The sequence below is a fragment of the Aeromonas ichthyocola genome, from assembly GCF_046087985.1.
Taxonomy (GTDB): domain Bacteria; phylum Pseudomonadota; class Gammaproteobacteria; order Enterobacterales; family Aeromonadaceae; genus Aeromonas; species Aeromonas rivipollensis.
In genome coordinates this window covers 1-112,753 of sequence record NZ_JBJSWH010000008.1, presented here as the reverse complement: position 1 = coordinate 112,753, position 112,753 = coordinate 1, and the positions used below count along the sequence as shown (strand labels likewise).

The window sequence follows — 112,753 nt, the reverse complement described above, 5'->3', positions numbered from 1 at the left end:
CTGGAATAACGTGATCATAGTGGTGGTGCTGATAGTGATCACCCTGCTGCACCGGTTGGAGCAGGCCCAGCAGGAGAACAGCGCCCAGCGGTCGCGTCCCCTGCTGCCCGAAGCTGCCGTGGTGTTGACCTGGCAGGGGCCGAGCTGGCAGATAGAGCGGATCGGCCAGGGCTGGCGCAGCGGGCCGGATCTGGGGCTCAGCAGCGCCCAGCTGGCCGCCCGCATCGAGACATGGCAAGGCTGGCTGCTGCCCCCGGGCGGGGCCGTGCGCGGCACCCCTGTTACCCTCAAGATATGGGTCGCCGGCCAGAGCGATCCGGTTGAAGTGGGGCTCTATCAGGACGACGGCAAGTTTGCCGCCCTGCTGCCCCCCTCGACCTGGCTCACCCTGAGCCAGGAGCAGTACCGCGACCTGCTGCGTCCCACCCCCTGAACCCTGCCGTGAGCGAGAGGCCTGTCTATGCCTGAATTACCGGAAGTCGAAGTCAGCCGCCAGGGGATCTCTCCCTGGCTCACCGGCATCAAGGTGACCCGTGTGGTGGTAAGGGATGGCCGGCTGCGCTGGCCCGTGCCTGGCGAGATCCAGGAGCTGGTGGATCTCGTCATCCACAGGGTCAGCCGCCGCGCCAAGTACCTGCTGCTGGAGACCGATTTTGGCACCGCCATCCTGCACCTTGGCATGTCCGGCAGCCTGCGGGTGCTGGACATAGGCACTCCGGCCGAGAAGCACGATCACGTGGACATCGAGCTCGCCAACGGCAAGCTGCTGCGGCTCAACGATCCGCGCCGTTTCGGCGCCCTGCTGTGGACTCGTGAACCCGCCGAGGCGCACGCCCTGCTCGCCAAGCTGGGGCCCGAGCCGCTCACCGACGCCTTCAGCGCCGACTATCTGCGGGCGCGGGCCAAGGGGCGCAGCACCGCCATCAAGCAGTTCCTGATGGACAACCAGGTGGTGGTCGGGGTGGGCAACATTTACGCCAACGAGGCGCTCTATGCCGCCGGCATTCACCCCAAGCGGGCGGCGGGCAACATCAGTGGCGAGCGGTTGGGGACCCTGGTGGCCGAGATCAAGCGGGTGCTGGCCGAGGCCATTCGCCAGGGAGGCACCACCCTCAAGGACTTCACCAGTGCCGATGGCAAGCCGGGCTATTTCGTGCAGCAGTTGCAGGTCTATGGCCGGGGCGGCCAGCCCTGTTTCCACTGCCATACCCTGCTGACCGAGGTGAGGATGGGCCAGAGAACCACTGTTTTTTGCAGTCATTGCCAGCGCTGAGCGCACTTTTTGCCCAATCCGGGGGAAGTTGTAACAGCGTATTTCCACTCTGTTGAAGATTTGCACAGCTGTCACTAGTATCTCGACCGTTCAGGCGGTTTGAGAATAATAAAAATGACAGTTAAATCAATAGACTGGGAATTTTATCCCGGCAGGAGCGCTATTGCGCAAAATCCATGGCCCGCTTCCTCTACCCCGAGGGGGATGACCGCAAAACCTTCAATCGCGGCAAGTTCGTGCTGCGCAGTCTGCTCTATCGCAAGTCGCTGAGCCGGGTTTTCAGTCTGTTTCAGTGCGACCCGCTCAAGGCGCTGCCAGCGGTATCCCGAGCTGCTCGACAAGCCGATGCGCCCTATCGCTTCGCCTGTGCCAGTGCCCGCCCAGCGGGCCGAGATGCTGGAAAACCACTACCGGTTGCTGCTGGAGTGCTATCCGAGCTGATTGACCCGCTCTATCTGGGCGAGGGGATCGCGCTGGGACACTATCCCCAGAGCGGCTGCCGCATTCTGTTGCGTTACGATGGCACCTTCCGCCGCGAGGCCGAGCTGGCGCTCTCCATCGTCAACGGCGAGGGGCAGCGCCTCTACAGCTGCGCCTTTTCGCTGGCGGGCAGCGTAAGGATCGTTTGATTCTGATGATCGGCTCCATGCAGGGGCCGGAGCCTGCGGTCGACAATGCCCAGGATCGGGTGCGCGAGCTGACCAAAGAGGGGCACGGCCTGCGGCCCAAATCCTTGCTGGTGCAGCTGGTGCTGCAACTGGCGCAGGCCATGGGGGCGCAGAGGTGCTGGCGGTGCGCAAGCGGGCCCACGTGTTTCAGGCCAAGCGCTACAGCAGCAAGCAGAAAGCCAACCTGCAGGCCGATTATGACGAGCTGTGGCAGGAGTTCGACGCCCGGGATGTGGATGCCAACTTCGTCGCCCTGCAAGCCCAGCCGCGCAAGCCGCTGGAGGAGATCGCCTCCAAGAAGCGGGCCATGTACCGGCGCCGCTACGAGTGGCTCGATCTGCTGGTGCAGGAGATGAATGAGCAGTTTGCCCGTCAGTAACCGGCAAGCAGGCTGACCTCTCCATAACGAGAGAGATACAACAAGGGCTACCCGCGGGTAGCCCTTGTTCGTTGTTGCCGTCGGGAATGGCGAGTGTGGAAGGGGATCACCCTTTCTGTTTGGCGGCGATGGCCTGCGCCACCAGGGGATCGACGAACTGGTGGATGTCGCCGCCGTGCAGGGCGACTTCCTTCACCAGGGTGGAGGAGATGAAGGAGTTCTCTTCCGCCGGGGTGAGAAAGACGCTCTCCAGCTCCGGCATCAGGCGGCGGTTCATGTTGGCCAGCTGGAATTCGTACTCGAAGTCGGAGACGGCGCGCAGGCCCCGGATCAGCACGTTGGCCTGCTGCTCCCTGGCAAAATCCACCAGCAGGCCGGAGAAGCCCACCACCTTGACGTTGGGCAGATGGGCGGTCACCTGCTGGGCCAGCAGGACGCGCTCCGCCAGATCGAACAGCGGCCGCTTGCTCGGGCTGTTGGCGACCCCGACCACCACCTCGTCAAACAGCCTGGCGGCCCGGCCAATGAGGTCGGTGTGGCCGTTGGTGATGGGGTCGAAGGTGCCGGGATAAATTACCCTGGTAGTCATCTTGTGCGGTCCTGCAACCTGGAAATTTGGTCGCATTATAAGGTCGTCGCTTGAGAATAGCCCGGCATCAGGCAAGAATACCCGCACCGCGCATCAAGCCTCCCTGCATTGGTGACAGGGAGCAAAGGGATTTTTTATGAAACGTATTCTGGTAGTACGCAATGACAAGATTGGTGACTTCATGCTGGCCTGGCCGAGTTTTGCCATGCTCAAGCGCTCCATGGAGTGTCATGTGACTGCCCTGGTTCCCGCCTACACGGCGCCGCTGGCCCGCCTCTGTCCCTGGATCGACGAGATCATCCTGGATCCGGGTGCCCGGGCCGACAAGGAACAGCAACGCGCCTTGCTGGCCCGCATCAAGGCGGCCGCCTTCGATGCCTCCATCTGCCTCTTCTCCAACACCCGTAACGCCAAGCTGGTGTGGAAGGCACACATTCCCTACCGGCTGGCTCCGGCCACCAAGCTGGCCCAGGTACTCTACAACCAGCGGCTGGTGCAGCGCCGTTCCCGCTCCCAGAAACCGGAGTACGAGTACAACCTGGATCTGGTGCGCCGCTTCCTGGCCGACCAGCAACTGAGCGTGGTGGAGCCCCAGGGGCCCTACCTCAGCTTCGATCCCGAGAGCCTGCAACAGGTGCGCGAGCAGATCGCCAGCCGCTTGAAGCTGGATGCGAGCCGCCCCTGGCTGATGGTGCACGCCGGCAGCGGCGGCTCGGCCAACAACCTCTCCATAGAGCAGTACTCGCGCCTCATCATCAAGCTCAACCAGGCCTGCCCTGAACTGCAGTGCGTGCTGACGGCGGGGCCAGGGGAGGAGAGCAAGGCGGAACAGCTGGCGGCCGAGCTGCTGGCCCACGGCGGCAACGGCTGGATCTACCGCTCCGACGAGGGGCTGCCGAAGTTCTGTCAGGTGATGGCCAATGCCGCCCTGTTCGTGGCGGGCAGCACGGGACCGCTGCACATAGCCGCGGCGCTGGACGTGCCGACCATAGGCTTCTTCCCGGCGCACCGCTCCGCCACGCCGCTGCGCTGGCGTCCGCTCAACAGCGAGGGGCGTCATCTGGCCTTCAGCCCGCCGGAAGACAGCGATCACCCGGAAGACATGAGCCAGCTCGATCCCAAGACGATGGCGGCGGCGATCGCCCGCTGGGCACCGCCGTTCTGGCGGGGGCAGAGAGCTGAGAATGCAGACAGGGCCCCTCGGGGCCCTGTTTCGTCATGTCGCCATGTCGGCTTACTTTTGTGCCTGGTCCGGCGCCTGTGGTTGCTGGCGGATCCAGAGATCCGCGTACTTCACGAAGGTTGAGTGGGCGGAGAGGATGGCCAGCAGCAGACCCTGCTTGCCATCGAGGAAGCCGGCCTTGAGCAGGTACATCTTGAGGAAGCAGCCGAGGGCGTGCACCAGTCCCTGGCCGAGGGAACCCTTCTTGCCGCGGGCGGTGCGCTGATCGGCCCAGGCCCTGGCGTAGCCGGCGGATTTCACCAGATAGTGCTCCAGATCCCGGTAGGTGAAGTGGAGCAGGTCGCCGTGCAGGTTGACGATCTTCATGTTGGCGCGCACCTCCACCTTCTCGTGCACCAGCGCCTCGTTGTAGCCGGTGAGCGCCCTGGGGTAGAGGCGCAGCACCCGATCCGGGTACCAGCCGCTGTGGCGGATGAAGCGGCCGAACACCCAGGAGAGGCGGGGGATGGAGTAGATGGTGTCGCCCGCCGGGTTGGCCATGACGGTGGCGATGGCCGCTTTCAGTTCCGGGGTGAGCCGCTCGTCCGCATCCAGCCACAGCACCCATTCCGACTGGACATGGGACTGGGCGAGGCGGCGCTGGCGGCCGAAGCCAGGCCAGGCCGTGTTGACGAAGAAGCGGGCGCCGAATTCGGCGGCGATGGCGGGGGTCTCATCCTGACTGCCGGAGTCCAGGATGACGATTTCGTCCACCAGGCCATCGAGGGAGGCGAGGCAGGCGCGCAGGTTGTCGGCTTCGTTCTTGACGATCAGGACGGCCGCCAGGGTCGGTTTTTTCACGGGTTCTGGACTCTTGTTGGCGCCCGGCGGGCGGGTCATGCTCGGATTGGCGCCCATTCTAGCCTAAAACCCCGGCCGGGGCATGGGCCCGCTCCCCCTTGTGCTGTCCCTGAAGGCCTCTTGCGCATCAGGCAGGGATCTTCTGTTATTTCTTCGGCCTTTCTTGGGGCATAATCTCGCCCAGTAACGATTAACAGCCGGGCCAGTCCCGAGAGAAGACGCGCGATGAAGATATTGGTGATCGGCCCCTCCTGGGTCGGCGACATGGTGATGTCCCAGAGCCTCTACAAGGCACTCAAGGCCAATCACCCGGACAGCGAGCTGCATGTGATGGCGCCGGCCTGGTGCGTGGCCCTGCTGGAGCGGATGCCCGAGGTGGACAAGGCTATCCCCATGCCGCTCGGCCACGGTGACTTCAAGCTGGGGGCCCGCCGCCGGCTCGGCAAGCAGCTGGCCGCCGAAAAGTACGATCAGGCCATCATCCAGCCCAACTCCATGAAGTCGGCCCTCATCCCCTGGTTTGCCAGGATCCCGGTGCGTACCGGCTGGAAGGGGGAGCACCGCTTCGGCCTGCTCAACGACATGCGCAGCAACAAGCAGGCCTTCCCGCTGATGGTGGAAGCCTATCTGGCGCTGGCCTACCCCAAGGCACAGATGAAGAGCCGGAGCGACATTCCGTCCATTCCCCATCCGTCCCTGCACGTGGATCTCGTCAATCAGGACAAGGCCCTGGAGCGGCTCGGCCTGAATCGCGCCCGCCCGGTGCTGGTGCTCTGCCCGGGGGCCGAGTTCGGCCCGGCCAAGCGCTGGCCCGAGGGGCACTACGCCGTGGTGGCCCAGAAGCATCTGGATGAAGGCTGGCAGGTGTGGATCTTCGGCTCCGGCAAGGATGTGGAGGTGGCCAACACCATACGGGACCGGATCAATCCCCTGTCCCGTCCCAATTGTCACGTGCTGGCGGGCAAGACCAGCCTGCACGAGGCGATCGATCTCATGGCGCTGGCCGGTCGGGTCATCGCCAACGATTCGGGCCTGATGCACGTCGCCGCCGCCCTCAACCGGCCGTTGATCGGCGTCTATGGCTCCACCTCGCCGCTCTACACACCGCCCCTGGCGGACAGGGTGGAGATAGTGCACACCGACATCGAATGCCGCCCCTGCTTCAAGCGCTCCTGCAAGTTCGGCCACCTCAAGTGCCTGATCGAGCTGATGCCGGAGCAGGTCATAGAGGCGGGCAAACGGCTGGAGCGCAGTGACGGGGCGGACCTGATCATAGCGCTGCAGCCGGTGGCTGAGCCCGCGACCGGCGGCGAAGGCCAGTAGCATGATCTATCGGCTGCTCTACAACCTGCTGATCCACCTGGGCCTGCCACTGGCGCTGCTGGCGCTCTACAAGCCCAAAAAAGGCAAGCCCGGCTTCGGCAAGCGCTGGGCCGAGCACCTGGGGCGGACGCCTGCCACAGGGCAGGAGGCGCCGCTCTGGATCCATGCGGTGAGCGTGGGGGAGACGCTGGCCATCAGCCCCTTCATCCGCGCCCTCAAGGCGGAGCAGCCCTCCTTGCCCATACTGCTCACCACCACCACCCGCACCGGCGCCGAGCAGGCGGCCAAGCTCGGGGATCTGGTGGTGCATCGCTATGCGCCGCTGGACTACCCCTGGGCCGTCTCGGCATTTCTGGCCACCTTCAAGCCCCGCGCCCTCTGGGTGATGGAGACAGAGCTGTGGCCGAACTGGCTGGCGGCCTGCGAGGCACGCAACTTGCCGGTGACCATCCTCAATGCCCGCCTATCCGAGCGATCCTGCCAGCGCTATGCTCGCTTCCAGGGCGCCTTCGATGCCCTCAGCCGCCCGCTGACTCACCTGCTGTGCCAGCACCAGGACGACGCGGATCGCTTCCATCGTCTCGGAATTGGCCGCGAGCGGCTGGCGGTGACCGGCTCCATCAAGTTCGACATCCAGTTTGGCGACGAGGTGCAGGCCCGGGGCCGCGCCCTGCGCCAGCAGCTTGGACAGGAGCGGCCGGTCTGGATCGCCGCCAGCACCCATCAGGGGGAGGACGAGCAGGTGCTGGCCGCCTTCGATCGGGTGCTCAAGGCACATCCATCTGCCCTACTGATCCTGGTGCCGCGCCATCCCGAGCGTTTTGCTAAGGTGGCCGAGCTGTGCGCCCCTTACGGCTGCGTGCTGCGCTCTTACTGCCAGGGTCAGGGCAAGCCGGTGGGCGAGACGGACAAGGTCTATCTCGGCGATACCATGGGCGAGCTGCCGCTGATGCTGGCGGCGGCTGACGTGGCCTTCGTCGGCGGCAGCCTGGTGAAGATTGGTGGCCACAACCTGCTGGAGCCGGCGGCGCTCGGCAAACCCTGCCTGACCGGCCCCGTCTACTTCAACTTCAGCGACATCACCCGCCAGCTGGTGGCTCAGGGGGGCGCCGCCGTGGTGGCGGATGCCGATGCCCTGGGCGACAAGGTGATTACGCTGCTCGGCGATGCGGGCGCCCGCCGCCAGATGGGGGAGCAGGCCCGTGCCGTGGTGCTGCGCAACCAGGGGGCGCTGGCGCGCACCCTGTCCCACTGCCTCGCCGCACTGGAAAACGACTAGCGCGGGTGGCCCAGGTGGCCACCCCGTGTCCGCTCATAGGCCCGCCTGATCCCGGGGCAGGAGCAAACGCCGCAGGCAATCCGGCCTGCTTTCCTTTATGCTCTGCCCTTTGCCTTGACCCTGTGATGCCCCGATGAACCGCGCTCCCCTGCTGTTGATGATACTGGTCACCCTGCTGGCCGCCGCTGGCTGGCTCTTCTCGAAAGAGGCTATTCGTGAGCTGCCCACCGCCGCTTTTATCGGCAGCCGCTTTCTGCTGGCCGCCCTGCTGCTGTTGCCGCTCGCCTGGCTGCGCGAATCGCCCCCCAGCCGTTCACAACTGCTGCGTGCCGCCGGGTGCGGCACCCTGCTCGGGGCCAGCCTGCTGTTCTGGGTCACCGCCATCAGCCAGAGCGATGCGCTGGGCAGCGGCGCCTTCATCATGAGCGTGGCCACCCTGATGGCGCCGCTCGCCGCCTGGGCCGCCTTCAAGGCCAGACCCGGCCGCCACTATTGGCTGACCCTGCCCATCGCCGTGGCCGGCCTGCTGCTGCTCTCCAGCAGCACCCACTGGGGCGTGTCCCTGTCCCTGTTCTGGTTTCTGGCGGCGGCCGCCACCCTGGGGGTTCAGCTCGCGGTGCACCGCCACTTCGCCCAGTCCATTCCCCCTACCTGGCTCACCTGCATCCAGCTGGCGGTGACCGGCCTGATCGGCACCCTGCTCTCCCTGCTGACAGAGCAGTGGCCCGCCGACATCAGCTCTGGTGTCTGGGGCTGGTTTGCTGCCAGCGTCCTGATCGCCACCACACTGCGCTACTGGCTGCTCACCCACGCCCTGAGCCAGATGACCACGGCCCATGCCGCCCTGCTGATGCTGCTGGAACCCGTCTGGACCCTGATCCTGAGCACCTTCTTCTATGACGAGCCGCTGGGCCCGGCCAAGCTGGCCGGCGCCGGTCTGGTGCTGGGCGCCCTGGTGCTCTACCAGCTCCCCCTGCTGCTGCGCAGCCGCAAGTTCAAGGCATCCAACGGATAAGAGTCTGCCCCACCAACAAGCACGAAGCGGTGTCAGTAAAAAGAGCGGGCCTGCCATTGCAGGCCCGCTCTTTTTTCAAAGGGGGAGGGGATGCTGTTTGAACGGGGAGCTGGGCAGGGGGCTGCCGCTCGTTCGTTTACCAGGGAGAGTTCGGCGAGACCGTTACCCTTCCCAGGGGCCGTACCAGGCATCGCTCAAGGGCGCGATCTGGTGGGAGGCAACCCAGGGCTGGCTGGCCAACCACTGGGTGGTCTGCTCCCTATCCGATTCGGTGAGCGTGCCCCCGGCAAATTGGCAGAGATAGCCGCCGATCTCGCGCCCCGAGAGGGCACCACCGCCACCGAAAGCCCAGCCTTGCGACTCGATAAATGCGAGCCAGTGATCGAGCGCCTCTTCAAAGGTTGCCAACTCGGGTTTCAGGGTGAAGGTGAGTTGAAAACCGAACTCCTGAAACTCCCCCAGATGCAGCTTTTTGCGCAGGTGGCGGGAGCGGGTCTTATGGGGCTGAACCTCGGTCATAGGGTGACTCCGGACAAAGTGGGGTTGATTGCTGGTTTGCTCGCCCGTTTTGGCGTCTTGCGGTGTAATTCACGTTGTTCATTACACCCTACGGTTCTTGCGCGGTTTGGCGGCGGCCCGCTCGGCCTGAATGCGGGCCAGCAGGGCGGCGGCGCTATTGTCGCCGCTAATCAGCTCCGGGTTGGCGGCGCGCCAGTCGGCGGTCAGCTCGCCGCGAAACGCCTTGGCCAAGATGGCCTGGGTCAGCTTATCGACCCGCTCTTTGGCCGCCTTGGCCTGCTGTTCGATGGTATCGGCATAGGCAAAAAGCTGTTCTACCCGACGGACGATTTCGGTTTGTTCCATAATCGAAGGCAATGTTAAGGGGCACTTAGCAAATGCCTTATGAGTAAGATCAGGTTGAGATGAGCGACCAGAGTTTTCTTTCACATATTCCTGACAAATTGGCGATTTCAGGAAGTAAATTAAATACTCTCTTAACAAAACGGTTTTGTCATAATTAATTCTAAATGTGTTGTTGTGCATTATGCCGCGATAGCCTGTCAGTACGCGCCCAACTGTACCTGTTCTAGATATGATGATATCTTCTTGTTCTGCAATTATTGATTTATCATCTACCAAAACATAATGAACGTCATCGCTAAAACCGTTCTCATAGTTCACTGTTCGGAGAATGGGAAGCACATCATGATCAGGCTCAGTCCGACGAGTCGCTTTTGCTATTTGAAGGCCTTGTTGGAAAGCAGCGCAGTTACCAATTGCAGTAAGTTTCCACTGACTTGGAATTTCAAAAATATATTTACTGTCAATGGCATAATTAGCATTAACGTTAGGTAGTTGCTCAAAAGTCTTCTCGACTCGCCACTCTTCCGTCAATTTCCCACTCACTGCAGCGGCCAGCACGGATTGGCGGAATCGCTTGATAATATCCGGTATGTGGGCCAGACGGGCTTGGGTTGCTTCCACCTGAGCCAGCAATTTATCGAGCCGGTCGGCAATCTCTTTTTGCTCTGCTGCTGGCGGCAAAGCAATTGGAAATTTTTCGACGAATGACTTGGGGACTCGGCGCAAACCGACAGCCCCCGTCATATTGGTAGCGCCCTCTTGCATAAAAGCATGAGTTTTTATGAGCGCAAATAGCAATTTTTGTGAAATATCGTTGCAATGAGGGCGAAGTACATAAAATTCGGAGCTGCCAGCCCCTATGCCATTTGGTAAATCATCAACAATAGCCGCTTTGCCATTTTCAAAGCATGGTGTCACCTTGGCGAAGATAACATCGCCATCCTGAAAGTTGGTATAGGATTTTTTTATTTCCCCCCAAGGTTTTTCATCAAATAGCAGCTCGTCATGGTAACTGGTAGGGGCATACGACATGGGCACGAAACCGGCGATAAGCGATTCATCGGCCACTGTTTTGGGGTTCACTGCAGCAATATCCGAGAGGGTACAGGTGCTCCAGCCATGTGGTAATTGCATCACGCCATCCCCCCCAGCGCCTTAACCAGATCCTGCAATTCAGCCAGCGCCGCTTCCAGTTCGGATTTGGCCTCATTGGCCAGCTCCAGCGGCTCGGGCAAGTCGGCGGCATCGACACTGTTTTGATCTTTAAGCCAGCTGATATCCAGCGAATCCCCCTTGTGGTCGCGGATCCACTCCCGGCTAAAGCAGCGCCAGCGGCTGTGGGCCAGCTCGGGGTCTGTGTCCTGGTTCGCGGCATCCTCGGCCAGCTCGACTTTTTCTGCGCCGAAGCTGTATTCCCCTTCCGTGCGTAAACCGGTGCCATTGGGGTTGGCACCAAATACCTGCTCAAAGGGGCCCAGATGGGGATCTGTGCCGAACTCGGCCTCGGTAAAGCCAATGGCGGCATTGCCAAAGGGGGTGCGCTTGCCAAAGCTCGGCATATTGGTGCGAAGGTCATAGACCCAGACTGCCTGGGTGCAGGCCTCCTGCTGATAGGGGTCGCTGGCGCTGCCTTTTTGGAAGAAGAGCACATTGGTCTTGACCCCCTGGGCGTAGAAGATGCCGGTGGGCAGGCGCAAGAGGGTGTGCAGGTTGCACTTGTCCATCAGATCGCGGCGCACCTCGGTGCCGACCCCGGCCTCAAACAGCACGTTGTCGGGCAGCACCACGGCGGCGCGGCCACCGGGCTTGAGGCCGCGATAGATATGCTGCAAGAAGGCGAGCTGCTTGTTGCTGGTCTTGTAGGTGAGGTCGTCGCGGGTATTGCTGGCCTCGCCGCCTTTGCTGGTGCCAAAGGGGGGGTTGGCGAGGATGATATCGACCCTGGGCAGCGCGGCACCCACCTGTCCCAGGGCATTGCCGAGGTGGACCACCCCCTCTTCATCCCCTTCCATGCCGTGCAGCAGGCAGTTCATCAGGGCGAGGCGGCGGGTATTGGGCACCAGCTCGACCCCGATAAAGGCTCTCTGCTTCTGGAAGCGCACCTGTTGCAGCGTCAAGTCGTCATAGTCCGACTGGCTCTTGATGTACTGATCGGCGGCGATGAGAAAACCGGCGGTACCGGCAGCCGGATCCTGAATCACTTCCCCCGCCTTGGGCTGGAGGCAGCGCACCATGCTGTTGATCAGGGCGCGCGGAGTGAAGTATTGGCCGGCGCCGGATTTGGTTTCGCCGGCGTTTTTCTCCAGCAGCCCTTCATAGAGATCCCCCAGGCCATCCTGCTTGGCGCTGAACCAGTCGATCTGGTCGAGGGTCTTGATCATCTGCTCCAGATGGCGCGGCTCGCGCAGCCGGGTCTGGGCATCCGCATAGATGGCGGCGATCAGGGGATCCTGGTCTTTGGAGAGATCCACCAGCATCTGGCGATAGTGGTTGAGCAGGTTGAGGCCGGAGCGACTGGCGAGCTCTGGCCAGCGGCAATGCTCGGGCAGGGTGTGGGCGGCCAGAATGCCCGCCTCTTCGTTCTCGTGCACCATCTTGATAAAGAGCAGCAGCACCAGCTCGGTGACATAGTCGGAGTAGTTGATGCCGTCGTCACGCAGGACGTCGCACAGGTTCCACAGTTTTTGAACGATATCGTTGTTGCGCATGGGAATTCCGGTTATCAGCTGTGGGCCGCCAGGAGGGCGCACAGGGGCTGGTTGATGTAGTAGTTGCCGCGACCAATCTTCTGTTTTTGCAAGAATCCCTGCTCCACCAGCAGATCCAGATAGCGGGTGGCGGTGATGCGGGTCACCCCGAGATCGCCCATGACAAAGTCGATCTTGGTGTAGGGGTGGTTGAAGAGGTTGTTGAGCAGATCCTGACTGTAGATCTTGGGCAGTTGTTCGCGGATGCCCTGCTTGTAGCTGGCCATCAACTCCTTGATGCCGGTGATGAGCGCTATGGTGCTCTGGGCCGTGTCGATCACCGCATCGAGCATGTAGAGCAGCCAGGGCTCCCAGTCACCTGTGTCACGCACCGCTTGCAGTTCGCGGTAGTAGCGCCCCTTGTCCTGGATAAAGTAGCGGCTGAGATAGAGCACCGGCAGGTTGAGCAGCCCCTGGGCCACCAGGTAGAGCAGGTTGAGGATGCGGCCGGTGCGGCCATTGCCGTCATAGAAGGGGTGAATGCTCTCGAACTGGTGGTGGATGATGGCCATCTTGACCAGGGGATCGGCATCACAGAGCTCGTCGTCATTGATATAGCGCACCAGGTTGTCCATCAGGGCGGCTATCTCGTCGCCGTGCTGGGGCGGGGTATAGATCACCTCGCCGGTGCGGGCATTCTTGAGATCGGTGCCGGGCAGACGGCGCAAGCCGGCGCGGTTTTTCTCCAAGAATTGCTGCACCGCCAGAATGTCGGCCAGCCGGATCAGCTGCTGATGGCGCACGGTGGCAAAGCCCTGCTTGAGGGCGGCGGCATAGTCCTGCACCTCTTTGGTGGCCGGATTGACCGCCTCTTCAAACAGGTTGGCGCGGTAGAGATCATCCTGGGTGGTGATGATGTTCTCGATCTCCGAGCTGTTTTTTGCCTCTTGCAGGGACAGGGTGTTGATGAGGATCCCCTCGTTGGGGATGCTGGCGGCCACCCCCTTGAGTTCGGCCAGATAGCGGTGAGCCTCGGCGCTCTTCTTGAGCACGGCGCGGCTCTCCAGCTTGGCGATATTGACCAGCGGCAACGGGGTGATGGGCATAGAAAGTCCCCTTTTCTGTGTATGGCGGCGATTGTATGTATAGAAATTTTAATTTTCTATACATATCACGGCCCACATAGATAAAAGGCGCCCTTTTCTATATCTGTCGGGGCCGCTGCCGCTTGTCAGGCCACTTGCCAGAGCGCGTCGCCAAGCTGCGTCAGCAGTTTATCCAGCTGTTTTCCGAGCAGGCCGTCGAGCCGCTTGGCGCCGCCATCATCGGCGAAGCGCTCGTTGATAAAGTCGCGATCGACAATCACCTCGTGCACCAGCTGCCTGGCCAGACGATCCAGCCATCTGCGCTGGACGGGCGTCCAGCTCTGGCTGCGGTAGATCTGCTCCATCGCCAGCCGTACCCGTTCGCTATAGGGGATGAGCGGCTCGCCAAGGGCGGCGCGACGAATATGGCCTATGATGCTGGCGGCGATGTCCTGATTGGTCTGGCTGCGCCAGGCACTCTGCAGATTGACCTCCTTGAAACCGGCACTGTCGAGCAGCAGCTTGACCTCCTTGAGCTGGGCTCGAGTGAGGTCGCGCGGGGCATTGACCACCGCCATCAGCGCCGCATTGCTGTTGATCTGCTGACGGATAAAGTCGGCGAAGCCATCCAGATAATCCTGTGGCCTGCCATAGGCACCGTAGCTCTGCTCGCGCAGGGTGAGCCTGTCTTGATGATCTGAAATCACCGGCCGATACTCGCTGCCGATGAGATCCTCCACCTGTGCCAGTTCCCTCAGCAGGGTGGCGTGCTGGCGCAAAAAGTGGCTGGCCTGCCTTGGCCCGAGTTGATGGAGGTGCTGATGCAGCTTGCCCGGCTCAATACCCCACTCTTCCCCCAGTTCGGCCAGCTTCTGTTTCAAGACCGGGTAGCGATCCGCCTTGCTCTCGGCCTTGCGCAGCACCCGCATCAGCTTCTGGCTGAGCTGGCTCAAGATGGTATCGGCTTGGCTCTGGCCCGGCTCGTCTCCCGCCACGCTGAGGGCTTGCTCCAGACAGCACTCATCGCTCAACTCACCGACCAGCTGCGCCAGGGTGATATCGGGGTTCTTGACCAGGGGTTGCATGGTGTTGACCTCGGCCAGCGCGGCATAGATATCCACCGGGTCATAGATGCGAAACACCGTCTTGCCTATGTCGTCGCAGCGACGGGTGGCCCGCCCCATCATCTGCTCATAGAGGATCCGTGACTTGACCCGACGCATAAAGACCAGATTGCAGATGCGCGGCACGTCGATGCCGGTGGTGAGCAAGTCCACAGTGATGGCGATATTGGGGTAGCGTTCGTTCTTGTAGCGGCTGATCAGGGTGCTCACCCTGTCGCTTTTGCCGGTGATCTTGGCGACCGCCTCCTGGTTATAGCTTTCGCCGTAGAGGGTTTTGAACTCGGCATCCAGCAGCCGCTTGACCATGTCGGCATGGTTGTCGGTGGCGCAGAAGATCATGGTTTTCTCTTCGCCGAAGGGATCCAGCTCCTGTGCCAGCGCCTGGCAGATGATCTGATTGAAGGATTCGTTGATCACTCGTTTGTTGAAGGCATCCACCTCGAAGTTGAGATCGTCTTCCAGCTCCGCAGTCTCGATCTCGCCGGTTCGGGTATCGATGGCGGTCACCCTCTCGCCCTTGTTGAAGTTGATGCCATGCTCGGTCAGCTCGGTCTGGAAACGGATCGGCGATTCGTGGTCGATCAGCCAGTCATCGGCCACCGCCTCGCGGTAGGAGTAGAGGTAGACCGGCGTGCCGAAAATCTCGCTGGTGTGTTTAGCAGGGGTGGCGGTGAGGCCAATCTTGACCGCATCGAAGTAGTCGAGCACCCGTCGGTAGCTCGACAGATATTGCGCCGCATCGCGGGTGGAGAGCTCCCCTTCGGTCATCTCCTGATCCAGGGCGTAACCCCGGTGGGCTTCGTCCACTATGATGCAGTCGAACTCATCGATCGGCGGTCGGTTATCACTGGCGAAGATACGTTTGACCATGGCTTGTACGGTGGCGACCTGAATGCGAGTCTCGGCTTGCGCCGCCATGTCTCCGAGCTCTGCGATGGTGTAGGCAGACCACAGAGTCTGGTTTTGTTCGAGGCGAGCATCTTTGAACGCATCCAGGGCTTGGCCGCCCAGTGCGGTTCTGTCCACCAGAAAGAGAATGCGGCGAAAACGCTCTGCCTTGAGGAAGCGATACATCAGGCCAATGATGGTGCGGGTCTTGCCCGTCCCCGTCGCCATGGCCAGCAGACAGTTGCGTTGATCGCGCGCGAGCGCAGATTCCACCGCCTCGATGGCTTTCTGCTGATAGGGTCTCACCTTGAGGTAACCAAATCCCTCTTGCTTGAGTGTCTGCTCAGCTTGTTCGCGGCTGCGTTTGAGCAGATCCAGCAGCCCATCCGGCGAGTGGAACTCTTGCAGTGCACGGGCGAGATTGCTCGGGTGGCGGGCATCGCGAAACCAGATGCCGGATTGCTCGGCCAGCTGTTTGACAAAGGGGCGACCGTTGCAGGAATAGAGGTAGGGGAGTTGATACTGTTCACCTTGACCATCGTGCCAGGGGGACGAGCGTCCCTCCAGCACCCAGGGGCTGACCATCAAACCTGACAGGGCAAACCCCTTGCTGTAGCGCCCCGCCTGAGGGATCTTGCCGGCCACATTGGTATTCATCTTTTTCGCCTCTACGGCGGCGACCGGCATCAGGCCGATAAAGAGCACGTAATCGGCCCGACCCTTCTCCCCGTGATGCTCGGTTGGCCATTCGGCGATGGCCATGTTGCGCCCCTTCTGCGGACGAGCCCCCTTGCGGTAATCGAGTTGCTCGGAGTCCGCCTCCCAGCCAGCATCCTGCAACTGTTGATCGATGAGAATGCGGGTACTGGCCTCGTCAAGAACTAAGGTGTCGGTGATGCGCTTTGCCTTGCTGGCAAACCCTTGCAGGGCCAGCGCTGCCTGCTTTCTGGCCTCTTCGCTTTGCTGCTGTAATTGCTGCTGCAATTGGGCAAGGCGGCGTTCGAACTCCTGCTGCTGGGTAGCGAGCGCCTGTTGGTGAGTCTTGGCCTGGGAGGCAAACTCTCTGGCCTCGCTGTCCATCAGCTCAGCCAGCTCCTGATATTCCTTCTTCTCCCGCGCCAGCAACTCGGCCAACTCCTGATTCTGATCGAGCTGGCTACTGGCACTGGTGAGCTCATCTTTGAGCCTGGCTATCTGCTCCTGCAATTGGTGCAGCTCGGCGCTGGGATCTTTGGGGACGATAAAGGGCTCTGGTTTGAAATGTTCGCTCCCCTTGCCAAAGAAACGGTGGTACCAGACAGCCAGGTCTCGAGCGACTTTGAGCCCGGCCAGGGCCTCCTTGTGACGGGTCTTGAACTGATGCACCGCATGATTACCCGCCTTGCGCAGCCCATGGAACAGGTTCATCACTATCGGATCCAGCGACAACTCACGGCCAACCAGATAGAGCAGTTCGGCCTGTGTGGTCTGCGGCTGGGCGGCAATGCCACAGCGCATTGCAATATCTTGGGCCAAGGCTTCACTCAGTTGACGCAACTTGACCAGGGTCGTGTTGGGATCACCGGCGAATGCCCGTTCAGCACCCTGCGCCAACTCAAGCAGAATGGGGGCATGGGCTTGAAGGAAATAGAAGTTGCTGCGCTCGGTCATGGTCAGTCTTCCAGAAAGTAATCCGAATCCAGGGTCTTGATGGTGAGGGTCTGGCGGGTGGTGACGCCGACGCCGTATTCAATCATCAAGGCGGCGAGATGTGGGCCGTCAATCAGGACAATACGCTTCTCAATCAGCCCCACGAACTCCTGTGCCTCGCGGCTAAAGCCTGAGGTAGTGATAAAGACCCCCTTGCGGGCTTTGTGCAGATCCAGCGCTCCTGCGAAAGCTTGAATGTCTGGGCGGCCCACCGTCTTGTCGGTGTAACGCTTGGCCTGCAGATAAATGGAGTCGAGCCCGAGCCGGTCTTCCTTGATGATGCCGTCGATACCTCCATCACTGCTGTAACGGGTGGTGCGGGCCGCATCCTGCTGACTGCCGCCATACCCCATGGCCACCATGAGATCGACCACCAACTGCTCAAAGAAGCGAGGTGAAAGGCCAAGGATCTCGGCTAGCAAGTCATCGGCAAGGGATTGATTGATGGCCGCCAGAGCCTGTTCAATCTGCTCTTGCGGTGTACTGGCCTGCTCGGGGGTTGACTGTGTTGCTGCGTCAGTCACGATCCGGGACGGATTGCCCATGCTTTCGCTGGAGGCCAGGGTGAAAGCGACGAACTCGTTGAACTGGGCCAGATAGTGATTGTCGATGGGGTGACCCGAGGCCAGCGCCACCTTACCCCGTTCGGTGATAAGACAAATGCCGCGTTTGGGTTGCTCGATTAACCCCGCCTTGACCAGATAGGTCTTGGCCCAGCCGACCCGGGAGCGGATGGTGGTTTGGCGGCCACTTGGCAAGGTGTCTGCCAGCTGTTCCGGGGTGAAGGCATAGTGTTGGCAAACTCGCTCGAATACTTCCCTAAGGGGACGGGCATGACCATCGGCCAGCACCTTGAGCACCGCAGGCATCATGGCTTCATAACTGGGTAGATTCATGGCGGACAGGGACTCGGTGAAAGGCAGTCACCTATCTTGCCACAAGCGGCCCGACTGGGGCCATGCCGTTGATCACACTGGGGATATGACATAAAAAAGCCCCCGCGTGGCGGGGGCTGGTGCATCGATGAGGGGGTCACTCGATGTTTTGAATTTGCTCGCGCATCTGCTCGATGAGGACCTTCAGCTCGACGGCGGACTGGGTCACCTCGGCGTTGATGGATTTCGAACCGAGCGTGTTCGACTCGCGGTTGAACTCCTGCATCATGAAGTCGAGACGACGGCCGCAGGCGCCACCCTTCTTCATGATCTTGATGGTTTCGCTGATGTGCATCTCCAGGCGATCCAGCTCTTCGGCCACGTCGATCTTCTGGGCCAGCAGCACGATTTCCTGTTCGATGCGTGCAGGATCCAGTTCCACCTTGGCCTCGGCCAGGCGGTCGGTGAGCTTCTGGCGCTGCCACTCGATGATTTGCGGCAGGTGGACGCGCACCTTCTTCACTTCCACCTGGATGCCGTCCAGACGTTGCTGGATCAGCGCCTTGAGGTTAGCCCCTTCGCTGGCGCGGGAGGCGAGGAAGTCTTCCATGGTCAGATCGAAACCGCCGAGCAGCTCGGTGGCGACCGCGTCCATGTCCTGCTCGGCGGCGGCCATGACACCCGGCCAGCGCAGCACGTCCACCGGGTTGAGCTGGCCCTGGCCCGCTTCTTTCATTACCCAGTTGGCGCTGTCGATGATGAGCTTGGCCAGCTCCTCATTGATGTGCAGTTGGCTGGCGGCGGCTTGGGCTGCCTCGAACCTCAGGTTGCACTCCACCTTGCCGCGCTGCAGCTTGGCACGGAAACGCTCACGCAGGACCGGCTCCAGGCTGCGCAGCTGCTCCGGCAGGCGGATGTAGGTTTCCAGATAGCGCTGGTTGACCGAACGAATTTCCCAAACGGCTGTGCCCCAGTCGCCCTTGAATTCCTTGCGGGCGTAGGCGGTCATGCTGTGAATCATTGATTGTTCCGGGCTTGATGAAGTGTGCGGCCAGTATACTCAGCCAGGCTTGCCCCGTCAGCCGATGCCGTGGTTTTAGCGGCTGATATTTGAGTAGCAATGGCTTATACTCCTGCGCCAATTCAGCCAGCCCAGAGGTCAGTCCCATGTCCCGTCCCAGCGATCGCAGTGCCGCGCAAGTGCGCCCGGTTACCATCACCCGCAACTTCACCAAGCATGCGGAAGGATCTGTGCTGGTGGAGTTCGGCCACACCCGCGTGCTGTGCACCGCCAGCGTCGACACCAGCGTGCCGCGCTTCCTGAAAGGCAAGGGTCAGGGCTGGGTCACCGCCGAGTACGGCATGCTGCCGCGCTCCACCCATTCGCGCATGAACCGCGAGGCGGCCGCCGGCAAGCAGAGCGGTCGCACCCTGGAGATCTCCCGACTGATCGCCCGCTCCCTGCGTGCCGCCGTGGATTTGACCGCGCTCGGCGAGCACTCCATCACTGTGGACTGTGACGTGCTGCAGGCCGACGGCGGCACCCGCACCGCCGCCATCACAGGTGCCTGCGTAGCCCTGGTGGATGCGCTGAACTGGATGGTCGAGAAGGGCATGCTCAAGCAGAGCCCGCTCAAGCAGATGATCGCGGCCGTCTCCGTCGGCATGTATCAGGGCGAAGCCATCTGCGATCTGGAGTACGTGGAAGATTCTGCCGCCGAGACCGACATGAACGTGGTGATGACCGAAGACGGTCGCATCATAGAGGTGCAGGGCACCGCCGAGGCCGAGCCCTTCACCCACGAGGAGCTGCTGGCGATGCTGGCGCTCGCCAAGGGCGGCATCGACGACATCATAGCGCTGCAGAAGCAGGCGCTCTCCTGAATTTCTGATTTGAAAAACGCGGCATTGACCGCGTTTTTTTATACCCCCACACCAGTAAACGACAAGCCAAGCAAGGAGCCAGAATGAAAGCCTACCAGCGTCAATTTATCGAGTTCGCCCTGGAGAAACAGGTTCTCAAATTCGGTGAGTTCACCCTGAAATCCGGCCGCAAGAGCCCCTACTTCTTCAACGCCGGCCTGTTCAACAGCGGCCGCGATCTGGCCCGCCTCGGCCGCTTCTATGCTGCCGCCCTGATGGATGCCGGCATCGAATTCGATGTGCTGTTTGGCCCGGCCTACAAGGGGATCCCCATCGCCTCTGCCACCGCGGTGCAGCTGGTGGAGCAGCACGACGTGGACGTGCCCTGGTGCTTCAACCGCAAGGAGGCCAAGGATCACGGCGAGGGCGGCAATCTGGTGGGCAGCCCGCTCAAGGGGCGCATCATGCTGGTGGACGACGTCATCACCGCCGGGACCGCCATCCGCGAATCCATGGATCTGATCCAGGCCAACGGCGCCTCCCTGGCCGGGGTGCTGATCGCCCTGGATCGTCAGGAGAAGGGCAAGGGCGAGCTCTCCGCCATCCAGGAAGTGGAGCGTGACTACGGCGCCCACATCATCGCCATCATCCAGATGAGCGACCTGATCAAGTATCTGGAAGAGAAGCAGGCAGAGCAGCCCGCGCTGGCCGAGCAACTGGCGGCCATGAAGGCCTACCGCGCCCAGTACGGCATCTGACGACTAGGTTCCCTCATCCCCGGCTCTTCTCCCGAGAGGGGAGAATAGGGCAGATCGGCATGCTGCCGAACGCATCAACGGCGCCAACAGGCGCCGTTTTTTATTTGCACAAAAAGTCGGTGCGCTCCCTTGAGCTTGCCCTTACAGTAAAGGTTAAGGTTTGCTGGTCTATCCGAGGAGGATTGTCATGACCATGCATATTCAACTTCCCGTCAGCGGCATGAGCTGCGCCAACTGCGCCAGCCGCATCACGGCCGCCCTCAACCAGCTCGACGGCGTGACGGCCAGCGTCAACTTCGCGCTGGAGCAGGCAGCCATCGAACTCGGTGACCCGGCTCGTCTGCCCGAGGTCCTCGACAGCATCACGGGGCAGGGCTATGGCTACGGCCATGAGACGATCTCCTTCCAAATCAGCGGCATGACCTGTGCCGGTTGTTCGGCGCGGCTGAACAAGATGCTGGCGGCACTGCCTGGCGTCATCTCGGCCGAGGTCAATTTCTCCCTCGAGCAGGCCCGCATCCTGCTGGTGCCCGGCACCCAGACCCCGGCTTCCCTGCGCACCCATATAGAAGCGCTTGGCTTCGGTGCCCAGCTGGCGCAAGGCTCAGTCAGCCAGCGCCGTCAGCAACTGCTGGCCCGTGAGGAACAGGAGGCCGCCGCCGCCCGCCAGGCACTGACTCAGGTTGTTATTTCGGCTCTGCTCACCCTGCCGCTGCTGGTGGGCATGGTCGCGATGGCCGGACTGTTCCCCTGGCATCTGCCCGCCTGGCTGGAGCTGGTGCTCGCCACCCCGGTGCAGTTCTGGATCGGTGCCCGCTTCTATCGCGGCGCCTGGCTTGCCCTCAAGAACCGCGCCGCCAACATGGATGTGCTGGTGGTGACAGGCACCAGTGCCGCCTACTTCTACAGCCTCTATCTGCTGCTGACCTTAGGCGTGGCTGCCAGCGGCAAGCTCTATTTCGAGGCGAGCGCCATCATCATTACCCTGATTTCACTGGGGAAACTGCTGGAGGCGAGGGCCCGCCGCAGTACCCAGTCCGCCATTCGCGAGCTGATGGCGCTGCGGCCGGACACCGCCACCGTCTGGCGCGGCGAGGCCTGGCAGAGCGTCGCCATCGACGAGGTGCTGCGCGGCGACAGGTTGCGGGTGCTGGTGGGGGAGCGGGTGCCGGTGGACGGCAAGATCCTGAGTGGTGAGAGCGAGCTGGATGAATCCATTCTCACCGGCGAGAGCCTGCCGGTGCCGCGCGCACTGGGGGATGCCGTGCTGGGTGGCGCCATCAACCGCTCCGGCGTGCTGGAGATAGAGGCCACTACTGTGGGGGAAGACTCCAGCCTCAGCAAGATCATCGCCCTGGTGGAGCGTGCCCAGATGGGTAAGGCGCCGCTGCAACAGCTGGTGGACAGGGTCTCCGCCATCTTCGTGCCCGTGGTCATGGCCATCGCCCTGTTCACCCTGCTGGCCTGGTATGCCGCAAGCAACGACTTCGGCCAGGCGCTGCTGGCCGCTGTTGCCGTGCTGGTGATCGCCTGCCCCTGCGCCCTGGGGCTGGCGACCCCGGCCGCCATCGTCACCGGCACCGGGGTGGCGGCTCGCCACGGCATCCTGATCAAGGACGTGGATACCCTGCAGAAGGCCCATGCCATCAAGGCGCTGATCTTCGACAAGACTGGCACCCTGACTCAGGGGCGGCCGGTGCTGGCGAGCTGGAGCGGCACCGACGAACAACTTAGGCTCGCCGCCGCCCTGCAACAGGCGAGCGAGCACCCGCTGGCGCTGGCGATGCGCGAGGCGGTCGGCAAAGAGGTCGTGCTGCCCCAGCCTGAAGCCGTGGAGGTGCGGGTCGGTGCCGGTATTCTCGGTCAGGTGGCTGGGCACAGGGTGGCCATCGGCAATCCCTCCCTGCTGGCTCAGCTCGGCATTGAGCCGCCACAGCAGGATGAAGCGCCCGCCGACGGCGCGACCCGGGTCTGGGTCGCCATCGACGGCGTGGCTGTGGCTATCGCCGCCCTGGCCGATACCCTGCGCCCCGAGAGCCCCGAGGCCATCGCCATACTGCGCCAGCGCGGCATCGCCAGCTGGCTGGTGAGCGGCGATGCGCCGGCACCCGTGGCCCACATCGCCGCCAAGCTGGGGCTGGACGGCGCCTTTGACTCTGTGCTGCCCGCCGGCAAGGTGGAGAAAGTGGAGGCGCTACGCGCCCGTACCCAGGGCCTGGTGGCCATGGTGGGGGACGGGGTGAACGACGCCCCGGCGCTGGCGGCGGCGGATGTGGGGATCGCCATGGGCTCAGGCTCGGATGTCGCCATGGAGACCGCCTCCATCACCCTCATGCGATCTGACCCGCGGTTGGTGGCCGATGCCATCGACATCTCGGCGGCCACCTGGCGCACCATACAGCAGAACCTGTTCTGGGCCTTCGTGTTCAACATCATCGGCATTCCGCTGGCGGCGCTGGGCTATCTCAGCCCCGAGCTGGCGGGGGCGGCCATGGCCCTGAGTAGCATCACGGTATTGAGCAATTCCCTGTTACTGAAACGCTGGCAGCCCAGGGCGGGCGGCCAGCGCCAATCTGAATCGAAAAGGAGCCATACATGAACATCAGCAAGGTTGCCAAGGCCACTGGGCTGTCCGCCAAGACCATTCGCTACTACGAGAGCATCGGCCTCATCTCGGCACCGGTGCGCAGTGACAACGGCTATCGCAGCTACACAGACGGCGCCCTGCGGGAGCTGCGCTTCGTCAAGCGGGCGCGGGAAACCGGCTTCAACCTGGAGGAGTGTCAGGAGCTGCTGGCGCTCTATCGGGACGAGCACAGGACCAGTGCCCAGGTGAAGAAGCTGGCGCAGGAGAAGATCGTCGATCTGCGGGCCCGGATCGCCGGTCTGCAAGCCATGCTCAGCTCCCTGGAGGAGGTGGTGGGGTGCTGCCACGGGGACGCGAATCCACAATGTCCCATCCTCGACGAACTCGAGAAGGGCTGAGGTAGCCCGGGCAGGCCGGGGCGGCCCGGGATCCCGCCTGTGGGGCGCGGCGCACGGCGGATTGGGGGCTGAGTGGCTGCTTAATAGCGGGCGATTGATTGTTGAGCAGGAAAAGGGAGTGTTAAACTGTGCGGCTCTTGTACAGGGAGTACCCAGTTGACCCAGAGTGTGAATCACCAGGTGCGGCGGGCCATCATGGTCCAGCTCTATACCCACGCCTCCTTCAGCCTGCCTTGTCTGGCGCTGCTGGCGATCAGCTGGAGCCTGCTGTTCCACGACTACCTGCCCGCCAGGGAGGCGCTCGGCTGGCTTGGCCTGGTCTTCCTGCTGTTGCTGGGACGCTGGTGGCACCTGCGCTGGCGTCAGCCCAGGTTGACGGAGCTTCCGTTGCCGGTGCTGGAGCGGGAGCTCTTCATCGGGGTGACCATCACCTCCATCATCTGGGCCCTCGGCGTGCTGCTCTACATGGACAGACTGCCGGACACCTACCGCGCCGCCATGATGATGCTCACCAGCCTGATCCTCACCGGCAGCGCCATCATGCTGTTCGGCAGTCGCCGCACCCTCTACGGGGCCGTGCTGCCGCTCGGATTCGCCATGCTGTTCGAGCTCAGCGACGGCAACGAGCAGGAGCGGATCGTCTCCTGCATGCTGGCGGGTTACCTGTTCGTGTTTCTGCCGACCCTGCTGCGCCGGTTGCGCCGGGATCAGGTGGCCTCCCTCTACCACAGTTTCTCCAACGCCGACCTGGTGGCCGAGCTCAAGGCGGTCTCAGAGCATCTCAAGCTCACCTCCCGCCTGGACGGCCTGACCGGCATCGCCAACCGGGCTCACCTCGACGACACCCTGGCGCGAGCCTGGCGCCGCTGTCACAGGGCCAGGGCGCCCCTCTCCCTGGTGCTGGTGGATGTGGACTACTTCAAGCAATTCAACGATCACTATGGCCACCAGCTGGGGGACCAGTGCCTGCAGCAGGTGGCGAGCCTGCTGGCCGAGGTGCTGCGGCGGGAGGACGATCTGGCCGCCCGTTACGGCGGGGAGGAGTTCGCCCTGCTGCTGCCCTGTACCACCTTGCAGGGGGCCATGCAGATCGCCGAACAGGTGCAAACTGCCCTGCGTACCCTGGGCATTCCCCACCACAAGTCCCGGGTATCCGGCCGGGTCAGCTGCAGCTTCGGGGTGGCGACCCTGGTGCCGGATCAGCACAACTCCATCGCCGAGCTTATCCAAAAAGCGGATGCGGCCCTCTATCAGGCCAAGCATAATGGCCGGGATCGTATCGAAGTAGCCTTGATGGGTAAGGTTGCCTGAGTTTCACATGACAGATTAAAGAGGTCGTCTATGCAATGTCATCGTATCGAAGAGCTGCTGGAGCTGCTGCAGCCCGCCTGGATCAAGGAGCAGGATCTCAGCCTGGTGCAATTCATCGCCAAACTGGCGGCAGAGGCCGGCTATGAGGGCGCCCTGTCCGAGCTGACCGACGACATGCTGATCTACCACCTCAAGATGCGCGAATCCGACAAGCAGGCGATGATTCCGGGCCTGGCCAAGGATCATGTTCCGGACTTCAAGGAAGCCCTGCTCAAGGCCCGCGGCATCAAGTAACCCGACCGCCGGGTTGCTGGAAGAGGAAGGTTTCAAGAGAATCTCTAAAAAGGCCCATAGTCAACTGGCTATGGGCCTTTTTTGTTGCCTAAAATTGCGACGGCACTCGAACTATAGATACATTTAACCCACACAATTAGCAGGCTGTTTAAGATATAATCGCCTTCATAACAATATGAGTGGAGCTATGTGCTGCAATGGCCGACCAGGACAAGATCGATATCAAGGATGTGACCGACAAAAACGTCACCGGGACCTTCAATCCCCACACGTTCAAGGCGGGTGATGACAGGTTCAATCCCGGCAACCGCATCTACGTCAGGTCCCAGACCGGCTACTGGCAGCTGGTGCGCAAGGCCATGGGCTGGTTCTTCGTCGCCCTCTTCGTCACCTTGCCCCTGCTGCGCTACGACGGCCGCCAGGCGGTGCTGTTCGATCTGGAGCACCAGCAGTTCCACATCTTCGGCGCCACCATCTGGCCGCAGGATCTGACCCTGCTGGCCTGGGTCTTCATGATCGCCGCCTTCGCCCTCTTCTTCGTCACCACCTTCCTCGGCCGGGTCTGGTGCGGCTATCTCTGCCCCCAGACGGTGTGGACCTTCATGTTCATCTGGTTCGAAGAGAAGCTGGAAGGCGCCGCCAACAAGCGCCGCAAGCTGGATGCCGCCCCCTGGAGTGGCGAGAAGCTGGCCCGCAAGGGCGCCAAGCACCTGGCCTGGATCCTGCTGTCCCTGGGCACCGGCCTCACCTTCGTCGCCTACTTCCAGGATGTGTTCCAGCTGCTGCGTGACTTCTTCACCCTGCAGGCGAGCGGCTGGGTCATCTTCTGGGTGCTCTTCTTCGCCGCCTGCACCTACGGCAACGCCGGCTGGATGCGCGCCATCATGTGCATCCACATGTGCCCCTATGCCCGCTTCCAGTCCGCCATGTTCGACAAGGACACCTACATAGTCGGCTACGACAGCAAACGCGGCGAGACCCGTGGCGCCCGTGGCCGCAAGGCAGATCCCAAGGCGCTGGGGCTGGGGGACTGCATCGATTGCGATCTCTGCGTGCAGGTCTGCCCGACCGGTATCGACATCCGCGACGGCCTGCAGTACGAGTGCATCAACTGCGGCGCCTGTGTCGATGCCTGCGATCAGACCATGGATCGGATGGGCTATCCGAAGGGGCTGATCAGCTACACCACAGAGCACAAGCTGGCCCACAACCAGACCCATGTGGCCAGGCCCAAGCTGCTCGGCTATGGCCTGGTGATGGTCATCATGCTGGGGGTCTTCGTCTACAACGCCATGTCCATCATGCCCATGGGGCTCGACATACTGCGGGATCGCAACCAGCTGTTCCGGGAGAACAGCGAGGGGCTCATCGAGAACACCTATACCCTGAAGATCCTCAACAAGACCCTGCAATCCCAGACCTATCAGCTGGATGTGGAAGGGTTGCCGGAGCACCAGTGGTTCGGCCCGAGGGAAGTGACTCTCAAACCAGGGGAAATCTTCACCCTGCCGGTGAGCCTGGCGGTGGATCCCTTCAACCTGAAGCGGCCGACCCTGGATGTCCAGTTCGTGCTCAAACGGGAAGGAGCCGCACCGGACGACAGCAAGGGCACCCTGCGCCAGCCCAGCAAGTTTATCAGCCGACTCTGAGGGGCCGTCCCGGACGGCTGATCCGGCGTGCCACGGGCGTCCGTGGAATGTTCCGGATCGGGATCATGGGCGGCATTGATTGGCTATCTCGGATAGAATGGGGCGCAACAGCGCCCCTTTCTCATGGTGGATGACATGCGTTTCAACTATTCCGACCTCAATCCCGACCTCATCATGGATGCGATCGATCTCAGCGGCCTGCGCATCGACTCCGGCCTCATCGAGCTCAACAGCTATGAAAACCGGGTCTACCAGTTTCAGGATGAGGAGCGTCGCCGTTACGTGGTGAAGTTCTACCGCCCCGGTCGCTGGAGCCGGGCCCAGATCCTCGAGGAGCACGAGTTTGCCGCTCGCCTGCGTGAGACGGAGATCCCGGTCGCCGCCCCCATCGCCTTTGCCGGCGAGACCCTGCTGGAGTATCAGGGCTACCCCTTCGCCATCTGGCAGAGCGTCGGTGGTCGCCAGTTCGAGGTGGACAATCTGGATCAGCTGGAGTGGGTGGGGCGCTATCTCGGCCGCATCCACAGTGTCGGGGCCAGTCACTCCTTCCACCATCGGGTCCAGCTGGACGTGGAGAGCATGCTGCACGAGCCGCGTCAGTTGCTGGCGGCCGGGGAGTGGGTGCCGAGCGGCCTGGCCAAGCAGTTCTTCGGGGTGCTCGACGAGCTGATCCGGCATGTCTGCGACGCCATGACCCTGGACGTGGCCCGCATCTCCCTGCACGGGGATTGCCACCCCGGCAACATACTGTGGCGTGACGGCCCCCTGTTCGTCGATCTCGACGACTGCCGCACCGGCCCCGCCATCCAGGATCTCTGGATGATGCTGAGCGGCGAGCGCCACGAGCAGCAGATCCAGCTCGACACCCTGCTGGCCGGCTACGAGGAGTTCATGGAGTTCGACCCGCGGGAGCTGGCGCTGATCGAACCGCTGCGAGCCATGCGCATAGTCCACTACATGGCCTGGCTGGCCCGGCGCTGGGAGGATCCCGCCTTCCCCCGTCACTTCCCCTGGTTCAATACGGATCACTACTGGCGCCAGCAGATAGCGACCCTGCACGACCAGCTGGAAGCGCTCAAGGCGCCGCCCCTGACGCTGATGCCGAACTGGTAAGGCAGGCGAATCGCGATACCCGCAGTACGACCAGAAGGATGCGCTCCAGGTACTGCCCCTGACGCTGATGCCGAACTGGTAAAATGGAAGGGATCTTGCGTGGCACCAGCAGGACTCCGGGTCGCTGATCTCCGGCCCTTGCCATTGACGGCGGGAAGGTGACGCAATAGGCTTGGACTGCTTCGGTTCGCCGGGCGTGCCTCACAGTGATCCCTTAACAGGAAACGTCATGAAAAAAGTACTATTTTTCCTCGCTGCCATGCTGATGATCCCCATGGTTCACGCCGCCCCGGAATTCAAGGAAGGCGTCAACTATGACGTGGTCACCCAGACCGGCAGCGCCCAACCTGAAGTGCTGGAGTTCTTCTCCTATTTCTGCCCGCACTGCGCTACCTTCGAACCGATCGTTGACCGAGCTGAAGGCCGGCCTGCCGGAAGGGTGTGCCCCTGAAGAAGAACCCGGTGGCCTTCCTGGGCCGTGAGATGGGCCCGGAGATGCAACGCGCCTATGCCGTCGCCAACCTGCTGAACGTCGAAGGCAAGCTGACTCCGGTCATCTTCGACAAGATCCAGACCCAGCGTCAGGTGCCGCAGAGCCGTGCCGACGTGAAGCAGATCTTCGTGGACAACGGCGTGCCGGCCGAAGAGTTTGACGGTGCCGTCGACAGCTTCGCCGTCTCCGGCATGGTTTCCCAGTTTGATCGCAACACCGAGAGCTACAACATTCGCGGTGTGCCGGCCTTCCTGGTCAATGGCAAGTACCTGGTGAAGATTGAATCCATCACCTCCCAGGAGCAGTTCAACCAGCTGGTGAAATTCCTGCTGGCCAAGAAAGACTGACCTCTCCCGAGTCGATAAAAAAGCCCGCCGGTGCAAACCGGCGGGCTTTTTGTTTTTACCCTCGGTCAGAGCGAAGATGAGCTCGGGCACGGAACGCAGCAGGTTGAACAGCAGCCGCAGCGGCCAGAACTGGCGCGCCGGCCAGGCTGGCCAGCCCCGTGGCCAGCAGGGCGCTGAGCAGTGTGCTCAGCAGCGCCATCTGTACCGTATCAAGAGGCCACCTGCCACCAGCTCAGAGGAAGGGGGCCGACCAGTCAGGTGCTGAAATTCCCGCAGAAGCGCCCCATGCCGCCGAGTGAGAAGCTGAGGGTGCGCCAGTCGAGCAGGGTGAAGGCCCCCAGGCTGGCGAGCAGCAGCAGGGCACCGAGCAGCATGCCGGGGGCGCCGCTGTGGCGTAGCCAGGCACTCAGGCCATCGGCCAGCACCACCAGCGCCACGAAGGCCAGCAGCAGGGTCGCCACCTCGCCACCGGCAAACATGCGCAGGGAGAGATCGAGCTGCTGGCCGAGCCCGCCGGCGCCGACGAAGCCCATGATGACGGAGGCGCGCAGGGCGCACTCCCAGCGATAGATGGTGTAGGAGAGCAACTCCTGGCGCACCGCAGGCAGCACGCCATACCAGAGCGCCTGCAGGCGGCCGCTGCCACTGAGCAGCAGGGCGCGGGCCGGTTGCAGGGCGCCGCTCTCCATGATCTCGTTGTAGACCTTGGCCAACATGCCGCCGTAGCTGACGGCGATGGCCAGGATGGCGGCCAGGGGCCCGAGCCCGGACAGGCGCACGAACAGCAGCGCCCAGATGAGCTCGGGCAGGCTGCGCAGCAGGATGGCGATGAGTCGGCTGAGGGCCCGCAAGGCGCCGCGCAGCGGGCTGGGAACCGGCCCCAGCTCGGCCAGCGACAGGGCACGGGAGCCGAGCAGGGCGAACGGAACGCCGAGCACCAGGGCACCGGCCAGCCCAAGTGTGGCGACAGCCAGGCTCTCCAGGGCAGCGCTCAGGGTCAGGGCGAGGAAGTCAGCATCCAGCCGGGGTGGCCAGCTGGTGGCGAGGAAGTTGCCCATCTGCCGCCAGCTCTGGCCGTCGAACAGGGCGCGCCAGCTGGTGGCATCCTGCCAGAGACCATAGAGCGCCAGCAGCAGGAGCCAGCCCCAGGGACGGCGCAAGGCGCGCCGACGCTAGCACGGCTGCGCCTGCTCTGCGTCCAGGCTGCCCGGCTGCTCGTTGCCATAGAGCTCGGCGAGCATGGCGGGGCTGACCGCCTCGGCGGCGCAGTCGAACAGGATGCGGCCCTGACGCAGGCCTATGATGCGCGGGAAGTGGCGCAGGCAGATCCACCGCATGAAGATTGGTGATCAGCGTACTGCCGCGTGCGGCGGCTTGTGTTGTTGCAGGGTGAGTATGCTGGCTTCGGCCAGCACCGGGATCCAGGGCCGAGACTGGGCTCATCGGGAAGATCAGATTCCGGGTTCTGATCGAGCACCCGGGCGATGCCGACCCGCTGCAACTGGCCGCCGGAGAGCTCGCCGCAGTGCTGCTGCCACTTGTCGGCGAGGCCGAGGCGGGCCAGTTCGGCCCTGGCCCCTTCGGGATCGCAGGGGCGCAGCAGCGAGAGCAGGGCGCGGCCGAGGGACCACTGGCCGAGTCTGCCAGCCAGCACGGCGGTCATCACAGGCTGGGAGGTGGGCAGGGGCGGCTGCTGCCAGACCATGCCGATCCGGCTGCGCAGCCGCTGGCGGGTCCGGGTGGAGAGGGCCCAGGGATCCTGTCCCCAGAGGGCAAGCTTCCCCTCGCCGCGCAGCTCGGTGCCGAGCAGGCGCAGCAGGCTGGTCTTGCCCGCGCCGCTCGGCCCTATGATGGCGACACACTCCCCCGCCTCGATCTGCAGGCGAAGCGGATGCAGTATGCGGCTCTGGCCGATCTGCAGCCCAGCCCCGCTCAGTGCAACGGCGATCACTTCAGCAGACCGGCCTGGGTTGCGGCGGCTTCGATACCCTGATAGTTCTCGGGCTTGGTCTCGATGAAGCGGCTGAGCCGTTGCCGGTCAGGATCTCGGCCTGCGGTGCTCTGCGCAAGATGGCCCCTCAAAAAGGCGCGTTACACCCCGACGTGGAAGGCCTGCTTGAGGTTGCGGATGAAGTCCGCGTCCCGGCACAGGGTCTTGCCCGGGCTGTCGGAGATCTTGGCGACCGGGCCGCCGTTGCACTCCATCAGCTTGAAGACGATGTTCATCGGGCTGACGCCGGGCAGATCGCAGGTGAGCTTGGTGCCGATGCCGAAGCTGGTGTTGATGCGGCCACGGAAGTGGCGAAATAGCTCGACTGCCTTGTCGAGGTTGAGGCCGTCGGAGAAGACCAGCGTCTTGTCTTTGGGATCTATGCCGAGCCGCTGGTAGTGGCTGATGGCCTTCTCGCCCCACACCACGGGGTCACCGGAATCGTGGCGCAGTCCCTGATAGCGGCTGGCCAGCTCGAAATCGAAGTCGCGCAGGAAGGCATCCATGGTGATGCAGTCGGTCAGGGCTATGCCCAGGTGGTTGGTGAACTCGTCAAGCCAGCTGATGAGGGCCGCGCGCTGGCTGTGTTCCAGCGGGAAGCCGAGCTGCTGGTGGGCCTGGAACCATTCGTGGGCCTGGGTGCCCACCGCCGGCAGCCGGTACTTCTGGGCCAGCTGGTAGTTGCTGGTGCCCCGAAATGCCGGCAGGCGCTCCTTGAGGCGGCCCACCACGGCATCCTGCACGGCATGGGAGAAGCGGCGGCGGGTGCCGAAGTCGATGAGGTTGAAATCCTGCATCTCCTCGGGGCTGAGTTCCCGCTCCAGCTTGTCGATCTTCTGGTCCAGCCGCGCCAGGGCATGGCTCACCCCGAACTGGGGATAGCGGAAGCGGTTGCGCATCTCGCTGATGATGGCGAGCACAGGGATCTCCCACAGGATCACGTCCTGCCAGGGTCCCTCGACCCGCACATTGATGCGGCCATCCTGCTCGAACACCTTGAGCAGGGAGGCATCCAGCGGCTTGCGGCGCAGGTGATCGAGGTAATCGGCGGTGAAGAAGGGGCGCTCGGCCAGGAAATCGAGTTCGGAGCCGGTCAGGCGCAGGGAGCCGGCGAGGCGCAGTTGCTCCTCGATCTCGCCCATCATGGGCAGCAGATCTTCCTCGTTGCGGCTGTGGAACTCGGCCACCACCTCGGCATCCGGGTAGCGATGGAACACCGCCTGCTGCATGTGCAGCTTGTAGGCGTCGGTGTCGAGCAGGCTGGTGAGGATAGGGGGCATATCAGGCTCCTCGCAGACGGGTGAGCACGATGACGCGCCCTTGCTGCATAGGTAAGGTGCAGGCGCCGGTATCGAGTTGGCGGGTGAGGATCGGCGACATATCAGGCGTCCAGCAGGCGTTGTACATCGATCAGGGTCTGGGCCAGTACGGCACCCGCCTCGATCATCTGGGTGTGGGCGCTGGCAACCGTCTCTGGGGCTATGCCACGGCAGGCATCGAGGTGCACTATGACCCGCAGACCGGCACGGCGCAGTTGCAGCACACTGGTCTTGACGCAGTAGTCGGTGGCGAGGCCGCCCACCAGTACTGTGCTGACGCCCCGGGCTTGCAGGAATTCGATAAGCCCTGTGCTGCGCCGCTCGGCCAGGTCATGGTAGCAGGCGCCATAGGGATGCAGGTCCGGCTCGACCCCCTTCCAGACGAAGAAGTCATAGTCGATGGGGGCGGGCAGGCCATCGAGCAGCTCGAAGCCAGGAGTGCCTGGTACGCAATGGGTCGGCCAGGTGAGATCGGCGTTGGGCAGGTCCAGCGGTTGCAGCATGGCGGCGGGGGTTGTCACGACCCAGGCGGCGTTCGCGGGGTGGGCGTCCTTGCTGCCGATCCGCAGGCTGGCGAGGGCGGCTTGCGCGTTGAGAGCGGCCACTATGTCAGCCCCGCCCGCGACGGGCAGCTCGTTCGGGCAGAGGGGGGTAAAGCCCTTCTGCGCATCTATATCCAGGCTGGCGATGGTTCCCATGGGTGGCTCCTGCACATAATATTCTTGTGATATTATCTACCAAACATTATTAGAAGGCGAGCAGGTCGACCAGGATGCCGAGAATGAGTCTGGATATGGTGGTGCTGCGGTTGAACGAGGAGCGGCTCGAACTGCTCCTCGAGACCCGGGATCGCCCCCCCTTTAACCACTGCTGGCAGTTGCCGGCCCTGCGCATCGACGAGACCCGGGATAGGGATCTGGATGCCGCCCGTCACCGTCTGCTGGGGGAGTGGGGGCTGGGTCATTGCTACAGCGAGCAGGTCTGTACCCTCGGCAATCTGGAACGGGATCCCCGTGGCTGGTCCACCACCCTGGTCTATCTGTGTCTGGTGGAGCCGGAGGCGGAGGCCGTGCGAGGGCATTGGCACCCGCTCTCGGCCCTGCCTAGCCTCGACCTTGCCTTCGATCACGGCCAGCTGGTCGTCATGGGGCTGGAGCGGCTGCGCATCAAGAGCCGCTACAGCACACTGCCGCTGCAACTGCTGGGGGCCGAGTTCACCCTCTCCGAGGTGCAGCGGGCCTTCGAGATAGTCCTGCAGACCCCCATGAACACGGCGGCGTTTCGCAAGCGGATCCATCGTGCCGACATCCTGGTGGATACCGGCCGCAAGCGTACCGGCAAGCAGCGTCCCGCCATCCTCTACCGGCTGGAGAGCCCCTGCTGCGTGATGTTCGATCAGGTGATGCATGGAGCGGAAGCATGAATAAAGCGCCGCCCCGGGTACTGGTGAGTGCCTGCCTGCTGGGGCAGCCGGTACGCTACGACGGCCAGAGCAAGGGGATCCTCAGCGACTGGCTGAATGCGCTGGGGGCCGAGGGGAGGGCGCTGGCGTTTTGCCCCGAGGTGGCGGGCGGCTTGCCGACCCCGCGTCCGCCCGCCGAGCGGCAGGGAGAGCTTGTAGTGACCGAGAGCGGGCTGGATGTGACCGCCGAGTTCGATCGCGGCGCCGAGCTGGCGCTCGGGCTCTGCCTGGCGCAGGGCATTCGCTTTGCCCTGCTCAAGGAGGGGAGCCCCTCCTGCGGCAGTGGCCGCATCTACAACGGCCGCTTCGAAGGCGTTTCCATGGCGGGTGAGGGCAAGACCACGGCCCTGCTGCGCCGTCACGGCATTCAGGTGTTCAGCGAGGATCAGTTGCCAGAGCTGGCTCTGGCACTCTCCCTGGCGGCCACCGCAGCGGGGCTCCTGAGCTCGCTGCCACCCTTCCAGTACCTCGTCCTTCTCCTGCCAGCGCTGGTTCAGCCACGCCTGAAAACCGCGCTTGAACTGCTTGTCGTTGAAGTAGTCACCCACCAGCGCCTCATCCACTGGCAGCTCCTCGATGCGCACCTGAATGCGCTTCATCCGCCCCATCAGGAAGTCCTTGAACGGCGTTTCGCTGTTGTCCGGGTAGCGGATGGTGACGTTGATCAGGCTGTCGAACTGCTCCCCCATGGCCGCCAGCGTGAAGGCGAGCCCCGCCGCCTTGGGTGGCATCAGGTGGCGGTGGCGGGATCGGATCGCCTCTCGCTTCGCCTCGGTGAAGCGGGTCCCCTCCACAAAGTTGATGACTGTGGTGGGGATGTGGCGAAACTTCTCGCAGGCGTTGCGGGTGGTCTCTATGTCCTTGCCCCTCAGGTGCGGGTTGCGCAGCAAAAACTCCCGTGAGTAGCGACGCATAAAGGGCATGTCGAGCCCCCAGCAGGCGAGCCCCAGCAGCGGTATGTAGATGAGCTCGTGCTTCATGAAGAACTTGGGCACCGGCAGCCTGTCGCGGAACAGGTGGCCCAGCACCACTATGTCGGTCCAGCTCATGTGGTTGCTGATGATGAGGTACCAGCCATCCTTGCGCAGCCGGGTGTCATCCTCGAGCTGCCAGTCGATGCGGGTGGTGAGGCGGATCACCAGGGCGTTGCAACCCAGCCACAGCCTCATGAAGCCATTGTTGAGCCGGCTGCAGGCGCGGCCAAAGGCCGGGATGGGCAGCAGCAATTTCGCCAGGGAGACCAGCAGGATCAGGCTGGCGCACAGGGCGGTGAACAATATGGTCAGGCCGGCGCTGATGAACAGCACCAGGGGGCCGGGGAGCAGGCTTAGCATGGGCGTCGTTTACTGCGTCTTGTCCGCCAGCAGCTGGTTCAGGGTCTGGTCTTTCTCGCGCCAGATCCCGTTCAGCCACTGTTGAAACTCTTGTTGGAACTCGGGGTCATTGAAGTAATCCCCCACCAGATTGCGTTCGATCGGCAGAAAGCGGACCCGAACCTTGATCTCCTTGACCCGACCGCACATGAAGTCCCAGTAGCTTGGGACGCCGCCCGGATAGGCGATGGTCACATCCACCAGCTTGTGCAGTTGATCCCCCATGGCCGCCAGAGTGAAGGCGATGCCGCCTGCCCTCGGGTGCAGAAGGTGGCGATAGGGGGCGCCCTGTTTATCGTGCTTGTGGGCGGTGAAGCGGGTGCCCTCCACGAAGTTCATCACACTCACCGGAATGTGGCGGAACTTGGCACAGGCCTTGCGCGTCGTTTCTATGTCTTTTCCCTTCAGATGCGGCTTCTTTTCCAGCAAGCTGCGTGAATATCGCCGCATGAAGGGGAAGTCCAGCGCCCACCAGGCCAGACCGAGAAAAGGTACCCAAATCAGTTCTTTCTTGAGGAAAAACTTCAGGAAGGGGATTTTTTGATTAAAAATCCGCTGCAGTACCAGTATGTCGACCCAGGATTGATGGTTGGCAACCACCATATACCACTCATTCCGGCGCCCTTTGTCCACTCCGACCACCTCGAAAGGGGTTCTGATGATGGTTTTCTGGATCAGATTGTTGAAACCTATCCAGCAGCTGGCACAGCCGTCCAGCAGGGCGTTGCAGAGGGTACGCCAGCCCTTGAGCGGCAGCAGCAGCTTGACGAGGCCGAGCAGCAGTATGGGGACAAACCAGAAGAGGGTGTTGAGGAAATAGAGCAGGGTCGAGAGGCAGCCGCGCAGCCGCTCTATCAGCTTGTTGTGCATGAATCGGATCCGTTTTCGTGTCTGTGGGTGGCAACCAAGTGGTCAGATCTGTGGCCATAATATCAGCCGATCCGGCGCTAGACCATGGATGCACCGCACGGACGCCGGGATCTCCTGGCCCTCACTGGCCGCTGCGCAGCCGCGACAGCAGCCTGTCCATGGCGCGATAACCGAGCGCCTCGATAAGATGTTCCTTCTCGATGACGGGGCGCCCCGCCAGATCCGCTATGGTGCGCGACACCCGCAAAATGCGGTGCCAGGCCCGGATGCTGAGCCCCAGCTTCTGGATGGCGTTCTCCAGAAATTCGGCATCTTGTGGCGATAATCGGCAAATATCCTCTATCTCGCGGCTATCCAGCAGGTTGTTGAGCTTGCCGTTGCGACTGAGCATTCGCTCCCGCGCCCCTAGCACCCGGTCGCGGATCTGCTGGCTCGACTCTCCCCGCTCCGCCTTGCCGGTGAGGCTCCCCTTGGGCAGCAGCGGCACCTCCACCGTCAGATCGAAACGGTCGAGGAAGGGGCCTGAGAGTTTGCCGAGGTAGCGCAGTATCTGATCCGGGCTGGAGCGGGTCTGGCCGTCCCCATAGTGGCCACAGGGGCTGGGGTTCATGGCACCCACCAGCTGGAAGCGGGCGGGGAAATCCACCTGGCGGGCGGCCCGGCTGATGGTGATGTGACCCGTCTCCAGCGGCTCTCGCAGTGAGTCGAGCACCTTGCGCTCGAACTCGGGCAACTCGTCGAGAAACAGCACACCGTTGTGGGCCAGCGAGATCTCGCCGGGCCTCGGGTGGCTGCCGCCCCCCACCAGGGCCACCGCCGAGGCGCTATGGTGGGGCGTGCGATAGGGCCTGTGATGCCAGTGGCCGGCGCGGGGAGTGAGGCCGCCGATGGAGTGGATGGCGGCGGTCTGCTGCGCCTCCTGTTCGCTCAGCGGCGGCAGTATGCCGGGTAGGCGGCTTGCCAGCATGCTCTTGCCAGTGCCGGGCGGGCCTATGAACAGCAGGTTGTGGCTGCCGGCGGCGGCGATCTCCAGCGCCCGCTTGGCCTGGGACTGGCCTATCACATCCTGCAGATCCGGCACGTCGGGCAGGGCGTCCGTGGTCTGAGGCTCCGGCAGCGGCAGTTCGTACTGACCCGCCAGCCAGGCGGTGACGGCCAGCAGCTGGTGGGCGGTGCGCACCTCGGCATCCTGGATGAGGGAGGCCTCGGGGCCGTTCTCTCGCGGTACCAGCAGGGTGCGGCCCGCATCGCGGCAGGCGAGCACGGCGGGCAGCACCCCGAGCACGGGACGGATCTCGCCGGTCAAGGCAAGCTCCCCTAAAAATTCATGATCGAGCAGATATGTTGCCGGTATCTGCTTGGAAGCGGCGAGAATGCCGATGGCGATGGCCAGATCGAAACGGCCTCCCTCCTTGGGCAGATCGGCGGGGGCCAGATTGACTGTGATGTGCTTGGAGGGGAACTCGAAATTGCCGTTGAGCAGGGCACTGCGCACCCGATCCCGCGACTCCTTCACCGAGGTTTCCGGCAGGCCCACCATGTTGAAGGCGGGCAGCCCGTTGGATAAATGGACTTCCACCGTGACTTGCGGCGCCGCTATTCCCAGGCTGGCACGGCTATAAACCACAGCTAATGACATAAATCCCGTCCTTGGTTTGATGTATGTGCTGGTTAACCGTTTTTTATTAGTTTTTTGTTCCAGAGAGCAGCTTGCTGATCAGTCAAAATCAGAGTCTTGTCAGGTAAAAAAGGCTTGCCCAATAAAAATCACCGTGCTAGTTGTAATAGCCATTCGCGGTGCAAACCGCCCCCATTTCACAGGATTTCCGGTTGTAACTATGAACATGGCCTCCCGTTTCGTCAGCATTATTGTGGTCCTAGTGGTGATTATTATCTCACCGCTCGGGGCTCGTTTAGCTGCACGGAACAAGGGATAGACCCACCACCGGACAGAACGAAACAAGCGACCCCCGAGCCTCACGGCCCGGGGGTTTTTTTTCGACCAAAGGACAGGATTTCCACATGAACGGCGCGCAGTTTTTGGTACAGGCTCTCAAGAAACAGGGTGTGACCCAGGTGTTTGGTTACCCGGGCGGGGCCATCATGCCGGTCTATGACGCCCTGTATGACGGTGGCCTGGCCCATCAGCTCTGCCGTCACGAGCAGGGGGCCGCCTTGGCCGCAGTGGGTTATGCCCGCGCCTCCGGTCAGGTGGGGGTCTGCATCGCCACCTCGGGCCCGGGGGCCACCAACCTGGTGACCGGCCTGGCGGAGGCGCTGCTCGATTCCGTGCCCCTGGTGGCCATCAGCGGTCAGGTTGCTTGCGCTGCCGTCGGTACCGATGCGTTTCAGGAGGTCGACGTGCTCGGCATGTCCCTCTCCTGCACCAAGCACTCCTTCATGGTCACAGACCCTGCAGACCTGGGGCGGGTGCTGGCGGAAGCCTTCGCTATCGCCACCGAGGGGCGTCCGGGTCCTGTGCTCATCGATTTTCCCAAGGATGTGCAGTTGGCCGCCGTGCCGACCCAGAGCCCGCTGTTTGCGGTGGAGGAGCCAGAGCCCCTCAATCCGGCCGAGCTGACCCTGGCCCGCACCCTGCTGGCCGCTGCCGAGCGCCCCGTGCTCTACGTCGGGGGCGGGGTGGGCATGGCCAACGCTGAGCAGCAGCTGCGTGACTTTGCCGCCGCCACCGGCATGCCGGCGGTCACCACCCTCAAGGGGATAGGGGCGCTCGACCCCGACAGCCCCGTCTACCTCGGCATGCTCGGCATGCACGGCACCAAGGCCGCCAACTATGCGGTGCAGCAGTGCGATCTGCTGCTGGTAGTGGGTGCCCGCTTCGATGATCGGGTGACCGGCAAACTGGAAGAGTTCGCCCCCGAGGCCAGGGTGATCCACCTGGACGTGGATGCCGCCGAGTTCGGCAAGCGTCGCGCCGCCGATGTGGGCATCACCACGGATCTCAAGCGAGTGTTGCCCGCCCTGGCCATGGCGCTGGCGATCGACCCCTGGCGTGAGCACTGCGCCGCCATGGCTCGCGAGTATGCCTTCCGCTACGACCATCCCGGCCAGCCCATCTATGCCCCGGCCCTGCTCAAGCAGCTCTCGGCACTGCTGCCCGAGACCAGCGTGGTGGCCTGCGACGTGGGTCAGCACCAGATGTGGGTGGCTCAGCACATGCGCTTCACCAGCCCGCGCAATCACCTCTCCAGCGCCGGTCTCGGCACCATGGGCTTCGGTCTGCCCGCCGCCATCGGCGCCAAGATGTCGCGCCCGGATGACGAGGTGGTGCTGGTGAGCGGTGACGGCTCCTTCATGATGAATGTGCAGGAGCTCGGCACCATACGCCGGGCCCAGCTCAAGGTGAAGATGGTGCTGATCGACAATCAACGTCTCGGCATGGTGCGCCAGTGGCAGGAGCTGTTCTTCGACGGCCGTTACAGCGAGACCATACTCTCCGACAACCCGGATTTCATCGCTCTGGCCGCCGCCTTCGGCATCCCGGGCGAGACCATCACATGTAAGGAGCAGATAGCACCGGCGCTCGATCGCCTGCTGGCAAGCGAGAGTGCCTACCTGCTGCATGTGGCCATTTCAGAGGAAGAAAACGTCTGGCCCCTGGTTCCGCCGGGAGTCGCCAACCACAAGATGATGGAGCAACGCCCATGAAGCAGCACAGCTTTCACCAACCCGGATTTGCGCAGCACACGCTGCATATTCACGCCCAGCCCAGACCCGAAGTGATGGAGCGGGTGCTGCGGGTGGTGCGTCACCGTGGCTTCGCTCTCTGCTCTCTGAACATGGAGCAGGATTGCCAACAGCTGCGGATCACGGTTACTGTCGAGTCGGAGCGTCCCATCCAGCAGTTGTGGAGCCAGCTGGTCAAGCTGGTGGATGTCTCCCGGGTCGATGCACTGGAACAGCAACCCCGGATCAGCGCTTAAGGAGCCAAGCCAATGTCACAGCCTTCCCAATCTGCCACTCAGCCTCAATACATCTGGTTCAATGGCAAGCTGGTGCCCTGGCAGGATGCCCAGGTCCACGTCATGAGCCATGCCCTGCACTACGGCTCCTCGGTGTTCGAGGGGGTGCGTGCCTACGACACCCCCAGGGGGACCTGCATCTTCCGCCTGCAGGAGCACACCCGCCGCCTGTTCGACTCCGCCAAAATCTACTGGATGGACGTGCCCTACAGCGAATTCGAAGTGAATGAAGCCTGCCGCACAGTGGTGCGCGAGAACGGCCTCAAGAGCGGCTATCTGCGCCCGCTGGCCTTTGTCGGCAACGTGGGGCTGGGGCTGCATCCGCCGCTGGATGCCAAGGCGGATCTCATGGTCGCGGCCTTGCCCTGGGGCGCCTATCTGGGGGAAGAGGGGCTGAAAAACGGGGTGGATGTCTGTGTCACCTCCTGGAACCGGCTCGCCCCCAACACCATACCCACCGGCGCCAAGGCGGGCGGCAACTACCTCTCGTCCCAGCTCATCAGCCGCGAGGCCAAGCGCAACGGCTTCGCCGAGGGGCTGGCGCTGGACGTGAACGGCTACCTGAGCGAAGGGGCGGGGGAGAACCTCTTCCTGGTGAAGAACGGCGTGATCTTCACCCCGCCCGCCACTGCTGCCATCCTGCCCGGCATCACCCGCGACACCATAATGACGCTGGCCCGGGATCTCGGTTACGAGGTGCGCGAGCAGGCGCTGCCCCGGGAAGCGCTCTATGTGGCGGACGAGATATTTATGACAGGTACCGCCGCCGAGGTGACCCCGGTGCGCTCTGTAGATCGGATGACGGTGGGCGCCGGCAGCCGTGGCCCGGTGACCGAGCAGTTGCAGAATGCCTTCTTCGGCCTGTTCAACGGCCAGACCGAGGACAAATGGAACTGGCTCACCCCGGTCAACGACTGAGGAGTTGAGCGGGCGACCCGGTCGCCCGCTCATGTTTGAATTGGAGTCGGCTATGGCAAGGGCCCTATCCCTTGCCACAACCGATTTGAAGCGACAGCTTCGCACCATAAGTTTGCCCAGCCGGGCTCATGTATTCAGGGAGTAGAGACAATGCCGAAGTTGAGATCCGCCACCACCACCCACGGACGTAACATGGCCGGGGCCCGCGCCCTCTGGCGTGCCACCGGCATGACAGATCAGGATTTCGGCAAGCCCATCATCGCCGTGGTCAACTCCTTCACCCAGTTCGTGCCCGGTCACGTGCACCTCAAGGATCTCGGCCAGCTGGTGGCCCGGGAGATCGAGGCCGCCGGCGGCGTTGCCAAGGAATTCAACACCATAGCGGTCGATGACGGCATCGCCATGGGCCATGGCGGCATGCTCTATTCGCTGCCATCCCGCGAGCTTATCGCCGATTCTGTGGAGTACATGGTCAACGCCCACTGTGCCGACGCCATGGTTTGCATCTCCAACTGCGACAAGATCACCCCGGGGATGCTGATGGCCGCCCTGCGCATCAACATACCGGTGATCTTCGTCTCCGGTGGCCCCATGGAGGCGGGCAAGACCAAGCTCTCCGATCAGATCATCAAGCTGGATCTGGTGGACGCCATGATCCAGGGGGCCGACCCCAAGGTCTCAGATGCCCAGAGCGATCAGATAGAGCGCAGCGCCTGCCCTACCTGCGGCTCCTGCTCCGGCATGTTCACCGCCAACTCCATGAACTGCCTGACCGAGGCCCTGGGCCTCTCCCAGCCGGGCAACGGCTCCATGCTGGCGACCCACGCCGATCGGGAGCAGCTGTTCAAGCTGGCCGGTCAGCGCATAGTCGCTTTGGCCAATCGCTACTACCAGCAGGATGACGAGAGCGCCCTGCCGCGCAACATCGCCACCAAGGCGGCGTTCGAGAACGCCATGGCGCTGGACATCGCCATGGGCGGCTCCACCAATACGGTGCTGCACCTGCTGGCGGCGGCCCAGGAGGCCGGGGTGGACTTCACCATGGCCGACATCGACCGCATGTCCCGCAAGGTGCCCCAGCTGTGCAAGGTGGCGCCCTCCACCCAGAAGTACCACATGGAAGACGTGCACCGCGCCGGTGGCGTGGTCGCCATCCTGGGCCAGCTGGAGAAGGCCGGGCTGGTGCACGGCGACACCCGCAACGTGCTCGGCACCTCCCTGAGCGAGTTGCTTGAGGCCTATGACGTCAGCCGCTGTGACGACAAGGCGGTGCACGACTTCTACCGCGCCGGCCCGGCCGGTATTCGCACCACCAAGGCATTCAGCCAGGATTGCCGCTGGCCCGAGCTGGATCTGGACCGGGCAGAAGGTTGCATCCGCTCCCTGGAGAATGCCTACAGCCTGGAAGGGGGCCTGGCCGTGCTCTCCGGCAACCTGGCCCTCAACGGTGCCATCGTCAAGACCGCCGGGGTGGACGACGAGAACCTCTGCTTCCGCGGCCCGGCCCGGGTGTTTGAGAGCCAGGACACGGCGGTCGCCGGCATCCTGGATGGCACAGTCCAGGCCGGTGAGGTGGTAGTGATCCGCTACGAAGGGCCCAAGGGCGGCCCCGGCATGCAGGAGATGCTCTATCCCACCACCTATCTCAAGTCCATGGGGCTCGGCAAGGCCTGCGCCCTGATCACAGACGGTCGCTTCTCCGGTGGCACCTCTGGCCTCTCCATCGGTCACGTCTCCCCCGAGGCGGCTTCCGGCGGCACCATAGGGCTGGTGGAGGATGGTGACATCATCAACATCGACATCCCGGCTCGCAGCATGGTGCTGGAAGTGGCCGACAGCGTGCTGGCCGCTCGCCGCGTAGCCGCCTCGGCCCGTGGCTGGAAGCCGCTCAATTCGCCAGCGTCAGGTCTCCTACGCCCTGCGCGCCTACGCCATGCTCGCTACCAGCGCAGATAAAGGTGCGGTGCGCGATTTAAGCAAGCTGGAGGAGTGATGATGAGCGCGACGACAGGTCATTTATGCAAAGTGCTGCTCGCCTCCTCCTGTGCCGACAAAAGTGCGGTACGTGATCTAAGCAAGCTGGAGGAATAGGACATGGTTTCAGCGGCAGATTATCTACGCAAGGTGTTGCTCTCCCCCGTCTATGAGGCGGCGCGGGTGACCCCCTTGCAGAGCCTGAAAAAACTCTCCGAGCGACTCGGCAACCACGTAGCGCTCAAGCGGGAAGACCTGCAGCCGGTGCACTCCTTCAAGCTGCGCGGTGCCTATCACAAGATCGCCACCCTGAGCGCCGAGCAGAAATCCCACGGTGTGGTGGCGGCCTCGGCGGGCAACCATGCCCAGGGGGTGGCGCTGTCGGCCGCCAAGCTCGGCATCAAGGCCATCATAGTGATGCCCAAGACCACGCCGGACATCAAGATAGATGCGGTGCGTCGCCTGGGTGGCAACGTGCTGCTGTTTGGCAACAGCTTCGACGAGGCCTATGCCGAGAGCCGCCGCCTGTCAGAAACCGAGGGCTACACCTTGATACCGCCGTTCGACGACGTCGAGGTGATCGCGGGCCAGGGCACTATAGGCAAGGAGCTGCTGGAGCAGGACACCCACCTCACTCACGTCTTCGTGCCCGTGGGGGGCGGCGGCCTGGCCGCCGGGGTGGCTGTCTACATCAAGCAGCTGCTGCCGGACGTCAAGGTGATAGGGGTGGAAGCCGAGGGCTCCGCCTGCCTCAAGGCCGCCATGGAGGCCGGCGAGCCGGTCAACCTGGAGCGGGTCTCCCTGTTTGCGGACGGGGTGGCGGTCAAGCGCATCGGCACCGAGACCTTCCGCCTGTGCAACCAGTATCTGGACGAGGTGGTGACCGTCTCCAACGACCAGATCTGCGCGGCGCTGAAAGACATCTTCGACGACTGCCGTGCCATCGCCGAGCCGTCAGGGGCCCTGTCCCTGGCGGGGCTCAAGGCCTACAGCGAGCGGGAGCAGGTCAAGGGCGGGCGGATGGCGGCCATACTGTCGGGCGCCAACGTCAACTTCCACAGCCTGCGCTATGTGTCGGAGCGCTGCGAGATCGGCGAGAAGCGCGAGGGCATGCTGGCGGTGACCATACCCGAGCGCAAGGGGGCCTTCCTCGACTTCTGCCGTCAGCTTGGACCCCGCATGGTGACCGAGTTCAACTACCGCTATGCGGATGCGGCCCAGGCCTCCCTGTTCGTCTCGGTGCGCCTCAGCGGGGGCGACGAGGAGCTCGGCCAGATCATCGATCAGCTCGGTGGCAACGGATACCCCGTGGTCAACATGACAGAGAGCGAGCTGGCCAAGAACCACGTGCGCTACATGATTGGCGGCCGCCCGGCCCGGCCCCTCGGTGAGCGTCTCTACAGCTTCAAGTTCCCGGAGCAGCCGGGTGCCCTGATGCGCTTCCTCGAGACCCTGGGCTGTCGCTGGAACATCAGCCTGTTCCACTACCGCAACCACGGCGCCGACTAGCTGCCGGACGAGGATATCGCCGGGTGCTCTGCGCCTTCGAGCTGCCGGACGAGGACGTGGCCATTGCCTTCCATCGCACTACCTGCGCGTCCTGTCAGGATGGGCTACGGCTGGGCGATGGCCAGCCCGGTTGCCAGAGGTGAGCGATGACGACCCCGCCTACCGGCTGTTCCTGGCGCACATGCCAGCTCAGATTGAGCCATCCCAATATGCCGATGGTGAGTGCTGCATAACGGGCCATACCATTTTGTCATCATGTTTTCCTCTTGGTTTGCCAGCACTGATTAGGCACATTAGGTAGACGTTGTACTTCAAGAGGTAAATCATCCGTCAACAGCTTGGCGACGGCCTACCGTCTGTTCAACCGTCATGGCTTTCATGCCACCGGATAGCATCTGGGCCGAGGCGGGGAGTACCAAACGCACCCTCTATCGCCACTTCCCGACGACCTTGCTGCTCGCGCGTGACCGGGAGTTCTTCGCCCTGCTTGACCAGCGGCTGGCCGGCGTTAACTCGGGCGCTGTTCGATGGTTTCGCGGCGTGGTTTGGCCGCTCGATTTCTATGGCTGCAACTTTATCAACGCCAGCGCCGAGTTTGCCGACCCACGCCATCCGGTGCGCAAGCTGGTGATGGCCCACAAGCAGGCGTTATTGGGCTGGGTGATAAACCAGCTCGAGTGCTGATTGCTGCTGGAGGGGGCGTGATGGCTCACAGGCAGCCGCTGGCTCTGGAGCAGGCCAAGAATTGGCTGGCACGATGGCGCGATCACACTCCTGAGATGCTGGTCATTTGAGGCTGCGTTGCGGATGGGATACCCTGAATAACGGAGAGGCCGCCTGACGGCTTCACACAGGGAAGAGTGCGCACTCAGGCGCCCATAACGACTTATTGCAGAGGCGAAAATATGAATAAATCCATGCTTGCCGTATTGGTCAGTGGTTTGCTGGCGGCCGGGGCCGTGCAGGCTGCCGCTCAGGACAACACCTGGTATGTCGGTGGCAAGGCCGGTTGGTCCAATTACTATGGCGTTGACCACAACCAGTATGCCGAGTCGATTGCCCAGACGTTGGGTAATACCAGCGAGAACACGACCTCTGGGTCTGGGCCTGTTCGCCGGTTATCAGCTCAACCCCAACCTGGGTTTCGAGCTGGGTTATGACTGGCTTGGCAAATACGACACCACTTCGGGCACTGGCGCCAATACCCTCAAGACCGAAGCCAAGAGCCAGATGATTCAGGCCACCATGAAGATCAGCTTCCCGGCAACGAACGTGCTCGATCTTTATGGCCGACTGGGCGGTGCTTATGCCTGGACGGATAGCGAGATCAGCTTCGCCAATACCAGCGAGACCGGCAAAAAGCATGGCGCCGCCTTCGTTGGTGCGCTGGGTGCCGAATACGCCATCGATCGTGACTGGGCTGCCCGTCTGGAGTACCAGTACACCACGCCGCTGGGGGATGCCTCACCTCGATCGCTCCGGCATCGAGATGGATAACGGCCTGATCTCGTTCGGCATGCTCTATCGCTTCGGTCAGCAAGGTGGCGAGGTTGGCACCGGCGCCCGCTCCGGCCGCCGAACCGGCCCCTGTGCTGGTAGAGCCCAAGACCTTCAGTCTGAGTTCCGATGTGCTGTTCGAGTTCAACAAGGCGACCCTGAAACCGGCTGCCAATCAGGCGCTCGATGCCCTGTTCAGCCAGATTGTGGCGGCCAACCCGAAAGATGGCGTCGCCACTGTCATCGGTTATACCGACCGCATCGGTTCCGACAACTACAACCAGGCCCTCTCGGAGCAGCGTGCCCGCACTGTGGCCGACTACCTGATTGCCAAGGGGCTGTTTGCCGACAAGGTGCGGGCCGAGGGGCAGGGCGAGTCGTCACCGGTGACGGGGGGCAGCTGCCCGGACGGCGCCAAGGCGCAGATGATCGCCTGTCTGGCCCCGGATCGCCGGGTCGAGGTGCGGCTGACCGGGGTCTCCCAGGTCGCCGAATAAGCCGGAGCAGTCATGGGGTAAAAACAACGAGGGGGCCCAGGCCCCCTCGTCGATCATTGTGCCCCGAGCGGTCGGCTATTCAGCCAGCGGGCGCCGCGCCCCATGATCACCAGGAGCAAGGCACCGGGCAGGACTGTCTCCCACAGAAAAGGCCAGGATTGCGCCGTGAGCAACACCAGCAGCGGATTGGCCCCGGCGGGGGGATGAATCAGCCCCAGGCCCTGCATCATGGCCACGGAGAGGCCCACGCCGAGGGCCAGCTTGAGCTCCATGGGCAGGGGCAGCAACTGCACCAGCAAGCCCAGGGTCGCCGACAGCAGGTGGCCCCCCAGCACGTTCTGTGGGCGGGCCAGCGGGCTCTGTGGCAGGGAGAAGAGCAGCACGCAGCTCGCCCCGAAGGGCGCCATCAGCAGGGTCAATTGCCAGCTCAGATCCAGCCAGCCAAGCAGAGCTATGGCCATGCTGGCGCCTGCGCCTGCCAGCAAGGCGGGTCTCCATTGTTTCATCTCCATCTTCTGTCTCCTCAATGTGTAACGGGTTGCTTGACCTCAGTTGCGACATTAGGTAGACAGATCGGTGTACTTCAAGGGGGAAATCAGCGTGAGTGAGAAACGTCAGCAACTGATGGCGACGGCCTACCGGCTGTTCAATCGTCATGGCTTTCACGCCACCGGCATCGATCGCATCTGGGCCGAGGCGGGCAGCACCAAACGCACCTTGTATCGCCACTTCCCCACCAAGGACGCCTTGATCGAGGCCGTGTTGATGGCGCGGGATGCGGAGTTTTTTGCCCTGCTCGATGCCAGGATGGACGGGGTGTCGGGGAGGGAGGCCAGGTTGCGGGCGCTGCTCGACGGCTTCGCCGACTGGTTTGGCCGCAGCGATTTCTACGGCTGCAATTTCATCAATGCCAGTGCCGAGTTCTCTGATGCGCGCCATCCGGTGCGCAAGCTGGTGGTGGCCCACAAGCTGGCGCTGCTGAACTGGGTCAGGGAGGCCCTCGAGTGCACAGTGGAGCAGGCCACCGGGCTATGCCTGCTGCTGGAAGGGGCCGTGGTGATGGCGCATAGCTATCAGCAACCACTGGCCCTGGAGCAGGCCAGGGTGCTGGCACCCACCGTGCTGGGTGAGGGGCGCTAGCTCAGCTCTGTAGGGTCTATGTCCAGGCTCCAGCGCACCTTCTTGGTCTCCGGCCAGCCGTCCAGCTCCTTCACCGCCCAATCCAGCAGTTGCGCCAGGGGGGCCCGGTTCGGTCCCTGCACCAGCAGCTGCATGCGGAACTTGCCCGCCTTGCGCTCCATGAAGCCGCTGATGGGCCCGAGTACCTGCACCTGGGGATAACGGGCGCTGCGCAGGGTATCGGCGAGCCGGCCGAGGAACAGCTGCACCTCGTCGCGACCGTTGGCCTCGGCCCTGAACAACCCCTGATAGCTGAAGGGCGGCAGCCCCAGCAGGCGGCGCTCTTTGAGCGCGGTATCGGCGAAGTGGCCGTAACCGTTCTGGGTAAGGTCCTGCAGCAGGGCGTGCTCCGGGTGGTGGCTCTGCAGCACCACCAGCCCCGGTTTGCTGGCGCGACCGGCGCGGCCCGCCACCTGGGTGTAGAGCTGGGCCAGCTTCTCGGCTGCGCGAAAATCGGCGGAAAACAGGGCGCCATCCACATCCAGCAGACCCACCAGGGTTACGTCCGGGAAGTGATGCCCCTTGGCCAGCATCTGGGTGCCGATCAGGATCTTGTACTTGCCCGCCTTGATGTCGCCGAGATGGGTCTCCAGCTCCCCCTTGCGGCGGGTGTTGTCCCGATCGATACGCACCACAGGGTATTGGGGGAATACCGTCGTGAGCAGCTGCTCCAGTTGCTCGGTGCCGACTCCTGATCCAATCAGCTCGCTGCTGCCGCACTCCGGGCAGCTATGAGGCAGTGGGCGCACGCTGTCGCAGTGGTGGCAGTGCAGCCGGCGCCCGGCCTGATGCCAGGTGTACCAGGCGTCGCAGCGCTCGCAGGCGGCGCTCCAGCCACATTGGTGGCAGATAAGCGAGGGGGCATAGCCGCGCCGGTTGAGGAACAGCATCACCTGGTTGCCCGCCACCAGGTGCTCTGCCATCAGCTGCTCCAGCTGGGGAGAGAGCCCGGCCTGCAGCCGCACGCTCTTGATGTCCAGGATCACCTGGCGGGCGGTCTGGGCGTTGCCGGCGCGCCGCGTCAGGCTGAGGTGGTGGTACTTGCCGGTGCGGGCGTTGTGCAGCGTCTCAAGCGAGGGGGTGGCCGAGCCGAGCAGGATTGGGATACCGGCGCGATGGGCCCGCATCACCGCCAGATCCCGCGCGTGGTAGCGAAAACCATCCTGCTGCTTGAAGGAACCGTCGTGTTCCTCGTCGATGATGATGATGCCGAGGTTCTTGAACGGGGTGAAGACCGCGGAGCGGGTGCCGATCAGGATGGCGGCGCCGCCGTCGCGGCAGGCGAGCCAGGCATCGAGCCGCTCCCTGTCGTTCATGGCGGAGTTCATCGCCACCACGGGCACCTTGAAGCGGCGGCGGAAGCGGTTGATGGTCTGGGGGGTGAGGCCGATCTCCGGCACCATCACCAGCGCCTGCTTGCCCGCCTTGAGCAGGGGCTCGAGAATGCTCAGGTACACCTCTGTCTTGCCGGATCCCGTGATGCCGTCCAGCAGGAAGGCGCCGAACTTGTCGCTCTGGCTGGTGACGGCGGCCACCGCCAGAGCCTGCTCGCCGTTGAGGCGCAGCCCCTCACCGGCGTCAAAATGGGTTGCCCAGTCGCCGTCGTGGCTCGGCTCCAGGCTGCGCTTCTCCAGCAGCCCCTTCTTCTCCAGGGCGGTGAGGGCGGCGCTCTGAATCTCCTCCTGCTTGAGCGCAGACGGCGTCTGGGGGCCCTTGCGTAGCAGGGCGAGGGCCTGCTGCTGCTTGGCGGCGCGCTTGAGTTCGTTGAGATCGATTGCCATCCCGGCTTCGGTGGCAAACCAGAACTCCAGCTCCCGGTAGGCGGCGGGCTCCCCCTTGCGCACCAGCACCGGCAGGGCGTGGGGCAGCACCTCACCCAGGGGATGCTGGTAGTAGCCGGCGCTCCAGGCCATCAGCGCCAGTATGTCGGGCCCCAGCACAGGGGCCGTGTCGAGCACCCGCTTCAAGGGCTTTAACTTGGCGCGGGGCACCTGACTCTCGGTCGGGTGATCCACCACCAGACCGACCAGGGTCTGGGGGCCGAAAGGGATCTCGACCCGGCAACCGGGCTCAGGCAGGGGCAAAGGGGAGAGATAGTCGAAGTGACGGCGTAACGGTACCGGGACAGCGACACGAACCAGATCAAGCGTTTGCGATGAATCCACCAGGGGTTGCCTATTTTTTCTGCGAAGCCACTTGCCTGAACTCAGGCATTTCCTATATTATTCGCAGCCTTTGAAACTGTGTTCAACAATCGTGTGGTGTCCGACAAGAGATCGGATGGCGACACGGCCTGATAATCGAGGTTGTCCATGAAAGCTGGTATCCATCCCGAGTACGTAGCCATCACCTGCAAGTGCTCTTGCGGTAACGTCATCAATACCTTCTCTACCCTGGGTAAAGATCTGAACCTGGACGTGTGCTCCGCATGCCACCCGTTCTATACCGGCAAGCAGAAAGAAGTTTCTAGCGGCGGCCGCGTAGACAAGTTCAACAAGCGTTTCGGTGGTCTGACTGCCAAGAAGTAATCTTACTTCTGAAGAATTCTGAAAAAGGCGCCCATCGGGCGCCTTTTTTACTGGCTGGCATTCTGTATTGCCCCGCTTTGCCCTATGGTGGTGCGAGTCCATGGGGGATGGCAAGGGGGGTCGAAATGCGAAACTGTCTGGTGATGGGTGCGGCGGGTTACATAGGTTCCTATCTGGTACCCCACCTGCAAGGGTTGGGTTACAGGGTGATCGCCGGTGCGCGCCGCCCCTGCCGTCTGCCGGAGGGGGTGGAGTTTCGTCTCGCCGACAGCCTAAAGCCCATCACCCTGTTGCCGGCCCTTGCCGGGGTGGATACCGTCTTCTATCTGGTGCACGCCATGGGGGCTGGCGCCGGTTTTCACCGGCTGGAGCAGCAGGGGGTGAAGAACTTCGCCGCCGCTGCCCGCGCCGCCGGGGTGCGCCGCATCGTCTATCTGGGGGCCATACAACCGATCCCCTGCAACAGTCGCCACCTCAACTCCCGTCGCCACTGCGGCGAGCTGTTTCGGGAGGCGGGGGTGCCCACGGTGGAGCTGCGGGCCGGCATCATCATAGGGCCCGGCTCCGCCGCCTTCGAGGTGATGCGGGATCTGGTGTTCAACTTGCCCATGATGGTGACGCCCAAGTGGGTGCGCTCCCGCACGCCCCCCATAGCCCTCTCCAACCTGCTGCACTATCTGGGTGGCCTGGTGGAGGCGCAAGGGGTGGATGGCCGCATCTTCAACGCGGCCGGCCCCGAGCTGCTCAGCTATCAGCAGCAGTTGCAGAGGTTTGCCGCCCACATCGGCAAGCGTTGCCCCATCATTCCCATCCCCTTCCTGAGCCCGCGCCTCTCCGCCTGGTGGCTGCAGTTTGCCACCTCGGTCCCCCAACCCATCGCCAAGGCGCTGGTGGGCGGTCTCAAGCACGACATTCCGGCCGACGATGGCCCACTGCGGGCCCTGCTGCCCCAGCACCTGCTCAGCTTCGACGAGGCGCTGACGGAGAGCCTGGCGCTGGAGCAGAAGCTTGGCGCCGAGCAACAGGGGCAGGAGACGCCGCTCGGCCTGCGTTGGCGCCATCCCGAGTACGGCTTCTACGATCGCACCGCCAGCGGGGAGGCAGAGTGCCTCGCTTCCCCCGAGGTGGTGTGGCAGGTGCTGCAGCAGCTGGGGGGCGAGCAGCGCTACTTCTACATGAACGAGCTGTGGGTGGTACGCGAATGGATGGATCACCTGATAGGGGGCCCGGCGCTCACCCGGGGGCGCACCAATCCGGATCGCTTCGTGAAGGGGGACATGCTGGACTCCTGGCAGATCCTCGGGGTGGACGAGGGACGCAGGCTGGATCTCTTGTTCAACATGAAGGCCCCCGGCGTCGGGCGACTGGAGTTCAACATCCAGCCCCAGGAGTCCGGCCTGACCCGGCTCAGAGTGACCGCCCACTGGCACCCCCAGGGGGCCTGGGGCCTGGCCTACTGGCTCGCCATGCTGCCCTTCCACCTCTTCATCTTCCAGGGGATGACGGAGGCCATCGCCCGCCAGGCGGAGGCGAGGGCCGGTATTCCCGTGATGGACTGAAATCGAATCTATAACTAAATAGGTATTTATGCGTGGCAGGAGATGCTGCTGAGTCGACTGTCAGTGCGACTTGACGATATTTTCTGCTGTGAAAGGGGGCGGGTTTTCTTTATGATCCCCAGCCCTCGCCACAGGCGAGCCAATGCACCACTCATTCACTTCCGTATCGGGGTCCCCCATGTCCGATCTGCGTCACGATCTTCGTCAACAAGCGCTCGATTACCACGCCCAGCCCATTCCCGGCAAGATAGCCATAGCCCTCACCAAGCCCGCCGAGACCGCCCGCGATCTGGCCCTGGCCTACAGCCCGGGCGTCGCCGAGCCGGTGCGCGAGATCGCCGCCAACCCGGCCGATGCCTACCGCTACACCGGCAAGGGCAACCTGGTGGCCGTCATCTCCAACGGCACCGCCATCCTGGGGCTGGGCAATCTGGGGCCGCTGGCCTCCAAGCCGGTGATGGAGGGCAAGGCCCTGCTGTTCAAGCGCTTCGCCGGCATCGACGCCATCGACATCGAGGTGAAGCACGAGACCAGCCAGCAGTTCATCGACACTGTCGCCGCCATCGCCGACACCTTCGGCGGCATCAACCTGGAAGACATCAAGGCTCCAGAGTGCTTCGAGATAGAGCAGGCGCTGATCGAGTGCTGCGATATACCGGTGTTCCACGATGATCAGCACGGCACCGCCATCGTCACCGCCGCCGGCCTGCTCAATGCGCTGGAAGTGCAGGGCAAGCGCATCGAGCAGAGCCGTATCGTCTGCATGGGGGCCGGTGCCGCCGCCACCGCCTGCATGGATCTGCTGATCAAGTGCGGCGCTGCGCCACAGAACATCTTCATGCTGGACCGTCAGGGGGTGATCCACAGCGGTCGCACCGATCTGAACCAGTACAAGCAGCGCTTCGCCAACGACACGCCCCTGCGCACCCTGATGGATGTCATCGACGGGGCGGACGTGTTTGTCGGTGTCTCCGGTCCGGACGTGCTGCCCGCCGAGGCGGTGGCCCTGATGGCCCCCAATCCGGTGATCTTCGCCTGCTCCAACCCGGATCCCGAGATCAAGCCCGCCCTGGCGCACTCGGTGCGCAGCGATCTCATCATGGGCACGGGTCGTTCCGACTATCCGAACCAGATCAACAACGTCATCTGCTTCCCCTTCATCTTCCGCGGCGCCCTGGACGCGCGCGCCAGTCGCATCAACGATGCCATGAAGGTGGCGGCGGTGGAGGCGATCCGTGGCCTGGTGAAAGAACCCGTACCGGCCGAGGTGCTGACCGCCGCCGGGGTGAGTGCGCTCACCTTCGGCAAGGAGTACGTCATTCCCAAGCCGATGGATGCCCGTCTGCTGCCCCGTGTGGCCCGCGCCGTGGCGCTGGCAGCGGTAGCCTCCGGCGTGGCGCGCATCGCGCTGCCGGCAGATTACATGCAGGATTGAGCCGACTGAGCACGACAAAAGGGGCCCCATGATGGGGCCCCTTTTCATTGGGAGCTTGTGCGCCTGTTACTTGGTCTTGGGGGCCACTTTCACGGCCGGTGCGGCATGGGTCGCCTTGTGATGCTTTTTCACCACCTTGGTCTGGGTGGCCTGGGGTGCGGCAGCCTTGGTCGGGGTGGCAGCCATGGTGAAGCCGGAGGTCAGGGCGAAGACAGCGGCCAGGCTCAGGGGGATCAGCTTTTTCATATTCCAGTTCCTCGTTCGGTTTGATGACATGGAGCGGCTCTCCATGACGTCATCCTAGGGCTGCCGGGTCTGAGGTTCAGTGAGTGGCTGGTGACGGTTTGTATCCAAATGTACGGGCAGCCTGAGGCAGAAGCGGGCCCCCGTCTCGGCGGGCAGCAACTGCACCTCGCCCCCGTGGTGGCGCGCTATGCTGCGCACTATGGCGAGGCCTAAGCCAGTGCCGCCAGTGCGTCTGTCCCGGCTCTGATCCAGCCGCACGAAGGGCTCGAAGATCTGGGGTGCCAGCGCCGGATCTATGCCGGGGCCGTCGTCGGCCACCTCCAGCAGATAGTGATCCTGCTGCCGGCTCATGGTGAGGCTCACCCGGCTGTTGGCGTGGCGCAGGGCGTTGCCGATGAGGTTCTCCAGCGCCCTGTCCAGCAGGCGGATGTCGCCGCGCCAGGGCAGGGGATGGGCGGGAAGCTGGAGGGCGAGTCGTCTGTCCGGGCGCAGCGCCTGCCAGTCCGGGAGCCGCTCCCCGGCCCAGCGGCCCAGCTCGAGATCGCTGCACTGCAGCGGCAGCTCGGGGCGATCCAGCCTGGCATAGGTGAGCATCTCCTCGATGAGGGCGTCCAGCGCGCCGAGATCCCGTTCCAGCCCCTGCTGCTCCTCGGTGGTGGGAGGCTCGGCCAGCATGGCGAGTCGGTAGCGCAGCCGCACCAGGGGGGTGCGCAGCTCGTGGGCGATGGCGTCGGTCAGCTGCTTGCGGCTGGCCAGCATGGCCTGCAACTGTTCGGCCATCTGATCGAAGGTGCGTCCAACCCGGCCCAGGCTGCTGCCGGCGGGCAGGCCGGTGCGGCAGGAGAGATCCCCGTCACCGACCCGGCGCGCCGTCTGCTCGAGCCGTTGCAGGCCGTGCCAGTGGGGGCGCAGCCAGAGCAGTATGGGCAGGCCGAGGGAGAGGCCGATGAGCAGCAGCAGGCCCACATCCACCCAGTGCAGCTCGTGCAGGTAGGAGAGATAGGGGACGGGGCCGACGATCAGCACCTGGTCGGTGCCCGGGATGCGCTGCTGGAAGGTGTCATCCTCTTCGACGATGACGATGTTGCCCGCCTCGAGGAAGGCCTGATCCTCCCTGGCCAGCGGCTGGTTGGCGAGGGCGCCGAGTTGCAGCGGCAGGTTGAGCTGCTGGCTCTGCTCCCCCATGCGGACGGGCCAGCGTGCGGGTGGCAGCCGGGCGAGCTCGCCGGTGAGCAGCCCCAGGGAGCCCTCCATCATGTGCTCGAGATAGCGGTCCCCCGCCCGCTCGGCACTGACCTGATAGACCAGGCCGATGAGCAGGATGGCGAGGGTGAAGCAGCCGATCAGCAGCAGGTAGAACTGGATAAACAGGCGGCGCATGGGGGCTCTCCTCTTGCCTGGATTGCGTCTGGGCGCCCCCCTCATCCCCAACCCTTCTCCCGCAAGGGGAGAAGGGAGCAGAGAGCATCAAGGTCATTCGGTAACTGCTTATTCCCAGGCCTGGGGCACCAGCAGATAGCCTTTCTGGCGTACCGTCTTGATCCGGGTCGGGTTGTTGCTGTCATCCCCCAGCCGGCGCCGCAGGCGGGAGATGGCCACGTCCATGCTGCGGTCCTGGCCGTCGTAGTCGCGGCCCCGCAGGCTGCGAAACAGGGCCTCCCGTCCCAGGATCTGGCCCGCGTGGCAGGCCAGCTCCCACAAGAGATCGAAATCGGCGGTGGAGAGGGGCACGCTGTTGCCGTCGAGGCGCACGTCCCGACTCGGGCCGTCGATCCGCAGGCGACCGAACTGCAGGCGCTGGGGCGGCGCGCTGAGGGCGGCCGGTTGCGGCGCCTGCCCCTGCTGGCGGAACTGGACCCGCAGCCGGGCCAGCAGCACGGGGGGCGGCGTGGTCTTGAGGATGTAGTCGTTGGCCCCGAGCTCCAGGCTGAGGATCTGGTTCATGTCGCTGTCGAGGGAAGTAAGCATGACGATGGGGCCGGCAAAGCGTGGGCGCAGATCCCGGCACAGGGAGAGGCCGTCCTGCCCCGGCAGCATGATGTCGAGCAGCACCAGATCGGGCTGTTCGGCCTCGACCCTGGCCAGCGCGAGATCGCCCCGGGTCTCCAGCAGCACCTCTATGTCGTGGCGGCCGAGCCAGCTGCTGATGAGCTGGCCTATGTCGGGATCATCTTCAACAAACAGAACGCGTGGCATGGCGGCGTGGCCCCCGGCTATGGCGCGAATGCGCGTGTCGCCAGCATAACGGCTGCGCCAGCGCTCTGCACCGGGATAACTAATCAAAACAGGGCCCGCGGGCCCTTTGCACCCTTCTCCCCTGGCGGGAGAAGGGTGGGGGTGAGGAGGAGAGTTTGGTCCGCCTTGTGGCGTAGATACCCCCGGTTTCCATGTGGCGGGCCGGGGGGAGGCGGTTCGAATCAGCCCGCCTTGCGGCGCAGATAGACCCCGGCTTCCATATGGTGGGTCCAGGGGAACTGGTCGAACAGGGCGAAGCGGGCGATCTCGTGGGTCTCGCCCAGCACCGCCATGTTGGCCTGCAGGGTCTCGGGGTTGCAGGAGATGTAGAGGATGTTGTCGTACTCCTGCACCAGCCGGACCGTGGCGTCGTCGAGACCGGCACGGGGCGGGTCGACGAAGATGGTGTTGCACTGGTAAGCGCCGAGATCGACCCCCTTGAGGCGGTTGAACTCCCGCTCGCCGCGCATCGCCATGGTGAACTCCTCCGCCGACATGCGAAGGATGATCAGGTTGTCCACCCCGTTGGCGGCGATGTTGAACTGGGCAGAATCCACGCTCGGCTTGGCGATCTCGGTGGCCAGCACCTTGCGGAAGTTCTGGGCCAGGGCGATGGAGAAGTTGCCGTTGCCGCAGTAGAGCTCCAGCAGGTCACCCTCGCTGCCGCGGGTCACATCCAGCGCCCAGCCCAGCATCTGCTCGTTGATGGCGGCATTGGGCTGGGTGAAGCTGTTCTCCACCTGCTTGTAGACCAGCTCGCGGCCTTGCACATTGAGCTGCTCGATGACAAAGTCATCGCCCAGAGCGATTTTCTGTTTGTGCGCCCGACCAATCAGCCGCAGATCAAACCCTTGGGCGCGCAGGTCGGCTTGCAGCGTCTCGGCGACCTGCTGCCAATCGTTCTCCAGCTTGCGGTGATAGAGCAGGCTGACGATGAGCTGGCCGGATTGGGTCGACAGGTAGTCGATCTGGAACAGCTTGCGGCGCAGCACCGGATGGGGGCGCAACCCCTCCAGCAGTACCGGCATCAGCTGATTGATCAGGCGGCTGGCGGTCGGGAAGTGCTCAACCCGAATTATTTCTTTGGTTGCCGGGGCGTACGTGCAGTGGAAGAGATCATCCCCCTCATGCCAGATGCGAAATTCGGCCCGCATCCGGTAGTACTCTGCCGGTGAGGCATGAACCTCCAGCGCCGGGAGGGTGAATCCGGCAAACAGCTCGGTGAGGCGAGCGCTCTTTTCGTCGAGCTGGGCCTGATAGTCGGCAGGGGTTCTTGGCGCCACCAGAATCTGCGTCAGCCCGTTGGGATTGGGTCATGATATACCTCACATGCACACCGGCCAGGCCGGGCAGAAACCGGGAGAAGGCAACAGGCCACCCAAAGGGTGTGGATTTTAAAAGGCCGCAGTAGATTGTCCAGTATTTTGTGGTCAAGAAGTGTTCAGTCAGGCCGATAACCGATCCACAAGCATGGTGGGAGGACACATTATGCAGATCGAAGGCATGGGCGCAGCCCAACCCAAGGGAGTGGGTGTCTCTCCCAAAACGCCGCAACAGGCAGAGTCAAAACCACTGAGTCGCGAGGAAGAGGTCTCTTTACACAAGCCGCCCAAATGGGCGCAGGTGCTGATCCAGCAGGCGCTGCAGTTTGCGCTGGAGATCAATGGCCAGGGTTATAAGGCGCCCAAGGTGCAGGAGCCGGAGGTGATCACGCCGGAGACCTGTTCGACTTCCAGTCGGTGGCGGACAACGTGCTGCAGTTTGTCACTGGCCGACTTGGCGCTGCGCGGGCCGATGGCAAATCCGATGAGGATCTGACCGGCATGATGGAGCAGGCGCGCAAAGGGGTGGACAAGGGGTTCGGTGATGCCCGCAAGCAGCTCGGCGACTGGGCAACCGACAATGAGGATATCAAGACGGGTATCGATCAGAGCTACAAGCTGATCCAGAAGGGGCTCGACGAGTTCGAGAAGGAGTTCTTCGGCAAGGTCTCCCCGACCGATATAGGGGGCGGCCAAGATGGCCAGCCGCCAGCAGGGCTATCTGGAGATCCAGACCAAGGATGGCGACAAGGTGGTGCTGCGCTTCAACGACAGTTGGCAGAGCAAGTCCCAGAAGGACGACAGCGGCAGCCAGTTCAGCCTCAAGTCGAGCCAGAGCTTCAGCTTCTCGCTGGAGGGGGATTCAGCAGCGACGAGATGGAGTCCATCGGCAAGCTGGTCAAGGGGATCGACGAGCTGGCGGGGAATTTCTTCTCCGGCAACTTCGAGGATCTGCTGGATAAGGCGAGCGAGCTGAAACTGGATGACAGCCAGCTGGCTTCTTATTCCCTCAAGCTCAAGCAGTCGGCCCGCTTGAGCCAGACCTATCAGGGGGCCCATTCGCTGCAGGAGGGGCTCAAGCCGCTGGCGGACTACCTGCCGAAGCTGAGTCAGCTGCAGCAGCAGGCCGATGCCCTGTTGCCGCCCGCCCAGCAGCAGGCGTTGACCCCTGCGGTGCTGGCGGCGCGAGGCCAGAGCGAGGCGGCCGAGGGCGCCGGTTTCATGGGCTTCAACCAGCGGATGCTGGAGGCCATGAGGCTGCTCGGCCAGCAGATGGCGACGACCTGATCCCGGTTCGTCGCCCCTCTGATGCGGTGTTTGCCAGCCCGGGCCGGGGCTGGCAAACTGCCCTTTTCTCCAGCCAGACGATGCCATGAACCCCAAGAAGCCAAGAGACAAGCGCGAGCTCTGCTACCCCTTCATCTTCGAGACCCAGTTCCAGTGTGACTACGAGATCGCCACCGACGAGCTCTGCTGCCAGGTGGGGGCCGTGCTCTCCCACCTGGTGCCGGATGCCGACACCCAGCCCATGCTGGCGGATCTGGCGATCTTGCAGCGGCTCATCTACAACCTCAACGGCTCGGTGCGCGGCAAGCTCGGCATCTTCGAGGAGGATCTGGACTGGCTGAAGGGGCGTTACGATCACTACAACGAGGCGAGCCGCGGTCGGGTCACGGGTTTCGTGCTGCCCCAGGGACCCCAGCCCATTCCCACCCTGCACCTGTGCCGCTGCGGCAGCAAGAAGGTGGTGCGCCTGCTGGTGCGCCTCGAAGAGAGCGGCGTAAGCTTCGACCCCATCCTCTATCGCTTCGCCAACCTGCTGGCCAACTTCTTCTTCGTGCTCACCGTCTACCTCAAGCAGGCGTGGGATGTGACTGAAGTGCCCTATGTCAGCATCAACTACTGAAGATGGCTGAAAAAGCTTTTGTTTTTCATGAAGATCAAACACGATCATCCCATTTGTCGGTCGCCGGGATGGTTCCGGTAGTGCAGTGGGGAAGGTCATGACCATGCTTCATCTCAGTGGCAGTTCGTTCTTGATGCCGGGCAACCTTGCCTGGCGACCTCTTGCAGAATATGGCGAGGTGCAGGTGGCTCCCCATGGTCAGTGGCTGCAGACGCTGATGAACCAGGCTGCCGATGCCGCGGCCCAGACTCACATCATCATCTGGCTGTGGGAAGATCTGGTGCCAGTCCAGACCCTGCAGGCATGGGGTCGTCTGACGCAGGATGAGCAGCAGTTGGCCGTAGCCGCTTTCGTCGATGCGCTCTGCAAGCCCCTGTTGCAGTATCTGCAGCGCCGCCCGCAGGATCATCTGCTGGTCGGTGCCTGCAGCCACGCGCCACTCTCCGTCTATGGCCCGGCCCCTGCCGCGCTCGCCGCGCTGGCAAGTGCGTTTGAGCAGCAGATGGCTCGCCTGCGGCAGCAACAACCCGGCATGGACGATCTGCACCTGCCGCTCTGGCTGCAACAGCATGGCCGACATCACTGCTTTGACCGGCGCAACCTCTATCTGATGTCCTGCCCCTTCTCCATGGTCGGTCTGGCCAGCCTGGCGCAGTGGATTGTCCCCTTGTTGCAGCGGCTGCAGCAACCCGCCCACAAGGTGCTGGTGCTCGACTGTGACAATACCCTGTGGGGAGGCGTGGTTGGCGAAGACGGTGTGGGTGGCATCCTGCTGGGGCAGGATGGGGTGGGGCGTCTCTATCAGGCCTTCCAGCAGGCCGCCTGTTACTGGCACGGGCAGGGCGTCATATTGGCGCTCTGTTCCAAGAATCTGGCAGACGATGTGTGGCGACTGTTTGATGAGCATCCGGGCATGGTGCTGGCACGTCAGCACATCGCTGCTGCCGAAATCGGCTGGGAGCCCAAATCCCCAGGGGCTGCGGCGGCTAGCCGCGCGACTCAATGTCGGGCTGGACAGCCTGGTATTTTGGGATGACAGCGAGCTGGAGCGTGCTGAAGTCCGGGCCAATTGTCCCGAAGTGATGGTGGTCACCCCCCCTGCCGACATCTGGGGGTGGCCGGATGCCCTGATGACGCTGCCGGCCCTGTGCAGTCGCCACCAGAGTCAGGATGACGGCCTGCGCCAGCATTCCTATCAGGCGCAAGCCCAGGCAAATGAGGTGCGTCAGCAACTGGGCGATGAGCACGCCTTCTTGCGGCAATTGGCGCTGCATGCCGACTGGCAGCCGCTCTCCCCGGGCAACCAGTTGCGAGCCGAACAACTCAGCCAGAAGACCAATCAGTTCAATCTCTCTGCCCGCCGCTATCAGGCGGCGGAACTGGCCCGGCTGGCCGCTGAGGGTGGTGAGGTCTGGCTGGCTAGCTTACGGGACAGATTTGCCGACCACGGTATGACGGCTCTGCTGGTGGTGCGCCCGCTCGACGAGGGCAGGGCGCTGCTGGATACCCTGGCCATCAGTTGCCGGGTGCTGGGACGTGGTTTCGAATACTGGCTGCTGGCGCAACTGGCGAACCGGTTGCAGGCGCAAGGCAGGACCGAACTGGTCATCAGCCTGGTCGCTACAGAGCGTAATCTGCCGGCACGGGATTTTCTGGCGAGCCTGCCAACCCGGCCGATAACCACTCCAGCGGGGTTGATGCCGCTGGCGGACGAGGTGTTTCTCAGCCTGGCTCTCCCCTCCCTCTCTCTCCCCTTTTTTGGAGTTTTATGCCAATGAATGACCTTATCGCGCTGGCACGCCAGCAGTTCCCCCAGGCCAGCGTCAATGAACAGTCAGCCCTCGGCAGTTTTCCCGAGTGGGACTCTCTGGGCCACTTCAACCTGCTGTTGCTGGTCGAGCAGCACTATGGCGTGCGTTTCGAGCCGAACGAGCTGGCTGAGCTGAAGAGTCTGGCCGACATCAAGCAAGCTTTGCTGCGCAAAGGGGTCGCCGTGTGAAGCAGGCGTTCGAGCAGGCGCTGACCGAGTTGGGGATCCCCAGAGGCGGCGCCCTGATGGTGCACTCGGATGCCATGGTGGTGGCCCAGTTTGCCGGCATGGGCAACGCCGCGGGCATCGCAGCCTTCTGGACATACCTAGAGCAGTGGCTGGGCGGGCACTTGTTGGTGCCGACCTTCAGTTATAGCCCGATGGCGGGCGAGTGCTTCGATTCTGCGCAGACCCCGAGCAAGGTGGGGCTGATGACGGAAGTATTCCGGCAGCGTGAAGGCGTGGTGCGTACGCTGGATCCCATCTTCAGTATGGCGATAAGTGGCCCATATGGACCCTCTCTGGTGGCCCGGGAGTGTCACGATTGTTTCGGCCAAGAGAGCCCCTTTGGCTGGCTGGCGGAGCAAGATGGCTGGCTGCTGGGGCTGGGTTGTCACCCTGACCGTATCACCTTCACCCACTACGTAGAGCAGAGGCTGGCCGTCGCCTACCGCTATCACAAAGCATTTGCGGGTCAGGTGCGAGTAGACGGCCGCTTGCGGGAGTGGCAGGCAAACTACTATGTGCGCGACCTGTCTCTGGCCAGCGAGATCGACCTCTCCCGGCTGGTGGCCTTGCTGCAGGCTCGGGGTGTCTGGCGCCAGGCTCTGTGCCAGCGGGTGCCTGTCTGGGCCGTCTCGTGCCGCGATTTTATGCTGGCTGCCGGCGAGTTAATGGCGGTGGCACCATACGCCCTGATCCGGGCGGGAGCAGTGCCTCATGCAATTTGATCATATTGGACTGGTCGTGCCGGACCTGGCTAGCGGTGTGGCCTATTGTCGCGACGTGCTGGGGCTGAACCGCTTCTCGGTGGCAGTTGAAGATCCACTGCAGCGGGTCTGGGTGCAGTTTGTACACGATGAAAATGGGCTGTGTTACGAACTGGTTGCCCCGGCCAGTGAGGACAGCCCCGTGACTCAGGTACTCAAGACCCGGCGCAATGTCATCAACCATCTTGCCTATCGGGTGCCTTGCCTGCAGGAGAGCGCCGTCAGACTGCGTGAGCAACGTCATCTTCCTCTAGGACCCAGCCAGCCGGCAATCGCCTTTGGTGGATCTCATGTCCAGTTTTTTCTAAGCCCCTTGGGGCATATTGTTGAGCTGATTGAGGACGTTGCATGACAATGACAACACCGATGCATACTGGTGGTTATCTTCCCATAGACTGGAGCGATCAGGCTCAACTCGGTGAACAGCTGCATCGATTCTTAACCTTGCTGTTCCCACTCAATCGTAGCCTGACTGGTGAGGGGGTTCGGCAAACACTCTCCTTGATCCGGCAGCACTGCTTGCCTGATTTGACCATCCATGAGGTGGAAAGCGGGACCACATGCTTCGACTGGACAGTGCCCGATGAGTGGAATGTAAGGCAGGCTTATATCGTAGGGCCTGACGGGCACAAGGTCGTTGACTTCAAGGACAGCAACTTGCACCTGGTCGGTTATTCTGAGCCAGTGCGTTGTACCCTGTCGCTGGCAGAATTGCAGCCATATCTGCATTCATTGCCCGAACTGCCGGACGCTATCCCCTATATCACATCTTATTACCAGCGCCGTTGGGGCTTTTGTTTACCCAATAATGTGCGGGAAGCGTTGCCGGAAGGAAATTATGAGGTTGTGATCGATACCAGTTTGCAACCAGGCTCACTGACTTATGCCGAGTGGGTGTTGCCAGGGGAGAGCGAGCAGGAGGTTTTGTTATCCAGCTATGTTTGCCATCCTTCCATGGCCAACAACGAGTTGTCCGGCCCTGGCGTCGGGGTATTTCTGATGGCCTGGCTTGCCTCCTTGCCCAAGCGTCGCTACAGCTATCGATTGATGCTTGTCCCTGAGACAATTGGGGCCATCGTTTATCTTTCTCGTCATCTGGAGCACCTCAAGTCTCATACGTTGGCCGGTTTTAATCTCACCTGCATGGGGGACGAGAGGTGTTACTCTTTCTTACCGTCCAGGCAGGGGAATTCTTTAGCTGATCGTATTGGACGCCATGTGCTGGGTCATATTGCACCTGATTATATGGTGTATAGCTATCTTGACCGAGGGTCCAACGAACGTCAGTTATGTGCCCCCGGAATAGACCTGCCAGTCACAACTATGATGCGCAGTAAATACGGTTGCTATGCTGAATATCACACCTCATTGGATGACCTTACCCTGGTCACGCCACGGGGCCTGGCGGATAGCTTCCTGGCGTTACGGCGAGCGATCGAGTGTCTGGAGTTGGATGAATGTTGTGAGGCCACCGTATTGGGCGAACCCCAGCTGGGACGACGTGGCCTCTATCCGAATCTGTCTACACGTGATTCCGGCGATCAGGTGAGGGATATGATGAACTTGCTGGCGTACAGCGATGGCCATATGAGCCTGTTTGAGATTGCCGAGGTCATCGACGTACCGTTTTGGCGGGTCGAGCCCTTGGCTAGAAAGCTAATCGATGCAGGGGTTCTGCGCAGGTGTAGTCGTCGTTGAGAATAGGTACTTCGTTGCATGATGTGATGGATGAGAATCCAGAGACAACGCGTTCGAACAACCTTGTTTCATCAATCCTGATCATATCTTTAGGAGAGGATCATGAGATGTCCATATTGTCACAGTGATAACACATTGGTTTTCCTTGAACGCAAGATGCCAGCCGTTTTATCTGCCTACTCTGGTGATTTTCCGGTAAAGGTATCGGAATTGCAGGTCAGTGCCTGCAAGGATTGCCTGGTGGGGTTTGCATCCAAGAAGTTATCATCGGAAGAGCTGACGGAAATATATGACAACTATCTATATATATCTCCGCTGAATAATATCGGCGCTTCTAAGTATGACGGCATGATTAATACCATCGCCAGTCATTTTGGCAAAGATGAAAAAATATTTGAGATTGGCTGTTCAGAAGGCTATTTGTTGAAAAAACTGAACGACATCGGATTCTCCAATGTAACAGGAATTGAGCCAGGCCCCCAAGCCGATATTGCGAAGGGCTTGGGGCTTAACGTCATAAAAGGTTATTTTAATGCACGCCATGTTCAGGACAAGATAGATGGTTACTATCTTATGCATGTGTTTGAGCATTTTGAAGATCCCTTCTCCATCTTTAAATTAATGTCTGAAACCTTGAATGATACCGGAAGGATAATCATTGAGGTCCCTGACTTCGGTGGTTTCCATGTACAGCACCTCTTCTACTATAACATCTACTTCATGCAAGGCCTGGCCCGTGATAACAAACTCAAAATAATATATCACTGCGTTGAGAATGACAGTTTGAGGGTTGTCTTTGTAAAAGCTGAAAATACACGTTACAACGACATTGAAGTGGCCTTTGATAAAGCAGGTTATATCGAGAATCTCTCAATATTTAAGCAGCGGTGCGATGCATCTCGCAATAGAGTCAATGCCTTTCTCAGAAAGGCAGGCAGCGTCGTTTGGTGGGGGGCTGGTTCTGCATCCGTTATTTTGTTGAACGGGGTTGAGAAAGAGGTTTTGGATGGCACAAATATCATGGTCGTTGATGGCGATCAGAATAAAGCCGGTCGCACTGTGCCTGGAGTGAATCTCAAGGTGAGTTATTTTGAGAAAATCCGTAATAAGCATGTCAGTAACCTGGTGATTGCATCAAGTTTCTATAAAGAAATATTTGAGACAGTGAAGGCTAACGGAATCACATATGATCATGTCGAAGTGTTTAGTGATGCCTGATTAAAGGCTTAAGAGTGGTGAGGATCGTCAGGGTGACATGCAGTAAATCATTTTAATTTTACTGGTAGGGAATTTAAGTCTGCCGGTAATAATGGCGGGACAGAGCCCGCCATTTATTTGATAGTATCTCTTCATCAGCTGGAGAGCAGCACCCTGGCCGAGTTGGCCGGTATGGTGAGCTGCACCTCCCCTTGCACTACCTCGAACTTGTCGCCGTTGAAGGCGTCGGTGAAGCGGCTGGCGGGGCTGGCTGTCTGCCACAGGGGCAGGCTGATGGTGCGCGGCTCGGTCGGGTGGCGGTTGCAGGCCACCACCACCTGATCGCTTTGCAGGGTGCGGGCGAACACATAGCTGTGAGGGCCGGCGTAGAGGGTCTGGATGTCGCCCCGGCGCAGGGCCGGACGCTGGCGGCGCAGCTGGATCAGGCGGCGATAGTGATCGTGCAGCACATGATCCCAGTCTGTGGTGTCCCAGGGGAAGCAGCGACGGCAGTCCGGATCGTTGCCGCCGGAGAGCCCCACCTCGTCGCCGTAGTAGATGGAGGGCACGCCTATGTAGGTGATGAGCAGGGTGGCGGCGAGCCGCATGCGCTGCTTGTCCTCCCCCAGCAGGTGGAGGAAGCGGGCGGTGTCATGACTGTCCAGCAGGTTGAACTGGGCCAGCTGGTTCTTGAACGGGATATGGGCCCGGGCCAGCTTGAGCCATCTGTCCAGCTCCTCGGCGCTGATCTTGATGGGGTGATAGGCGATGTCCTGCCCCGCCAGGAAGGCGCGGATGGGGTGGGCGAAGCCGTAGTAGTTCATGGCGCCGTCCTCCTGATCCCCCTGCAGCCACTGGCTCGCCTCGAAGAAGTGTTCGCCGAGCACGTAAGCGTCTGGGTTCTCCTGCTTGACGGCGCCGCGAATGGCGCGCACATGGCCGCTGTTGCCCATGGCCGAGCCCCGCTCCCCCAGCATATGGATGACGTCGAAGCGCCAGCCGTCGATCTGGTAGGGGGCGCGCATCCAGTAGCGCAGAATGGCGTTGTCTGCCCGATACACGGCGTCCTGCACCTGCTCGCTGGCGAAGTCCAGCTTGGGCAGGCTGCGAATGCCTTTCCAGCTGACATAATCCCCCTCCTGGTCGAAGGTGTAGAAGCTGCGCCAGGGGGAGTCCGGGTTGCTCTGGGCTCCCAGCGGCGGGCAGAACCAGGGGTGGTCGGTGGAGGTGTGGTTGACCACGGCGTCCAGGATGATCTTCATGCCGCGCTGATGCAGGTTGCGGGTCAGCTCGGCAAACTGGGCATTGGTGCCGAGGTGCGGGTCGACGCTGTAGTAATCCTGGGTGTCGTACTTGTGGTTGCTCGGCGAATCGAAGATGGGGTTGAGGTAGAGCGCCGTCACCCCGAGGGATTGCAGATAGTGCAGCTTGGCGTCTATGCCCGCCAGATCCCCGCCGTAAAACTCGCAGGCGCCGTGGCCCTCCTCGTGGCGGCTGACCGGTTCCCCCCAGGCCTTGCTGATGACCGCCTTGCCGCGGTACTCGTACTCGTGATGCTTGACGCTCAGCGACGGATCGCCGTTGCAGAAGCGGTCCGGGAAGATCTGGTAGAAGACCTGATCCTGTACCCAGGTCGGCGGCTGGTGATGGCTGTTGAAGCGGAAATGTTGCTCGCGCGGCGGCATGGCGGCGCTGACGCCCGCCCCGTGCAGCAACCACTGCTCCTGGTCGGTGAGGCACTTGAAGCAGTAGAGGTGGATCTCCTGCCCCTTGGCCAGCGGCAGCTCGACCTGCCAGACCTGCAGTCTGTCCCGGGTCGAGACAGGGCGCATGGCTACCAGATACTCCTCGTTGTCCGGCTCGTGACGCAGCCACACCTCGCGGATGGGGGCGTCCAGCTCGCTGAACAGGGTGAGCAACAGGGTATCGGCACTCTCTTTGAACCAGGGTGCCACCTGGGGATGATACAGGAAGGGATGGGTCATGGTATCTACTGCATCAGAGGGTGGCCAGAGGCTACTGGGTCAGGAGGTCGGCGAGGGCATTGCCCTGCTCGTGGAGTTGCTCCAGCTGATCCGCCAGGGTGGCGGGATCCAGCCCGAGCTGGTCGGCCAGCGGCTTGGGGAAGCGCGCTATGATGGTCTGGGCCGATACCCCGGCGTGCCAGGCGAAGGAGACGAAGACGGAGAGCCGGATCAGCACCGCCTCCTTGCTGACCGGATCGTGGGAGAGGGGATCCAGCTGCTGGGCGATGGCATCGACGAAGGAGGCCGACAGGTTCCAGCGCTTCGCCAGCTCGGCGCCGAGCTGGGCATAGTCGTACCCCAGCATCTCCCGCTGGGCCTCGACCCGGCTGCTCCCCTTCTCGATAGCCAGGTTGATGAGCCCGGCCTCCTCCGGCAGGGTGCTCTGGATCAGCAGCTCGCCGATGTTGTGAATGAGGGCGCAGGTGAAGGCGCTCTCCGGATCAACCGCCTTGGTCTGCTGGGCCAGGGTGCGGGCTATGGTGGCGACCTGGAAGGTCTGGGTCCAGAAGCGGTGCTTGTCAAAGCCCGGGGGGGCCTTGAAGCTGCTGATGATGCCGGAGGCGACCACCACGGAGCGCAAGCGGTTGAAGCCGAGGCGGATCACCGCCTGCTCGATGGAGGTCACCTCGTTGCCCCGGCGCAGGGCGGCGGAGTTGGCCATCCGCAGCACCTTGACACTGATCACCTGGTCCATGGCGATCTTGGCCGCGATCTCGTCGATGCGGGCATTCTCATCGTTGAAACTCTGCATCAGCTCGTGCAGCAGCTTCGGGATTGTGGGCAGTTGTTTGATCTTGCCAAACAGGCGATCCATCGACATGGCTGAGGCAGCCTCCATTGCGAACAGTGCCTCATATTGTGCCACAGCTGGGCCAGTTGTTCCTGTCGGCGAGTGGTTTTGTGAGCCCTAGTACACCCAGTCTCGCAGTCTGTATTCCAAACGGTGCCGTTTTCCGGTCAGGATCAGGGTCTGTGGCGTGCCGCTCAGGGTCGCCCCCTCCATCAGGGTGGCGAGTACCGCCTGTTCGATCTGGTCGAGCCGGGGCGGGCAGGCCATGGCCGTGCTGCCGAGGCTGGTAACCCAGAGTCTGTCATCCTCGAGATGGCCCTGGCCGAAGTAGCGGTTGCACCCGGCGATGCCATTGACGGTGAAGTGCTCCCCTATCTCGATGTCGGGGGGATTGATGCGGCTGCTTGGGATGGCCTGGCCATCCAGCTTGTCGAGCACCCAGTGGTGGTGCTGCAGATCTTGCGAGGCGAAGCGGGGAGTACTGCTGCAGGCGCTGAGCAGGATCAGGGCGAGCAGCAGTAGTAGAAATCTGGGCATGGAAGGGGCTCCGGTGATGGGAGCGACAAGCATACCCGTGCCATGGCCCGGGAGGCAGGGCGAGGGGGGGACGGCCCGACCGCTTCTGTCGCCCTCAGGGGAAGGGGGGTGTCGGTAAATGGCAACACCCGCCCCGGGCGAGCCTCGTTTCAGGCAGCAGGGGTCGCCCATGGACCCCTGCCGGTACCTCAGCCGGCGAACAGCCGCTCGGCGTAGCAGGCCAGGCCCGAGGTTATCAAACCGAAGTCATCCCCTCCTTCCAGAGGGGATGTGGTGGGTAGCCTTTGGCGTGTCGGGGATCAGCCGGCGAACAGCCGTTCGGCGTAGCGGGCAAGGCCCGAGGCGACCGAACCGAAGTCATCCCCTCCCTCCAGAGGCACTGCGGGCAGCTTCTGGCGAATGAAGGCCTTGATGAGGGGGGAGCGGGCGCTGCCACCGGTGACGAAGACCCGGTCCGGCGACACGCCGGCGGCGGCGATCGCCTCGTCCATCAGCTCGCCAATCTTCTCCAGCAGGGGGGCCGAGGCACTGGCCAGCTGAGGGCGAGTGAGTTCAGCCTCCAACCCCTTCTCCAGCTCGTTCAGGGTCTGGTGATTGAGCTCATGGTCGGACAGGGCGATCTTGCCCTGCTCGGCGCGCCACACCAGCTGGTGGCTCAGCTTGTGGGCCCGCAGGCTGGCGAGCCGTGAGAGCTTGCTGCCGGGCTGGCTGTCGAGCTGCAGATCCTGCAGCTGGCGGGCGGTATCCAGGCTGTAGAAGCGGCTCTGGGCGCTGACGTCGTTGATGGCGGCCGCGTCCCAGAACAGCGGGTGGGGCAGGGGCTTGCCGGTCTTGAGGGTCTCGTGCATGCCGAGCAGCGGCATCATGCCCTCCACCGTCAGGCGGATGTCGAAGTCGTTGCCGCCGATGCGCTGGCCGCTGTGACCGAGCAGATCGCCGCTGCGATCGAGCCGATCGCGGTGGCTGGGGCCCATGCGCAGCATGGAGCAGTCGGTGGTGCCGCCGCCTATGTCCACCACCAGCACCACGGCATCCTCGGTGAGGCGCGCCTCGAACTCGAAGCCGGCGGCGACCGGCTCGTAGAGAAACTCCACCCGCTCGAAGCCGGCGAGGCGGGCAGCCTCACCCAGGATGGCGATGGCCTGGCGGTTGCTCTCCTCCCCGGCCAGCCCCTGGAAGTTGACCGGGCGACCAATCACCGCCTGGCGCACGGGGGCACCTGTCTGCTGCTCCGCCTCGTGGCGGACGTGCAGCATCATGGCGCAGACGATGTCCTCGAACAGGGCAATCTGGGGCGCCTTGAGGCCGTAGGCCCCGAGGAAGGATTTCGGCGACTTGATGTAGTAACCGTCATCCGGCTCCTCCAGGTAGCGCTCCAGCGCCGCCCCGCCGAAGCTGAGTTCGTCGATGAGCCCCTCTTCGCGCATCTGGCGACGCACCGCCTGGGCCCGGGTCACCACGGGGCCGCGCAGCTTGAGGTATTCCGCTTGCTGGGTGCTGGCCAGCCGTTCGGCCAGCAGGCCGGCGATGGCGTCCCGGTGCGGGGCGTGCAGGGTGGAGGGGAGGTAGTGGGAACCGGAGAGGGTCAGCAGCCTGGGGCTGCCCTGTTCCATCACGGCGACGGCACAGTTGGAGGTACCGTAATCAAATCCGATAAACATGGCGGCCAGGCTCCTGAGTAAAAAAGGGCTGGTAGCCTACCTGATGACGTCGGGTCTCACAACCCGGCGCCATGGTTATTGAGATCGCAGGGTGCAATAGGAGGAGCGGGGCGCCTGTCGGCGCAAAGTACAGAGGGAGTGGCTCCCTCTGTCTTTCATCGCCAGGGGAGGGGTCACTCCACCTCGTTGTCGCTGCGGCCCTGGCTCTCGATGGCCTGGATGTTGCCGAGGGTGGTGTCGGCGATGGCGTGCAGCGCCTCCCGGGTCAGGAAGGCCTGGTGACCGGTGAACAGCACGTTGTGGCAGGCGGAGAGACGGCGGAAGACGTCATCGGTGATCACCTCGTTGGACTTGTCCTCGAAGAAGAGATCTTCCTCCTCCTCGTAGACATCCAGCCCCAGGGCGCCGATGCGGGAGGTCTTGAGGGCCTCGATGGCGGCGTTAGAGTCGAGCAGGCCGCCCCGGCTGGTGTTGATGATCATCACACCGTCCTTCATCTTGGCGAAGGCCTCCTTGTTCAGTAGGTGGTAGTTCTCCTTGAACAGGGGGCAGTGCAGGCTGATGACGTCGGACTGGCGCAGCAGGGTGTCGATGTCCACGTACTCGGCCCCCAGATCGATGGCCGCCTGGCTCGGGTAGGGGTCGCTCACCAGCAGGCGCATGCCGAAGCCCTTGAGGATGCGCAGGGTGGCGATGCCGATCTTGCCGGTGCCTATGATGCCGGCGGTGCGGCCGTGCATGTTGAAGCCGACCAGGCCTTCCAGGGAGAAGTTGGCGTCGCGGGTGCGCTGGTAGGCCTTATGGATGCGGCGGTTGAGGGTCATCATCAGGCCCACAGCGTGTTCGGCGACCGCCTCTGGGGAGTAGGCGGGCACCCGCACCACTTTCAGCCCCAGCTCCTTGGCGGCGACCAGATCCACGTTGTTGTAACCGGCGCAGCGCAGGGCGATCACCTTGGTGCCGTTGGCGGCCAGCTCGGTCAGCACCTCCCGGTCGGCATCGTCATTGACGAACAGGCAGACCTGTCTTGGCCTCCAGCCGCACGTCGAAGAACTCCAGCTCGAAGCCGTACTGGCTGTTGGCCTGATTGAAGTGTTCCTTGTCGTAGCTCTTGGTACTGAAAACGGCGACTCTCATGGTGCGCTCTCCGCAGATAATGATGTGGTTAAATTACAACAAATAGTGACCGTCATCACGGGATAAATGGTGGGGATTCAGCCCCAGGGCATGATGGGGACGGCGCTCACTGCGCTCTTGTACGAACCATCCACCAACTTGGTGCTGTAAGTCAGATAGACAAGGGCATTGCGCTTCTCGTCGTAAAAACGCACCACCTTCTGCTCCTTGAACACCAGCGAGGTGCTGACGTCGAACACCTCTTCCCCGGCTTTGAGCTTGGCGGGCAGGGTGATGGGACCTGTCTGGTGGCACGACAGTGAGGCGTGGGAGGGATCTTCCGCCAGCCCGAGACCGCCCTTGACGCCCCCGGTCTTGGGGCGCGCCAGATAGCAGGCGACGCCGGCTATCTTGGGGTCGTCGAACGCCTCCACCAGGATCTTGTGATTGGGGCCGACCAGCTTGAAGGCGGTGCTCACCTCGCCGACGGGATCGGCCTTGTCGGCCAGCGCCGGACCGGCAAACAGCATGCCCAGCAGCAGAGGCAGGGCGCGAGTGAGGGGGAAATAGTGTGTCATGGTTTCTCCTTTGGACTCCCTCAGTAGGGGATGCCCAAGCGACGATAGAGGCTGGCCAGCACCCAGGCGGGGCCTACCAGCAGAAATTGCAGGTCGGCGAGGAAAGAGGGGCGCTTCCCCTCTATCCGGTGGCCGACGAACTGGGCTACCCAGAGCAGCACGAAGCCGGACAGGGCGGGCCACAGCAAGGGGCCTTGCCAGCTGTGGCAGAGGGCCAGTCCCAGCGCGGTCAGCGCCGCCATTCCCACGAACAGGGCAAACGACAGCTGCAGGTAGAAGGCCAGCACCGGAATGGCAACCAGCGCCGCCCAGTTGAGGGTGGGTGGCAAGGGCCCGGCCGGCAGGCACCAGAGCAGGGCCAGGGTACAGAGGTAGATACCGGGCACCGCCACCTTGTGGATGGCTACATTGACCGGGTGCTGGTGGCTCTGGCCGTAGTCGCTGAACCAGTCGTCGAGTCGTTTCATGGCACCTCCCTGGTGCGGCAGTTGAAACCGGCCCGCTTATTCCCTGCGAGCCGATGGTCAGAGACTAACGCCCTTGTGGCGGCGAATGCTTGGCTGCGTTACTGCCCCTGTCTGGGGGATAGTCCCAACAAATAGGGGTCTGGAATCCCGGCGTTACTGCCCTTGCTTGGGCGGATAGTCCCAGCCCCGGCATTACTGTCCCTGCCTGGGGGGATAGTCCCAGCCCCGGCATTACTGTCCCTGCTTGGGCGGATAGTCCCAATATTGGGCTGGAATGCTCCTGAGCAAGGGGGTCATGTCCGGGTTGGGCAGGGATATGGTGACCCGCTGCTCCAGGTTCGCGCTGGCCAGGGCCTCGCGGATCCTGGGATTCTCGTGGAAGAAGGTCATGAAGCTGCCGTCGGCATAGGCCCGCTCCAGTCCGGTCTGGATCGCCTTGGCCAGCTTGGGGGACTCTGGGCTGACGAAGAAGAACTCGGCGAAGGGGTAGCGGATCAGCAGGTGCTGCTCTATGGCGAGATTGGGGTACTGGGCCGCCAGCTCACGGCGTTCCGCGAAGATCTCCACCAGACCGCGGGGGAAGAAGTCGAGCTTGTCACCGTCGTTGATGAGGCGGAACAGGTTGCTGTAGCGCCCCGCATAGGTCGCTATGCCCGCCTGCTCCAGGATCTTGTTGTCGGCCCAGCCGACCCCCTGTGCCGCTTTCAGCTGCTTGAGATCCGTCAGGGTGTTGACCTGGTTGAACTTCTCCTGGGCATCGCTGTGAATGAACGACAGCCGCAGCCCTTCCAGACCGCGGAACAGCGGAATGGGGACGGGGATCAGGGCGGATTCGAGGGCGCTGGAGGTACCCATCCAGAACACATTGATGGTTTTGCCCTTGCGCAGCTCCTGCTGCAGGGTGAACTGATTGAGATTGAGGTCGACCCGCTCCAGCTTGTAGGGCTGTCCGGCACGGTCGAGTGCCAGCTCCAGCAGCTTGAGCTGGTATTCGCTGTCGAGGTCATTGATCGGTCGGCTGGGGACCTTGACGGTGAGAGTCTGCGCCTGTGCCAGCAGCGGCAGGCACAAACACAGCTTGATGAGCCATTTCACGCTCTGATCTCCTGTAGAGTCCGGGACTTGCCCGGAGTCTAACAGAAGTTGTCACGCTCTTGCTGTGAAGCCGCAAACAAGGTTCATGTGCAGCCCGGCATGCTCGTCTGTCTACACGGACGCCGGTGCCTGCACACTGCCTTGCCAGCGGCCCGGTGCGACAAGGTGGTGACGGTTCACTGGCGCATCAGGCGACGCGGCGGAACACGTGGGTATCGTTGAATTCCTTGGTGCTCTGGCACTCGACGCAGAAGCGGGACTCAGGACGAGCCTGCAGCCGCTTGAGGGAGATCTCGTCACCGCAGGACTCGCAGTAACCAAAGTCCCCTTCATTGATGCGTCTCAGCGCCCCTTTCAGCTTGCGCAGATGCAGCTTGTCGTGCTCGATGCGGTTCAGCTCCAGACGGCGGGCCTCCTCGATGCTGGCACGATCAATTTCATCGGCCATCTCGTTGGTATCGGTGGCGATGGCCTGGCTGGCTTGGGAGTTGAGACGCTCTTCGAGCTCGAGGATTTGTCGCTCGATCTGACCCTTGTAAAAGGCCAGTTGGTCTTCAGTCATGAAATCACACATAGGGTTTGCTACCAGTCAGTTTCCCAATTTTTCCCATTTATGGGGGCTTTAGGCCCGCAGACCAAGCCCCTGTAGTCCGATTTGCACCAAATCCATGCAGGAGAGTGCAAATCAGGGCGGGCCTTGTACCAAAAAAATGCAGGTATGCAAAGAGAATTGGATAAGGATTGTGCGCCCTTGCAAAGAAATGGGCCCGCTCCGACAGGGGCTGACTGAGTATCGAGCAGGTTATGTCCAGCCTTGGCATCGTGCTTGCAGTGAGCTGATCGTGACACAGAGTGTTTAGTATTTGGTGCCGCATTGGTCATTATATCGGCCATTGTTTATAGTTTTTTAAACACCACTGCTTGACAAAGGCCTTTATCACGGGCTTTTATGGTGAGGTCGATTACATTTTCTTAACAAGGGTGTTCCTTATATTAGACACCCTTGCCAATGACAACCGTAGAGTCGGGGTTTAACATGGACAGTATCAAGGGCTGGATGGAGAGCAATCGCATCACGGAAGTGGAGTGCCTGTTCCCGGATTTCACCGGCAATGCCCGAGGCAAGATCATTCCAGCCAACAAGTTTCTGCGCGAAGGGGGCATGCGGCTGCCCGAGGTCATCTTCACCCAGACGGTTACCGGCGAGTACCCGGATGACGACAGCATGATTGACCCGCTGGAGCGGGACATGCAGCTCTATCCCGATCCCAACACCATTCGTTTCGTGCCCTGGGCACTGGAGCCCACGGCTCAGGTGATCCACGACTGTTTCGACATCAATGGCAAGCTGATCGACATAGCGCCGCGCTCCGTGCTGCGCCGGGTCCTGTCATTTTACGAGAAGCAGGGCTGGAAGCCGGTGGTGGCCCCCGAGCTCGAATTCTATCTGGTCAAGCGCAATGAAGACCCCGACTATCCGCTGGTGCCGCCGGTGGGCCGCAACGGCCGCCCCGAGACGGCTCGCCAGTCGTTCAGCATAGATGCGGTCAACGAATTCGATCCCATCTTCGAGGACATGTACGACTACTGCGAGGCCCAGGAGCTGGAGGTAGACACCCTGATCCACGAGTCCGGCGCCGCCCAGATGGAGATCAACTTCCTGCACGGTGACGCCATTGATCTCGCCGACCAGGTGTTCCTGTTCAAGCGCACCATGCGGGAAGCGGCACACCGTCACGGCATCTATGCCACCTTCATGGCCAAGCCCATGAGCGATGAGCCGGGCTCCGCCATGCACATCCACCAGAGCCTGGAAGATGCCGAGGGGCGCAACCTGTTTGGCACCAGCGAAGGGGGCAACTCCGAGCAGTTCATGCACTTCATCGCCGGCCTGCAGAAGTACACCCCGGCGGTGACCGCCCTGCTGGCGCCGAACGTCAACTCCTACCGCCGCCTCACCTTCGGCGAGAGCGCGCCGCGCAACGTGCAGTGGGGCGTGGAAAACCGCACCTGCGGCCTGCGGGTGCCCTTCTCCGAGCCGAGCGCGCGCCGGGTCGAAAACCGCTTCGCCGGTGCCGACGCCAATCCCTATCTGGCGCTGGCCGCCACCCTGGCCTGCGGCTACCTCGGCATGCTGGAGAAGCTGGAGCCGATGCAGGAGATGAAGGCGAGTGCCTATGACCTGCCCTACAGCCTGCCCCGTTCCCTGGAGGAGTCGCTCAGCCATCTGGAGCAGTGCGAGCCCATCAAGGACATGCTGGGGGAGCGCTTCATTCGCGCCTTCGTCGCGGTCAAGCGCAAGGAGTACGAGACCTACTTCGGGGTGATCAGCCGCTGGGAACGGGAATTCCTACTGCTGAACGTCTGACCCGTCTCGGGAGGGGCGCAGATCCCTCCCGTCACTCTCAAAGCAAGATGGCACTGGCTCGTGAGGGGCGGCTGATGGCGCCCGCTCGCGGCCGCACTGTGCCCGTGGGCCAGCCGCCCTCAGCAATTGACGAACAAACATCGCTCAGATCGAAGGAACCGAGGAGCAAGCAACGCAGCATTCCGCCCGTGAGTAACAGTGACCGGGAGAGTGCCAGCCGCCCTCAGCAATTGACGAACAAACATCGCTTAAATCGAAGGAACCGAGGAGCAAGCAATGAAGCAGACCACCCGCGAGTGGCAGCAACTGGATGCCAGCCACCACCTGCATCCCTTTACCGACTTTCAGGCCCTGAACAAGAAGGGCAGCCGCATCATCACCAAGGCCGAGGGGGTCTATCTGGAAGACTCCGACGGGCGCCGCATCCTGGACGGGATGGCGGGCCTGTGGTGCGTCAACCTGGGCTATGGCCGCCAGGAGCTGGTGGATGCCGCCACCAAACAGATGCAGCAACTGCCCTATTACAACCTCTTCTTCCAGACCAGCCATCCCCCCGCCGCCGAACTGGCGACCCTGCTGGCCGAGATCACGCCGCCCCATCTCAACCACGTCTTCTTCACCGGCTCGGGCTCGGAGTGCAACGACACCGTGCTGCGCATGGTGCGTCACTACTGGGCCAGCAAGGGGCAGCCCGACAAGCAGGTGATCATCAGCCGCCACAACGCCTATCACGGCTCCACGGTGGCGGGCGCCAGTCTGGGGGGCATGAAGGGCATGCACGCCCAGGGTGGCCTGCCCATTCCCGGCATAGTCCACATCGATCAGCCCTATCACTTCGGTGAAGGTGAGGGCATGAGCGCCCACGAGTTCGGCCTGGCCCGTGCCCGCCAGCTGGAAGAGAAGATTCTGGAGCTGGGGGTGGACAAGGTGGCGGCTTTCATCGGCGAGCCTATCCAGGGGGCCGGCGGCGTCATCATTCCCCCCGACAGCTACTGGCCCGAGATCCAGCGTATCTGTGACAAGTACGGCATCCTGCTCATCGCCGACGAGGTGATCTGCGGTTTCGGTCGCACCGGCCACTGGTTCGCCAGCGAAGGCTTCGGCATCAAGCCTGACCTCATGTGTCTGGCCAAGGGCATCACCTCGGGTTACCTGCCGATGGGAGCCGTGATGGTGGGGGACAGGGTCGCCAGGGTGCTGGTGGAAGAGGGGGGCGAGTTCAACCACGGCTTCACCTATTCCGGTCATCCGGTGGCCTGCGCCGTGGCCATTGCCAACATCCAGCTTATGCAAAGTGAGAGCATAGTTAAGCGCGTTCATGATAGTATCGGCCCCTATTTGCAGCGCCGCTGGAGCGAGCTTGCCGATCACCCGCTGGTGGGAGAAACCCGGGGAAAAGGCCTGGTTGCCGCGTTGGAAATAGTCCAGGACAAACAGACGAAACGTCGTTTCCCGGCCGAACTGCACGCCGGGATGACCTGTCGGGAGTTCTGTTTTAACAATGGCTTGGTGATGAGGGCTGTCGGCGATACCATGATCATATCGCCCCCCTTGGTGATCACCGAGGAACAGGTGGATGAATTGGTCAAACTGGCCAGGCTCAGTCTGGATCTGACGGCTGCAAAGCTGCAGGAATAGGCTGAAACCGGGCAGATTGGCTTACGCATACAATTTGCTTAGGAGACAAGGACTATGTCTTTTAAAAAGGGAATGATGGCTGCTTCCGTGGCGCTGGTCATGATGAGTACCGGGGCGATGGCCGACGAGAAGGTGCTGCACGTCTATAACTGGAGCGATTACATCGCGCCGGATACGCTGGAAAACTTCCAGAAGGAGACGGGCATCAAGGTGGTGTATGACGTGTTCGACAGCAACGAGGTGCTGGAAGCCAAGTTGCTGGCGGGCAGTTCGGGTTATGACATCGTCGTGCCGTCCAACCCCTTCCTGGCCAAGCAGATCAAGGCAGGTGTCTTCCAGAAGCTGGACAAGTCCAAACTCTCCAACTGGCAGAACATGGATGTCGATCTGCTCAAGGCGCTCGAACCGAGCGATCCGGGCAACCAGTACTCCATCCCTTACCTGTGGGGCACCATTGGCTACGCCTACAACGCCGAGAAGGTGAAGGCCGTGCTGGGTGCCGATGCGCCGGTCAACTCCTGGGATCTGGTGTTCAAGCCGGAGAACATGGCCAAGTTGAAGGAGTGCGGTGTCTCCTTCCTCGACTCGCCGACCGAAATGCTGCCGGCCGCCCTGCAATACCTGGGCTTCAAGCCGGATAGCCAGAAGCCGGACGAGTTGAAGAAGGCTGAGGAGCTGTTCCTCTCCATCCGCCCCTATACCGCCTACTTCCACTCCTCCAAGTACATTTCGGATCTGGCCAACGGCAACCTGTGCGTGGCGGTGGGTTACTCAGGTGACCTGCAGCAGTCCAAGGCACGTGCCGCCGAAGCCAAGAACGGTGTCAGTCTGACTTACACCATTCCGAAAGAGGGGGCTGGCAGCTTCTTCGACATGATCGCCATCCCGGCGGATGCCAAGAACGTCGAGGCAGCCCACACCTTCATCAACTATCTGATGAAGCCGGAAGTGATCGCGAACATCACCAACGTGGTGCAGTTCCCGAACGGCAACAAGGCAGCCACCCCGCTGGTGGACGAGGCGATCCGTACCGATCCGGGCATCTACCCGACGGCGGACACCCTCAAGAAGATCTACACCTTCCCGGATCTGCCGGCCAAGGTGCAGCGTCTGATGACCCGCAGCTGGACCAAGATCAAATCAGGTAAGTAAGTGACGAGTACCCCTCCCGGTCCGCAGTTCGGCCGGGAGGGTGGTGACCACCCGACAGGTTGGACGGCGCGTATGGATGCGCGACTGGCAAAATCACACAAACGAGGACTGATAAGTGCACATGACCAAGATGGCAACGCTGGCCCTGACCCTGGGGTTTGCAAATCTGACCCAGGCAGCCCCTGTGGTTCACTTTTACAACTGGTCCGATTATATCGGCGAGACCACCCTCAGTGACTTTCAGCAGAAGACCGGGATCAAGACCGTCTACGACGTGTTTGATTCCAACGAGACGCTGGAGGGCAAGCTGCTGACCGGACGAACCGGTTACGATCTGGTCGTGCCTTCCAACAATTTCCTGGCCAAGCAGATCCAGGCGGGGGCTTTCCAGAAGCTGGATCCCGCCCTGCTGCCCAATCTGGCCAATCTGGATCCCCTGCTGCTCAAGCAGCTCGACAAGGTGGATCCGGGTCATCAGTACGCCGTGCCCTATCTGTGGGGCACCAACGGCATCGGTTACAACGTCGACAAGGTCAAGGCGGCACTCGGGGTCGACAAGATTGACTCCTGGGCCATCATCTTCGAACCGGAAAACATGAAGAAGCTCTCCCATTGCGGGGTGGCCTTCCTCGACTCGGCGGACGAGATGATCCCGGCAGCCCTGAACTACCTCGGCCTCAACCCCAACAGCCACGATCCTGCGGATCTCAAGCGTGCCGAAGAGCAGTTGCTCAAGGTGCGCCCCTATGTGACCTACTTCCACTCCTCCAAGTACATAGGGGATCTCGCCAATGGCGACATCTGTGTGGCGGCGGGGTTCTCCGGTGACATACTGCAGGCGGCGGCCCGGGCCGACGAGGCGGGCAAGGGGATCAAGATTGCCTACAGCATCCCCAAGGAAGGGGGCAATCTGTGGTTCGACATGATGGCGATCCCCTCCGATGCCACCAACGTCAAAGAGGCTCACGCCCTGATCAACTACATTCTCGAGCCGCAAGTGATCGCCAAGGTGAGCGACTACGTGGGCTACGCGAACCCGAACATCAAGGCGGGAGAGTTCATGGACAAGGCCGTGCGCGATGACGAGTCAGTCTATCCCCCCCAGGCGGTGCTGGAGCGTCTGTATGTGCAGGAAGCACATCCCCGCTCGGTGCAGCGCCTGATCACCCGGAGTTGGACCAAGATCAAGTCCGGAACCTAACCTTGGCGCCCATCCCGGGGCGCCAGATTGTATTGATGGATCGGCCCCGGCCGGTATCACCTTTGGGAGTTTGGTAATGGCGATAGCCTCCAGTGCCTACAAGAAAGCCCTCGAGGGCAGCCAGCAGCGTAAAGAAGTGCTGGTCAAAATAGACAGGGTAAGCAAGCAGTTCGACGAAACGCTGGCGGTCGATAACGTGTCTCTCAACATCCACAAGGGCGAGATCTTCGCCCTGCTGGGTGGTTCAGGCTCCGGCAAGTCCACCTTGCTGCGGATGCTGGCCGGGTTCGAGCGCCCCACCGAGGGGCGGCTGTTCCTGGATGGGGTCGACATTACCGACATGCCGCCCTATGAACGTCCCATCAACATGATGTTCCAGTCCTACGCCCTGTTTCCTCATATGACGGTGGCGCAGAACATCGCCTTCGGCCTCAAGCAGGATGGCCTGCCCAAGGCGGAGGTCGACGCCCGGGTGGAGGAGATGCTCAAGCTGGTGCAGATGACCCAGTATGCCCGTCGCAAGCCGCACCAGCTCTCCGGCGGTCAGCGCCAGCGGGTCGCCCTGGCCCGCTCTCTGGCCAAGCGCCCCAAGCTGCTGCTGCTGGATGAGCCCATGGGGGCGCTGGACAAGAAGCTGCGCTCCAAGATGCAGCTGGAGCTGGTGGAGATCATCGAGCGAGTCGGCGTAACCTGCGTCATGGTGACCCACGATCAGGAAGAAGCCATGACCATGGCGGAACGGATCGCCATCATGCACCTGGGTTGCATCGAGCAGATCGGCAGCCCGATGGACATCTACGAAACCCCGGCCAGCAGGCTGGTGTGCGAGTTCATCGGCAACGTCAACCTGTTTGACGGCCTGCTGGTGGAAGATGAGCAGGACCACGCCACCATCGCCTGCGCGGATCTGGAGCAGCCCATCTACGTGGGCCACGGCATCAGCTCCCGTGCCGAGAACAAGAAGGTGACCTACGCCCTGCGGCCGGAAAAATTGCTGATGAGTCTGCACAAACCGGAGGAGATCGAGCATCCGGACTTCAACTGGACCAAGGGTGAGGTCTATGACATCGCCTATCTGGGCGGCCACTCGGTTTATCACATCCAGCTGCCCTCGGGCAAAATCGTTCAGGCTTTCATCGCCAATGCCGAACGCCACGGCAAGCGGCCAACCTGGGATGACCAGGTGTTCCTCTATTGGGAAGATGACAGCGGCGTGGTGCTGCAATCATGAAGGCATTGAGACGACTCAAGCAGTTGGGGGGACGCCAGCTGGTGATCGGCATCCCCTTCTTCTGGCTGTTCCTCTTCTTCCTGCTGCCCTTCATCATAGTGGTGAAGATCAGCTTCGCCGAAGCGGATGTGGCTATCCCGCCCTACACCGACGTGGTGACCTGGGCAGACAATCAGCTCACCATCTTGCTCCACATGGGCAACTACCTGCTGCTGCAGGAGGATGAGCTCTACATAGCGGCCTATCTGGGCTCCCTCAAGATGGCCTTCATCAGCACCCTGCTGTGCCTGCTGATCGGCTATCCCATGGCCTACTCCATAGCGCGGGCCAACAAGGAGACCCAGACAGTTCTGCTGTTGCTCATCATGATGCCGACCTGGACCGCCATCCTGATCCGGGTCTACGCCTGGATGGGCATCCTCAGCAACAACGGCCTGCTCAACAGCTTCTTGCTGGGGATAGGGGTGATAGACGAGCCCTTGCAGATCCTCAACACCAACCTGGCGGTCTACATCGGCATCGTTTACTCCTACCTGCCGTTCATGGTGCTGCCGCTCTACGCCAACCTGGTCAAACACGATCAGAGCCTGCTGGAAGCGGCCTCCGATCTCGGTGCCCGCAACCTGACCCGGTTCTGGCAGATCACTGTGCCACTCTCCAAGAACGGCATCATCGCCGGTTGCATGCTGGTCTTCATCCCTGTGGTGGGCGAGTTCGTCATCCCCGAGATGCTGGGCGGCCCCGAGACTCTGATGATAGGCAAGGTGCTGTGGCAGGAGTTCTTCAACAACCGCGACTGGCCGGTGGCGTCCGCCCTGGCGGTGGTGATGCTGGCGGTGCTGATAGTCCCCATCATCCTGTTCAACCGCAACCAGGCGAAAGAGCTGGAGGGCAAGGTATGAAGAAGGCGTTGCTGATAGTCCCTGCATCCATCCTGTTCAACTGCAACCAGACAAGCGTATTGGAGGGTCAGGCATGAGACGTCTCGGTTTTTCCAAGCTGATGCTGTGGCTGGGGCTGCTGTTTATCTACCTGCCCATGGTCATCATGGTCATCTACTCCTTCAACGCCTCCAAGCTGGTGACGGTATGGGGGGGCTGGTCACTCAAGTGGTACTTCGGTCTGCTCGACAACAAACAGTTGATTGGGTCCGTGTTCCGCTCCCTGGAGATCGCCTTCTACACCGCCATAGCCGCGGTGGCGCTGGGGACTGTGGCCGCCTTCGTGCTGACCCGGATCCCGCACTTCCGTGGTCGCACCCTGTTCGGTGGCATGGTGACGGCGCCCCTGGTGATGCCAGAGGTGATCACAGGTCTGTCGCTGCTGCTGCTGTTCGTGGCCATGGCCCAGCTGGTGGGCTGGCCCGCCGAGCGGGGCATGCTGACCATCTGGATTGCCCACACCACCTTCTGTACCGCCTACGTGGCGATAGTGGTGTCGGCGCGGCTGCGGGAGCTGGATCTCTCCATCGAGGAGGCGGCCATGGATCTCGGCGCCAAGCCGTGGAAGGTGTTCTTCCTCATCACCATCCCCATGATAGCTCCGTCGCTGGCGGCGGGCGGCATGATGTCGTTCGCCCTGTCGCTGGATGATCTGGTGCTGGCGAGCTTCGTCTCAGGTCCGGGTTCCACTACCCTGCCGATGGAGGTGTTCTCGGCGGTGCGGCTCGGGGTGAAACCCGAGATCAACGCGGTGGCCAGCCTGATCCTGTTGTCGGTGTCGCTGTTCACCTTCGGCAGCTGGTACCTGATGGCGAGGGCGGAGAAACGCCGCCGCGCCGAGATTGCCATGACCACCCAGATGCAGGCCGTCGCCTGACCCCGGGGCTGTTGAGGCAGTAACACGGCTTGCGCCGACGGCTCAACAGCCCCTAAGATCCGCATTCTCTCATCCGTCAGGAGCATGGAATGCGGATCTCCCTCTTTATCGGCCAGAGCGCCGAGATGAATGCCGAACTCGCCCCCGGACTCGTCAGTGCCATCGAAAAGCATGTGGCAGGCCATCCCCTGTGGTGCAGCTTCTCGGGCCTGGAGGGAGATGAGCAGAGCGACCAGCGTCATCACGGCGGCCCGGATCGCGCCCTGCACTATTATCCTGCGGATCACTACCCCTGGTGGAAGACCTGGCAAACCGCGCTGGGCCTGCCTGCCCCCCGAGCTCCCTGGCAGCCGGCGGCCTTTGGTGAAAACCTCTCCGGCCTCGGCTTGACCGAAACGCAAGCCTGTATCGGCGATGTCTATCGCCTCGGCGAGGCGCTCATCCAGATCAGCCAGCCGAGATCTCCCTGCTTCAAGCTCAATCAGCGCTTTGGCTACCCGCACCTCTCCCAGGTGATGCAGCTCAACGGCCGCTGCGGCTGGTTGCTGCGGGTGCTGGAGGAGGGGCGCGTGGCCCCGGTGGATGAGCTGCTGCTGATGGACAGGCCCTATCCCGAGCTGACGGTGAAGCGCACCGCCGACATCCTGTTCAACCAGACCCGCCACGAAGGGGACCTGCAACTGCTGCTGGAGAACCCGGCGCTCTCTCCCAACTGGCGCCAGCATGCGGCCCACTGGCTGGAGCACGGGGTCGTTGCCGATTGGAGTCGACGTCTGCTGGGACCGGCCGAGTTTCAGCTGCCGCCAAAAGCGTAACTGAGTACCGGGACGAGCCCGGCGCCCCTTATCGCCATGAAACGCTGGATTATTGAGCGTAAAGCCCTTTTTTTGTGGCGAAAGCAAAAAAAGGCTTGTGTCATGTCGGGGCTTTCGGTAAATTCTCGCCCCGCAGACATCGGTGTGTAGCGCAGCTTGGTAGCGCACTTCGTTCGGGACGAAGGGGTCGGAGGTTCGAATCCTCTCACACCGACCACATTAGAAAAGGCCGCTCATCGAGCGGCCTTTTCGCATTTGGATTTTGCCTTTGCCGTTCTCGGTAGACGGGGCAGGAGCGGTATACGGGGTCGATTGCCTGGTGCTGAATGCCGCCCATTAAAAGGGCCACCGCTCGGTGGCCCCACAGGTGGAGTCTGATCCTGACTCCGGCACTCTAGATTGTGGCAATCTCGTTGTGGGTCTTGTCGATGGTGCCCTCCTTGCGCCCTGGGCGCATGATCAGATATGCCAGTGTTGATGCCGCAATGCCTTGAAGCCGTGCTGAGTTTGCAGAGCCGCATGCTTGGGGTACTCACTAATGAAATGTGCTATTCCCTCCATCAGTTGTGACCGCAGAGAAGACACGGGCTCGTGCCAGGCCTGCAGGCAGAGATGGCCGGGGATCAACTGCTCTCGATACGCTTCCAGCAGCTGTTCTGGCCAGGGCTCGATATGGGAATCATGATGCAGTAAATAGTGGACGGCGGGTTCACGGGCATAGATGAACTGAACTTGGGCCAGGTCGCGTTGGCTGAGCGTTTGGCTGCCGATGTGGCAAGTCAAATATTTCCCCGTCTTCAGATTCAGGAAGTGACCGCGTTGCCGACAGGCAATGATGCGATACCAAGGCAGGGGTGAACAGAGAGAATACCCCTTCAGCTCCTGTTCCAACCAGTGACGGCACTCGGGCGTCTGCACCTCTTCGCGCATGGACTCGAGCTGTGTCAACAAGGCTCTGGATGGTTGGGTAGCCAGCATCGCGCTCATCGTCTGCAATCCTCCCTCTGCACACAATCCCGACTTCCAGTATGGACCCTGGCCGGTGGCGGGGGTAACAATTCTAATGATTAAAATCAGCTTAGAAGCGCACTTTTTATGCAATAAAGGCCATTAGCCGACCAGGTAGGTGCCGGTGCCAAAGGCGATATGAGTCCCTTCTTCGTTGTGCAGTTCCATACGGGCGACGGCGACCTTGCTGCCCGCCCGTATGATATGGGCGGTGGCGATGAATTCGTTGCCGCGACCGGGCCGCAGATAGTCGACCCTCAGATCTATGGTGCCGAGGCGGGAGAAACGCTCCTTGAGGTAGCTGGGGGAGAAGTCCTCCAGCTCGTCGATGCAGGAGGCGGCGACTATCATGCCGCCCGCCACGTCCAGCAGGCTGGCGGTGACACCGCCGTGCAGTATGTTGTGAAAGGGGTTGCCGATCAGCTTGTCATCCATCTTGATGCGCAGCTCCACCTTCTCGAAGTCATAGTGGGTCACCTGCATGCCGATGAGCTTGTTGAACGGCATCTTCTCGGCGAACAGATTGGCAATGCCACTGAGCGCCATCTTCTTCAACATCTGTTTCATTCTCTGATACCGATCCCTGTCATCAAAGCCGAGTAAAAACTCCAGCCAGTCTGCAACACTTCCTTAACAGTCGCAATGGCAGGTTTATTGTGGGCGGCGGCTGCTTTAGAATGGCGACCCCAAAGGAGAGCCCATGACCGCCATTGCCGACACCTTGCCCGATACCCCCCTTGCCCTGCTGCAGGCGGTCTTCGGCTACCAGCAATTTCGGCCTGGCCAGCTCGAGATCATCGAACAGATAGTGGGGGGGCGCGATGCCCTGGTGCTCAAACCCACAGGTGGCGGCAAGTCGCTCTGTTACCAGATCCCGGCGCTGCTGCGGCCCGGGCTCGGGGTGGTGGTCTCCCCCCTTATCTCGCTGATGAAGGATCAGGTGGACAGCCTGCGCGCCAACGGCGTGGCGGCTGTCTACATCAACTCGGCCCTGAGCCGGGAAGAGATGATCCAGAACTTTGCCGCCATGCGTCGCGGCGAGATCAAGCTGGTCTATGTCTCCCCCGAGCGGCTGCTGCAGCACGAGTTTCTGGATCGGCTGGCAGAACTGCCCCTCGGGCTGTTCGCCATCGACGAGGCCCACTGCGTCTCCCAGTGGGGCCACGATTTTCGCCCCGAATACGCGGCGCTGGGGCGGCTCAAGCAGTGGTTCCCCCAGGTGCCCGTGGTGGCGCTCACCGCCACCGCCGACGAGGCGACCCGCAGCGACATGTTGCATCGCCTCGAGCTGAACGACCCCTTCATTCACACCGCCAGCTTCGACAGACCCAATATCCGCTACAGCCTGGTGGAGAAGTTCAAGGGGGCGGAGCAGCTGCTGCGTTACGTGCAGAGCCAGAAGGGCAACTGCGGCATCGTCTACTGCTCCAGCCGCAACCGGGTGGAGGAGGTGGCCGAGCGGCTCTCCCGTCACGGCTGCAAGGCGGCCCCTTATCATGCGGGCCTGCCGCTGGAGCAGCGGTTGCGCACCCAGGATGCCTTCCTCAAGGACGACGTCGAGATAGTGGTGGCGACGGTGGCGTTCGGCATGGGCATCGACAAGCCCAACGTGCGCTTCGTGGTGCACTACGACATCCCCAAGAACATCGAATCCTACTATCAGGAGACGGGGCGGGCCGGCCGTGACGGCACCCCGGCCGAGGCGCTGCTGCTCTACGATCCCGCCGACATAGGCCGGGTGCGGCGCCTGCTCGACAACATCGAGAACCCGCAGCAGCTGCAGGTGGAACAGTACAAGCTGAACGTGATGGCGGCCTTCGCCGAGGCGCAGACCTGCCGTCGTCAGGTGCTGCTCAACTACTTCGGCGAGTACAACGACAAGCCGTGCGGCAACTGCGACATCTGCCTGGATCCACCCAAGAGCTACGATGGCACCGAAGACGCCCAGAAGGCGCTCTCCTGCGTCTGGCGGGTGGGGCAGAACTTCGGGGTGGGTTATGTGGTGGAGGTGCTCAGGGGCTCGCTCAACCAGCGCATCAAGGATCACGGCCACGACAAGCTGTCGACCTACGGCATCGGCAAGGATCAGAGCCACGAGTACTGGATGAGCGTGATCCGCCAGCTGATCCACAAGGGACTGCTGACCCAGAACATCACCCGCAACCTGGTGTTGCAGCTGACCGAGGCGGCCCGCCCCGTGCTGCGCGGCGAGACGACGCTGGCCCTGGCGGTGCCGCGGCTGCAGCCCATCTCCAGCCGCAAGGAGAAGCGGAGCGGCCTGCTCGACAATGCCAACTACGACAAGCGGCTGTTCAAGGAGCTGCGGGCCCTGCGCAAGCAGATCGCCGAGGATGAAGAGGTGCCGCCCTATGTGGTGTTCAACGACGCTACCCTGGTGGAGATGGCCCAGCTGATGCCGATGACCGAGGACGAGATGCTGGCCATCAACGGTGTCGGCCACCGCAAGCTGGAGCGCTTCGGTGAAGCCTTTATGGACCTTATCATCGAGTATTGCCGCCGGTAGGGTCGATTAGCGCAGCGTAATCGACCGCATCGTGGATAGGGCGTCGCCAGGCTACTTCAAGCTGGCGTAATAGGCCGCCAGGTTCTCCATGTCCGCCTCGTTCAGCATCGCCATGAAGGGGGCCATCAGCGGCTCGGTGCGGCTGCCCTCCTTGAAGGCTTTCATCTGTTTCAGCAGATAGGCAGCGTTCTGGCCGGCCAGATGGGGATAGACGGGGACGGTCGCCTTGCCATCCACCCCGTGACAGGCGGCGCAGACAGCCGCCTTGGCCTTGCCCGCTTCGATGTCGGCGGCCTTGGCCTGATGTCCCCAGGCCAGTGCCAGCAGGGGCAGGGCATATATCCATTTTTGCATTGTTTTCTCCGTGAAATGAAATAGCGCGATCGCCTGTTAGCCTGTGCGGGCAGACGGCGGTATAAAGAGTGACACGAGCATACGCAGGGACGAACCACGCCACCATGAAGTTGATCAACACTTTCGCCACCGAACTGCCCTGGGCCTGCGAGCCCGTGGCCCCTCAGCCCCTGCGTGAGCCCAGGCTGCTGCACCTCAATCAGGAGCTGCTGCGGGAGCTGGGGCTGGACGGGGTCGCCGAGGCGGACTGGCTCGCCTGCTGCGGGCAGGGGCAGCCGTTGCCGGGCATGCAGCCGGTGGCCCAGGTCTATGCGGGGCACCAGTTCGGTGGCTACAGCCCCCGGCTCGGCGATGGTCGTGCCCTGCTGCTGGGGGAGCAGCAGGCGCCGGACGGCCAGCGCTGGGATCTGCACCTGAAGGGGGCGGGCAAGACGCCCTTCTCCCGCTTCGGTGACGGCCGCGCCGTGCTGCGCTCCAGCATCCGCGAATACCTCGCCTCCGAGGCGCTCCATGCCCTCGGCATCCCGACCACCCGAGCCCTGGTGCTGGTGGGCAGTGACGAGCCGGTCTACCGGGAGCAGGTCGAGAGCGGGGCGACAGTGCTGCGCACAGCGCCTAGCCACCTGCGCTTCGGCCACTTCGAATATTTCGCCTGGAGTGGCCAGGGGGAGAAGATCCCCGCCCTCATCGACTATGCGCTGCGCCATCATTTCCCCGAACTGGAGAGCGGTGCCGAGTTGTTCGCCGAGGTGGTGCGGCGCACCGCGCGCCTCATCGCCAAGTGGCAGGCGGCGGGCTTCTGCCACGGGGTGATGAACACAGACAACATGTCCCTGCTCGGGCTGACCCTGGATTACGGCCCCTACGGCTTCATCGACGCCTATGTGCCCGACTTTGTCTGCAACCACTCGGATCCGGGTGGTCGCTACGCCCTGGATCAGCAGCCGGCGGTGGGTTACTGGAACTTGCAGAAGCTGGCCCAGGCGTTGGCGGATCAGGTGGATGGCGAGGCCCTGGCGGCGGCCCTGGCCCAGTACGAGCATCAGCTGATGTTGCACTACTCCGAACTGATGCGTGAAAAACTGGGGCTGGAAAGCTGGGAGGATGAAGACCCGGCCCTGTTCCGCCAGCTGTTCCAGCTGCTGGCGGCACATCGGGTGGACTATCACCTCTTCCTGCGCCGTCTGGGTGAGCTGACGTCTCAGGGAGAGTGGCCCGCCTCCCTGCTGGCGCTGCTGCCGGATCCCGCCCCCTGGCAGGGATGGCTCGACGCCTATCGGGCCCGGCTGGCCCGGGAAGGGAGCCAGGATGCGGCACGCAAGGCGCAGATGGACGCCGTCAATCCCAAGTACGTGCTGCGCAATGCCCTGGCCCAGCAGGTGATAGACGCCGCCGAGACGGGGGACATGGTACCGTTCGAGCGGCTGTTTGCTGCCCTGCAGCACCCCTATGACGAGCAGCCGGAATACGAGGATCTGGCGACCCCGGTTCCCCAGTGGTACTGCGGTGGCGAGCTCTCTTGCAGCAGTTGAGGAGTGAAGGATGAACTGGCGGGTAACGCAGGTGGATGCCGAGTCGGCAGTGCTGCTGCTGACCTGTCCCGGGCTCTGCTGGGACAACTTCCCGGCCCTGGCCGAGGAGCTGGTCGAGGGGTGGGAGCTTATCCCGCTCGAGCGGGAGTGGGGGGCGGATCGCCACAGCTGGCTGCTGGAGTTCGAAGGCAGCCGGTTGCGGCTGGAGTATGAGCAGCACAGCGGCTGCTGGCTGGAGGCGACACACCCGGACGACAGGGAGGTGGTGCTCTGGCTGGGTCGGCAATATGGGGCATGAGCCCTGGCCTATGGTGGCTGCCGGGTCTGTCGCACAAGCATTGAATTTCCGGCCTGGGGTCTGTGGCGTCGCGCCCTTCGACCATGATTGCCGCAGGCTGAACCAGCAGCATAAGGATTGAACTATCCGTGCCGGGGCGTATAATCTCGCCCCTCAATTATCGCCAATGGTGGCGGTATGGGTTCCCTAACCCCATTAACCAAAAAGGTCACAATATGAATCTGACCCCTGCTCAGCACCAGACGGCGCTGGTGCGTCTCTCGTTGTTCCACATCCTGATCATCGCCAGCAGCAACTACCTGGTGCAGCTGCCGATCACCATCTTTGGCTTCCACACCACCTGGGGTGCCTTCAGCTTCCCGTTCATCTTCCTGGCCACCGATCTGACGGTGCGGATCTTCGGCGCCGGACTGGCCCGCAAGATCATCCAGACCGTGATGCTGCCGGCCCTGGCCGTTTCCTATGTGCTTTCTGTGCTCTTCTTCGAAGGCAGTTATCAGGGCATGGGCAACCTGGCGGAGTTCAACCTCTTCGTGGCGCGCATCGCCCTGGCCAGCTTTATGGCCTATCTGGTGGGCCAGTTCATGGATGTGGTGGTGTTCAACCGCCTGCGCCTGCTGAAAGCCTGGTGGGTGGCACCGGCCGCCTCGACCCTGTTTGGCAACCTGGTGGATACCATCGCCTTCTTCAGCATCGCCTTCTGGCGCAGCACGGATCCCTTCATGGCCGAGCACTGGGTCGAGATAGCGACCGTGGACTATGTGTTCAAGCTGCTGATAAGCCTGGGATTGTTCGTGCCGCTCTATGGTGTGCTGCTGCGCTACCTCAGCCGCAAGCTGGTGGGGGAGGCCGGCCTGGCCGGTCTGCAAACGGCCACACGACAAGCCTGACGAGAATGACCACCCGCGCGGTGGTCATTTTTTTGCACTTTTTATAAATAAGGCTTGCACAGTTAAATGAGAATGATTATTGTTAACTTGTTTTCCGGGAAAGACTTCATTCGTTCCAACGTGATGGACTTCTTGTGAAGGCACGACATTGCTCACATTGCTTCCAGTTAAGGGGCCAGTTGTTTACTGGCCCTCTTTTTTTGTCTTTTTTCAGCAAGTTGCAGCCATAAAAAATGGGAGCCAAGGCTCCCATCTTCAGTCTGTGTCGGCTCATTCGATGTCGAGCGCATCGGGGGAGAGGATCACTCCCGTGGTGTCGGCGTAGAGGTGATCGTCCGGCAGGAAGGTGACACCACCGAAGTTGACCGGCAGATCCGTCTCTCCCACATCCTTGTGGTCGGCACCGACCGGGATGGCGGCCAGGGCCTGAATGCCGATATCCAGATCCTCCAGGATGTCGACCTCGCGCACGCAGCCGTAGCAGACGATGCCTTCCCACTCGTTTTCCGCCGCCGTGGTGGCGATCTCGCTGTCGATCAGGGCCCGGCGCATGGAGCCGCCGCCATCGATCAGCAGCACGCGGCCGACGCCGTTCTCCTTGACGACTTCACGGATGAGACCGTTCGATTCGAAGCATTTGACCGTGGTGATGACGCCGCCGAAAGAGGCACGGCCGCCGAAGGAGCAGAGCATGGGTTCGAGTACATCCACCATGTCCTGATAGATGTCGCACAGTTCTGAAGTGTTGTATTCCATTGAGTCAAATCCACCGCTGGAAACAGGTGGATCCAGTATAAGGAGTGAGGGGGGCATTTCAACGAATATTCCTTGTTCTGGTCAAGGAATCGCCGCTTTTGCGGCCGGGGTGCAGGATGCATTTCCATGTTCGACAACGACTTGGCGTCGCACAGGAAAGAAGGGAGCCGTACAGGCTCCCTTCTTCATCGAGGCAGACCTTCGCCGCTATAGCAGGAACAGGGTCGCCAGCCCGAGGAAGATAAAGAAACCGCCGGTGTCGGTGATGGCGGTGATCATCACGCTGGCCCCCACAGCCGGATCCCGCCCCAGCCGACTCATGGTCATGGGGATGATGACCCCCATCAGGGCCGCCACCAGCAGGTTCAGCACCATGGCGAGCGTCATCACGGCGCCCAGGGCCGCATCCTGATAGAGGAAGTAGGTAGCGACCCCCATGGTGCCGCCCCATACCAGGCCGTTGATCAGCGCCACCCCCAGCTCCCGCCACAGCAGGAAGGAGACGTTGCCCGGCTGGATGTGCTGCAGCGCCAGGGCCCGCACTATCATGGTGATGGTCTGGTTGCCTGTGTTGCCGCCAATCCCTGCGACTATGGGCATCAGGGCCGCCAGCGCCACCAGCTGCGAGATGCTGTGCTCGAACAGGCCTATGACCCGGGAGGCCACGAAGGCGGTACAGAGGTTGAGGGCGAGCCAGGCCCAGCGGGTCTTGACCGCCTTGGCGACAGGGGCGAAGACGTCTTCTTCCTCGCTGATCCCCCCCATGCGGCGCAGATCGGTGTCGCTCTCCTCATAGACCAGGTCCACCACCTCGGCGACGGTGAGCCGTCCCATCAGCTTGCCCTTGCCATCCACCACGGCGGCGGAGACGAGATCGTCCCGCTCGAAGGTACGAGCCGCCGCCTCGTCGTTGTCTTCCGGATCGAAGGTGACGGGGTTCTTCTCCATCACGTCTTCCACCTTGGTCTCCGGCTTGTGCAGCAGCACTGTGGTGAGGGGCAGTTCCCCCTGCAGCCGGTTGCGTCTGTCGGTGACGAACAGCTTGTCGGTGTTGGCGGGGATCTTGCCGAGCTGGCGCAGATAGCGCTGCACAGTCGCCAGGCTTATGTCGGCCCGCACCGTGATGAGCTCGAAGTCCATCATGGCGCCGACAGTGTGCTTGCCGTAGCGGATCACCTCCCGCACCCGGTCGCGCTGGTCGGGGGCCATGGAGGTGAGCAGCCGACCCATCAGGTTGCGGGGCAGGTATTGGCCCAGATAGATCTGATCGTCGATGTCCAGTGTGCGCAGGGCGTGCAGCAGCGCCTTGTCGCTCATGCCGCTGATCAGGCTGTCCCACACCGTCTCGGACGCCTCGACCAGGATCTGGCCGTGGCGCTCCGGGTCTACCTGCTGCCACAGCACCTGGCGCTCGTCCGGCGGCAGAGACTCCAGGGCATCGGCGACGTCGGCGGCCGGCAGGCTGTTGACCAGGCGCGTCAGCTCGCTGGTCTGATCCCGCAGCTCGGCGTCCTGCACCCCTTGGGGATCGAGCAGGCTGTCGGTGAGGGCATCGTCGGCCAGCAGCAGGGTGAGGATGCGGGCTCTGTCGTGTTCACGCTGTTTGGCGCTGTTCTTGGGGGGGAGAGACATGCAACAAGATTCCTGAACTCGGTTGGCCGGATGGCCTTGCTCCATAGGATACCAAATTCAAAACAAGAGGTTATGACAGTAAATGCAGGATAAAGAAACGCCACCCCAAGGTGGCGCTTTCAATACTGGCGTTGGGCCGCGTCTCAGGCCGATGCCGCGATCCGCGCTGCGTCATTGCCCTGGCCGAACCAGGCGAGCTTGTCCGCCAGGGTGACGACCGAGCCGACCATGATGAGGGCCGGGCTCTCGACGCCGATGGCCAGCTCCGGCAGCTGGTCGAGCGTGCCACGGATGACCCGCTGGCTCGGTTGGGTGCCGCGCTCGATCAGTGACACCGGGGTGTCGCCCCCCTTGCCGTGGGCCAGCAACTGTTCGCGGATCACGGCGCAGGATGAGAGCCCCATGTAGAACACCAGGGTCTGCCGATCCCGGGCCAGCAGGGGCCAGTCGAGATCCTGGGCGCCCCCCTTGCCGTGAGCGGTGACGAAGCGCACGCTCTGGGCGTGATCCCGGTGGGTGAGAGGGATGCCCGCGTAGGCGGCGCAGCCACTCGCCGCCGTGATCCCCGGCACCACCTGAAAGCCCACGCCGCTGCCGACCAGGGTCTCCAGCTCCTCGCCGCCGCGACCGAAGATGAAGGGGTCGCCCCCCTTGAGCCGCACCACCCTCTGCCCCTTCTTCGCCTCCTCCAGCAAGAGTTGGTTGATGCCCTCCTGGGGCACGCAGTGGTTGCCCGCCTGTTTGCCGACGAAGATGCGTCTGGCATCCCGTCGCACCAGCGCCATCACCTCGTTCGACACCAGCCGGTCATAGACCACCACGTCCGCCTGCTGCATCCGGCGCAGGGCGTGCAGGGTGAGCAGGCCGGGATCCCCGGGGCCGGCACCCACCAGGATCACCTCGCCCTTGGCGCCGGCATCCTCGGCAAAGAGCGCGTCGGCCAGCTGGTTGGCGGCGGCCTTGTCAGCGCGCGCCAGCGCCTGACCGAGGCGATCCGCCCCGAGCAGCCGTTCCCAGAACTGGCGTCGCTCCCCCATGCTGGCGAAGCGGGCCTTGACCCTGTCTCTCAGGCCGCCGGCGAAGGCCGCCACCGCGCCGAGATGCTGGGGCAGCAGGGCTTCGAGTTTTTCCCGCAGCAGCCGGGCCAGCACAGGGGCCTTGCCACCGGAGGAGATGGCCACCATCAGGGGCGAGCGGTCGATGATGGACGGCATGATGAAGCTGGAGCGTTTCGGGTCATCCACCACGTTGGCAAAGATCCTCGCCTGGTTCGCGCTCTGGTAGACCAGGGCGTTCACCTCGCGCCGATCGGTGGCGGCCACCACCAGCCACTTGCCCGCCAGCTGCGCCGGCTCGAATTCGGTCGCCAGCCACTCTATCTCACCGTCCGCGGCAAGGGTCGCCAGCTCGGGGTCGAGGGCGGGAGAGACCACAGTAAGGCGGGCACCGGCGTCCAGCAGCAGGCGCGCCTTGCGCGCCGCCACCTCGCCGCCGCCCACCAGCAGCACGGGTTTGTTGTCGAGTCGGCAAAAGATGGGCAAGTAGTCCATGGGGCCTCCGGATCAGGCGGTTTGGGTCTGGCTGGTGGTGGCGCTGGCGTCTATAGCCGCGACCGGGCGCTCAGCTTTCGGGGTGGCATACCAGTAGCCGAGGCCCATGAAGATCGCGCCGGAGACTGTGTTGCCCAGGGTCACCCAAAGCAGGTTGTGGCCTATGCCACCCAGGGTGTAGGCATCCGAGTGGGCGCCGAACCAGGAGAGGGCGAACAGCGTCATGTTGGCGACCGAGTGCTCATAGCCGGAGGCGATGAAGGCCAGCAGGCACCACCAGATGGCGATGAACTTGGCGGCACCCTCGGTGCGCAGCGCCATCCAGATGGCGAGGCAGACCAGCCAGTTGCAGAGCACCCCCTTCATGAACAGGGTCAGGGCCGGAGCCTGAGTCTTGGCCAGCGCCACCTTGTGGGCCAGGCTGCCCGCGTCCGGCAGCAGGCTGCCGCCGTAGGAGTAGATCAGCGCGACGAAGATGGAGCCGAGCAGGTTGCCGGCCCAGGTCTGGGGCAGGATGCGCAGCAGGTCGGCCATGGAGATCCTGCCCGTCTTCACCCCGAAGGTGAGGAACATGGTGTGGCCGGTGAACAGCTCGGAGCCGGCGATGATCACCAGGGTCAGGGCTATGCCGAAGGTGGCCCCCATCACCAGCGGGCGAATGCTCGGGTCGACCAGATTGCCCAGGGTGAAGATGAGTATGATGCCCAGGCCCACATAGGCCCCCGCCATGGCGGAGCTGAGCCAGAAGCCGAGCTTGTCACTGCGCTCGAAGCGGTTGATGCGGGCCGCGTTGGCGGCGCACTTGTTGATAGTGTCTGTATACATGTTGGTTCTCTTTAAGCGGGCCGCCCGCAGGCAGCCCTGACAATGTGTTACCCCCTCCCTGCCTCCCCCCTTGCTAAGGGGGAGGTGCTTTTTGCTCCCTCCCCTTGCGAAGGGGAGGGCCGGGGTGGGGTCTTATGTGGGGTCTTATGTTAGACGGCGACCCAGACTTGCTGATCGCGCACTTCAACGGCATAGGCCGCAATCGACATGGCGGCATTTTCGAGGCAGCGGCCGTCGCTCAGGCGAAAGTGCTGCTTCTTGAGCGGGCTGGCGACCCAGAGCTCACCCTCGTGTTCACCTACGATGCCGCGCGACAGCACGTTGGCGGCGAAGAAGGGATCCCGGTTGTCGATGGCGAACACCTCGGCCGCCGCGCTCGGGCGGAACAGCGCGATCTGGCGACCTTCAATGAGTGCGCACACACCGGTTCCCGGCAGGATGTCGTTGAGTTGGCAGGCGAATTTCATGATTGAACCTCCACATCGAGCGAAACAGGCATATTCTGGCGCCCTTCCAGCAGGGCGCAGACGCCGGTGCCAGGGAGTATGTCGTTGAGTTGACAGGCTAATTTCATCATTTGGTCTCCACCTCGATCTGGTAGACGGGGATGCGCTCGGCCGGGGTCGCGGGTCTGTGTTGGTCGCGCTCGCTGACGAACTGGACGTCTGGGTCGCGCTTGTCGCTGTTGATGAAGTGGCTGAAGCGCTTGAGCGCTTCCTCTTCGTTGAGGGTGCGCGACCATTCGCACTCGTAGCTGTCGATCAGCACCTGGATATCGCGTTCCAGGGTCTCGGCCAGCCCCAGCTTGTCGTGGACTATCACCTCGCGCAGGTAGTCGACGCCCCCTTCCAGATTGCCGAGCCAGACCGAGGTGCGCTGCAGTTTGTCGGCGCTGGTGACGTAGAACATCATAAAGCGGTCGATCAACCGGACTAACGTCTCGCGGTCGAGGTCCGAAGCCAGCAGGTCCGCGTGGCGCGGTTTCATGCCGCCGTTGCCGCCCACATAGAGGTTCCAGCCCGCGTCTGTGGCTATGATGCCGACGTCTTTACCCTGCGCTTCCGCACATTCGCGGGTACAGCCGGAGACCCCGAACTTCATCTTGTGCGGGGTGCGAATGCCCTTGTAGCGGTTCTCGAGGAAGACCCCGAGGCCGACGCTGTCCTGCACGCCGAAGCGGCACCAGGTGCTGCCGACACAGGTCTTGGCCATGCGCAGCGCCTTGGCGTAGGCCTGACCTGTCTCGAATCCGGCCGCCAGCAATTTCCGCCAGATGGCGGGTAGATCATCCTTCTGGGCTCCGAACAGGCCGATGCGCTGGGCGCCGGTGATCTTGGTGTAGAGCTTGTAGTCGCGGGCCACTTCGGCCACCGCCAGCAGCCCTTCCGGGGTCACTTCGCCACCGGCCATGCGCGGTATGACGGAGTAGCTGCCGTCTTTTTGCATGTTGCCGAGGAAGATGTCGTTGGTGTCCTGCAGCTGGGTATTGAGCGGGCTCAGCACATGCTCGTTCCAGCAGGAGGCGAGGATGGAGCCGACGGTCGGTTTGCACACTTCGCAGCCATAGCCCTGACCATGCCTGGCCAGCAGCTCGTCGAAGCTCTTGATCCCTTCCACCTTGACCAGGTGGAACAGCTCCTGACGGGAGTGGGGGAAGTGGGCGCAGAGGTGGTTGTTGACCTCTATGCCCTGCTTCACCAGTTCGGCGTTGAGCACCTGGCTGATGAGCGGCACGCAGCCGCCGCAGCCGGTACCGGCCTTGGTGTGCTGCTTGATGGCGGCGAGGGTGGTGTGACCCTCGGCCACCGCCTGGGCTATGTCGCCCTTGGAGACGTCGAAGCAGGAGCAGATTTGGGCGGTTGAAGGCAGGGCATCTACCCCCAGGGTCGGCTTGGCACCGGCGTAGGCGGGCAGGATCAGGGTATCCGGGTGGCTCGGCAGCGGCAGGGCGTTGAGCATCAGCTGCAGCAGGTTGCCGTAGTCATCCACATCGCCGACCAGCACGGCGCCGAGCAGGCGGCTGTTGTCTTCGCTCACCACTATCCGCTTGTAGACCCCGGCCTGATCGTCCTGGAACACATAGCTGTGGCTGCCGGGCGTGCGGCCGTGGGCATCGCCGATGGAGCCGACGGAGACGCCGAGCAGCTTGAGCTTGGCGCTCATGTCCGCCCCTTCGAAGCGGCTGTCGCCGCCGAGCAGATGGTCGACGGTGACCTGGGCCATCTTGTAGCCCGGTGCCACCAGCCCGAAGAAGCGGCCCTGCCAGGCTGCGCACTCGCCGATGGCATAGATGTCGGGGTCTGAGGTGAGGCAGTGATCGTCGATGAGCACACCGCCGCGCTCCGCTATGGCCAGTTCGCTATAACGGCCGAGGGTGTCCTGCGGGCGTATGCCGGTGGAGAAGACCACCACGTCCACGTCAAGGGCGGTGCCGTCGGCGAAGGCGAGGCGGTGTTTGGCCTCCTTGCCGCCGTGCATCAGGATCTCGCTGGTGCTCTTGCTGGTGTGAACCTGCACGCCCATGGATTCGATCTTGCGGCGCAGCAGCTGGCCGCCCTGGCCATCGAGCTGCTCCGCCATCAATACCGGGGCGAATTCCACCACGTGGGTCTCGAGGCCCAGTGCCTTGAGGGCACCGGCCGCTTCCAGGCCGAGCAGGCCGCCACCCACCACAACACCACTCTTGCCGCTCCTGGCGGCGCTGCGGATGGCTTTCAGATCTTCGATGGTGCGATAGACGAAGCACTCGTGGTGCTGACTGCCCTGGATGGGCGGCACCCAGGGGTAGGAGCCGGTGGCCAGCACCAGCTTGTCATAGCCGACCACAGTGCCCTTGTTGGAGTGCACCTCGCGAGCCGCTCTGTCGATTTTTTTCACCGCTTCGCCGAGCAGCAGGCGGATGCCGTGCTTCTCGTAGAAACCGGGTTTGACGAGGGAGAGATCTTCGCTGGTGTGGTGGGAGAAGTAGGAGGAGAGATGGACACGATCGTAGGCGGGACGTGGTTCTGCACCGAAGACGGTGATCTCGAACCGGTCCGGATCGGATCGCTCGATCAACTCTTCGATGAAGCGGTGCCCCACCATGCCGTTGCCGATGACGGCCAGCCTGACTTTGCTCATGATTGCCTCTGATTTGGAGTAATAAAACATCATTCTGAAGCTAGGCTACCCAGTCGGCGGGGGCGGTCGATTGATGCAAATCAAGTGTCTATTTATATATCTCCTCAGGGGTAATTCGAGGGAATTCAAACTTATACATAAATGGGTATACCAGTTGACGGTTTCCGTACCCGGCGTGGCTGCTGGCCCCGGTCGAGTGCCGGTATGGCGGGCAAGGGCCCGACCCCTGGCAGGGGCCGGGTCATCAGGCGATATGGCGGCGGAACATGGCCAGCGCCAGGGAGAGGGAGACACCGGCGATGGCGAGCAGGGGCCAGAGCAGGGGCCAGGCCGCCGACCAGCCGAGATCCTTGAGGAAGACCCCCTTGAGCAGCAGGATGAAGTGGCTGAGGGGATCCACGGCCGCCAGCCACTGGAACAACAGCGGCATGTTCTCGATGGGGGAGACATAGCCGGAGAGGATCACCGCCGGCACCATGAAGGAGAAGACCCCGAGAAACGCCTGCTGCTGGGTCGAGCAGAGGGACGAGACGAAGAGCCCTATCCCCGCCAGCGCCAGGCCGTAGCAGACCATGCCCGCCATCAGCAGCGTGGTGCTGCCGCCAAACGGCACCTGATAGAGGAAGCGGGCCGCCAACGCGACTATGGTGCCCTGGCCCACCGCCACCAGAATGCCTGGCACCGCCTTGCCCGCCATGATCCAGCCCGCGGTGAGGGGGGAGACCAGCAACTGGTCGAAGGTGCCCTCTTCCCGCTCCCGGGCCACCGACAGGGCGGTGACGATGAGGCAGCCTATGGTGGTGATGATGGCCACCAGGGAGGGCAGTATGTGCCAGCTGAACTCTATGTTGGGGTTGTAGAGGTGGCGCACCGTGAGCTCCGGCAGCCCCTTGCCCTCGCTCTGCCAGCGGGCGATCACCTGATTGATGTAGCCCGCCGCCACCTGACCCCCGTTGGAGCGGCGCCCGTCGATGATCAGTTGCACCTTGGCGGTGTCGCCGCGCGCCAGACTGCGGGAGAAATCCTGCGGAATGATGAGGCCGATCAGGGCCTGCTGCCCAGTGATGGCATCTGTCATCCCTGCCTCGCCCGTCACCGGCATCACAGTGGTGAAGGCGGGCATGTGGGTGAGGCGCTCGATGAGCTCCCGGCTCTGCGCCCCCCCATCCTGGTCGTAGATGGCCAGGGTGTTGCCGGTCACCTCCAGGGTGGCGGCGAAGGGGAAGAGGGCCGTTTGCAGCAGCACCGGCATGATGAGCAGGAAGCGTCCCTGGGTATTGCCCATCAGGGCCTGCAACTCTTTTCGGATCAGCCACCAGAGTCGGATCAGCATGTTTACTCCAGGGTGCGCCGCGTCTTGCGGGCGGTGAGGGCCAGCCAGAAGGCGGCCAGCAGCAACAGGCAGACGCCGTTGACCAGCAGGATGGAGAGCACGTTGCCCGCCTGGTAGAGGGTCTGCAACGAGCTCGCGAAGTAGCGGGCCGGAATGAGGTGGGTGATGGCTCGCAGCAGGGGCGGCATGCTGGCGATTTCGAACACGAAACCCGAGAGCATCATGGCCGGCAGAAACGCCGCCGTCAGCGCGGCCTGGGCGGCGTTGAACTGGCTGCGCATCACTGTGGAGAGAAAGAGCCCGAGCCCGAGGGCGCTGCCGAGAAACAGGGTGGTGAGCACGAACAGGGAGATCAGCGAGCCGCGCCAGGGCACCCCCATCACGGCCACCGAGAAGAGCAGGCAGATGAGCATGGCGGCGATGCCGAGCCCGTAGTAGGGCAACAGCTTGGAGAGCAGCAGCTCTGTCTTGGTCACCGGGGTGGCGAGCAGCGCCTCCATGGTGCCGCGCTCCCACTCCCTGGCCACCACCAGGGAGGTGAGCAGGGCGCCTATGATGGTCATCACCACGGCGATGGACCCGGGCACCAGGAAGTTGCGGCTCACCAGGGCCGGGTTGAACCAGGCGCGGCTCTCCACCGCCACCGGCAGAGAGACGCCCTCCCTGACGAGCCACCCCTGCCAGATCCCCTGCACGTAGTTGGTGACGAAGTTCGCCGTGTTGGGTTCAGAGCCGTCGGTGAGCAGCAAGACCCTGGGGGTGCCGCCGCCCTGGCCCGCCATGGCACGGGAGAACCCCTCGTCGATCACCAGCAGGCCGCGGATCTCGCCGCGCTCAAGGCTCTTGAGCAGCGCCTCCTTGCTCGGACCGCCCTTCACCTCAAGGGCGTTCGAGCCGCGCAGGGCCTGTTCGAGGCGGATGGCCGGGGCGCCGCCGTCGGTGCGCCAGATGCCGAGTCGCAGGTGGTCCACATCCAGGTTGATGGCGTAGCCCATCACCACCAGCAGCACCACGGGCATGATGAAGGCGATGAGGATGCTGCTGGGGTCGCGCACGATTTGCAGGGACTCCTTGTGGCACAGGGCCAGCAGACGGCGGCGGTTGATGCTCATGCGTCCTCCTCACTGGCCTGCTCGACTAGCGTGATAAAGGCCTCTTCCATCGTTGGTAATGAAGAGGTTGGCAGGGAGAGGGGGTTGCCTCCGGCGGCACTGGCCTTGAGTTCGTCCGGGGTGCCGAGCGCCAGCAGGCGACCGCGGTAGATGAGAGCGATGCGGTCGCAATACTCCGCCTCGTCCATGAAGTGGGTGGTGACCAGCACTGTGACCCCGTGATCGGCCAGGGCGTTGATGTGGGACCAGAACTCCCGCCGGGTCACAGGATCGACCCCCGAGGTGGGCTCGTCGAGGAACAGCAGCGGCGGCTCGTGGAGCAGGGCGCAGGCGAGGGACAGGCGCTGGCGCAGGCCAAGGGGCAGGGATTCCGTCTGCTGGCCGAGCCAAGGGCCGAGGGCGAACGCCTTCACCATGGCGTCGATGCGCGTCTGCTGCTGGCGACCGAACAGGCCGTAGATGCCGGCGAAGAACGACAGGTTCTGGGCCACGGTGAGCTGCTTGTAGAGGGAGAACTTCTGGGCCATGTAGCCGAGGTGCTGACGCGCCGCCGAGGGGCTGCGGGCCAGATCGATGCCGGTCACCAGCGCCTGCCCGCTGCTTGGGCGCAGCAGGCCGCACTCCATCTTGAAGGTGGTGGACTTGCCTGCGCCGTTGGGGCCGAGCAGGCCGAAGATCTCCCCCCGGCGCACCGCGAAGCTGACGTCGTCGGTGGCGGTGAAATCGCCGAAACGCTTGGTGAGGCGGCGAGCCTCGATCACCGCCTCCTGGGAGACCCCCTCGGGCAGGCTGGCCTCGCGCATCAGCTGCGCCAGGCTGGATTCCCCACCCGGGCCGCCCCCCAGCAGATCGATAAAGGCATCCTCCAGCCGGGGCGGGGCCGGTTGAAAGGCGCCGTTGGTCAGTTGCAGTTCTGCCAGCGGCGGGGGCGTCATTCCCGGGTGCAGCAGCAGACGCACCCGCTCCCCCGCCACAGTGCCGTCCATCACCGCCGGGTGGGCCAGGGCGCGGCGTAGCAAGGCGCGCCGCTCCCGGCCGTCCAGTTCTCCGGCTTCCAGCAACCAGCAGCGGCTCGCCATGGCCCCCATGAGTGTCGCCGGGGTGCCGCTGGTGCGCACCTCGCCGTCCGCCATCAGCAGCACGTGGTCGCACAGCTCGGCCTCATCGAGGTAGGCTGTGCTCCAGAGCACCGTCATGCCTCCCTGGGCCAGCTCGCGCACCATCTTCCAGAGGGCGCGGCGGGAGATGGGATCGACCCCGACCCCGGGCTCGTCGAGCAGCAGCACGTCCGGGGTGCCGAGCAGGGCGCAGGCCAGCCCGAGCTTCTGCTTCATCCCCCCCGACAGCTTGCCCGCCGGCCGTGCGGTGAAGCGGGCGAGATCGGTGAAGGCGAGCAGGCGCTCGAAGGTGGGGCTGCGCTCTGGCTCCAGCACCCCGCGCAAGTCAGCATAGAGGTTGAGGTTCTCCTGCACGCTGAGATCCTCGTAGAGCCCGAACTGCTGGGGCATGTAGCCGAGCCGCTGACGCAGGGCATCCCCCTCGCGTACCGGATCCAGCCCCAGCACCCGGATTTCCCCGGCCTCCGGTACCAGCAGGCCGGCCAGCAGGCGCAGCAGTGTGCTCTTGCCAGCTCCGTCCGGCCCCACCAGACCCGTGATGCCGCCGCTCGGAATGGTGGCCGAGATGGCGTTGAGGGCCACCCGATCGCCGAAGCACTTGGTGAGCCCGGCGAGCTGGATGGCGGCGTTCATGGCTGCAGCCTGACGGTGACCGGCATCCCCTGGCGCAGTGCAGAGTCAGGATCCTGCACCACTATGCGCAGCCGGTAGACCAGGTGGGTGCGAAGATCCGGCGTCTCCACCGATTTGGGGGTGAACTCGGCGGTAGGGGAGACAAAGCCCACCACCCCCTGATAGGGCTGGTCCGGCCTTGAGTCGGTAATAAGGGTCACCTTGGCGCCGCTCGGGAAGTGGCCTAGCCAGGGCTCCTCCACATAGGCGCGTACCCAGACAGGCGCTGTCAGTGAGAGGTTGAAGGCGGTGGCTCCCGGCTGCACCATGCTGCCGGTCTCTATGGCGCGGGTGAGGAGGATGCCGTCGCTGGGGGTTGTCAGCACGGCGTCGGCGAGCGCCAGTTCGGCACTGGCCAGCGCCGCTTTGGCCCCTTGCAGCTGGGCATCGGACTGGGCAATTTCTTCGGGGCGATAACCGGTCTCGAGCTGGCCGAGCTGCTCGCGTGCGGAGCGCACCTGGGCCTGGGTCTGATCCCGCTGGGAGCGGGCGCTGTCGAGCTGACCACGGGAGATGGCACCGGTCGCCGCCAGCGCACTCTGGCGACGCCACTGCTGCTCTGCCTCGAGGGCGGCCGCCTCGGCAGCGGCCAGCTCGGCCCGAGCCCTGTCAGTCTCTTCCCTGCGATACCCCTTGTGCACCAAGGCGTTGGCCGCTTCGATCGCGGCCAGATTGGCTCGGGCGCTGTCGCGTTCGTGGGCGAGGGGCACGGGATCGAGGCGGGCCAGCAATTGGCCTGCTTTTACGCTATCCCCCTCATCGACCAGCACCTCGCTGACCCTGCCGCCGACCCTGAACGCCAGGTTCACATCGCGGATGTCGACGTTGCCGTAGAGGATGGAGCCGTCGGCCGGGCGGCCCTGCCACCAGAGGTAGCCTCCGATCAGGGCCAGCAGCAGGGCCAGGATGGCGATGCGTTGTTTCATGCGGGATCTCCTTGGGGGCGGCCCTGCCACCCGAGGTAGCCACTGAGCAGGGTCAGCAGCACGGCCAGAATGGCGATGGGTTGTTTCATGCGGGATCTCCTTTGGAGCGGCGCAGGCCGCGCAGGGCCCACGTCAGGCGTTGCCGGGCGGCCTCGGGATCGTCTATCTGGGACAAAAACGGCGCCGCCTCCGGGGGCAGCCAGCCGAGCTGGCGACCACCACCGGCGATCACCAGGGGCAGACCGACGGAGCCCATGATGAAGATCATCAGCTGCAGCGGGTGGCCCGCCACCAGGGAGCCCTCCGCCTGCGCATTGCGCACTTGTTCGAGCAGCAGCAGGGGGTGGCGGCGCGGCAGGCTCAGCAGAAAGCGCTGGGCAGCGTTCTCGCCGGCCAGGGCATCGCCAAACAGATGGTTGATGAAGCTGCGCTGGCGCGCCACCAGGGCGATCACCGCCACCATGGTGGCCTCGAAGGTCGCCAGGGCAGAGGGGTAGGTGCCGCGGGCGGCCACCGCCTTGAGCTCATCAAAGAGGGGGGCGTACCAGAGCTCCACCAGCTCGTCGATGAAGGTGTCGCGGTTGCCAAAGTGATAGACGAAGGTGCCGAGATTGACCTCGGCCGCCGCCGCCAGCTCGCGCACAGTGAGGCCGCGCAGCCCCTTGTCGGTGGCGATCGCCAGGCCCGTATCGAGCAGTTTTTGACGAGTGGGGTGCATCTAACAGCGCTCCTGTTGCACAGATTTTGATCTGAATTATACGCTCGTATAAAATCGAAGGAAGGGGGCGGGCCGATCTTTTTTTGAACAAGGGTGAGCGGCGCCTCACGGCTCTGCGTGAAGAAGGGGAAAGGCGGGTGCAGCGGGCCGGAACCCTCGGAATTTCGGGCGGCCGCGCCGTGCTCCCCGGGCGGCCGCACCGTGCACCCCGGGCGGCCAGGAGGTGGATTTGGCTGCCGCCGGGGGGATCAGCTGTCTCTGGTGTCCCCTCCATAGGGGGCCTGGGCGCAGGTCTCGCGGATGAGGGTGCGCAGCCAGCGGTGAGCCGGGTCGGCGTCCTGACTGGGGTGCCAGATCAGGGCGACCCTGATCCCTGCCAGCGGGAAGGGCAGGGGCAGGGTCACCAGATCGGCGTGCAGGGCGGAGCAGTGCCGCTCGGGCACCGTCGCCACCAGGTCGCTGTCCCGCACCAGGGCCAGGGCAGTAGCAAAGCCGGGGACCAGGGTCGCCGCCTCCCGTGCCAGCCCGAGGTGCGCCAGGGCCTCGTCTATGGGGCCCTGCTCCAGCCCGCGCCGTGACACCAGTATGTGGCGGGCGGCGGCATAGCGGGGGGCGGTCAGGGTACCCTCGCACAGGGGGTGGCCCGGACGCACCACGGCGACGAAGTGGTCCTGAAACAGCGCCTGGGTACGCAGCTCGGGCGCCGTCTCTGCGCCTATGACGCCGGTTTCGAAATCCAGCTCGCCGCTGCGCAGGGGGCGGCTTCCCTTGTCGGGTTTGGCCAGGAAGTGCAGCCTGACCCCAGGGGCCTCGGCAGCGAGCCGGGCCAGCAGGGCAGGGCCGACCGCCTCCACGAAGCCGTCGCTGGATCTCAGGCGGAAGGTGCGCACCAGCCGGGCCGGGTCTATCTCCTGCTGGGGGCGCAGCACGGCATGCGCCTCCTGCACCAGCTGGCTGACCTGGGCGCGCAGGGCCAGGGCACGCGGCGTGGGCACCAGACCCCGGCCCGCCCTGACCAGCAGGGGGTCACCCGTGGTCTCCCGCAGCCTGGCCAGGGCCCGGCTCATGGCGGAGGGGCTCAAGGAGAGTCGTCTGGCGGCACCGGCCACGCTGCCCTCGTCCAGCAGGGCATCCAGGGTCAGCAGCAGATTGAAGTCGGGGGTATTCATGGCATTGCCCTCGCCGAGCCGGGGATCCCGGGTGATGACCCATGACGGTCGGTTGGCTTCATCATACGCGAGAACCCCGCTTTTCATATGGCGTCTCGTGCAGCTATAAGCTGCAAGTCGTGCGTCTTCCGCCGGCTCATGCCCCCCGCTAGCCTTGTGACATCATCCTCTGCCGGAGACAGTGCCATGTCACAGCCCAAGCCCCTTCCGACCCCTGCCGCTCGCCGTCTCGGCCTGCTGGCACTCGGCCTAGCCACCCTGCTGCCCATGCTGGGGGGGAGTCTGGCCAACATGGTGCTGCCCGCCCTTGGGCAGGCCTTCGGGGTGTCCTTTGCCAGCCTGCAGTGGGTGCTGGTGGCCTATCTGCTGGGGATCACCTGCCTGACTGTGGTGGCCGGCCGACTGGGGGACAGGTTCGGTCGGCGTCGCCTGCTGCTCCTGGGGCTGGGGCTCTTTGCGCTGGCCTCGTTGCTGTGCGCCCTGGCGCCGACCATGGGCTGGCTGATCGCGGCCCGTGCCCTGCAGGGAGTAGCTGCAGCCTGCATGCTCTCCCTGGCGCTGGCCATGGTGGGCCAGCTGGTGCCACCGGCGCGGCGGGGCTGGGGCATGGGGCTGCTCGGTACCCTGTCGGCCTGCGGCACTGCGCTCGGCCCCTCCTTTGGCGGCCTGCTGACGGCCGGGTTTGGCTGGCAGGCCCCCTTCCTGCTGCTGGTGCCCCTCAGCCTGCTGGCGCTGGGCTGTGCCCGGCTCGGTCTGCCCCGGGACGGCTCCTCGCCACAACAAGAGGGGACGAACCTCGCGAGCCTGTCACTGCTGGTGGCGGCCCTGCTCTGCTACGGCCTGGCGCTGACTCTGGGGGGCGCCCTGGCCCTCTGGTGGGGGGCGGGGGCCCTGCTGGTCACGGCCTCGTTCGTTCGCCGCGAGCGCCGCGCTCCTGTGCCCCTGTTGCCGCTGGCGCTGCTGGGGGCCCCGGGGCTTGGCAACGGCCTTGTCGCCAGCGCCCTGGTGGCCAGCGTCATGGTGCTGACCCTGCTCATAGGCCCCTTCTACCTGAGGGGGGTCTTCGACCTAGAGCTCGGGACTGTCGGCCTGATGATATCGGGCGGGCCCCTGCTGGCGGCCCTGACGGGCATGCCCGCCGGCTGGCTGGTGGACAGGCTGGGGGCGCGGCAGGTGGTCCGGCTGGGGCTGGCAGTCATGGGGGCTGCGGCCCTAGGCCTGGCCGGGGCGGCGGGGCAGTTCGGCCCGCTCGGCTACCTGCTGCCCATACTGCTGCTGACCGCCGGCTATGCCCTGTTCCAGACCGCCAACAACAGTGCCGTGGTGGGTGGGGCGAGTGAGCAGACCCGGGGCGCCGTGGCCGGTCTGCTGACCCTGTCGCGCAATCTGGGCCAGTTGACCGGGGTGGCCGGGCTCGGCGGCCTGTTCGCCGCCCTGGTGGGAGAGCAGGGCCTGACCCTGGCCAGCGAGCTGCTGTTTGGCACCCGGGCCCTCTTCGCCCTGAGCGCCCTGCTGATTGGCCTGGCGCTCTGGCTGGTGGGTCGCCGCCGGGATGGGGTGCTGGTCAGCGCCTGAGCGGGAGCAGAAACGCATACAAAAACGCCTCCGCGAAGGGAGGCGTTTTTTATCGGGAGGGGGGCGCTTACAGAATATAGCGGCTCAGATCCTCGTCCTCGATCAGGGCGCCGAGGTGGGCGTTGACGTAGTCGGTGTCGATGACGAAGGTCTCGCCGGACTTCTCGGAGGCGTCGTAGGAGATGTCTTCCATCAGGCGCTCCATCACTGTGTGCAGGCGGCGGGCACCTATGTTCTCGGTGCGCTCGTTGACCTGCCAGGCCGCCTCGGCCAGACGGCGGATGCCGTCCTGGGTGAACTCGATCTTGACCCCTTCGGTGGCCATCAGCGCCTGGTACTGATCGGTCAGGGAGGCGTTCGGCTCGGTCAGGATCCGCTCGAAGTCATGGGTAGTCAGTGCGGTCAGCTCGACCCGGATCGGCAGGCGACCCTGCAGCTCGGGGATGAGGTCCGACGGACGGGCCACCTGGAAGGCGCCGGAGGCGACGAACAGTATGTGGTCTGTCTTGACCATGCCGTGCTTGGTGTTGACGGTGCAACCCTCGACCAGCGGCAGCAGGTCACGCTGTACCCCTTCACGGGAGACATCGGGGCCCGAGCTCTCGCCGCGCTTGCAGATCTTGTCGATCTCGTCGAGGAAGACGATGCCGTTGTTCTCGACCGCGGCAATGGCTTTCTGCTTCAGCTCTTCCGGGTTGACCAGACGGGCCGCTTCCTCTTCGATCAGCGCCTTCATGGCCTCTTTGACCTTGATCTTGCGCTTCTTCTTCTGCTGCTGGCCCAGGTTCTGGAACAGCCCCTGCAGCTGGTTGGCCATCTCTTCCATGCCCGGCGGGGTCATGATGTCGACGCCCATGGGGGTGGCGGCCAGATCCAGCTCTATCTCCTTGTCATCCAGCTGACCTTCCCGCAGTTTCTTGCGGAAGATCTGGCGGGTGTTGGAGTTGTCGGCCTTCTCCTCCTCGCCCCAGCTGTTGCGCGGGTTCGGCAGCAGGGCGTCGAGGATGCGCTCCTCGGCGGCTTCCTCGGCGCGGTATTTCATCTTCTCCATCTCGGTCTCGCGCACCAGCTTGATGGCGACATCGGTGAGATCGCGGATGATGCTGTCCACTTCCTTGCCCACATAGCCCACTTCGGTGAACTTGGTCGCTTCCACCTTGATGAAGGGGGCGTTGGCGAGCTTGGCCAGACGACGGGCGATCTCGGTCTTGCCGACCCCGGTCGGGCCTATCATCAGGATGTTTTTCGGGGTCACTTCATGGCGCATCTCTTCGCTGAGCTGCATCCGGCGCCAGCGGTTGCGCAGGGCTACGGCCACCGCACGCTTGGCATCGGCCTGACCGATGATGTGTCTGTCCAGCTCGTGGACGATTTCTCTCGGGGTCATCTCGGACATGATGGAGTTCCTGTATCCGGGGCGGGCAGGGCCCACCCCTTGGAGAATGAGTTGGCTGACGGGCGCCCTTACTTGGCGCTGTAGTCCAGCACTTCGATGGTGTGGTTGCCGTTGGTGAAGACGCAGATGTCGCCCGCAATCTTGAGGGACTTCTCGACTATGGTCCTGGCATCCAGCTCGGTGTTTTCCAGCAGGGCGATGGCGGCGGACTGGGCGAAGTTGCCGCCGCTGCCGATGGCGATCAGATCATGCTCCGGCTGCACCACGTCACCGTTGCCGGTGATGATGAAGGATTTGTGCTCGTCGGCCACGGCCAGCAGGGCCTCGAGGCGGCGCAGGGCGCGATCGGTGCGCCAGTCCTTGGCCAGCGCCACGGCGGCGCGTTCCAGGTTGCCCTGATGGGCCTGCAGTTTGGCTTCGAAGCGCTCGAGCAGGGTGAAGGCGTCGGCGGTGCCGCCGGCAAAACCTGCCAGCACCTTGCCGTTGTAGAGACGATGAACCTTGCGGGCGTTGCCCTTCATGACGGTGTTGCCGAGGGAGACCTGGCCATCACCGCCGATCACGACCTGGCCGTTGCGGCGGACGGAAACTATGGTAGTCACTTTACTTACCTCGCTTGAGCCGAATGACGGCCGGACTGTGCATGGCAAGAAAGATGGGGATGGCAAACCGGCTTTTCAAGCCTGCCTGTTGTCGGGAGAAAGGAGGAGGCCATGTCGGCGAGGGAGAGGGGTGTCGAAAGGAGAAGGGCCGGGGTTGTCCCCCGGCCCTTCTTGATTGGCTCTGTGGCTAGCCTTTCTTGGGAATGCAGCCGCTGATGCCTGAGCCTTGCAGCTTGCGGTTGGCCGCATCGACGGCCGCCTTGCCGCTGAAGGGGCCCACCATCACCTTGTAGACGGTGCCATTGGCGCCATTGACCACCTGCAGGCTGGAGGAGAGGCCGGCGCCGAAGGCGATGCGCGCCTTGAGCGATTCGGCGGAATCCTGAGAGCGCAGGGCGGCACACTGCATCATGTAACGACCGCCGTCGGCTGCCGCCGTCTGGGTCGCCGCCTTGGCCTTGGCTGCTTCGGCGCGTTCCCGCTCCAGTTCGGCACGGATCTCCCGCTCCATCCGCTCACGCTCGGCCTTCTGGTCGATCACCTGCTCTTGGGCGCTGGCGACCGGGGCACCGGTGGCCGGCTTGGTCGGTTGCACCGGTTGCGGCTGGAAGGGCTTCACCTGACCGAGGGGGGTCCCGGGTTGGGGGATCTCGGTCGGTACTGGCTGCGGCAGCTTCTCGGGTTGCAGGGTGAGGGTCTCGGCAGGCGGTGGCGGCAGCACGCCCGGCTGGGGCGGCGGCTCTATGATGTCCACCTGCTTGTTCTCCAGCCGCTCTATGTAGCTCCACTTCTCCTGGGGCAAGGTGTGACCCTGTGCCTTGGGTTTGTTGGCCTTCACCTGCTCTTCTATGGTGGGGGCATCCGCCCCCTTGCCGTTGATCAGGTAAAGGAAGGCGCCAAAGCCGACGACCAGGGCCCCGGCCAGCAGTGCCGGGATAACAGGAAAGCGGCGAGGTGCCGCTTTCTTGATGTTACGACCACCGGCCCGTCGTCTCGGGCTGTTGCCGACGTAATCCCGGGTCGCCATCTATTACATGCGCTCCAGGGTGTGGATGCCCAGCACGCCCAGGCCCAGCTTGAGCACCTTGGCGGTGGCGGCGCACAGCAGCAGGCGGCTGTTGCGGGTCGCTTCGTCCACGCCGTCCTTGTTGATCGGGCAGGCTTCGTAGAAGGTCATGAAGTTGCCGGACAGCTCGTACAGATAGGTGCACAGCAGGTGCGGCATGCCCTTGTCCGCCACGCCGTTGACCGCGTCGGAGAACTGGATCAGCTTCTGGGCCAGCACCTCTTCGGCCTCTTCGTTCAGGGTCACGTGGCCGGTCAGGGCCTCGGCATCTATGTTCGCCTTGCGGAAGATGGACTGGATGCGGGTGTAGGCGTACTGCAGGTAAGGGGCAGTGTTGCCTTCAAACGACAGCATCATGTCCCAGTCGAAGATGTAGTCTGTGGTGCGGTTCTTGGAGAGATCCGCATACTTGACTGCGCCCATGGCGATGGCGTGCACCACCTTGGCCTTGTCTTCGGCGCTGAGATCGCTGTTGCGGCTCTCCAGCAGAGCGCTCGCGCGCTCTTCGGCTTCGTTCAGCAGATCGACCAGCTTGACGGTGCCGCCGGAGCGGGTCTTGTAGGGGCGGCCGTCCTTGCCCAGCATCATGCCGAAGGCGTGGTGCTCAAGCGGCACGGATTCCGGCACATAGCCCGCCTTGCGGGTGATGGTCCAGGCCTGCATCAGGTGCTGGTGCTGACGGGAGTCGATGAAGTACATGACACGGTCGGCGCCCAGGCTCTCATAACGGTACTTGGCACAGGCGATGTCGGTGGTGGTGTAGAGGAAACCGCCATCGCTCTTCTGGATGATGACCCCCATGGGCTCGCCATCCTTGTTCTTGAACTCGTCGAGGAAGACCACGGTCGCGCCTTCGCTCTCGACCGCCAGGCCCTTGGCCTTAAGGTCGGCCACTATCTGGGGCAGCATGTCGTTGTACATGGACTCGCCCATGATGTCCTTGTTGGACAGGGAGATGTTCAGGCGGTCGTAGTTGCGCTGGTTCTGCTCCATGGTCATGTCGACCAGCTTCTTCCACATGGTGCGGCAGTACTCATCGCCACCCTGCAGCTTGACCACGTAGTTGCGCGCGCGCTCGGCGAAGGCTTCGTCTTCGTCGTAGTGACGCTTGGCCTGGGTGTAGAAGGCTTCCAGGTCCTTGAGCTCCATGTCGGAGGCGTGCTCGTTGGCCATCTTCTCCAGGTAGGCGATCAGCATGCCGAACTGGGTGCCCCAGTCGCCGATGTGGTTGGCACGCACCACTTTGTGGCCGAGGAACTCCAGGGCGCGGGCGGCCACGTCACCGAGGACTGTGCTGCGGATGTGGTGCACCGCCATCTCCTTGGCCACGTTCGGCGCCGAGTAGTCCACCACCACGGTTTGCGGGGTCGGCAGCTTCACGTTGGCGTTGGCACTGGTCACCATGGCTTCCACCTGACCGGCCAGCCAGCTCGGGTCGAAGAAGAAGTTGATGAAGCCGGGACCGGCGATCTCGACCTTGGCGATCAGATCGGAGGCGGGCAGGTGCTCTATGATGGCAGCGGCCAGCTCACGGGGGTTCTTGCGGGCCGGTTTGGCCAGCAGCATGGCCAGGTTGGTGGCCAGGTCGCCGTGAGCCTTCTCCTTGCATCGGTCTACTTGCACCCGGGCTTCCAGGTCGGCTGGCAACACGCCTGCGGACTTGAGATTGGCTACCGTTTGTTCAAGTAGATGATGAATATGCTCTTTCATAACTGACCACCGAGGTTGCGCGTCGAAAAATGACTGACTGGATAAGGGCGTGAATTTTACCCGCATCGGGCCGAGAAAACTATAGGAATGGCCCGACCCCCTTGGGGTGGCGGATATTTCACTGCGTTTTTCACCACATTGCAGAATATTGATTTGAATAAGTGGTGGTTATCCATTTCTACTGCATATCGAAGCGGCTTGTCCAGGCTATTTCCCCCTGATTGTTAAGGGGTTATTTATTCCAATTTGGTCTGAATGATCCCGCGCCGTCCGGCGGTCGTATCCTTAGAGGAAGTCGCTAGAGGACGATCCCGATGACACTGGTGCTGTTTCCACTCTCCGCCCACCTGCTGCCCGGTGGCATAATGCCGCTGCGCATCTTCGAGCCCAGGTATCAGCGCATGATAGCCGAGGTGCGGGAGCGGGAGTTTGCGCTCTGCATGCTGGACCCCCGCCAGCCCGACGCCATGCGCAACATGTATCCCATCGCCACCCGGGTGCGGATCATCGATTTCGATCTGCTGCCGGACGGCCTGCTCGGCATCACCGTGCTCGGGGTGGAGCGGGTCAGGATAGTCGATCTGTGGCAGGAGCCTGACGGCCTGCGGGTGGGTGAGGTGGAGCCGCTGCCCCCCTGGCAGAGCGGCCGGCTCAAGGCCGACCAGCACACCCTGGCCAAGGCGCTGCAGGATGTGTTCAACGACTACCCGGAATACGCTGCCCTCTACCCCGAGCCCGACTGGGACGACGCCAGCTGGGTAGCCCAGCGTTGGCTGGAGGTACTGCCCATCCCGGTGGAGCAGAAGCAGTGGCTGGTTGCGGCCAAGGATAACCAGCCCGCCCTCTCCCTGCTGAGTGGCCTGCTGGTCGCGAGCCACTGAATTCCCGTCCCCGGTGATCCTTTTGCCCCGCCCGTCGTAATGGTGATGACAGCAACACTCAAGGGATGGCGCAATGGCATATACTGGCCAACCACAATCGGCTCCACGCAGGATATCGCCCCCCATGGACAACCCAGATGGCGATCTGACGTCTCTTCTCATTCGGGTGGCCGAACATGGCGACAAGGTCGCCTTCGCCACCCTGTTCCACCACTTCGCGCCGCGCATCCGCAGCTATGGGATGCGCCACCTCGGCAGCGAGGCCAACGCCCTCGAGCTGGTGCAGGAGACCATGCTGCTGGTGTGGCAGAAGGCTCGGCTCTATCACCCCGAGAAGGGGGCGCCGACCACCTGGATCTACACAGTGATGCGCAACCAGAGTTTCGACATGCTGCGGCGCCGCCGCGCCAGCAAGGAGGATCTCTGCGCCGAGGAGCTGTGGCCCCTGCTGGAGTTCAGGGCGGAAGAGGAGCACCTGAGCGGCGGGGAGGACGCCGTGCTGACCCGCCAGATGGCAGATTACCTCGCCACTCTGCCGGAGCCGCAACAACAGGTGGTGCGCGGCATCTATCTGCAGGAGTTTTCCCAGCAGGAGCTGGCCGACAGGCTGGGCGTCCCGCTCGGGACCATCAAGTCCCGCCTCCGGCTGGCATTACAGAAACTGAAAGAGCAAGTGGAGCAAGGCCATGATTAAGACCCATCCGACCGAACTCATGTTGCGCGCCTTCGCCGCCGACGAGTTGCCCCTGCCGCTGGCCGTCGGTGTCTCCGCCCATTGCGAGCTCTGCCCCGAGTGTGCCGCCCAGGTACAGACCCTTGAGGCTGAGCTGGCGAACCAGCTCCTGGCCTCGCCAGCAGAGCCTGAGTTGGCCTCCCAGGACCAGGGTCTGCCGGCCGGGCTCGACGCCATGCTGGCGGAGATACTGCAACAGCCCGTGGCGACCGTGGCCGAGCTAGCGCAGCAGGTGCGGCCGGCCCCCGAGTTGCGGGTCGCGGGCCAATCCTACCGGCTGCCACGGGTGCTGGCCCGCCACCATGCGCCCAAGTGGCGCCATGTGGGCGCCATTCGCCAGCACAGCCTGCCGCTCGACGAGATGGGGGCCCGCGCCAGCCTGCTCCACATCGAGGCCGGTGGCCGCATCCCCGAGCATACCCACAAGGGCTATGAGCTGACCCTGCTGCTGGCAGGCAACATGCAGGAGGGGGACATCTGCTATCAGGCGGGGGACTTCATCTGGCGCGACGCCAGTCACGCCCACAGCCCGCACACCCCGGACGGCTGCCTCTGCTACACGGTGCAGGACGCACCCGTCCACTTCACCAAGGGATTGTCGCGGCTGCTCAACGGCATCAGCCATCGCCTCTATTGAGTGCGGGCAGCAATAGAAAAAGGGACCTTAACGGTCCCTTTTTTCATCAGGC

The 112,753-nt window shown here is 63.0% G+C and carries 92 protein-coding genes, 1 tRNA gene and 14 pseudogenes (1 of these 107 cut by a window edge); 55 read left to right on the top strand and 52 right to left on the bottom strand.

Annotated features, from left to right (window positions below):
- From ACF2JD_RS20845 to ACF2JD_RS20830, 4 genes and pseudogenes are all read left to right on the top strand, one after another.
- Positions 1–433 carry the 3' portion of a hypothetical protein gene (locus tag ACF2JD_RS20845; RefSeq protein WP_139744769.1) on the top strand. The gene continues 23 nt to the left of window position 1, outside the view, so 433 of the gene's 456 nt are visible here — the last part of the coding sequence; the start codon falls outside the window, past its left edge; its stop codon occupies positions 431–433.
- Between the two features lie 27 nt (positions 434–460).
- The gene (gene mutM / locus ACF2JD_RS20840) at positions 461–1,273 is read left to right on the top strand and encodes a bifunctional DNA-formamidopyrimidine glycosylase/DNA-(apurinic or apyrimidinic site) lyase (protein ID WP_163137455.1); all 813 of its coding nucleotides are present in this window, start codon (positions 461–463) and stop codon (positions 1,271–1,273) included.
- Positions 1,274–1,449: 176 nt separating this feature from the next.
- Positions 1,450–1,902, top strand: coding sequence for a DUF535 family protein (locus ACF2JD_RS20835; protein WP_440988118.1), 453 nt, complete (start codon positions 1,450–1,452; stop codon positions 1,900–1,902).
- A 5-nt stretch (positions 1,903–1,907) separates the two neighbouring features.
- Positions 1,908–2,320, top strand: a pseudogene (locus tag ACF2JD_RS20830) (DUF535 family protein).
- 106 nt (positions 2,321–2,426) lie between these two features.
- On the opposite strand, the gene coaD reads toward ACF2JD_RS20830, so the two are convergent.
- Positions 2,427–2,909: a pantetheine-phosphate adenylyltransferase gene (coaD, locus tag ACF2JD_RS20825; RefSeq protein WP_440988117.1), complete on the bottom strand. Its 483-nt coding sequence runs from the start codon at positions 2,907–2,909 to the stop codon at positions 2,427–2,429.
- Positions 2,910–3,045: 136 nt separating this feature from the next.
- On the opposite strand from coaD, the pseudogene ACF2JD_RS20820 reads away from it, so the two are divergent.
- A pseudogene (locus tag ACF2JD_RS20820) lies at positions 3,046–4,077 on the top strand (glycosyltransferase family 9 protein); the annotation flags it as partial.
- Positions 4,078–4,143: 66 nt separating this feature from the next.
- On the opposite strand, the gene ACF2JD_RS20815 reads toward ACF2JD_RS20820, so the two are convergent.
- Complete coding sequence (locus tag ACF2JD_RS20815; protein WP_290070685.1) at positions 4,144–4,932, bottom strand: glycosyltransferase family 2 protein; 789 nt, start codon at positions 4,930–4,932, stop codon at positions 4,144–4,146.
- A 225-nt stretch (positions 4,933–5,157) separates the two neighbouring features.
- Between ACF2JD_RS20815 and waaF the strand changes: the two genes are divergently transcribed.
- The 3 genes from waaF (at position 5,158) to ACF2JD_RS20800 (ending at position 8,549) form a co-directional block, all read left to right on the top strand.
- Positions 5,158–6,255 (top strand): lipopolysaccharide heptosyltransferase II, encoded by a 1,098-nt coding sequence (gene waaF / locus ACF2JD_RS20810; RefSeq protein ID WP_440988116.1) that lies wholly within the window; start codon positions 5,158–5,160, stop codon positions 6,253–6,255.
- Position 6,256: 1 nt separating this feature from the next.
- On the top strand, positions 6,257–7,534 hold the full coding sequence (gene waaA, locus ACF2JD_RS20805) for a lipid IV(A) 3-deoxy-D-manno-octulosonic acid transferase (protein ID WP_440988115.1): 1,278 nt from the start codon (positions 6,257–6,259) through the stop codon (positions 7,532–7,534).
- Between the two features lie 133 nt (positions 7,535–7,667).
- Positions 7,668–8,549, top strand: coding sequence for a DMT family transporter (locus tag ACF2JD_RS20800; protein WP_106885458.1), 882 nt, complete (start codon positions 7,668–7,670; stop codon positions 8,547–8,549).
- A gap of 162 nt (positions 8,550–8,711) precedes the next feature.
- On the opposite strand, the gene ACF2JD_RS20795 is transcribed toward ACF2JD_RS20800, so the two are convergent.
- From ACF2JD_RS20795 to ACF2JD_RS20765, 7 genes are all read right to left on the bottom strand, one after another.
- The gene (locus tag ACF2JD_RS20795; protein ID WP_440988114.1) at positions 8,712–9,068 is read right to left on the bottom strand and encodes a 50S ribosome-binding protein YggL; all 357 of its coding nucleotides are present in this window, start codon (positions 9,066–9,068) and stop codon (positions 8,712–8,714) included.
- A gap of 81 nt (positions 9,069–9,149) precedes the next feature.
- The gene (locus ACF2JD_RS20790; protein WP_440988113.1) at positions 9,150–10,547 is read right to left on the bottom strand and encodes a restriction endonuclease subunit S; all 1,398 of its coding nucleotides are present in this window, start codon (positions 10,545–10,547) and stop codon (positions 9,150–9,152) included.
- Positions 10,547–12,121 carry a class I SAM-dependent DNA methyltransferase gene (locus ACF2JD_RS20785; RefSeq protein WP_413835247.1) on the bottom strand — a complete coding sequence of 525 codons (1,575 nt, stop codon included), beginning with the start codon at positions 12,119–12,121 and terminating at the stop codon, positions 10,547–10,549. Before ACF2JD_RS20785 ends, ACF2JD_RS20790 begins: the two co-directional genes overlap by 1 nt.
- Before the next feature lie 14 nt (positions 12,122–12,135).
- Complete coding sequence (locus ACF2JD_RS20780; RefSeq protein WP_440988112.1) at positions 12,136–13,206, bottom strand: Fic/DOC family N-terminal domain-containing protein; 1,071 nt, start codon at positions 13,204–13,206, stop codon at positions 12,136–12,138.
- 125 nt (positions 13,207–13,331) lie between these two features.
- Positions 13,332–16,847 carry a type I restriction-modification system endonuclease gene (gene hsdR / locus ACF2JD_RS20775; protein ID WP_440988111.1) on the bottom strand — a complete coding sequence of 1,172 codons (3,516 nt, stop codon included), beginning with the start codon at positions 16,845–16,847 and terminating at the stop codon, positions 13,332–13,334.
- 2 nt (positions 16,848–16,849) lie between these two features.
- Positions 16,850–17,782 carry a restriction endonuclease gene (locus ACF2JD_RS20770; protein WP_139744758.1) on the bottom strand — a complete coding sequence of 311 codons (933 nt, stop codon included), beginning with the start codon at positions 17,780–17,782 and terminating at the stop codon, positions 16,850–16,852.
- Between the two features lie 136 nt (positions 17,783–17,918).
- A complete protein-coding gene (locus tag ACF2JD_RS20765) occupies positions 17,919–18,782 on the bottom strand; it encodes a YicC/YloC family endoribonuclease (protein ID WP_163157541.1) in 864 nt (287 codons plus the stop codon).
- Positions 18,783–18,928: 146 nt separating this feature from the next.
- On the opposite strand from ACF2JD_RS20765, the gene rph reads away from it, so the two are divergent.
- The 9 genes and pseudogenes from rph to ACF2JD_RS20720 all read left to right on the top strand — a co-directional run bounded on the left by rph (position 18,929) and on the right by ACF2JD_RS20720 (position 28,574).
- On the top strand, positions 18,929–19,645 hold the full coding sequence (gene rph, locus ACF2JD_RS20760; RefSeq protein WP_025328763.1) for a ribonuclease PH: 717 nt from the start codon (positions 18,929–18,931) through the stop codon (positions 19,643–19,645).
- Between the two features lie 83 nt (positions 19,646–19,728).
- Complete coding sequence (gene pyrE / locus ACF2JD_RS20755; protein WP_111910822.1) at positions 19,729–20,382, top strand: orotate phosphoribosyltransferase; 654 nt, start codon at positions 19,729–19,731, stop codon at positions 20,380–20,382.
- 187 nt (positions 20,383–20,569) lie between these two features.
- Positions 20,570–22,981: a heavy metal translocating P-type ATPase gene (locus tag ACF2JD_RS20750; RefSeq protein ID WP_440988110.1), complete on the top strand. Its 2,412-nt coding sequence runs from the start codon at positions 20,570–20,572 to the stop codon at positions 22,979–22,981.
- On the top strand, positions 22,978–23,367 hold the full coding sequence (gene cueR, locus ACF2JD_RS20745; RefSeq protein ID WP_005323722.1) for a Cu(I)-responsive transcriptional regulator: 390 nt from the start codon (positions 22,978–22,980) through the stop codon (positions 23,365–23,367). The genes ACF2JD_RS20750 and cueR overlap by 4 nt, the downstream gene beginning before the upstream one ends.
- Before the next feature lie 156 nt (positions 23,368–23,523).
- Positions 23,524–24,678, top strand: coding sequence for a GGDEF domain-containing protein (locus ACF2JD_RS20740; RefSeq protein ID WP_162627252.1), 1,155 nt, complete (start codon positions 23,524–23,526; stop codon positions 24,676–24,678).
- Between the two features lie 30 nt (positions 24,679–24,708).
- On the top strand, positions 24,709–24,972 hold the full coding sequence (locus ACF2JD_RS20735) for a YihD family protein (RefSeq protein ID WP_025328759.1): 264 nt from the start codon (positions 24,709–24,711) through the stop codon (positions 24,970–24,972).
- 197 nt (positions 24,973–25,169) lie between these two features.
- Positions 25,170–26,621: a cytochrome c oxidase accessory protein CcoG gene (gene ccoG, locus ACF2JD_RS20730; protein WP_440988109.1), complete on the top strand. Its 1,452-nt coding sequence runs from the start codon at positions 25,170–25,172 to the stop codon at positions 26,619–26,621.
- Between the two features lie 123 nt (positions 26,622–26,744).
- Complete coding sequence (locus ACF2JD_RS20725; protein ID WP_111910825.1) at positions 26,745–27,734, top strand: serine/threonine protein kinase; 990 nt, start codon at positions 26,745–26,747, stop codon at positions 27,732–27,734.
- A gap of 229 nt (positions 27,735–27,963) precedes the next feature.
- Positions 27,964–28,574, top strand: a pseudogene (locus ACF2JD_RS20720) (thiol:disulfide interchange protein DsbA/DsbL).
- 69 nt (positions 28,575–28,643) lie between these two features.
- Here the strand turns inward: ACF2JD_RS20720 and ACF2JD_RS20715 are convergent.
- The 6 genes and pseudogenes from ACF2JD_RS20715 to ACF2JD_RS20690 form a co-directional block, all read right to left on the bottom strand.
- Positions 28,644–29,734, bottom strand: a pseudogene (locus ACF2JD_RS20715) (ABC transporter permease subunit); the annotation flags it as partial.
- 12 nt (positions 29,735–29,746) lie between these two features.
- The gene (locus ACF2JD_RS20710; RefSeq protein WP_440988108.1) at positions 29,747–29,911 is read right to left on the bottom strand and encodes a hypothetical protein; all 165 of its coding nucleotides are present in this window, start codon (positions 29,909–29,911) and stop codon (positions 29,747–29,749) included.
- Positions 29,872–30,525, bottom strand: a complete 654-nt coding sequence (locus tag ACF2JD_RS20705; protein WP_440988107.1) for an ATP-binding cassette domain-containing protein — start codon at positions 30,523–30,525, stop codon at positions 29,872–29,874. The genes ACF2JD_RS20710 and ACF2JD_RS20705 overlap by 40 nt, the downstream gene beginning before the upstream one ends.
- On the bottom strand, positions 30,522–30,656 hold the full coding sequence (locus ACF2JD_RS20700) for a hypothetical protein (RefSeq protein ID WP_440988122.1): 135 nt from the start codon (positions 30,654–30,656) through the stop codon (positions 30,522–30,524). Before ACF2JD_RS20700 ends, ACF2JD_RS20705 begins: the two co-directional genes overlap by 4 nt.
- Before the next feature lie 9 nt (positions 30,657–30,665).
- Complete coding sequence (gene pncB / locus ACF2JD_RS20695; RefSeq protein ID WP_025328755.1) at positions 30,666–31,844, bottom strand: nicotinate phosphoribosyltransferase; 1,179 nt, start codon at positions 31,842–31,844, stop codon at positions 30,666–30,668.
- Positions 31,845–31,945: 101 nt separating this feature from the next.
- Positions 31,946–32,581 carry a nicotinamidase gene (locus ACF2JD_RS20690; RefSeq protein ID WP_440988106.1) on the bottom strand — a complete coding sequence of 212 codons (636 nt, stop codon included), beginning with the start codon at positions 32,579–32,581 and terminating at the stop codon, positions 31,946–31,948.
- Positions 32,582–32,655: 74 nt separating this feature from the next.
- Here ACF2JD_RS20690 and ACF2JD_RS20685 point away from each other — a divergent pair, with 74 nt between their 5' ends.
- A complete protein-coding gene (locus ACF2JD_RS20685) occupies positions 32,656–33,306 on the top strand; it encodes an NrtR DNA-binding winged helix domain-containing protein (protein ID WP_440988105.1) in 651 nt (216 codons plus the stop codon).
- A pseudogene (locus tag ACF2JD_RS20680) lies at positions 33,303–33,770 on the top strand (DUF523 domain-containing protein); the annotation flags it as partial. The gene ACF2JD_RS20685 and the pseudogene ACF2JD_RS20680, both read left to right, overlap by 4 nt.
- Here ACF2JD_RS20680 and ACF2JD_RS20675 read toward each other — a convergent pair.
- The 3 genes and pseudogenes from ACF2JD_RS20675 to ACF2JD_RS20665 form a co-directional block, all read right to left on the bottom strand.
- Positions 33,731–34,679 (bottom strand): annotated as a pseudogene (locus ACF2JD_RS20675) (acyltransferase). The pseudogenes ACF2JD_RS20680 and ACF2JD_RS20675 sit on opposite strands and share 40 nt — an antisense overlap.
- Before the next feature lie 9 nt (positions 34,680–34,688).
- A complete protein-coding gene (locus tag ACF2JD_RS20670; RefSeq protein WP_440988104.1) occupies positions 34,689–35,588 on the bottom strand; it encodes an acetyltransferase in 900 nt (299 codons plus the stop codon).
- A 121-nt stretch (positions 35,589–35,709) separates the two neighbouring features.
- A complete protein-coding gene (locus ACF2JD_RS20665) occupies positions 35,710–37,227 on the bottom strand; it encodes a YifB family Mg chelatase-like AAA ATPase (protein WP_270823857.1) in 1,518 nt (505 codons plus the stop codon).
- Positions 37,228–37,610: 383 nt separating this feature from the next.
- On the opposite strand from ACF2JD_RS20665, the gene ilvG reads away from it, so the two are divergent.
- The 7 genes and pseudogenes from ilvG to ompA all read left to right on the top strand — a co-directional run bounded on the left by ilvG (position 37,611) and on the right by ompA (position 45,966).
- Positions 37,611–39,257: an acetolactate synthase 2 catalytic subunit gene (gene ilvG / locus ACF2JD_RS20660; RefSeq protein WP_411166436.1), complete on the top strand. Its 1,647-nt coding sequence runs from the start codon at positions 37,611–37,613 to the stop codon at positions 39,255–39,257.
- Positions 39,254–39,532, top strand: a complete 279-nt coding sequence (gene ilvM / locus ACF2JD_RS20655) for an acetolactate synthase 2 small subunit (protein ID WP_106885470.1) — start codon at positions 39,254–39,256, stop codon at positions 39,530–39,532. Before ilvG ends, ilvM begins: the two co-directional genes overlap by 4 nt.
- A 12-nt stretch (positions 39,533–39,544) precedes the next feature.
- Positions 39,545–40,489 carry a branched-chain amino acid transaminase gene (locus tag ACF2JD_RS20650; RefSeq protein ID WP_395949162.1) on the top strand — a complete coding sequence of 315 codons (945 nt, stop codon included), beginning with the start codon at positions 39,545–39,547 and terminating at the stop codon, positions 40,487–40,489.
- A 150-nt stretch (positions 40,490–40,639) separates the two neighbouring features.
- Positions 40,640–42,482 (top strand): annotated as a pseudogene (ilvD, locus tag ACF2JD_RS20645) (dihydroxy-acid dehydratase).
- Between the two features lie 101 nt (positions 42,483–42,583).
- Positions 42,584–44,150, top strand: a pseudogene (gene ilvA / locus ACF2JD_RS20640) (threonine ammonia-lyase, biosynthetic); the annotation flags it as partial.
- A 160-nt stretch (positions 44,151–44,310) separates the two neighbouring features.
- Positions 44,311–44,766 (top strand): annotated as a pseudogene (locus tag ACF2JD_RS20635) (TetR/AcrR family transcriptional regulator).
- A 111-nt stretch (positions 44,767–44,877) separates the two neighbouring features.
- Positions 44,878–45,966 (top strand): annotated as a pseudogene (gene ompA, locus ACF2JD_RS20630) (porin OmpA).
- Between the two features lie 53 nt (positions 45,967–46,019).
- Here the strand turns inward: ompA and ACF2JD_RS20625 are convergent.
- A complete protein-coding gene (locus tag ACF2JD_RS20625) occupies positions 46,020–46,472 on the bottom strand; it encodes an HPP family protein (RefSeq protein WP_456305343.1) in 453 nt (150 codons plus the stop codon).
- Between the two features lie 94 nt (positions 46,473–46,566).
- Between ACF2JD_RS20625 and ACF2JD_RS20620 the strand changes: the two genes are divergently transcribed.
- Positions 46,567–47,106: a TetR/AcrR family transcriptional regulator gene (locus ACF2JD_RS20620; RefSeq protein ID WP_262112514.1), complete on the top strand. Its 540-nt coding sequence runs from the start codon at positions 46,567–46,569 to the stop codon at positions 47,104–47,106.
- On the opposite strand, the gene priA is transcribed toward ACF2JD_RS20620, so the two are convergent.
- Complete coding sequence (gene priA / locus ACF2JD_RS20615) at positions 47,103–49,310, bottom strand: primosomal protein N' (protein WP_440988103.1); 2,208 nt, start codon at positions 49,308–49,310, stop codon at positions 47,103–47,105. The genes ACF2JD_RS20620 and priA overlap by 4 nt on opposite strands.
- Before the next feature lie 147 nt (positions 49,311–49,457).
- Between priA and rpmE the strand changes: the two genes are divergently transcribed.
- From rpmE to ACF2JD_RS20600, 3 genes are all read left to right on the top strand, one after another.
- Positions 49,458–49,673, top strand: coding sequence for a 50S ribosomal protein L31 (gene rpmE, locus ACF2JD_RS20610; RefSeq protein ID WP_025328741.1), 216 nt, complete (start codon positions 49,458–49,460; stop codon positions 49,671–49,673).
- 125 nt (positions 49,674–49,798) lie between these two features.
- On the top strand, positions 49,799–51,232 hold the full coding sequence (locus tag ACF2JD_RS20605) for a DUF2867 domain-containing protein (RefSeq protein ID WP_440988102.1): 1,434 nt from the start codon (positions 49,799–49,801) through the stop codon (positions 51,230–51,232).
- A 178-nt stretch (positions 51,233–51,410) separates the two neighbouring features.
- Entirely contained in the window at positions 51,411–52,667 is a 1,257-nt protein-coding gene (locus ACF2JD_RS20600) for a malic enzyme-like NAD(P)-binding protein (RefSeq protein ID WP_440988101.1), read from the top strand.
- A 66-nt stretch (positions 52,668–52,733) separates the two neighbouring features.
- On the opposite strand, the gene ACF2JD_RS20595 is transcribed toward ACF2JD_RS20600, so the two are convergent.
- From ACF2JD_RS20595 to trmA, 4 genes and pseudogenes are all read right to left on the bottom strand, one after another.
- Positions 52,734–52,913 (bottom strand): hypothetical protein, encoded by a 180-nt coding sequence (locus ACF2JD_RS20595; protein ID WP_025328738.1) that lies wholly within the window; start codon positions 52,911–52,913, stop codon positions 52,734–52,736.
- Between the two features lie 54 nt (positions 52,914–52,967).
- The gene (gene rstB, locus ACF2JD_RS20590) at positions 52,968–54,293 is read right to left on the bottom strand and encodes a two-component system sensor histidine kinase RstB (protein WP_440988100.1); all 1,326 of its coding nucleotides are present in this window, start codon (positions 54,291–54,293) and stop codon (positions 52,968–52,970) included.
- A 108-nt stretch (positions 54,294–54,401) separates the two neighbouring features.
- A complete protein-coding gene (gene rstA / locus ACF2JD_RS20585; protein ID WP_289987112.1) occupies positions 54,402–55,109 on the bottom strand; it encodes a two-component system response regulator RstA in 708 nt (235 codons plus the stop codon).
- A gap of 221 nt (positions 55,110–55,330) precedes the next feature.
- A pseudogene (gene trmA, locus ACF2JD_RS20580) lies at positions 55,331–56,465 on the bottom strand (tRNA (uridine(54)-C5)-methyltransferase TrmA).
- 171 nt (positions 56,466–56,636) lie between these two features.
- On the opposite strand from trmA, the pseudogene ACF2JD_RS20575 reads away from it, so the two are divergent.
- From ACF2JD_RS20575 to ACF2JD_RS20540, 8 genes and pseudogenes are all read left to right on the top strand, one after another.
- Positions 56,637–57,757 (top strand): annotated as a pseudogene (locus ACF2JD_RS20575) (DUF5610 domain-containing protein).
- A gap of 85 nt (positions 57,758–57,842) precedes the next feature.
- Positions 57,843–58,376 (top strand): ATP--cob(I)alamin adenosyltransferase, encoded by a 534-nt coding sequence (locus ACF2JD_RS20570; RefSeq protein ID WP_440988099.1) that lies wholly within the window; start codon positions 57,843–57,845, stop codon positions 58,374–58,376.
- Between the two features lie 97 nt (positions 58,377–58,473).
- Positions 58,474–60,158 (top strand): annotated as a pseudogene (locus ACF2JD_RS20565) (HAD-IIIC family phosphatase).
- The gene (locus ACF2JD_RS20560) at positions 60,151–60,375 is read left to right on the top strand and encodes an acyl carrier protein (protein WP_139744724.1); all 225 of its coding nucleotides are present in this window, start codon (positions 60,151–60,153) and stop codon (positions 60,373–60,375) included. Before ACF2JD_RS20565 ends, ACF2JD_RS20560 begins: the two are co-directional and overlap by 8 nt.
- Positions 60,372–61,136 (top strand): AAC(3) family N-acetyltransferase, encoded by a 765-nt coding sequence (locus ACF2JD_RS20555; protein WP_234677685.1) that lies wholly within the window; start codon positions 60,372–60,374, stop codon positions 61,134–61,136. Before ACF2JD_RS20560 ends, ACF2JD_RS20555 begins: the two co-directional genes overlap by 4 nt.
- Positions 61,126–61,527: a VOC family protein gene (locus ACF2JD_RS20550; protein ID WP_234677686.1), complete on the top strand. Its 402-nt coding sequence runs from the start codon at positions 61,126–61,128 to the stop codon at positions 61,525–61,527. The genes ACF2JD_RS20555 and ACF2JD_RS20550 overlap by 11 nt, the downstream gene beginning before the upstream one ends.
- 2 nt (positions 61,528–61,529) lie before the next feature.
- Complete coding sequence (locus ACF2JD_RS20545) at positions 61,530–62,873, top strand: DUF4910 domain-containing protein (protein ID WP_440988120.1); 1,344 nt, start codon at positions 61,530–61,532, stop codon at positions 62,871–62,873.
- A 156-nt stretch (positions 62,874–63,029) separates the two neighbouring features.
- Complete coding sequence (locus tag ACF2JD_RS20540; protein WP_440988098.1) at positions 63,030–64,091, top strand: methyltransferase domain-containing protein; 1,062 nt, start codon at positions 63,030–63,032, stop codon at positions 64,089–64,091.
- Positions 64,092–64,225: 134 nt separating this feature from the next.
- Here the strand turns inward: ACF2JD_RS20540 and malZ are convergent, their stop codons facing one another.
- The 9 genes and pseudogenes from malZ to ACF2JD_RS20495 all read right to left on the bottom strand — a co-directional run bounded on the left by malZ (position 64,226) and on the right by ACF2JD_RS20495 (position 72,915).
- Complete coding sequence (gene malZ / locus ACF2JD_RS20535; protein ID WP_440988097.1) at positions 64,226–66,055, bottom strand: maltodextrin glucosidase; 1,830 nt, start codon at positions 66,053–66,055, stop codon at positions 64,226–64,228.
- Positions 66,056–66,086: 31 nt separating this feature from the next.
- Positions 66,087–66,935 (bottom strand): HDOD domain-containing protein, encoded by an 849-nt coding sequence (locus ACF2JD_RS20530; RefSeq protein ID WP_440988096.1) that lies wholly within the window; start codon positions 66,933–66,935, stop codon positions 66,087–66,089.
- A 69-nt stretch (positions 66,936–67,004) separates the two neighbouring features.
- A complete protein-coding gene (locus ACF2JD_RS20525; protein ID WP_111910846.1) occupies positions 67,005–67,424 on the bottom strand; it encodes an META domain-containing protein in 420 nt (139 codons plus the stop codon).
- A 299-nt stretch (positions 67,425–67,723) separates the two neighbouring features.
- On the bottom strand, positions 67,724–69,085 hold the full coding sequence (gene yegD / locus ACF2JD_RS20520; RefSeq protein WP_139744718.1) for a molecular chaperone: 1,362 nt from the start codon (positions 69,083–69,085) through the stop codon (positions 67,724–67,726).
- Positions 69,086–69,258: 173 nt separating this feature from the next.
- Positions 69,259–70,222, bottom strand: a pseudogene (locus ACF2JD_RS20515) (2-hydroxyacid dehydrogenase).
- A gap of 77 nt (positions 70,223–70,299) precedes the next feature.
- A complete protein-coding gene (locus tag ACF2JD_RS20510; RefSeq protein ID WP_338889733.1) occupies positions 70,300–70,779 on the bottom strand; it encodes a CreA family protein in 480 nt (159 codons plus the stop codon).
- A gap of 20 nt (positions 70,780–70,799) precedes the next feature.
- Positions 70,800–71,246, bottom strand: a complete 447-nt coding sequence (locus ACF2JD_RS20505) for an Mpo1-like protein (RefSeq protein WP_440988095.1) — start codon at positions 71,244–71,246, stop codon at positions 70,800–70,802.
- A 231-nt stretch (positions 71,247–71,477) separates the two neighbouring features.
- Positions 71,478–72,341, bottom strand: coding sequence for a hypothetical protein (locus ACF2JD_RS20500; RefSeq protein ID WP_440988094.1), 864 nt, complete (start codon positions 72,339–72,341; stop codon positions 71,478–71,480).
- A 187-nt stretch (positions 72,342–72,528) separates the two neighbouring features.
- Positions 72,529–72,915, bottom strand: coding sequence for a TraR/DksA family transcriptional regulator (locus tag ACF2JD_RS20495; protein WP_025328724.1), 387 nt, complete (start codon positions 72,913–72,915; stop codon positions 72,529–72,531).
- Between the two features lie 462 nt (positions 72,916–73,377).
- Here ACF2JD_RS20495 and ACF2JD_RS20490 point away from each other — a divergent pair, with 462 nt between their 5' ends.
- From ACF2JD_RS20490 to ACF2JD_RS20450, 9 genes are all read left to right on the top strand, one after another.
- Positions 73,378–74,709 (top strand): glutamine synthetase family protein, encoded by a 1,332-nt coding sequence (locus ACF2JD_RS20490; RefSeq protein WP_106885487.1) that lies wholly within the window; start codon positions 73,378–73,380, stop codon positions 74,707–74,709.
- 276 nt (positions 74,710–74,985) lie between these two features.
- Complete coding sequence (locus ACF2JD_RS20485; RefSeq protein WP_163137489.1) at positions 74,986–76,347, top strand: aspartate aminotransferase family protein; 1,362 nt, start codon at positions 74,986–74,988, stop codon at positions 76,345–76,347.
- Positions 76,348–76,401: 54 nt separating this feature from the next.
- Positions 76,402–77,499, top strand: coding sequence for an extracellular solute-binding protein (locus tag ACF2JD_RS20480; RefSeq protein WP_106885489.1), 1,098 nt, complete (start codon positions 76,402–76,404; stop codon positions 77,497–77,499).
- Between the two features lie 121 nt (positions 77,500–77,620).
- Positions 77,621–78,700 (top strand): polyamine ABC transporter substrate-binding protein, encoded by a 1,080-nt coding sequence (locus tag ACF2JD_RS20475; RefSeq protein WP_205598900.1) that lies wholly within the window; start codon positions 77,621–77,623, stop codon positions 78,698–78,700.
- Between the two features lie 76 nt (positions 78,701–78,776).
- Complete coding sequence (gene potA, locus ACF2JD_RS20470; protein ID WP_005328474.1) at positions 78,777–79,931, top strand: polyamine ABC transporter ATP-binding protein; 1,155 nt, start codon at positions 78,777–78,779, stop codon at positions 79,929–79,931.
- Positions 79,928–80,833, top strand: a complete 906-nt coding sequence (locus ACF2JD_RS20465) for an ABC transporter permease subunit (protein ID WP_111910851.1) — start codon at positions 79,928–79,930, stop codon at positions 80,831–80,833. The genes potA and ACF2JD_RS20465 overlap by 4 nt, the downstream gene beginning before the upstream one ends.
- Positions 80,834–80,906: 73 nt before the next feature.
- Positions 80,907–81,749: an ABC transporter permease subunit gene (locus tag ACF2JD_RS20460; RefSeq protein ID WP_163148364.1), complete on the top strand. Its 843-nt coding sequence runs from the start codon at positions 80,907–80,909 to the stop codon at positions 81,747–81,749.
- A gap of 89 nt (positions 81,750–81,838) precedes the next feature.
- Positions 81,839–82,564 (top strand): MOSC domain-containing protein, encoded by a 726-nt coding sequence (locus ACF2JD_RS20455; protein ID WP_368169266.1) that lies wholly within the window; start codon positions 81,839–81,841, stop codon positions 82,562–82,564.
- Between the two features lie 140 nt (positions 82,565–82,704).
- Positions 82,705–82,781 (top strand) — tRNA-Pro (locus ACF2JD_RS20450).
- A 242-nt stretch (positions 82,782–83,023) separates the two neighbouring features.
- Here ACF2JD_RS20450 and ACF2JD_RS20445 read toward each other — a convergent pair.
- On the bottom strand, positions 83,024–83,551 hold the full coding sequence (locus ACF2JD_RS20445) for an AbiTii domain-containing protein (protein WP_111910854.1): 528 nt from the start codon (positions 83,549–83,551) through the stop codon (positions 83,024–83,026).
- Between the two features lie 123 nt (positions 83,552–83,674).
- Positions 83,675–84,139: a thioesterase family protein gene (locus tag ACF2JD_RS20440; RefSeq protein WP_162519265.1), complete on the bottom strand. Its 465-nt coding sequence runs from the start codon at positions 84,137–84,139 to the stop codon at positions 83,675–83,677.
- Positions 84,140–84,272: 133 nt separating this feature from the next.
- On the opposite strand from ACF2JD_RS20440, the gene recQ reads away from it, so the two are divergent.
- Positions 84,273–86,096, top strand: coding sequence for an ATP-dependent DNA helicase RecQ (gene recQ, locus ACF2JD_RS20435; RefSeq protein WP_440988093.1), 1,824 nt, complete (start codon positions 84,273–84,275; stop codon positions 86,094–86,096).
- A gap of 51 nt (positions 86,097–86,147) precedes the next feature.
- Here the strand turns inward: recQ and ACF2JD_RS20430 are convergent, their stop codons facing one another.
- Positions 86,148–86,450, bottom strand: a complete 303-nt coding sequence (locus ACF2JD_RS20430) for a c-type cytochrome (protein ID WP_234569595.1) — start codon at positions 86,448–86,450, stop codon at positions 86,148–86,150.
- A 104-nt stretch (positions 86,451–86,554) separates the two neighbouring features.
- On the opposite strand from ACF2JD_RS20430, the gene ACF2JD_RS20425 reads away from it, so the two are divergent.
- From ACF2JD_RS20425 to ACF2JD_RS20415, 3 genes are all read left to right on the top strand, one after another.
- Complete coding sequence (locus ACF2JD_RS20425) at positions 86,555–87,982, top strand: protein adenylyltransferase SelO family protein (protein ID WP_440988092.1); 1,428 nt, start codon at positions 86,555–86,557, stop codon at positions 87,980–87,982.
- A 10-nt stretch (positions 87,983–87,992) separates the two neighbouring features.
- On the top strand, positions 87,993–88,280 hold the full coding sequence (locus tag ACF2JD_RS20420; protein ID WP_404839665.1) for a DUF3630 family protein: 288 nt from the start codon (positions 87,993–87,995) through the stop codon (positions 88,278–88,280).
- Between the two features lie 215 nt (positions 88,281–88,495).
- Positions 88,496–89,170 (top strand): 7-cyano-7-deazaguanine/7-aminomethyl-7-deazaguanine transporter, encoded by a 675-nt coding sequence (locus ACF2JD_RS20415; protein WP_111910860.1) that lies wholly within the window; start codon positions 88,496–88,498, stop codon positions 89,168–89,170.
- 270 nt (positions 89,171–89,440) lie between these two features.
- Here the strand turns inward: ACF2JD_RS20415 and rraA are convergent, their stop codons facing one another.
- The 12 genes from rraA to ACF2JD_RS20355 form a co-directional block, all read right to left on the bottom strand.
- Entirely contained in the window at positions 89,441–89,926 is a 486-nt protein-coding gene (gene rraA, locus ACF2JD_RS20410) for a ribonuclease E activity regulator RraA (RefSeq protein ID WP_005328442.1), read from the bottom strand.
- Positions 89,927–90,133: 207 nt separating this feature from the next.
- Positions 90,134–91,558, bottom strand: a complete 1,425-nt coding sequence (gene mgtE / locus ACF2JD_RS20405; RefSeq protein ID WP_042649187.1) for a magnesium transporter — start codon at positions 91,556–91,558, stop codon at positions 90,134–90,136.
- Between the two features lie 143 nt (positions 91,559–91,701).
- Positions 91,702–93,108, bottom strand: a complete 1,407-nt coding sequence (gene cysG, locus ACF2JD_RS20400; RefSeq protein ID WP_440988091.1) for a siroheme synthase CysG — start codon at positions 93,106–93,108, stop codon at positions 91,702–91,704.
- Between the two features lie 12 nt (positions 93,109–93,120).
- On the bottom strand, positions 93,121–93,933 hold the full coding sequence (gene nirC, locus ACF2JD_RS20395) for a nitrite transporter NirC (RefSeq protein ID WP_440988090.1): 813 nt from the start codon (positions 93,931–93,933) through the stop codon (positions 93,121–93,123).
- A gap of 149 nt (positions 93,934–94,082) precedes the next feature.
- Entirely contained in the window at positions 94,083–94,400 is a 318-nt protein-coding gene (gene nirD / locus ACF2JD_RS20390) for a nitrite reductase small subunit NirD (protein WP_408847375.1), read from the bottom strand.
- 106 nt (positions 94,401–94,506) lie between these two features.
- On the bottom strand, positions 94,507–97,053 hold the full coding sequence (gene nirB / locus ACF2JD_RS20385) for a nitrite reductase large subunit NirB (RefSeq protein WP_440988089.1): 2,547 nt from the start codon (positions 97,051–97,053) through the stop codon (positions 94,507–94,509).
- A 244-nt stretch (positions 97,054–97,297) separates the two neighbouring features.
- Positions 97,298–98,386, bottom strand: coding sequence for an ABC transporter permease (locus ACF2JD_RS20380; protein WP_215783379.1), 1,089 nt, complete (start codon positions 98,384–98,386; stop codon positions 97,298–97,300).
- 2 nt (positions 98,387–98,388) lie between these two features.
- Entirely contained in the window at positions 98,389–99,498 is a 1,110-nt protein-coding gene (locus ACF2JD_RS20375) for an ABC transporter permease (RefSeq protein ID WP_215783380.1), read from the bottom strand.
- The gene (locus ACF2JD_RS20370) at positions 99,495–101,249 is read right to left on the bottom strand and encodes an ATP-binding cassette domain-containing protein (RefSeq protein ID WP_440988088.1); all 1,755 of its coding nucleotides are present in this window, start codon (positions 101,247–101,249) and stop codon (positions 99,495–99,497) included. The genes ACF2JD_RS20375 and ACF2JD_RS20370 overlap by 4 nt, the downstream gene beginning before the upstream one ends.
- On the bottom strand, positions 101,246–102,214 hold the full coding sequence (gene hlyD, locus ACF2JD_RS20365) for a secretion protein HlyD (RefSeq protein ID WP_440988087.1): 969 nt from the start codon (positions 102,212–102,214) through the stop codon (positions 101,246–101,248). Before hlyD ends, ACF2JD_RS20370 begins: the two co-directional genes overlap by 4 nt.
- Before the next feature lie 85 nt (positions 102,215–102,299).
- The gene (locus ACF2JD_RS20360) at positions 102,300–102,932 is read right to left on the bottom strand and encodes a TetR family transcriptional regulator (protein WP_440988086.1); all 633 of its coding nucleotides are present in this window, start codon (positions 102,930–102,932) and stop codon (positions 102,300–102,302) included.
- Between the two features lie 248 nt (positions 102,933–103,180).
- Positions 103,181–104,101: a LysR substrate-binding domain-containing protein gene (locus tag ACF2JD_RS20355; RefSeq protein WP_440988119.1), complete on the bottom strand. Its 921-nt coding sequence runs from the start codon at positions 104,099–104,101 to the stop codon at positions 103,181–103,183.
- Positions 104,102–104,287: 186 nt separating this feature from the next.
- On the opposite strand from ACF2JD_RS20355, the gene ACF2JD_RS20350 reads away from it, so the two are divergent.
- A complete protein-coding gene (locus tag ACF2JD_RS20350; RefSeq protein WP_440988085.1) occupies positions 104,288–105,676 on the top strand; it encodes an MFS transporter in 1,389 nt (462 codons plus the stop codon).
- Positions 105,677–105,743: 67 nt separating this feature from the next.
- Here the strand turns inward: ACF2JD_RS20350 and hslU are convergent, their stop codons facing one another.
- From hslU to argS, 4 genes are all read right to left on the bottom strand, one after another.
- Positions 105,744–107,072: an HslU--HslV peptidase ATPase subunit gene (gene hslU / locus ACF2JD_RS20345; RefSeq protein ID WP_005328414.1), complete on the bottom strand. Its 1,329-nt coding sequence runs from the start codon at positions 107,070–107,072 to the stop codon at positions 105,744–105,746.
- A 68-nt stretch (positions 107,073–107,140) separates the two neighbouring features.
- On the bottom strand, positions 107,141–107,674 hold the full coding sequence (hslV, locus tag ACF2JD_RS20340; RefSeq protein ID WP_005340772.1) for an ATP-dependent protease subunit HslV: 534 nt from the start codon (positions 107,672–107,674) through the stop codon (positions 107,141–107,143).
- A 187-nt stretch (positions 107,675–107,861) separates the two neighbouring features.
- Positions 107,862–108,701, bottom strand: coding sequence for an SPOR domain-containing protein (locus ACF2JD_RS20335; protein ID WP_168236021.1), 840 nt, complete (start codon positions 108,699–108,701; stop codon positions 107,862–107,864).
- A 3-nt stretch (positions 108,702–108,704) separates the two neighbouring features.
- Positions 108,705–110,450 carry an arginine--tRNA ligase gene (argS, locus tag ACF2JD_RS20330; RefSeq protein ID WP_234676377.1) on the bottom strand — a complete coding sequence of 582 codons (1,746 nt, stop codon included), beginning with the start codon at positions 110,448–110,450 and terminating at the stop codon, positions 108,705–108,707.
- Between the two features lie 314 nt (positions 110,451–110,764).
- Between argS and ACF2JD_RS20325 the strand changes: the two genes are divergently transcribed.
- From ACF2JD_RS20325 to ACF2JD_RS20315, 3 genes are all read left to right on the top strand, one after another.
- Positions 110,765–111,331, top strand: a complete 567-nt coding sequence (locus tag ACF2JD_RS20325; protein ID WP_025328694.1) for an LON peptidase substrate-binding domain-containing protein — start codon at positions 110,765–110,767, stop codon at positions 111,329–111,331.
- Between the two features lie 124 nt (positions 111,332–111,455).
- Complete coding sequence (locus ACF2JD_RS20320) at positions 111,456–112,025, top strand: sigma-70 family RNA polymerase sigma factor (protein WP_025328693.1); 570 nt, start codon at positions 111,456–111,458, stop codon at positions 112,023–112,025.
- Positions 112,018–112,701, top strand: coding sequence for a ChrR family anti-sigma-E factor (locus tag ACF2JD_RS20315; protein ID WP_440988084.1), 684 nt, complete (start codon positions 112,018–112,020; stop codon positions 112,699–112,701). Before ACF2JD_RS20320 ends, ACF2JD_RS20315 begins: the two co-directional genes overlap by 8 nt.
- Positions 112,702–112,753: the final 52 nt, after the last annotated feature.

What these genes read in the sequence shown, in the direction of transcription:
- ACF2JD_RS20380 (WP_215783379.1), bottom strand. Translation starts at nt 98,386, where the DNA reads ATGCTGATCCGACTCTGGTGGCTGATCCGAAAAGAGTTGCAGGCCCTG.
- rpmE (WP_025328741.1), top strand. Translation starts at nt 49,458, where the DNA reads ATGAAAGCTGGTATCCATCCCGAGTACGTAGCCATCACCTGCAAGTGC.
- waaF (WP_440988116.1), top strand. Translation starts at nt 5,158, where the DNA reads ATGAAGATATTGGTGATCGGCCCCTCCTGGGTCGGCGACATGGTGATG.
- ACF2JD_RS20770 (WP_139744758.1), bottom strand. Translation starts at nt 17,782, where the DNA reads ATGAATCTACCCAGTTATGAAGCCATGATGCCTGCGGTGCTCAAGGTG.
- ACF2JD_RS20685 (WP_440988105.1), top strand. Translation starts at nt 32,656, where the DNA reads ATGCCGAGAATGAGTCTGGATATGGTGGTGCTGCGGTTGAACGAGGAG.
- ACF2JD_RS20415 (WP_111910860.1), top strand. Translation starts at nt 88,496, where the DNA reads ATGAATCTGACCCCTGCTCAGCACCAGACGGCGCTGGTGCGTCTCTCG.
- ACF2JD_RS20530 (WP_440988096.1), bottom strand. Translation starts at nt 66,935, where the DNA reads ATGGAGGCTGCCTCAGCCATGTCGATGGATCGCCTGTTTGGCAAGATC.
- rraA (WP_005328442.1), bottom strand. Translation starts at nt 89,926, where the DNA reads ATGGAATACAACACTTCAGAACTGTGCGACATCTATCAGGACATGGTG.
- nirB (WP_440988089.1), bottom strand. Translation starts at nt 97,053, where the DNA reads ATGAGCAAAGTCAGGCTGGCCGTCATCGGCAACGGCATGGTGGGGCAC.
- ACF2JD_RS20475 (WP_205598900.1), top strand. Translation starts at nt 77,621, where the DNA reads ATGACCAAGATGGCAACGCTGGCCCTGACCCTGGGGTTTGCAAATCTG.
- ilvG (WP_411166436.1), top strand. Translation starts at nt 37,611, where the DNA reads ATGAACGGCGCGCAGTTTTTGGTACAGGCTCTCAAGAAACAGGGTGTG.
- ACF2JD_RS20350 (WP_440988085.1), top strand. Translation starts at nt 104,288, where the DNA reads ATGTCACAGCCCAAGCCCCTTCCGACCCCTGCCGCTCGCCGTCTCGGC.
- ACF2JD_RS20800 (WP_106885458.1), top strand. Translation starts at nt 7,668, where the DNA reads ATGAACCGCGCTCCCCTGCTGTTGATGATACTGGTCACCCTGCTGGCC.
- pyrE (WP_111910822.1), top strand. Translation starts at nt 19,729, where the DNA reads ATGAAAGCCTACCAGCGTCAATTTATCGAGTTCGCCCTGGAGAAACAG.
- ACF2JD_RS20490 (WP_106885487.1), top strand. Translation starts at nt 73,378, where the DNA reads ATGGACAGTATCAAGGGCTGGATGGAGAGCAATCGCATCACGGAAGTG.
- ACF2JD_RS20505 (WP_440988095.1), bottom strand. Translation starts at nt 71,246, where the DNA reads ATGAAACGACTCGACGACTGGTTCAGCGACTACGGCCAGAGCCACCAG.
- ACF2JD_RS20790 (WP_440988113.1), bottom strand. Translation starts at nt 10,547, where the DNA reads ATGCAATTACCACATGGCTGGAGCACCTGTACCCTCTCGGATATTGCT.
- ACF2JD_RS20595 (WP_025328738.1), bottom strand. Translation starts at nt 52,913, where the DNA reads ATGAAAAAGCTGATCCCCCTGAGCCTGGCCGCTGTCTTCGCCCTGACC.
- ACF2JD_RS20625 (WP_456305343.1), bottom strand. Translation starts at nt 46,472, where the DNA reads ATGAAACAATGGAGACCCGCCTTGCTGGCAGGCGCAGGCGCCAGCATG.
- ACF2JD_RS20510 (WP_338889733.1), bottom strand. Translation starts at nt 70,779, where the DNA reads ATGACACACTATTTCCCCCTCACTCGCGCCCTGCCTCTGCTGCTGGGC.
- ACF2JD_RS20550 (WP_234677686.1), top strand. Translation starts at nt 61,126, where the DNA reads ATGCAATTTGATCATATTGGACTGGTCGTGCCGGACCTGGCTAGCGGT.
- ACF2JD_RS20525 (WP_111910846.1), bottom strand. Translation starts at nt 67,424, where the DNA reads ATGCCCAGATTTCTACTACTGCTGCTCGCCCTGATCCTGCTCAGCGCC.
- ACF2JD_RS20835 (WP_440988118.1), top strand. Translation starts at nt 1,450, where the DNA reads ATGGCCCGCTTCCTCTACCCCGAGGGGGATGACCGCAAAACCTTCAAT.
- ACF2JD_RS20425 (WP_440988092.1), top strand. Translation starts at nt 86,555, where the DNA reads ATGAAGTTGATCAACACTTTCGCCACCGAACTGCCCTGGGCCTGCGAG.
- ACF2JD_RS20545 (WP_440988120.1), top strand. Translation starts at nt 61,530, where the DNA reads ATGACAACACCGATGCATACTGGTGGTTATCTTCCCATAGACTGGAGC.
- potA (WP_005328474.1), top strand. Translation starts at nt 78,777, where the DNA reads ATGGCGATAGCCTCCAGTGCCTACAAGAAAGCCCTCGAGGGCAGCCAG.
- ACF2JD_RS20455 (WP_368169266.1), top strand. Translation starts at nt 81,839, where the DNA reads ATGCGGATCTCCCTCTTTATCGGCCAGAGCGCCGAGATGAATGCCGAA.
- mutM (WP_163137455.1), top strand. Translation starts at nt 461, where the DNA reads ATGCCTGAATTACCGGAAGTCGAAGTCAGCCGCCAGGGGATCTCTCCC.
- rstB (WP_440988100.1), bottom strand. Translation starts at nt 54,293, where the DNA reads ATGCGCCGCCTGTTTATCCAGTTCTACCTGCTGCTGATCGGCTGCTTC.
- ACF2JD_RS20750 (WP_440988110.1), top strand. Translation starts at nt 20,570, where the DNA reads ATGACCATGCATATTCAACTTCCCGTCAGCGGCATGAGCTGCGCCAAC.
- ACF2JD_RS20795 (WP_440988114.1), bottom strand. Translation starts at nt 9,068, where the DNA reads ATGACCGAGGTTCAGCCCCATAAGACCCGCTCCCGCCACCTGCGCAAA.
- ilvM (WP_106885470.1), top strand. Translation starts at nt 39,254, where the DNA reads ATGAAGCAGCACAGCTTTCACCAACCCGGATTTGCGCAGCACACGCTG.
- mgtE (WP_042649187.1), bottom strand. Translation starts at nt 91,558, where the DNA reads ATGTCTCTCCCCCCCAAGAACAGCGCCAAACAGCGTGAACACGACAGA.
- cueR (WP_005323722.1), top strand. Translation starts at nt 22,978, where the DNA reads ATGAACATCAGCAAGGTTGCCAAGGCCACTGGGCTGTCCGCCAAGACC.
- ACF2JD_RS20360 (WP_440988086.1), bottom strand. Translation starts at nt 102,932, where the DNA reads ATGCACCCCACTCGTCAAAAACTGCTCGATACGGGCCTGGCGATCGCC.
- ACF2JD_RS20665 (WP_270823857.1), bottom strand. Translation starts at nt 37,227, where the DNA reads ATGTCATTAGCTGTGGTTTATAGCCGTGCCAGCCTGGGAATAGCGGCG.
- ACF2JD_RS20670 (WP_440988104.1), bottom strand. Translation starts at nt 35,588, where the DNA reads ATGCACAACAAGCTGATAGAGCGGCTGCGCGGCTGCCTCTCGACCCTG.
- rph (WP_025328763.1), top strand. Translation starts at nt 18,929, where the DNA reads ATGTCCCGTCCCAGCGATCGCAGTGCCGCGCAAGTGCGCCCGGTTACC.
- hlyD (WP_440988087.1), bottom strand. Translation starts at nt 102,214, where the DNA reads ATGAAACAACGCATCGCCATCCTGGCCCTGCTGCTGGCCCTGATCGGA.
- ACF2JD_RS20375 (WP_215783380.1), bottom strand. Translation starts at nt 99,498, where the DNA reads ATGAGCATCAACCGCCGCCGTCTGCTGGCCCTGTGCCACAAGGAGTCC.
- ACF2JD_RS20430 (WP_234569595.1), bottom strand. Translation starts at nt 86,450, where the DNA reads ATGCAAAAATGGATATATGCCCTGCCCCTGCTGGCACTGGCCTGGGGA.
- nirD (WP_408847375.1), bottom strand. Translation starts at nt 94,400, where the DNA reads ATGAAATTCGCCTGCCAACTCAACGACATCCTGCCGGGAACCGGTGTG.
- ACF2JD_RS20445 (WP_111910854.1), bottom strand. Translation starts at nt 83,551, where the DNA reads ATGAGCGCGATGCTGGCTACCCAACCATCCAGAGCCTTGTTGACACAG.
- nirC (WP_440988090.1), bottom strand. Translation starts at nt 93,933, where the DNA reads ATGTATACAGACACTATCAACAAGTGCGCCGCCAACGCGGCCCGCATC.
- ACF2JD_RS20485 (WP_163137489.1), top strand. Translation starts at nt 74,986, where the DNA reads ATGAAGCAGACCACCCGCGAGTGGCAGCAACTGGATGCCAGCCACCAC.
- argS (WP_234676377.1), bottom strand. Translation starts at nt 110,450, where the DNA reads ATGAAAGAGCATATTCATCATCTACTTGAACAAACGGTAGCCAATCTC.
- ccoG (WP_440988109.1), top strand. Translation starts at nt 25,170, where the DNA reads ATGGCCGACCAGGACAAGATCGATATCAAGGATGTGACCGACAAAAAC.
- ACF2JD_RS20370 (WP_440988088.1), bottom strand. Translation starts at nt 101,249, where the DNA reads ATGAACGCCGCCATCCAGCTCGCCGGGCTCACCAAGTGCTTCGGCGAT.
- ACF2JD_RS20420 (WP_404839665.1), top strand. Translation starts at nt 87,993, where the DNA reads ATGAACTGGCGGGTAACGCAGGTGGATGCCGAGTCGGCAGTGCTGCTG.
- ACF2JD_RS20460 (WP_163148364.1), top strand. Translation starts at nt 80,907, where the DNA reads ATGAGACGTCTCGGTTTTTCCAAGCTGATGCTGTGGCTGGGGCTGCTG.
- ACF2JD_RS20780 (WP_440988112.1), bottom strand. Translation starts at nt 13,206, where the DNA reads ATGCCCATCACCCCGTTGCCGCTGGTCAATATCGCCAAGCTGGAGAGC.
- ACF2JD_RS20560 (WP_139744724.1), top strand. Translation starts at nt 60,151, where the DNA reads ATGAATGACCTTATCGCGCTGGCACGCCAGCAGTTCCCCCAGGCCAGC.
- ACF2JD_RS20570 (WP_440988099.1), top strand. Translation starts at nt 57,843, where the DNA reads ATGAACCCCAAGAAGCCAAGAGACAAGCGCGAGCTCTGCTACCCCTTC.
- ACF2JD_RS20355 (WP_440988119.1), bottom strand. Translation starts at nt 104,101, where the DNA reads ATGAATACCCCCGACTTCAATCTGCTGCTGACCCTGGATGCCCTGCTG.
- ACF2JD_RS20465 (WP_111910851.1), top strand. Translation starts at nt 79,928, where the DNA reads ATGAAGGCATTGAGACGACTCAAGCAGTTGGGGGGACGCCAGCTGGTG.
- rstA (WP_289987112.1), bottom strand. Translation starts at nt 55,109, where the DNA reads ATGCCACGCGTTCTGTTTGTTGAAGATGATCCCGACATAGGCCAGCTC.
- ACF2JD_RS20605 (WP_440988102.1), top strand. Translation starts at nt 49,799, where the DNA reads ATGCGAAACTGTCTGGTGATGGGTGCGGCGGGTTACATAGGTTCCTAT.
- ACF2JD_RS20325 (WP_025328694.1), top strand. Translation starts at nt 110,765, where the DNA reads ATGACACTGGTGCTGTTTCCACTCTCCGCCCACCTGCTGCCCGGTGGC.
- malZ (WP_440988097.1), bottom strand. Translation starts at nt 66,055, where the DNA reads ATGACCCATCCCTTCCTGTATCATCCCCAGGTGGCACCCTGGTTCAAA.
- ACF2JD_RS20540 (WP_440988098.1), top strand. Translation starts at nt 63,030, where the DNA reads ATGCCAGCCGTTTTATCTGCCTACTCTGGTGATTTTCCGGTAAAGGTA.
- pncB (WP_025328755.1), bottom strand. Translation starts at nt 31,844, where the DNA reads ATGCCCCCTATCCTCACCAGCCTGCTCGACACCGACGCCTACAAGCTG.
- ACF2JD_RS20690 (WP_440988106.1), bottom strand. Translation starts at nt 32,581, where the DNA reads ATGGGAACCATCGCCAGCCTGGATATAGATGCGCAGAAGGGCTTTACC.
- ACF2JD_RS20725 (WP_111910825.1), top strand. Translation starts at nt 26,745, where the DNA reads ATGGTGGATGACATGCGTTTCAACTATTCCGACCTCAATCCCGACCTC.
- ACF2JD_RS20495 (WP_025328724.1), bottom strand. Translation starts at nt 72,915, where the DNA reads ATGTGTGATTTCATGACTGAAGACCAACTGGCCTTTTACAAGGGTCAG.
- yegD (WP_139744718.1), bottom strand. Translation starts at nt 69,085, where the DNA reads ATGTTTATCGGATTTGATTACGGTACCTCCAACTGTGCCGTCGCCGTG.
- ACF2JD_RS20440 (WP_162519265.1), bottom strand. Translation starts at nt 84,139, where the DNA reads ATGAAACAGATGTTGAAGAAGATGGCGCTCAGTGGCATTGCCAATCTG.
- ACF2JD_RS20735 (WP_025328759.1), top strand. Translation starts at nt 24,709, where the DNA reads ATGCAATGTCATCGTATCGAAGAGCTGCTGGAGCTGCTGCAGCCCGCC.
- recQ (WP_440988093.1), top strand. Translation starts at nt 84,273, where the DNA reads ATGACCGCCATTGCCGACACCTTGCCCGATACCCCCCTTGCCCTGCTG.
- ACF2JD_RS20315 (WP_440988084.1), top strand. Translation starts at nt 112,018, where the DNA reads ATGATTAAGACCCATCCGACCGAACTCATGTTGCGCGCCTTCGCCGCC.
- waaA (WP_440988115.1), top strand. Translation starts at nt 6,257, where the DNA reads ATGATCTATCGGCTGCTCTACAACCTGCTGATCCACCTGGGCCTGCCA.
- ACF2JD_RS20480 (WP_106885489.1), top strand. Translation starts at nt 76,402, where the DNA reads ATGTCTTTTAAAAAGGGAATGATGGCTGCTTCCGTGGCGCTGGTCATG.
- hsdR (WP_440988111.1), bottom strand. Translation starts at nt 16,847, where the DNA reads ATGACCGAGCGCAGCAACTTCTATTTCCTTCAAGCCCATGCCCCCATT.
- coaD (WP_440988117.1), bottom strand. Translation starts at nt 2,909, where the DNA reads ATGACTACCAGGGTAATTTATCCCGGCACCTTCGACCCCATCACCAAC.
- ACF2JD_RS20765 (WP_163157541.1), bottom strand. Translation starts at nt 18,782, where the DNA reads ATGATTCACAGCATGACCGCCTACGCCCGCAAGGAATTCAAGGGCGAC.
- ACF2JD_RS20320 (WP_025328693.1), top strand. Translation starts at nt 111,456, where the DNA reads ATGGACAACCCAGATGGCGATCTGACGTCTCTTCTCATTCGGGTGGCC.
- ACF2JD_RS20600 (WP_440988101.1), top strand. Translation starts at nt 51,411, where the DNA reads ATGTCCGATCTGCGTCACGATCTTCGTCAACAAGCGCTCGATTACCAC.
- ACF2JD_RS20710 (WP_440988108.1), bottom strand. Translation starts at nt 29,911, where the DNA reads ATGCGGTGGATCTGCCTGCGCCACTTCCCGCGCATCATAGGCCTGCGT.
- cysG (WP_440988091.1), bottom strand. Translation starts at nt 93,108, where the DNA reads ATGGACTACTTGCCCATCTTTTGCCGACTCGACAACAAACCCGTGCTG.
- ACF2JD_RS20650 (WP_395949162.1), top strand. Translation starts at nt 39,545, where the DNA reads ATGTCACAGCCTTCCCAATCTGCCACTCAGCCTCAATACATCTGGTTC.
- hslU (WP_005328414.1), bottom strand. Translation starts at nt 107,072, where the DNA reads ATGTCCGAGATGACCCCGAGAGAAATCGTCCACGAGCTGGACAGACAC.
- ACF2JD_RS20335 (WP_168236021.1), bottom strand. Translation starts at nt 108,701, where the DNA reads ATGGCGACCCGGGATTACGTCGGCAACAGCCCGAGACGACGGGCCGGT.
- ACF2JD_RS20785 (WP_413835247.1), bottom strand. Translation starts at nt 12,121, where the DNA reads ATGCGCAACAACGATATCGTTCAAAAACTGTGGAACCTGTGCGACGTC.